The following is a 115,343-nucleotide window of genomic DNA, read 5'->3' on the forward strand; positions in this document are numbered from 1 at the left end:
AATGCACTTCATGATGTTCCTTTTGGTGGTGGAAAAGGCGGTCTTGTGGTCAATCCTAGAACGCTATCCGAAAAAGAACTTCATTTGATTTGTCAGAAATATGTTCGTTACTTTGCCGACAGTCTAGGTCCAGATAAAGATATCCCTGCACCAGATGTGGGTTCAGGCGAACGTGAGATGGACTGGATGATGGCCGAATATAAAAGTATACGACCTGGTACACCATATCGTGGTAGTTTTACCGGAAAAAGTGTCGTCAACGGTGGTTCTTTAGGAAGACGGGAAGCAACCGGGAAAGGTGTCTATTTTACCTTTCGTTATCTGTTTCACGATTTTCTTCAGAATCAAAAAAGCTTCCTTATTAAGTCTGATAATACCTTCGCTCAAACGGTAACGGAATTTGAAAATAAGTCGATGAACCTTGCTGTTCAGGGCTTTGGAAATGTGGGTTCAGTTGCGGCTTTAGAAGCGTATCAATGTTCTTATCTTCAGAATAAAGTTGTCGCAGTTAGTGACCGAAATGTTACTTTATTTAACAAGGAAGGTTTAAATATTCCAGCCCTCGTTACATTCACAAAAGGAAACAAGGGTGATCTTCCTGTATCAGACGAGGAGTTGACGATTGCTGGAGTAAAGGCAGAGATACTAGACAGAGAAGCCATCCTTTACCTGGACGTGGACGGTCTTATCCTAGCTGCGTTAGAGGATCAAATTCGTACGGACAATATGGTACAAATTAAAGCACCGATCATTGTAGAGGGTGCGAATGCTCCTATTACAAGTGATGCAGACGACTATTTAAGTGCAAAAGGTGTCCTCATTATTCCGGACATCCTTGCAAATGCAGGTGGGGTAATCGTGTCCTACTTGGAATGGCTGCAAGGCCGCGAAACCCAATTTTATTCAGAGGAAGAAGTTTTTAGTCAGCTGTTTAAGAAAATGAAAGGAACATTGGATTCTATTTTACCGGCATTCTTCGGTGATTCCTTCACATTACGACAAAATTGTTATATTCAATCTGTGATGAGACTTTCAACTGTATTGTATCGTCAGGGAAAATTGTATTAATGATAGTTAAAGCGGAAGCCTGCTTGGCCTCCGCTTTTTAATGTGATTATGAAGTTTTTTCCGATGCTATCAGTTTTGCTATATGTCCTTCATCTGGCAACATACAGGTGGTGATTAGACACCAGTTCTCACCCATCTCAATCAAAAGGCCCCTGATCCGCCTCCGCCACCACCTGCTCCACCGCCACTGCTACTACTAGAACTGCTACCAGTTCCAATGGATTCATTCGCAGATTCAAATTGAGCCGAGGCGTTTGGTCCGACATATCCAAAAGAATACACGGAATACGGGTAAAATCCTCCACTTTCGTAGCGGTACGGTTTATTAAGAGCGTATATCAGATCATCATTCTGCTTCATCATCCCTTTGTCTCCCATACCAAGCCCGTAAATATAGGCACGCATCTGGTCATCTTCTGACCATTTTTTCCACTCATCAGCTGACAATGCCTTATAGCTTTCTTTAAACATCAACCACTCATGAAAAATCCTAAGTCCTTCTCTATTCTTTGGGCGATAGGCAATCAAGTAAATAATGATTCCACCAAACAAAATCAATGTTAAGACAAACCATGAAAATAACTCATACATTGGGAACAAAAATAGAAATGGAACTAGTACAATGCTTAATAGGCCTAAAAATAATTTAAATTTAGACTTATCCTCATAGAGACGGTGCTCCTTCACTTCATTACGGACAGCTTCTCCCCATTTCATTTGGAAACTTGAGTAATTTCCAGAGTTCTTTTTGTTTTTTGAGTAGCTCTGGAGGTCTGAAAAGTCAAACACACCATTCCGACCTATTTTTTCAAATAACCACTCCGTTAAAATCTTTTCATGTGGCAAAGCCGTTTCCTTATTCATGAGTTGAAATTTTTCATCAGAAACCTGTCTCACCATCTTCTTCCTCACCAAGTCCAATAGAGCTGCTGCCATTGATTGCCCCTGTGGTAGATAGTTATGATTTGTAAAGACTATGGTTGCCGGTAAGCTCATCACCTGTTTTGAAAGTGCACCCGGATGTGCCATCTCCCGTTTTACTGCTGCAAGTTTTGCTTTTCCTTCAAATCGATTTCGAACAATTACCACTAAAAAGAGTAAAGTAAAAATCGGAACTAACACAATTGCAACCTTTGAGAGAGTTTCTTTCATCTCAGCTCGTTCTTGTGCTTTTATCATCAGTTCATTTTTATCATTTAAAATTTCCTCTTTCATCGGCTTATCAGAAGTAACCTCATTCGCTGCTGAAAATAATTCAACATCATAGGCAACGCGAATATCCCCATTTGTTTCACTTGGAACCTCTCCAAAGTGGAACACGACCGAGCCATCAGATTGAACCGATTCTGTTTGAAATGCCTCATCATATCCAAAAGCAATTACATCGCCCGTTGATTGAGGTGGGTGAACGGTAATGACTAAATTCTCATAGGTTGATTCATTCCTGTTATCAAAAAACGGCCAATAAAATTGTGCTACATCCTGATAAATTTCTACCCCACTCATAATCGTGTAGGTGAGTGTGACAGTAATCGTCTCATCCTTCCCCTTACGATGAATTTTATAGAGGTCATCATCCTTTTCAACCCGCAACTCTTTCCCATTTTCAGATGCGGAAAAGTCCTTTATCGAACTTCCCTTTTTCGGAATAACGGTTCGGGTAATCCCATTAAATTTCCCATCAAATTCGTATGTATGGGCTTCGGTTACATGAACAGTTCCATCCTCTTGGAGGAATGCATCCATTTTCACATCATTAATCCAATAATCGACTGCAAACCCTTGAATCGGAAAAATAAATATAAATACGACTAAAAAAATGAGGCCACTAATCTTTGCTCTCATGTCCGTCCCTCCTTCATACTTACTTATACGAATAAACTCGCAAACAGGTTTCAAACTAACCAACATGGTATACTATTACAAAAAGGAGAAAATAAATGCCTGATATAAAAATTGTATTTCTTGATATAGATGGAACGATTTTACGCCCAGACGATACAATCGAACAATCAACAAAAAATGCAGTTGCGCAGCTTAAAAATAAAGGGATCGAGGTATTTCTTGCAACCGGCAGACCCCTTCATGAAATTACGGATATTGGTGATGAACTTTCTATTTCATCCTATATCGCCTACAACGGGGCGTTTGCCGTGCATAATGAGGAGACACTCTTTAACGAACCTCTTCCACCTAGCTTAGTTGACAACCTATTAAAAACATCAAAGGAAAATAACTTTGATATTGTCCTGTACTCTAAAAATAAAAATATTTTCACTAGCATGGAATCAGAGATTGTAAAAGAGTTCATCAGGACTTTCCATCTAAAAAAGAATGCATTGTATGATGACGTAGACAAAGAAGACATTTTGGGTTCAACCATTATCACCACCCAGGAACATGCAGAAGTGAAATTCAAACATATCCCTGAAATTCATCTTTCTTCTGTAAACGTGGAAGGTATGAAAAACTGCCGTGATGTGATTCGTGAGAAGGTCAACAAAGGGGTTGCGGTTAAAGCCGTATTGAATGCCCTCCAGCTTTCAACTGAACATGCAGCAGCATTTGGAGATGGCATGAATGATAAAGAAATGCTATCAGCAGTTGGTTCCGGATTTGCAATGGGGAACGCTAATCCTAATTTGTTTTCCTATGCAAAATATAAAACTACAGACGTTGAGAATTCCGGTGTATTCAACGGATTAAAATCGATAGGGTTAGTGGAATAAGTAAAAGAGCTTGCATTCAAGCTCTTTTTCATTTAGTAATCGTATGGGAAGCGATGATATCTCCATCATCAATCACATCAAAAATTTCAAAAAATCGATAAGTAGGCTTTTCACTTGTATATTTTTGTAACACTTCTTCTAATTTAGGAGAAATTACCTTATGGGCTGCCTCAGCATCTTGCTTCGTATCCCAATAATTTACTACTCTATATTCACCAGAGGAATCATCAAAAAAATAGACATTCCCTCTAAATCCCATTAAACTTCTACTTTCTTTATCCAATTCTTTTGTTAGCCTCTCTGCGATTAGTCTCTGTCCAGTTCCTAATGTATATTGAACCAACCTTGCATGAAACATCTGTAACCCTCCTATATTTTTATTCTATCTGGGCTTACATAGCAGAATATGTTAGATGGGTTAGATTTGTTCCAATCAAACTTTGCATGTGTTCGATATTCAATTCAAGCTTTCCTGGGGAACGGATTGGGACACATAGGCGGGTTGAGCGAGATGAAGAGGATTTCTTAAGATCTACCGACACGGTTTCCTCTTCATACCCTCGATGAAGAGGATTTCCAAGGTCTCACCGGTACGGTTTCCTCTTCATAGCCTAGCCGAAGATCATTTCTCAGGATCCAGGGACAAGTTCAATTGCCCCAGTAAAATATGGTGGGACGACGGACCTGGCCCTCTGACCCACTTATTCGTTATGTACCGCTACTTTATCCTTTGCATCTTCCGTTTGCCATCCTTTGCACACGTCTACCCATTCCTTTGCTTCCGCATACTGGAATAGCTCATTACATGTTAATTCAATTGCTGAGTTGATGCTGCCACATGCAGGAAACACGGTTGTAAAACGTTTCAAAGACTCATCTAGATACACGTCAAGATCGTTTGCAAGTCCAAACGGGCATACACCACCAATTACATGTCCAGTTTGCTCGACCACTTCGTCTGCAGACAACATTCTAGCCTTGAATCCAAAGGTATGACGGAATTTTTTATTATCAATCTTTGCATCACCCGCTGCGACGACTAAGATGGCTGTATCTCCCTCTCCGCGAAAAGATAAGGTTTTCGCAATCCTCTCAGGAGCAACACCGATTGTTTCAGCAGCCTGATCAACTGTTGCACTGACTGTTTCGAACTCCATAACATCCTTTTCACGGTTCCATTTTTTAAAATGCTCTTTTACACTCTCAAGTGACATTACGTTCATCCTTTCTTCGAAGTTTATTCATTCTATTAATTTAACACAAGATTTAAAAAAGTCATAAAAAAGTACTCATACCTTCACTTGTAAACAAGTCCGTACAAACTTTATTTTTATTTACAACTATTTGAAAATTAATACACTATTTACAAAACATTAACGTTGTTACATTAAATTATTAATAGGAGACTGATAATCTAATTATAGGTAATTGGTATTATTTCTCTATTCCTATTAAAATTAGCAACTAGAAAAATAATAGTATAGGAGATGGACTGTTAAATGGACATTGTGATTGGAGAAATTGCGAAAGAAAGTTTCATAGTGTCTCCTTCAACAAAATGTGAGGAAGTTTATACGATATTCGAAAAAGAGACTGCTATCGAGGGAATCGTCGTTTGCTCGGATCAAAAACCGGTAGGGCTGGTAATGAAAACTCACTTTTTTCAAAGGCTCTCCACCAAATATGGATTTGACCTCTTTATGAAACGAACGATTGATTTAGTCATGGATCAAGAAATTTTAATAGTGGATTATCATTTGTCTTTAACAGAAGTAAGTTCTCTGGCAATGAATCGAAAATTGGAGCATTTATATGATGTCGTCATTGTAACAAAGGAAGACGCCTTATTTGGAACCGTTAGTATTCGTGAACTCATTATGAAACTTGCGGAAATTCAGATTAGAAATGCACGTTACTCTAACCCATTAACCGGATTACCCGGTAACAATGTGATCAAAGAAACATTAAAAGAGGTCCTAACCTATAAAAGATTTAGTGTGTTATATATCGATATTGATTCCTTTAAAGCCTTCAACGATACATACGGATTTTCAAAGGGTGACGAATTAATCAAAGAAACAGCAATGATTCTTACCGATGCTGTCATGACCACTGAAAATGAGCCCTCCTTTATTGGACATATTGGTGGAGACGATTTTATTGCAACTATACCACATCATCACTATCAGTCCATTTGTGAAAGCATTATTGATCAGTTTACTGACTCATTAAAGATTTTCTATACACAAGAGGATCTTATAAAAGGATATGTATCTGGTGTAAGTAGGCAAGGTGTCTTCGAAAAATTACCATTGGCAAGTATCTCAATTGCAGTCATTCAAAACAGCAAACGGCCCATTACATCCCTCGAACAATTAAGCTTAGAATCAGCAAAAGTAAAAAGCTACTGCAAAACAACAAAAAATAGCATCTATCTTACCTTAGACGATTATGAAGAACAAACAAAAGAGAAGACTCTTTTCTAAACAAGGGGTCTTCTCTTATAGTGTTAGCGCTAATTGATGATGCTTACTTACTTTAGGCATGCTTCCTTGTTGCAGTTCTGGCATTGGTCTGCCAAGTGCGTACCCCTGTCCAAAATGGACGCCCAGATTTTGCAAAAATTCAAGTTCATCATCCGTTTCAATGCCTTCGGCGATCAATTTTGTTCCTACCTGCAATGCATATTTTACCAATAACCTTACTAAGTGCTGGTTTTCTCGGTGACAGTGAATATTTCGTATAAGTGACTTATCAAGCTTAATAAATTCAGGCTTAAGGTATACAAGGGTCTGTAAGCTGTTATATCCAGTCCCCGCATCATCAACCGCGATTCGAAAGCCTTGCTGTCGATAATGCTCAATCAATTCTTTAAATTGATGATAATTTTTGACCGATTGTTTTTCTGTTAACTCAAGTACAATTTGATTTGGGGAAAGGTTATGCTTTTCAAGCAATTCCATCGTGATTCCACTCCGCCAACATGGGTCTGCCAATACCTGTGTTTGGATATTAAGAAACACAAGTGGATTCCTACACTCATTTTGTTTTTTTATCTGTTCAGCAAATCGTTCAATTGAAAGATTGCGTAAGAACTGTTCTACCATAACCACATAAGAGCTTTCCCCTACATAGTCATAAAAGGTTTCAGTTGTTGGAAAATGTACGGTACTTTCAGGTCTGTTCAATACTTCAAAGCCTTCAGTAGAGCCTTCCTTAAGTGAGAGGATAGGTTGAAACATGGTTGTTACTTTTGACTTATGCATGAGAACCTTAAGTTCTTCTTCCCGTTTGTATTCTTGGTATAATGTGGCCCTTTTGTTTTTTAAAAAAGCAAGAAAGTGTATAAAGTTGCGTAAATGATTTGTCTCCATGGGCTCCTACCTTTGTACATAATTAACAATGATGTCTATTTATTATTATAAAGTCTTCACTTTCATTGGAACGATAAGATTATGTAAAGTTTTCGTAAAGAAAAAAGGGCTTGGAATTCCAAGCCCTCAATTTTAATATTCCGTTGTAATAATCGGTGTTCCAATTGTCACATCGATTTCTTCATTCTCTATGTCTGCTCTAAGACCAACCTGCAGGTTAATTTTTTCTTGTTTCGCCGTCATTAACTCCGATTTAAAAACTTTCGAATAGGCTGTTACAGAAACAAAAGCATCTTCCTGAAGCTGTTCTACCACTTTTGCCTGTGCATCTTCAACGATTTTTTCCGCAACCAAGCTTAATTTGTTTTTAGAAGACATTACACCTGATATGGAATAAAAAGTTTTTCTGTCCTCGAAGGTTTCGCTAACCCAGTTTATTTGCTCTGGAGTGAGCTTCTTACCATTCGCTTCATTGGTAACCGCAATCTCGTATTTTCCGCCTGATTTATACCCTTTTAGCTTAATCGACTCAATAATTCCGTGTTCATTTTCTTTTTTCCCCTGCCATACATAATGACTATTGTCTTCTTTAAGAACATTTTTCCAGCTATATGAATCATGACTATTCATGAATTGGTCAATTTGATGTTGCATATCCTTTAGATCATTTGCTTGTCCGATCTTGCCACGTGATAATGCCATCCATGATGAAATTTCAACGTTATTTTTGTCCGCGAGTTCTTTTATATCTCCAAGATCATTTCCTTGAGTAGCTTCATTATTTGGAAAAAAAACAGCTAGTATTCCAAACGATAGGATTATTGCAATTGTCATCTTCATCCGTCTCTCACCTCTTTAAGAAGGATAGCCAAGGTTTTTCATATCTATACCTCAAAACTATCATTCTTGTAAAATACGGATGACCCCCCTCATTTATTTCTTATTTGTTTTCTTTACTAGCCCGTTTCCAATTAAATAAAACGATAGAACCGTGATGGAAATTAAGAAAATAGCACTGAATGGAATGATTTTCACACCCCACATGTCTTTTAGAATCGTCGAGAGTACCAAAGGCCAGGAATCCGAAGTGTTTACGGCATAAATCGCACCTGATGCATCATTTTCGAATGCCACACTAATAAAGATCCCAACAATCCCAAGCTGGGCAATTAGAAATAAGGTTCGTCCTAACTCATTTGCAATAAGTGTTATGAGTTGCGGTTTCATATTTGGATATAAATAACGTCTCGATAAACGAAACGGAGAACCTCCCGTAACAATGCCCGCTTCATAATAGGGCTTAGCGGCAATATCACTCACATATTTGAAAATGACATCTCCTACTCTACCAACCTCTATTAAAGCCAAAACAAGGATAAACCAAAACGGTCGGTTCGGTGAGTATAAAAAGAAGGGGATCCCTACAATCATGACAAGCAAAAAAATAGAGGGAATATATGAAAATAGCTGATGCCAAATCTGCAATACCCCTTTTAGAAGCCGTGAATAAAAGGCCCCCATCCCCAAAAAAGCCCCAAGCAACATCCGGATGATCACTACGCTAAAGATAATAAGAAGTGTTTCTCTGGTCCCTATGACCAGTCTACTTAATAAATCAACACCTTTTCGGTCACTTCCTAACAGGAATTCCTCCGATGGTGAAAACGGTGGTGTTACCATCGTTCCATCTTCATATTTTAGGTATAGATGCTCCGTTAAATCTTCATCAACAAACGGAAGATAAGGACCAAAAATGGCGGTTAGTATGATAAGACTTAAAATTAATGTTCCAATTGTAAGTGATGGATTCTTCATGCTTCTTTTCCTTTCGGCGATACCAAATGACTTAGCCATAGAAATAACAGATTCGAAAGCAGGATGATAATGGTAAATACGAACACAAATCCCACTGCACTATTGGTATTCATATGAAAACTGGTTCCTTCAACAAACCTTCTTGGAGCCGCGATTGCTTTGTAAAAATAAAAGGCAGCTCCACGATAGTTCGTAAGGAATTCCACTATAAATAAATTGGATAAGACGTATAAAGTCATCGTATTGCTATTTACGTTGATTTTCTGTAAAGCGTTTTTTAACATATGTAACGTAATCGTTTTAAAGCGAGAAATCCCTTTTGATTTTGCCGTTCTAATGTGATCCTTTGTTTCCTCCTCAACAAGGCTCGTGTATGTAATATTGGCGATTAGAAATAACGGATACATAGCCAAAAACAAAATACACACAATGACGTTTTCAAGCTTTTCATGTCCATATAAATCAATATGTGGGAAAAGCCCAATTTCATATAAGAACATGAGTAAGAGCTGGAGTCCTATCATAAAAAAGAGATCTGGAATAGATAACATAAACCATGTCATGCCACTCCCCACGCCAGTCTTTTTATTCTTTAGTAAATAATCAATAACCCCTTTTATGATTCCTAAAAAGAAACCGATGAAAATAGCTGGTATGATAAGCAAAAGACTTCTTCCTGAGGTTGTTAACACATGGGACTCAACTGAATCCCCATCAGAATAAAAACCTAAACCATGATTTTCTTGTAGAAATGTAAAAAACTCTTTTATATTGCCAACATGTTGCGCCACACTATAGTCATATACAATTTTTTGTATATCTCCATATTTACTAGTTTCATATATGACATCACGCGGAATAAAGATAATCAACAACAGAAGAATTGTTGAGATAAACCACAATGCCAGTTGCTTCCAAACCACTTTTAAAAATGAAGTTTTCATTAGCTTCTCGTTCCTTTTACAAAAATTAGAAATATATATAAAGTCTACTAAATTACGAATAGTATAACAACTATATCGAAATAACTTTTTCACTAATTTGATTTTGTTTGCTTTTTTCTGTACATTCTATAGAGGATACCAAGGAGGTGTAATCAATGAAGTCAATTTCTGTTTCGTTTCATAAGGAAGATGCAGTTGAAGCAATGAAAGTCGATATTCTTGAAGAAGAAGATTTTAATCGAGTAACAGAAGGTGGCACACGACACCTATTTGAGCTAGATACGAATATTGGTTTTTTCGTCTTTTTCGATGGTGAAGATGCCGATGGAAATATCCATTACCTTGCCCTTCAATATGAAGAAGAAAGTGAAGACCCATCCTACTGTTTCGAATTTGAGCTTAAGGATTTCTATGAATTTATGGCATTGTATCTCAATGACCTTGAGTTCTCAGATGAAGAATCAGAGGACGAAGAGCAAGAATATGGACCTATCCATCACCTTGCCCACCTGCTTTACCATATCGTGGAAGACGCAAAACGAGCGTAGGAACATGAAGGACCACAACATTGTGGTCTCAGACTGTTGACAAACGCTCGCATACTTCGTTGCTTGCCTCTCTCGTCCGCTCATGAAGGCAACTTCTATTCGCGTCTTCGATCGGCTGCACGCCTTGTCTGACAAGCGTTTTCAAGACAGTCTGGGGGAGTAATTTATTACTAGATATCCTGTAATAAATCGTGTAGACAAAGTCAGCAATGACTTTGTCTACACTCTGGGACCACAACAATGTGGTCTTTTTCCTTTTCAAAAAGGCTTATTTATGAAAAAATAGAGATAGAATTTAATGTCAATTCAGGGCGGGTGATGGCTTGTTTCTCAATTTCTTTTTCACCATTGTTTACATACTAGGGGTATATTACTTAATTCAGTATAGAATGAGTATCAAAAAGGCTGTCGATCTTTCAAAAGAAGCTCTTTTTCCAAAAACAGAAGAGGAATTTCGCGGAATCTTTATTCCTACTGAGTATAGGGAAATGGAACCACTTTCTAAATCAACTAGATCTTATAAATTTGTTAAATGGGGAACCGTTGTTGCAATCGTGGTCCTTTTAGGATTACTAATTGTCATCCTGACAACTGACTTTTTAGGGTCCTCCTTCTTCTCGATGGCCTATCTCTTTTTTGTCATCATCAGTGCTATTCGCCACCGCGGGAATCTCTTTATATTACCAAAGGGCATTATCCTACAGGGACGATATTTTACTTATAGCCGAGTCAAGGAATATGAGGTTGAACGAATTGTGCGTTGGCATGATTTGTACGGCATGAATGACCGAATGAATTTTGGCTACAAGCTAGCGATTAAGGTAAAAGGATTTTTTCCATTGGTCAATTTCGTTGTTGTTGAAAAAGAAGAGCATCTTGAACAAATCATTCATTTGCTGGAAACGGGCGGTGTCCAAGGGAAAAGAATTGCGGAACCCTCACAACATACTACTCCAAACATAACAACTAAACCCTAACTCACCAGGCTTTTCACCTGGTGTTTTTTTATTTCCACATTTGTACCCTATTAATCTAGGAATTTTGTCCAAACACTACGTACATATGTGCATAGAGTAATGGAAAAGACTACCACAAAATGGAAGGAGTCGATAGTTTTGCCTACTGCTATGCACTTAAACTTACGTGTAGACCCCACACAATATATTCCACAAATCCGAAATGTGCCTGACTATGATTATATTCATGTAGTTAGACAGCCAAAATATATGGTTGATATGTCCCTCTTAAATGATAAGGTTTACTATTTAAATGAAATTGAATCACCTAAGAAATTTGTAAAAAAACAAAAGATAAAGCTTATTCACGCACATCACGGGCAACTAGGAATTCTTGTACTTCCCTTTAAAGAAAAAACAGGTTTACCCATGGTCACAAGTATTCGAGGGCGTGATGGAACCTTGGCAGACCAACATTTTACCTATTTAGACCATATGAAACTGCTTTTTAAACAAACGGAAATGTTATTCCCTGTATGCCAATTTTTAGCCGAGAGAATGATTGAATGGGGATGCCCCGAAGAAAAGATCAGAGTGCTATATGGGGGTGTGGATCTTAACCAATTTCATTTTCGGTCACCTGAAATCACCGGCACACAAAATATACTGTCGATTGGAAGATTAGTAGAAAAAAAGGGGCATCATGTTTTGCTCCAGGCCTTTGCTAAAATCCGTAAATCATTCCCAAAAGCAACCCTAACACTTATCGGTCGTGGACCGTTGGAAGATGACCTCAAACGTTTAGCATCCCAATTAAATTTAAGTGATTCCTTTCGGTTGCTACAACATCTACCAAAAGCACAAGTACATGAACACATGAAGAATGCAGACATCTTTTGCGCGGCAAGTCTAACCGCTGCTAACGGCGACGTTGAAGGAATTCCTAATACGGTAAAAGAAGCAATGGCAACAGGGACACCCGTTATCTCAACGACTCATGCTGGCATTCCAGAACTAGTGACACATAATGTAGATGGTTTCTTAGTACCAGAAAACGATGTCGATGAACTTGCACTTGCACTAGAACACATGTTAACTAACCAATCATTATGGCTACCCTTCGCAACTGCAGCACGACAAAAGGTAGAGCAAAACTTCGAACTAACTGCCCAACTTAAACAACAAGCCCGCTTCTATGATGAACTGTTAGGAGGATCACAATGAATGACTTTACTTCAATAACTGTAACAAAATCCGAGAAGTCGCTAGAAATTCACAATCCTACCTCATACCCTCTCATTGGAAAGGGTGCTCAAGGAGCTGTCTTTAAGCTCTCCAAGAATACATGTGTAAAAATTTTTGTAGATCCTGATAAAGCAAAAATGGAACAAGAGGCTTTTAGAACCGCCAAAAAGAACTCCTTCATGCCAAAGGTCTATGAAACAGGAGAAAATTATGTGGTGATGGAATACTTGAATGGCCCTTGCTTAAAAGACTATCTTCTTGGAAGTATGTTCATGCCCGAAGAGATCACAAAGAAACTATTACAGATGCTAGAAGGGTTTAAAGAATCAAAATTTACGATGATAGACGCCCCACTTCGTCATATTTTCGTCGTAAACAATGAATTGAAGGTAATCGACCACGTGAATGCTTTTAAACGAGATCATCTAGTGCCGATTAAATTGATTCGAGATTTAAAATACCTCCTCTTGAAGGATTCCTTTCTCATGCAAGTCCAAAAGTTAGCACCCGACACTTATAAAGAGTGGGACAGCTATTTAAATGAAAAAATAAACTTTAAGAAAATGCTCATACAACCCGATCGTGGTGATGGTGTGAAGGTTGATAGCTCTTTCTCACAGCGATTGATTGGAAAAGGGCATCAGGGTGCTGTATATCGATTATCAGATGACCTTTGTGTCAAGGTTTATGGAAAAATCAATCATGCTCAACAAGAACAAGATGTTTTATTGTCTTGCCAGCATTTGTCTTTCATCCCAAAAGTACATGAAGCAGAGAAGAATTATGTGGTGATGGAATATCTATCTGGACCAGACCTAAATACGTATCTAAAAAAACAAACCAGGCTTCCAGAAGAGGTTACGAGAAACCTATTAGATATCCTCACACAACAGAAAAGGGAAGGCTTCAAGAAAATTGATGCACCATTGCGACATATTATTATTACAAAGAATGGCTTTAAAATGGTCGATCATGTGTATTCATTTACGCACGACCAAAATCGTCCACTTGAGTTATTTCAAGATTTACATGAAAGAGGATTTCTTGAGGCGTTTTTAGAGCAGATGAAGAGGCTGGATTCAAAAACATATCACGAATGGACCAAAACCCCCATTCCTTTAACAAAGGAAGGTTAGAGAATTATGAGCATTTTAGTAACTGGAGCTGCAGGCTTTATTGGCTATCATTTATCAACACGTCTACTCGAAAAGGGATATCATGTCATCGGTGTTGACAATCTCAACAACTACTATGATGTTCGCTTAAAAAAGGACCGCCTCCTTCAGCTTAGGCAACATAATAATTTCATATTCTATCAACTGGATTTGGCTGACTCTGGGAAGCTACACGAGCTATTTATAAGAGAGAAAATCAATATAGTGATTAACCTTGCAGCCCAGGCTGGCGTTCGTTACAGTCTAAATCATCCGCAAGTATATGTCCATTCAAATCTAGTAGGCTTTCTCAATATTTTAGAAGCCTGTCGCCATCATCCTGTTGATCACCTTCTGTTTGCTTCCTCAAGCTCGGTATACGGAGCAAACGCGAGCATTCCGTTTTCAACAAGAGACTCTGTTGATCATCCGGTTAGCTTATATGCTGCAACGAAAAAATCAAATGAGCTCATGGCCCATTCCTATAGCCACCTTTTTAATATACCGATTACCGGGCTCCGTTTTTTTACTGTATATGGACCGTGGGGACGCCCAGATATGGCCTATTATTTGTTTACACAAGATATTTTAGAAGGCAGACCTATCAAAGTCTTTAATAATGGTGACATGCGCAGGGATTTTACGTATATAGATGATATTGTGGATGGGATTATTGGTTTACTAGACCACCCACCATCTAAAAACTCTGGCTGGGACCCATTGGATCCAGATCCTAGCTCAAGCAATGCCCCCTATAAAATTTATAATATCGGCAATAACAGTCCTGTAAGCCTAATTAATTTCATTAGGACCTTGGAAAATGCAATTGGAAAGCAAGCTAACATCCAGTTGTATCCGATGCAGCGTGGAGATGTCAAAGAAACATACGCTGATATTACTGATTTGCATGAAGCGATTGGATTTCAACCAAAGGTTTCAATCGAAGAAGGACTTACTATGTTTGTGAACTGGTTTAAAGAATATTATCGGTGGACATAGGTTAGTATTTTACGACCCGCCTCCTGTTGGGAGGCGGGTGTTTTCGTGAGGTCACTCTTGTGTGGGACATGCTTTTGCTTTTTTCCATCGAGCTTGTACCGCAAAGTCTTACTTGCAGGACATGCTTGCGCGTTTTTCCATCGAGCTTGTCCCTCAAAATCTTTCTTGCGGGACATGCTTACGCGTTCTCCCCCTCAAGCTTGTACCGCAAAACCCTTCTTGCGGGACATGCTTTTGCGTTTTCCCTTCAAGCTTGTACCGCAAAACCACTCTTGCGGGACATGCTTCGCGTTTTTCCCCTCCAGCTTGTACCGCAAAATCACTCTTGCGGGACATGCTTACGCGTTTTTCCCCTCTAGCTTGTCCGCAAAACCACGAAATGACTATTTCAGGCTTGTTTAAAAAAACTCTTAACAAAATATACGAATAAATGTTCTTATTTTTGTTGATGACAGAATATATGTTCGTATATAATATAAAAAAGGAGATGATTACATGCGCGGGATTTTACATCGTGCCCTACTTCAACACACACCTATCGAAATCATCTATATGTCTCAAAATGGCATTCTTACACAGCGGAACATTCAGGTTTTAGAAATCCAGGATACCACAATTAAAGCTTTTTGCTTGCTTCGTAATAAAAAAAGAACCTTTAAAATAGATAGCATTTTATCAGCAGCCGTACCGAGGAACAAAGGAGTTGTGAAATTTGCAAATTAGAACACTACAAATGAGAATGGAACATACTGAACAAGAAATATATGAACAAGTCGTAAAATATATGAGGAAACACCACAAAGCTCCGACGATGCGTGAGCTTTCAAGACTTTGTATATCTGTAAGCTCAACAAGCACAATCAAAGCATATCTTGATCGTCTCAAGGAAAAAGGGATGCTACATTATGAACCGAAAACACCACGTTCCATCACCTTACTAAAAGAACTACCCCAGGCAAAATAGGGTAGTTCTTTCTCTAACATATTCTAAAGTTTTTCATCTACATCTGAAGTATCGACATCATCGCCAAACCAGTCAACAAGCTTTGCTTTAGCCCTTGCTTTGACATCTTCATCAATATGCATGGCTACTTGGAAAAGCGCAACACCTAAAGCCCCAAGATCATCTGTAAAACCAATACCTACAGCGAGATCTGGAATGAGGTCAACCGGCAAAATAAAATAGCCCAACGCAGCAAGTATCGTCACTCTTGCTTTTGCAGGTAGATTAGGCTTTTGTAGCACATAGTAAAGCAAAAGCGCCGTATATACCACAGAATGACCTGCTCTTAGAGCGAATTTTTTAAGTTTTTCCCAAAACTTTTCATCCGAATAATGCTTTTCCATTTCGTCCATGTGAATCCCCCATTTTATTGTTCTGCATCTTTTACTACTATTGTACTACATAGGCGAACAAATGAATCATTAGACAATCATGAAATTTCACTTTCCTTAGGATATGTTGCGATTCCATTTTTACACGTGAAAATCAATCAAATACGCTTTGGCGTATTTGCGCAGATTTTATTGCCACAGGATGTGGCGTTCGTAGTCCTTGATCTTATGCTCGAATAGATTCCTTTGAAAATCTGTGGCATCCGCCGGAGGCTTTAAGTTAATTTAGCAGAAGTAGCTGACTTCTGCTGAATTAACTTAAAAGCTATTTTCAAGCTCATCCACTAATGAACCAACATAGGCTACAGCCTTTTTAATTGGCTCTGGTGTTGACATGTCTACTCCTGCAAGTTTCATTAACTGTAGTGGTTTTAGTGTTCCACCCGCTTTTAATGCAGATAGCCAACGATCTACTGCAGGCTGACCTTCCTCTTGAATCATTTGAGAAGCTGCTGTTGAAGCGGTTAGCCCAGCGGAATACGTATACGGATATAAGCCCATGTAATAATGTGGCTGACGCATCCATGTTAGTGCAGCTAGATCATCCATTTCGACTTCTTCTCCCCAGAATGCGGAAAGTAACTCTGTTTTTTGTTCACAGAGAATGTTGGCCGTAATAGGGGTACCATTATGTGCTAACTCATATATACGTCGCTGTAGTTCACCCTCAAGAATATGTGTCACAAAATTGTGGTAGTAGGTGCCTAACGATTGTAAAATCACCCAGCGTTTCATGCGATCATCATTTGACTGAGACAGTATATGTCTACTTAACAACATCTCATTCATTGTCGATGGCGCCTCGATAAAATATCGAGAAGGTCGTGTGTTTGAAATTCGTTGATTGCGCCCCGCTAATACAAAGTGCCCAGCATGTCCCAGTTCATGAGCAAGGGTAAATGTATTACGCATTGAATTATTCCATGTCATTAAAATGTACGGATGGGCGCCATACGGGCTTGAGCAAAACGCACCAGATCGCTTTCCAACGTTATCAGCTAGGTCAACCCAACGGTTATGAATTCCTTCCTCCATAATTTCAATATATTCCGGTCCCATCACCTGTAAGGCATCAAGAACTAGCTTTGAAGCCTCTTCATACGTAACCTCAGGGTCGAAATCTGGATCAAGCGGTGCCTTTAAATCACTATAGTACATTTTCTCGAGCCCTAATACGCGTTGCTTTAATTTTGCAAGGCGACGCATATGCGGTGCTAATTCAGTTTGAATTGTCTTCAGCTGATTATTGTACATCTCCTTTGTAACCTGTTGTTCGTCGAGTAGCATCTCTGTTACAGACTCAAACCCGCGTAAACGAGCTTCAATCACCTGCTTCTTCACCTCTGTAGCATATGTAGCCGCATAAGTGTTTTTATATTTATCCAACGTTTCTGCAAAAGCCGTGGATGCCTTACGACGCAATTCCGTATTCGCTGAGTCCTCATATTTTGGGAATGAATTAAAGGTGAGTGGATGTTCGACCCCATCATCCGTCGTAAAGGGCAAGAACTTCATATCTGACGTTTTACTTCTTTGATAAACCATATATGGAGAATCCATGACCTCACCAAAAGCAGCTAATACTTCCTCAGCATCTGGTGATAGAGTATGTTCCTTTGCTTCAAGTATATCTGCTAACGTTTTCTGGAATTCCTCCAACCCTTTTTCTTCTTTCATGTATGTACGAATCGTTTCTGCGTCTAGTACAAGCAATTCTGATTTTATAAATGAAAGACTAGCTCTCACGTTTGAAAGTAACGATGCAGCTCTGGCCGCGTTTGCCTGATACACGGAGTTTGTTCCATCAACGGACATATGGAGATCTGCATAGCTCACCACCCGCATCACTCTTTCTTGCAAGGCATCCATTGCTACTAAACAGTCGAACAAGTTTTTTGCTGTTTCGCCAACACGTCCCCTGTATTGTGTGACGGTTTGGATGTCCAATTGGACTGACGCAAGTTCCTTCTCCCATGCTTCGTCTGTTTTAAATAAATCTTCTAGGTTCCACGTTTGTTCGACAGGCACCTCTGATCGTAATAATGCCATTTTTAAATTCCCCCTTTTGATAAATGTTTCGTCAATCGAAATAAACTCTATTTCTATTATAAAATAAACAAACAAAGATTGACATTGAAATTCCCAATTTTCTTACAAAACCATAAAAAAGAAGATCAAGAATATCTCGATCTTCTTACATCCTTATAACAACCCTACCATTTTTAATCCGTGTAAAATTCCGTCTTCTTCAACAGACTTCGTTACATATTTGGCAACTTCCTTCACTTCGTCAACTCCATTGCCCATAGCTACACTATTGTGAATCGTGGTGAGCATCTCCAGATCATTTAATCCGTCACCAAACGCATATACTCGTTCTTCAGGAATTCCTAATTTCTCAACAAGCTTTTCAATTCCCTTGGCTTTTGACCCACCACTTGGGAGGACGTCAACAGAAACCGGGTGCCAGCGCACAAAGTCAAAGTCCTTGAACCCTTCTTCGTACTGCCCTTCTTCTCCTTCTTGGACAAAGAGCAGCGATTGGAACAATTTACGTCCTTCATAATACTTTGGATCATATGTAGGAAAGCTTTTAATTTTTAACGTTGCAATGCTCTCCGTAATAAATTCATGTTCCGGAACATTTGCTTTCATGTCCTCGTGATCCATATAGACAATAGGATGATTATTGGCAAGTGCTGTTTCTGTTAGCTGTAAAAGAGCTTTTTCGTTCAATGGATTTGTGAAGATTTCTTCTCCGTTTAACACAACGTATTGACCATTGTAGCTAACATACGTCCCAATTCCTAACTCCTCACGCAGGTCTTCGAACATAAATGGAGCGCGACCTGTAGCAATGGCTACTTCATGTCCAAGTTCCTTTAGTTTAAAAATGGCTTCCTTTGTTGAGGCTGGTAGCTGTTTTTTATGATTCAAGAGAGTTCCATCTATGTCAAAAAAAATAAGACTTCGTTCTTTCACTTCAAATTCCTACTTTCTGTTTTACTTTTGTCTGTATTCACATATAACACATACGATACAATATTTTCATGCTTTAAACAAATGAAACACCCTCTGTATTTGCAAATAGAAAACATGCAAAAAGTACTACTCCCACGCATAAATTAGTACTACTGTTTTTATTTCACATCAAGGAGAGCGCAAATGAGAAAAACATGGTTGTTAGGGTTTGGCTTCTTTAGCATTAGTCTTGGGTGGTCTTTATATAATGGATTTGTTCCTTTTTTTCTGGATAATTTTATTACGAGTACGGCTTTAATTGGGTTTCTAATGACCATCGATAATTATATCGCTCTCTTTTTACAGCCATATATTGGTCAACTAAGTGACCGAACTCGGACACGTTTTGGGCGCAGGATGCCTTATTTACTTATTGGAGTTCCACTAGCTGCCCTTTTCTATACACTGATTCCCCTTCACACAGGCTTAGTTTCCTTACTCATTTTCATGCTATGCATGAACTTGTCAATGGCGGTGTTCCGTTCCCCGACAATTGCATTAATGCCCGATATCACTCCTGAACATAATCGAACAAATGCGAATGGAATCATCAATTTTATGGGTGGCTGTGGGGCAATTTTGGCGTTTAGTATCGGATCGTATTTATTTAGTGTTGATGAGACCCTTCCTTTTATCGCCGTTTCCATCATCTTTTTAATCACTTTATGGATCGTGTTTAAACATATCAAAGAGCACCGTGATTCCCTTTCTTATACAGAAACAACTGTCCCGAAAGTTAATTACAAGGAAGAATTGAACTCTTCTACTCTTTATCTATTAGCCGCGATCTTTTTTTGGTTTATTGCGATCCAGGGAATGGAGGCTTTATTTACCTTATATGGAGTGAACGAATTAGGCCTCTCCAAAAGTGCCTCAGCGTTTTCGTTAACATTTTTTTCTTTAAGCTTTGTCATTTCCGCGATTCCCAGCGGTCTACTGGGTGCGAAAATTGGTAAGAAAAACGTGATTGTAATGGGAGTTATCGGATTAATTGTTGCATTTTTGCTGTTGAATTGGGTAGTATCGGTGTTTTATTTAAGAGCAATTTTATTTTTAGGAGGCATCTTTTGGGCTTTTGTTAATATTAACGCATACCCTTTTATTGTTTCTACTGGAAGTGAAAAAAGCTTTGGAACGAGAACGGGGCTGTATTATTTGGTTTCCTCACTGGCAGCCATTACATCCCCACCGGCTCTAGGTTATTTAATTGACCTGTTTGGGTTTAGTGTGTTGTTTTTAGCTGCAGCTGGTAGCCTAATGGTTGCATTGTTTTTTATTAGCAGAGTGAAAGAGCATGAAAATCATGTTCTTAACTCTTAGTGCATTAGCGACATGAATGGGCGTGTAAACTGGAAACAGTTTTACAACGCCTTTTTTACTATTTCATTGTTTTTACCATAGACTATTACAAGGATTTCTGTTACCATTATCAAATGGTTACCCTCGATAACTATTTTTCAAAAAGGAGTGAACTCCCATCGAGACATTTCAATTATTCTTCCAACAACTAACGCAATTGTACCGTCCTTTTGAAAGTCAGCTGAATGTTGAGCTTAGTAAACATCAGCTTTATCGGGCGCAATGGTCCATTCTTTACTATATTGTAAATTTTGGTTCTCCCACACTAGTGGAAATTTCTAATTATCTTGGCGTTGAAAAGCCAACGGTTACAAGAACCATTAATCGGTTAGAAGAACTTGGTTATGTGGAGCACATTCCCGGGAAAGACAAGCGAGAAAAGAGAATGCAGCTTACCGTTCTAGGTAAAAAAGTTTATCAAGATGTCCGGAAAACGGTTGATGAATTTGAAAAAGAAATAATAAAGGGTGTTTCTGAGAAGGAACTACTTGAAGCTGTACATGTTATGAAGGCAATTCGCAACAATCTCATAAAGTAAGGGGAGTTACAACTTGGATAATCAAAAACTGTGGACGAAGGATTTTATTATCGTTTCCTCCATCAATTTTTTCTTAACATTTATTTTTTACTTATTAGTTGTCATCATTGCGGTGTATGCAGTCGATGAATATGGTGCTTCTACGAGTCAGGCGGGACTAGTCACCGGAATCTTTATCGTCGGAACGCTAATCGGCCGCCTATTTATCGGACGATATATCGATCTGATTGGTCGAAAAAAGACATTATTTATTGGTTTAGTTTTATTTATCATCACGACCTTCTTATACTTCGTTCATGCCGGAATCACTTTTCTTCTTATCAATCGCTTCATTCATGGAATTACACTCGGTATCGCCAGCACAGCAACAGGTACAATCGTTGCACAGATTATTCCACCTAAACGAAGAGGTGAAGGAATTGGTTACTTCAGTATGAGTGCAACATTAGCAACAGCAATCGGCCCATTTATTGGTTTGGTTATGACTCAGCATACGAGTTACCCGGTTATCTTCGGATTATGTCTTGCAATCGGCGTCATAGGGCTACTCACTTCTTTCATTTTGTATGTACCACCAATCGAACACCAAACAAATCAAAATCAAGAGCAAAAAGGCTTCCGGGTTGCTAATTACGTGGAACCGAAGGCACTCCCAATTGCATTTGTTACATTTGCGATTTCTATTTGTTATGCAAGTGTTTTGTCGTTTATCAACTTTTATGCGATAGAAATTGATTTAGTAACCGCGGCAAGCTTTTTCTTCCTTGTCTATTCAATTGCGATTCTCATTTCACGTCCTTTTACTGGACGCTTAATGGATATAAAAGGAGCAAACTATGTCATGTATCCGGCCTTTATTATCCTTGCAATCGGAATGTTTCTTTTAAGTATCGCTCATAATAGCGTCACACTTCTTATATCTGGTGCGCTTATTGGGCTTGGATTTGGGAATATGCAATCGTGCACTCAGGCTGTCGCGATCAAGTTAACTCCCGCCCATCGCATGGGACTTGCAACTTCGACTTTCTACATCTTTTTAGATGCAGGTCTTGGTTTTGGTCCTTATCTATTAGGCTTTCTCGTTCCGTTAACCGGCTACAGCAAGCTTTATTCCATTCTAAGCATTGTTGCTTTGATGAGTATAGTCCTTTATTTTTTCATGCATGGAAAGAAAGAGACTTCCAGTCGAAAAAATCCAACAACTTCTATGTCCATGTAAAAAGAAGCGATGCCCCGCGGATTTGATGGGCATCGCTTTACTTAGTTTTTGATTCCGTCCATGACAAAACGGACAAGGTTTTCTGTTTCTTGTTCGATATCCAACGTGTCTTGAGAGGGTGAAAGAACAAAATTCGTAACGAGAAATCCACCAAATGTCGTCATTACTATTTTTAAAAGGGCATCTGTAGGAAGGTCCATTATTTCACCACGACTTTTGAAAAGTTCGATTGCATGTGCAGCACGTTTCATAACATTAGCAGAAAAATACGGAAGGAATTCCTTCCTCAACTCTTCACTGTATAATAATTCCTTGACGATAATTCGAAAGTTTTCTTGATTTTCACTGATGAATTCCATCCTGTTTTTGATGATCCTTCTTAAAAAATCTTCAAAATGGGCAGTATCCTCAGTTAGTACCTCTTTAAAAACTTTTTCAGCCATTCCCGGTAAAGCTTCTTTTAAAAAGGGAATGATCACCGAAAGCAATAAATTATCCTTCGTACCATAATGACGGAAAATAGTTCCTTCAGCTACCCCTGCCGCTTTTGCAATTTCGCTTGTAGATGTATTTGCATATCCTTTGTCAGCAAACATTTTAATGGCTGTTTCGGCGATTTTTTGTTGTTTTTCAGTTGGTTTCTTGGATAACTTTGTTTGTTCAATTATGGCATCTAAAAGATTTTCTTTAGACAAATTCCTTTCACTTCCTTCGTTACAATGCGCGGTATTTTTTCAACGCAAATACATTTAATATAATAAAAACAGTTGCGAATATGACTAATGCCAAAAGGTCCAGACTGACATCGGCGAATCCTAAGCCTTGATACATGACTCCCTTTAATGCATCTGCTGCATAATAAATGGGCATGACTTTTGCAATGGCCTGAAGCCAATCTGCCATTCCCTCAAGAGGGAAAATACCAGAGAAGAATATTTGTGGGATAATGACAATCGGTATAAATTGAATCATTTGAAATTCAGAGGCAGCAAATGCCGATAATAAAATGCCTAACGATAAAGCCACTAAAGCAAGCAATAAATTAATAAGGATAACATTCCAGATTGAGCCTACCAGTACAACATCTAACACATGAATGGTAAAGAACACAACAATCACGGTTTGAATGATAGCAAATATTCCAAATCCAACTAAATAGGCGGTCACAATCTCTCCCCTTCGGATAGGTGTCGCCATCAATCTCTCTAGGGTTCCCGATGTTCTCTCCTTTAACAATCCAATGCCTGAAATGAGAAATACAAAGAAGAAGACAAAATAGCCAATCAAGATTGGACTAAGCACATCAAAAAATAACGTATCACTATTTCCGTACACATAGTTTATCTCTAAATCGACTTTTGGTAAGTTCTCAATAGCAGGTATCTGTTTTGCCAATTTTTCCTGAGCTTGTGCGGCAAATACTTGATTTACTTTCATTTGCAAGGCTTTTGCGGACGTCGGGTCACTGTTTGTTACTGTTAGAATGACCTGGTTGTCTTCCATTGCAAGTAACCCATCAAGCTTGTAATCGAGTATGGTTTGTTTAGGATTACTAGATTGGTTGAATTCCTCAATTTGAATATCTACCTCTTTTAAAGCTGTGACTACTTTTTCATCAACATCTACAACACCTAAAGTAGGTTCTACCGAATCACCATTAAACATAACGTACATAAGGGATAAGACTAAAAGCGGCGCAACAAATAACAGTGCTAAAGTCCGCTTATCACGAAGAAGCTGCTGAAAGATTCTTTTTATGAGGGCGATGGTTCTCATTGTCTCCCCCTCCCCGCCTGTAAAAATACCTCATCAAAATTACTTGCCTGATATGTTTCTTTCAATTCTGTCGGCGTACCCCTCGTTAAAATTCGACCATCACGGACCATCGCAATATAATCACATCGTTCTGCTTCTTCCATGACATGAGTCGTAACGATGATTGTTTTGCCTTCCTCCTTTTTTAAGCGGAATAGTTCATTCCAAATCGTAAGCCTTAGCTCTGGGTCAATTCCGACAGTTGGTTCATCTAAAATGAGTACTTTCGGGTTTTGTATTAAGGCGATGGCTAGTGATAACCTGCGTTTCATCCCACCGGAATAGGCTGATACTTTTTTATTTAGGTCCTCCGTTAGATTAACGAGTTTTGCTGTATACGCAATTCGTTCTTTTGTTTCGAGTCGATTTAATTTATAAAGTGAAGCAAAAAATGCGAGATTTTCCCTCCCCGTTAGCTCTGTATATAGTGCATCGGATTGAGCCATATAGCCAATATCCTGGAGCAACTCTAAATTTGGCATTTTCTTTCCTAACACTTGAATGAATCCATCGTTAGGCGAATCCATCCCAACAATCATTTTCACCAATGTCGTTTTACCCGCTCCGGAAGGGCCAATAAATCCATAGATCGTTCCTTCCTCGATGGTAAGATCGATTTCGTTTAACACAACTTTTTTACCAAAGCTTTTACTAACCTTTTCAATTTCCACCGTATTGGTCATTAAACTACCTCCCTTTTACCTTCATCCCCCACTAGGGAACTTTTGCACAACAAAAAAGTGAGTGATTACTCACATTATCTCCCTGGATTTTATGTAAGTCAATAGAAAAGTGAGTATTCACTCACAAAATATTTTTACAAGTAGGATATACGAACAAGCACTTTGTTCTTCACATTCATACGATGCATTGAAGGAGGTGACAACTATGGACTTGCTACAATTTTTAAATGAAAATTTTTATATGTTGGTTCCTGTGTTATGGGTCATTGGATTTTTCTTAAAACAAACGCCTACTATTCCAAATTGGGCGATCACTTGGATCTTATTAGGCGTTTCATTAGTGGGAGGTGCCTTCTTCTTTGGATTTACTGCAGAAGCTGTCTTCAATGGAATAATTGTAGCTGGGGTTGCTGTATTTGGGCATCAACTGGTGAAACAAACCGCAGAAGCACTGGAAGGGAAAAAGTAACAACATTTCATGCATTTATTCCATTTATGAACGAAAGAATATCCTCTCATTGTAGTAAATATAAATCGCCTCAAACAAATAACGCTTGGTTTTCCAAGCGTTTTCTCATGAAGGAATCAGGCCGTACACCTATATACTCTAAAGTTTAATTTATCCTTGTATTTACTTACAATTTGTTGATGCTGCTCAAGTATTTCATGATGCTTTTCATGTATTTGATTTGAAAGCATAAAATCATTTGCATACATAACGTCCTGCGGTACAAAATGATGCTTGTATTTTTCAATTTTCACATGGCGAAAGCCTGATTTCCGAAAATGTTGACGCCATTCTGTCTCTGTTAATAAATCGGAGACACCATAGAAATCACAGATAAACTGTTTTTCTTTTTTTGTAAAAGGAAGTGGTTCAGCTGTCATTTCAATCGCTAATAGAACACCGTTTGGCTTTAGTACCCTTTTATACTCTGAAAGGCTTTCAAGTATATTTGTAAATGCTGTTACTGACTCCGAGAGAATAAAATCAAACGTCTCATTTTTAAAAGGCAAATTTTCAGTCTGCCCTTTAACGACATTAATTGGTAAGTTCAAGGAGCGAAATCTTTGTGTCGCCTTTTCCACCATCATTTTATTGTTATCCAAGGCTGTTACATGACACTTATATTGCCTAAAGATGTATGCTGCTGTTTGACCGGTCCCGCAGCCGACATCAAGGATTGCTGATTTTCGATTCACTTTTTCCCTTGCTAATAGCTGTTCGGTAAGCTGTAAGCCTCCAGGGTGAGCTCCCCCCACTCCATATGTGGCTAAACTATCGAGATATGTGTAGTTCATCTATATTCACCTATTCTTTATTTTTTCAAAAACATGGATAGTAAGGGACTCACCTGACCATATATCTTTTTCATATGTCCCGCTGTAGTAGAGATCTTACTAAAATCAAGCTTTCCATCGGATGTTTGAAAATGGGACATTAGACTAGAAATATTTGATGGCTGCGAATTAGTGAATGGTCTTCGTGGTCTACCTATATTGTTTGGCCTGAAAGGAACAGGGCGTCTTGGTCTTCCATACACCATTTTTTCATCTCCCTACTTTCTATTACATTTATATGGAATTCTTAATCGATACGTTTATCATTGAAGGACAATCCTGTCTTATTATGAACGGGAAGTGCCCTCCAACGAATGTTCAGTTGCTTTTGGCTAGTTATTCATCTTATTAACCTACAACCAGAACGCCCCAACTAGGGCAATACCTGCGATCGCTCCGATAGCAAGACCAGCTGCGAAGCCACCCCATCCCCAGCCATAATAGCCGTAGCCATAGCCACCAAAATTTCTTCGTGGACCAAGTGGGCGGAGATATACCCGGTCACCAGTTACACGATGGATAATTCCACGATGGACCCTTCCATCACGCATTCTTATTTCAACAGCCCTTCCTTTGTATCTATGACACATAGAATGATAATATCCGACAGACACCAAACTTCACCCCCAAACCTGTTAGATAGTTATCATCTTATGTGAGATTTTAAGTTTCGCAGAGGTCAGGTGTCCTAAGACAAGCGCGGAAATTTGTAAAACGGTGAAGGACGTTATTTACTATTTTGGGGTATGGGTTTTAGTCGTACAGGTATATTTTGCATATTTTAAGAATACTAACATAAATAATTGTATTTTTTACAAGGAGGGGTAACAGTGCAGATTAGAAGAGCAACATACGACGAAACACAAAGAATACTCAATCATTCTTTGGAGGTATTAAAAGAGGCTACGATGGGCCATGTCAAACAAAGGCGAAGAAAAGCATTAGAATTAATTACACCATTTCTATCCAATGGTGGATATTACTTGATTTGTCTTGAAAATAATAGAGTTCTAGGCTGGATTGGAGTCGGTAGTTCCGTTGATGTTAATACGGATGAAATGGTTGGAATCATACCTGAAATATACGTCCTGCCCAAGTATCGGAATAAAGGAATAGCTAAAGCACTTTGTAATGAAGCGTTTAACTACTTAAAGAGTGAAGGATTGAATAAGGTTCAACTAAATGTATTTTCAGGAAACTACGCGAAAGGGATATATGAAGATCTTGGTTTTAAAGAAGTTTCTACAGTCATGGAACGAAAAATTTAAGAGCCCTTTGTTCTTCAAATCCAAAAGAAAGCGTAAATCCTCAGCTCGGATTTACGCTTTCTTTTGTTCAATCTTGTCTATTGATTTCGGTACCAGACAAACCAACCTTTATCTTTGCTTTTTGATACAAAGATTTGACCATCTGATGCAACGTCACTTTTTCCTTCCCATCTAGGAAAATGTAAGGTCACTAACCATGACTTATCCGCAATTTCTTGTCCACAATACTTGGAGGACATTTGATATTCCTTTGCTACCTTTTCATCTAATGGCTGTGCTGTAACGACTTCCCAGTCAGCATAATGATTTAAGTAATCACCATCTCCAAACGTACGAGGGATAATGGTTTCTAATGCCTTTAAGAGCTCATCTTTATAAATCATCGTGGTATTTTCTAACTGGCTCACATTGGGACATTCCACATTCGATGCGGCACCGACAGGGTATGGGAAAAAGATGACAAGAGTAAGCAGGGATATTACTATTTTTTTCATATTATTCACCTCAGGTAGTAATATCCCAGTATTTTACATAAATTATACGTACAGATCATGATATTTTTTCATTAGATCTGCCAAATCCACTACTAATAGATTTTTACTTTGCTCAATTTTCACAAGTTCTATGTAGCGCTTTACTTGAATTATGGCTTCTTCGGCACTACCTTTTTGATTTAGTAGGATATAAGACCTTGCCAAAGCTTCATACCCATACCCAATATAAAATGGGGCTAACTCCGCAATTTTACTAATTTCAACACAACGTTCGGCATAGTAGAGGGCCTGTTCTCCGTTTGCAGCTACTCCATAAACCCGCGAAAGCTGCCAATATCCTATCGATAGATTTTGTTCGGTATGATCTTGTACCTGTGTCCAGTGCCAAAACGATGCATGACATAGGTGAATCATTTCTTCTGTTTCGTATTCGGTACGATTAGGTTTTTCAAGTAAGTCCCACACTTTGTTGAAGCATTCTGTTGCTAACTGCTTATGAGTTAAATTACTCATTACATTCTCCTCTATTTCCTTATTTCGCTTCATTCTCGGCTTCCCACTTTGCTACTTCTTCTCTAACGCGTGGTGCCACTTCTTTTCCTAATAGTTCGATGGAGCGCATCACATCTTCATGTGGCATTGTTCCAACAGGGCAATGTAGCATAAAGCGAGTAACCCCAACATTTTTACGCAAGTGGATAATTTTATTGGCAACATACTCAGGGTCACCTACATATAACGCACCCTCAAAACTTCGGGCAAACTCAAAGCTTTCACGTGTATATGGTCCCCAACCACGCTCTTGACCTAATTTACTCATCGCTTGTGCGGTTGATGGGAAGAATTTTTCTGCTGCTTCTTCCATCGTTTCTCCAACAAACCCATGAGAATGTGAGGCAACGGCTAATTTTGAAAAGTCATGACCCGCATGAGCGATGGCTCTCTTATATAATTCAACAAGTGGTGCAAATTGAACCGGCCTACCACCAATGATTGCTAACACTAGTGGCAACCCTAATAATCCTGCACGAACGACTGACTCCTGGTTTCCACCACTTCCAATCCAGATTGGTAACGGATCTTGAACTGGACGTGGGTAGATTCCACGGTTATTGATGGATGGGCGATGTTTCCCTTGCCAGGTTACTTTCTCTGACTTTTGAATCTGTAACAATAGATCTAATTTTTCTTCAAAAAGCTCATCATAATCCTTTAAGTCATACCCAAATAGTGGGAAGGATTCGATGAAGGATCCTCTTCCTGCCATGATTTCAGCCCGGCCATTTGAAATGGCATCAAGTGTTGAGAAATCCTGGAACACGCGAACCGGATCGGCAGAGGAAAGTACAGTAACTGCACTTGTTAAACGAATTTTCTTCGTTTGTGACGCAGCCGCTGCAAGCACCATGGCTGGAGCTGAAGCCGCGTAATCCTCCCGATGATGTTCACCCACTCCGAATATATCCAAACCTACTTGGTCAGCTAGCACAATTTCCTCTACAACTTCACGAATTCTTTGTGCATGACTGATGACCTCACCAGTTTGCGGATCCGGTGTTGTCTCAACAAAAGTACTAATTCCTATTTCCAATGTCTGTACCCCCTATTTTATGTATTTCTTACTTGTAACTGTATATTACCTACCATCATTATTTAATAATGTTGTTTTCGATGCAAATTTTAGGATTATTCGAATGAGATTCTTAACGACTGTAATTATGCTATCAGGCTTAATAATCAGGACTGTTCGGGTGAGAAACGCTCCAAAAAAGTTAATGGAACGAATGGCATTGTTACAAGGTCTAATAAGTAGATAGTTGTTTAGTTCCGGACTAGCAATAATGTCTAAACAGATAAATTCATAGTAATATAAACCTAATGAAGGGGGGAAGCCTGTCCACATGTCTATTTTTAAATCATTTTATCAGAGTTCAAATTCAAGTAAATATTCCTTTGAAGCCCTCATCAATAAGGAGCAGGAAAAACTTTATAAAGTTGCCTACTCATATGTTAAAAATGAGCAGGACGCATTAGACATTGTACAAGATGCAATCATAAAGGGCTTCAAATCCTTTGATAGATTGAAAGAGATTGAATACTTTTCTACATGGATTACTCGGATTTTAATAAATACTGCGATAGATCATATCAGAAAATCTAAAAAGGTTATTACCCTCGAAACTGACTTGTTCGACTCCGGGTTTAACGAAGAAAATAATTCAATTATTACAATGGATATCGAACTCATTTTTGAAAAGCTAAGGCCACAGCAAAAAACATTAATTCTTCTACGGTTTTATTATGGATATTCTATTAACGAAATCTCTGAAATTCTTGGTAAACCCGAAGGTACAATTAAATCTCAATTACATCGGACACTTCAATTTATTAAAGAAAAACTTGAAAATGGAGGAGATTCCTATGGAAAAGCTTCATCGAGATATTAAAAGCATGGTAGATCATGTTTCCGTACCTACTGAAAAGCTTAATGAAACTGTCCAAACTGCTCTATTGTCTGGAAAAAAGAAGCGTAAACTCCATATATTCCAGAGGCCTAATCTGATGGCTAGTGTTGCTTCCCTATTTATTTTAGCAATTGGAGGCATATTGTTTTCTTCCTTTTATCTCGGTCCTTCGGAAAAAGAAGTCCACTTTAGTGGTAATGAAGGTATCTCTTATACTGAGAGTATTTTTTATCATGTTAGTGATGCCGGGCTTAAAAGAATGGCAATGGAAGGAATGACAAAGAACCTTGCGCTAGAGTCGGAGGATCAAGGACTAAAAGTAATTCTTGAGGAAGGGTATCTTGACAGCCAGCGAATGGCCATTTCTTATCGTTTAGATCGAACTGGTTCAATGGAAGTTATTGAAGAAACTTCCATTTCTTTAGACCTCTATGTTAATGGAAAAAGCATGGGAAACCATGGTTTTAATGGAATGAAAACAAACCAATTAGTTGAAACAGGTGATGTTTTTCAATTTGAAACTTCGGAAGAATTCCCAGAACATCCTGAGATAGAAATTCGTATAAAATCAATAAATAATATAGAAGGAGATTGGTCTTTTACCTTTGATATTGAAAAGAAAGAAGAATTTATTAAAAAATCTTCACTAGCATCAAAAGAAGATCATAAAGGAAATTATTTTTCAGTAGGTCAAGCTAGGCTTACTCCTTCTATATTAGTATTAAACACGGGAACAAAGCTTAAATTAGAAAAGAAATACTCAGATTTAAGTCACTATGAAATTTCAATTACTGCACTTGGAGCAGACGGAACAGTGTATCTAGACCATTATAGTCGGAGGGGGGGAAACGATTCATATGATTTAAAAGCTCCTGAACTAATGATAAATGAAAAGGTTGAGATTCCAAGAAAAAGCAACTCTTATCTATATAAATTAGTTCCTTACATTGCAACTTATAATGGAGAAAAAGTAGGTGACAACGGATATATTTGGAATGAGATTTCCGCCCCATATAATCAAGGTGTAATTTTAGAAACTGATTCTAAGATTAAAGTGTTTGAGATTAAGGAGGAGCCTAATGAGACTATCGTTTATTATGAAATGGACACCTTATTACCAATTTTCCCTATTATTATTGATCGCAATAACAATTTAGAATATCAAGCAATTTCTTATAAACAAAAAGATAGTCTTCTTGAAGTAACATATCCAAAAGTAAAGGATCCGGCTTCCTCTCAGTTTTTAATGTATGACGCTAGTTACGAAGTATTCTCAGATTTAGAAGTTGAAATAGACTTAAAATAATATCAATTAAGGCTAGCCTAGACACTGGTTGGCCTTTATTTGATTAATAATGTACATATATGTTAGTCATAAAATAATAAAATAGAATTTTATGGAACAATTGTAAAACTTTTTACTATTTTTAACGTATAATATATATAATAGCTTCAAGTTACCAAACTCAAATAGGAGTGACGATAAATGCAATTAGTTCCTGAAAAACTGCGCGAACCACTCTCACATTTTAAATTCAGCATATTTGAAACAGAATCTCTCAGCACATTTTTCTCAACCTTCAAGCTCAAAAGCTATTTCTTGCTTCTACTCTCACCTATTGGATTAGGAGCATCTGCCTATCTTGCTCAAATGTCGTTTGGAGTTAAATCACTCGGCACTTCTTTCGGGTTGCTTTTATTAAGTCTATTAGTCTTATTACCTTGGACACTAGTACCCATCACTTTTCTGTTTACAACCTTCCATTCAAAAACATGGCAACGCATACTATCGTGGTCATATGTTGGTCTACTTATCGTTTCTTATATTTATTGGTTAGTTTTCTTTTGAATTAAGGAATTGAAAAATTAACGGGGTCATTACTCCCCGTCCATTAAATAAAGGCCAGTCCAAATCAGGCTGGTCCTAAAAATTGCAAAACATTAAAATTTATGGGTATAGAAAACTAAATTGTGATAACTCAGTAGTGCGTAACTATGAATAAATAGTATAAATTCTTAGGTGCGTTGGGTTTTACTTACTATGAAATCCTCTTTCTCTAAATCCAAAACTCGATTCAGTCTTCATAAGCCCAATGAAGGATTCTTTCTCTATATACCCAACTCGATTTGGTTTTCATAACCCCAATGAAAACCACCTTCTCTAAATCCCAAACCCGATTGGGTCTTCATAAACTCGATGAAGACCTCTTTTTCAAACCTCCGTAGCATTTTGGTCTTCAGAACACTAATGAAAACCTTATTCTTAAATCCTTAAAACATTTTGATACTTATGATGAAAATCTTTTCCTCAAACTCCAAAGGAACTTATAAGCTATGTACCCTGCCCCTATTGCACCCAAATCTTCCTAATTTCATGCGCAGCAAGCTTAGGCTGTCTGTCCCTAGTGAAGAGGCCTTTGCGGTTGAGGATAACGCGTTTTGGATTTTGACTGGTTTTGAAGTCCGATAATACCCAAATATGTGCTCCAATTGTATATGGTTTGGATTCAATGATTTTATATTGTCTTGTTATCATTTCTGCTTGGTATTCTTCAGAGAACAGTTCCGGGGGATCCATATGCATTCCTGCTATTGCATCTGCACCAAATTCCGTAACCATTACGGGTTTTCCAAATAACTCATAGCAACGATCCAGTTTTTCACTTAATAGATCACACGCCTCATCTAAAAGTCCAGGTTGTGTATACCATCCGTAATAGCGGTTGAGACAAACAAAATCATAGTGCTTAAGCGCAACATCCTCTTCGACATCTAAGCAGTTTACAATTGTAATCGGACGGCTGTCATCCAACTCCTTAGCATGGTTGTATAATGATTTATAAAAGTCATCAGCGGAAGGAACAAATGTATTTCCTTCATTCGCAAGGCTCCACGCAATAATACTGGGATGATTTTTATCACGATTAATCATTTCGGTGATTACTCGTTTTGCTTTTGATTCGATTTCAGGATTATAATGACTTTCCACAAAACCTACAAATGGTGTTTCACCAATTACAAGGATCCCATTTTCATCGCAATAGTTTAGAAACTCGTCACTATATGGATAGTGCGAGGTACGAATGGAGTTCCCTCCTAGCCAATTTAAGAGATTCATATCTTTTACGATGACCGCTGGGTGCATTCCTTTTCCTAAAACAGCAAAATCCTCATGTAGCCCAACCCCGCGCATAAAAATAGGCTCCCCATTTAATAAAAGTTGATTACCCTTTATCACGATCGTACGTATTCCTACCTTGAGAATATATCGGTCAATCTCATCGTCTTCTTCTGTTAAAGAGATTTGCATTTGATACAAATGAGGATTTTCCATAGACCAAAGTTTGGCGTCTTTAATGGTAATCTTCCCTGCAATTGTTTCGTCATCATACATATATAAATTTTGTTCCACCTCCTCAAACTTCACCGTCACCTTACCTGCAAAAGGCTGATTAAGCTTTATTGAAAAATTAATCTCCCCATCTGTTCCACCCACGGTGTTCGTACGAACCGAAACATCCTGAATGAATGTTTCTGAAACGATGACTAAACTTACAGGCCGATTGATGCCTCCATAAGGAAAGAAATCATAATAATTTCTAGGAAACTGTCCCTTATGTCCGTTCTTTTGAATAATTTGCTCGTTCTCGACCTCACCAGCAGGTAAACTATCAGGTCTAATCCTTACGTCCACAGAAATCGTAACCATATTCTTTCCATTCCAATCGATATGGTCTGTGACATCAAAGCTAAAAGGAAGGTGTCCCCCCTCATGTTCACCCATTAGCACTCCATTAAACCAAACTCGAGAAAAATAGTTTGCCGCACCCACTCGTAGGAAGATTCGATTTTCTTTATAAATCTTCGGAATGAACATTTCCTTCTCATACCATCCCGTTTCAAAGAAACGAGTTAAATCCTGGTGCTGTTCGTTCCAACTTGCTGGTACGGCAATGTCGTATTCAGCCGGAATTGCTTGATGCCATCCCTTCGTTTCCCCATCATTCGTCTTGTCCATTGCAAATTTCCAAAACCCATCAAGTGAAATCTCACTACGGTATTGATTTGTTTGTGGATATAACATTTTTTCGTCCTCCTTGAATTTCTAGCCCATCAAACATCCCTGTAAAAGAAAGTAACTGACGCGCAGATTACCGTGTCAGTTACAATTTCATTCTATAAAAATACTCTTATTTATTGTTTTCAATAATTTTATTCGCTTCTTCTACCATCCATTTTTTCGCATCGTCAACTGAAATACCATCAAGCATGAATTTAGTAAATCCAGCTTCTAACACGTCCTTCTTAAGCTCATTTCCGTAAGATATAGCGATGTCTGAATCATAAGCGCCTTTAACCTCTTCACTAAATAACGTGTTGTTTAAGGAGTCTAGATCATAGTAATCTTCTTGACCAGCTACAAGATCTTTAATTGTTTGTTCACCATCAGCTTCATTCCATGATGATAAACCTCTGATTTGAGAGCCTTCAGCTGTTAGGTATCGTAAGAACTTATATGATGCTTCCTTGTTCTTAGAATTCTTTGCAATTGCTGAAAATTCACCTGCAATATTTGTAGAGCCAAGTGGTGAATTTTCACTCATTCTTGGAACTGGAGCAAATGCAGTTTTAAATTCATGTGGATATTTCTCAACGTTTCCAACATCAGCAACCGTCCAGCTTGCAGTCATAAGCATACTTGCTTCTTCATTAAAGAATTCTGTACGGTAATTTAGTTCAGCACCGATTACATCTGAGAATGACTTAACAGCACCCGCTTCTTCTAAATCTCGACGTAATTGGAACCAATAGTCAAATGACTTATCATCAAAAATCGGTGTTGCTTCATCAATCATATATGGATGAGATTTTTCTGAAAACAGCATTGGGTTCGCATATTCACCCCAAGTGTGGAAGTATGCACCATATGTCTTATCCTTGCCTTCACCTTTTGCTAGCTTAATAGCGTATTCTTTGAAATCATCCCAAGTCCATCCAAAATCAGGAACAGGCAGTCCAGCTGCATCTAAATGATCTTTGTTAAGTAATACATACCAATAGTTTGTTAAATGTGGTAATGAATATACTTTTCCATCATATGAAGCTGAAATCTTATAATCTTCCTTAATTTTAATCCCATCTTTTTCAAAATACTCATCAAGTGGCTCGAACATACCGTTTGCAGCTCTTAGGACTGCTTGGTCGACGTTCGGAATGGAAACAACGTCCACTTGCTCACCGGCAGACATTAATACGTCCATTCGCATCATATTATCAACAGCACTACCACCAGGAATTAACACTTCCGATTTAACTTTGATATTTGGGTTATCTTTTTCAAAGTTTGCAATGATTTGTTCAATTTTGGATTGATCAGAATCCCAGTTGAAGTACTTGATTTCAACAACCTCATCTTCCTTAGCATCTGATTCACTGTCTTTAGAACTTGAACCATTTGAGCTTTCTTCAGAACCAGAACATGCAGATAATACGAGAATTAATGCTAACATTGTAAAAAACAATAAGCGAAAACGTTTTTTCATAGTAATGTAACCCCTTTCATTTTAAGTGTTCTAATTTCTCTTTCACAGACCAATAGTACCCGTTTTACTTTCAAAACGATGTGTACAATTTTTTTATAATTGTGTATTTTTTTTACTCATTTTATAGGATGCAACTCCTAAATAAATAGGAGTTGTTACCCTTTAACCCCACCTAACGAAATTCCAGCTATAACATGTCTTTGTAATATAACGAATACGATTAGTAGTGGCAGAATTGCTGAAACTGCCGCCATCATCATTACGGCATAATTTTCACTATACTCTGTTCGGAAATATTGCATCCCCAATGTGATTGGATATAATTTCTCATTATATAAGAAAATTAGTGGGTTTTGGTAGTCATTCCATACCCAAATAAATTTGATTATACCAACGGTAGCTAATATTGGACGACATAATGGAAGGATAACCTGCCAATAGATTCGGAAATAGCCCGCTCCGTCAATTTTTGCAGCCTCGATATATTCATCACTAATCCCCATCATATATTGACGCATGAGGAAGGTAAAATAGATTGAAAACATTCCCATTAAAATGATGCCTTCGTGCGTATTAAATAAGCCAAACCATTTGATCATAATATAGCGTGGTACTAATGTTGCCTGCTCAGGGATCATTAAAAATGAAATAAGTAAACCAAATAGTATGGATCGACCAGGAAACTTTAGCTTTGAAAACGAATATGCGGCCATCGAAGATACAATAAGTGTAACTAAAGTAGTGATGGATGCTATTTTAATAGAGTTGAAATAAAACAATCCAAAAGGAACATCACTCATCCATACCGCTTTAAAGTTTTCAATAAAATTCCATCTTGTTGGAATCCATTCAATTGGGAACACCATGACATCGCTTTCAAATTTTGCGGAGGTTGAAAGCATCCAGATAAGTGGAACTAAGAATATTATGGATAGTACCCCTAAAATCAGTGTAACAACTACACCGGAGGGATTTTTTTTCATTGACTCCTTCAACTTGTACATAAAAATCTACCTCCTTCAGTCTGCCTTTCGATTTTGGATTTTCCACATCACGATTGTTAATACTGCGACGATTACAAATAAAACCCATGAGATTGCGGATGCATAGCCCATTCTGAAGTTTTGGAAACCTTCTTCGTAAATATAATAAACGAGTACATTTGATGAATGGTTTGGTCCACCCTGAGTTAAAAAGGCAATTAAATCAAACACTTTAAAGGATGAAATCATTAATGTAATCGCTAAGAAAAACGTAGTTGGACTCAACAATGGTACCGTAATTCGAATAAATTTTTGAAAGAAATTCGCTCCATCTATTTCCGCTGCTTCATAGACGTCTTCACTGATTGTACTTAATCCAGAGATATAAATAATGACAATATATCCTACTGTATGCCAAATTCCAATAATGATAATTGCTGCCATAACACTATCTGTACTTCCTAACCATTTCGGAGGATCCGTAATTCCTATATTCAGTAGAAATTGGTTAATTGGTCCTAATGACGGATGGAATAATGCTGCCCAGATCGCTGCTACCGCTACTTGAGTTGAGATATAAGGAATAAAGAATGCTACTTTAAAGAAATCCTTCGCATACACCTTCGAATGAATCACAACTGCTAAAATCAACGCCAAAACCATTCCAACTGGAACAGTAAACAAGGTATATAAGAGGTTATTCTTTAAAGCTAGATGAAAACTTTCATCACTCATTAACTTCTTAAAGTTCTCCAAACCAACAAAATTAATTGCTTCAATTCCACCGATAAAGTTCCACTCTGTAAATGCTAAAAACAAGGTGAAAAACAAAGGAAATACTCCCATTAAACAAATTCCTAAAAACTCTGGTAGAACAAAAAGGAGTCCGGCAAGACTTTCTTTTCGCTTTTCATTCCAAAATACTTTTTTGGGAGGAGCTAAACTTGTAACTTTTGTTTCTTTATAATTGACTAGCACTTTTGTTTGCCTCCTTCACTACTTATTTCATTTTTCAAAATCATTATAGGGCTTTTTTAAATCGTTTCGTGCTGAGGATTTTTACTTGTTTTTTCAATGAAGGTAAAAATTTTACACAAATCAGTTCAAAATTTTCTATAATTTATGAAAACAGATGACTATAATAGGATTATAGAAAATCGTAACAGGGGGGGTTAGAACGATGTGTACAGCCATGATCATTGATGATGATGTCCCAATGCTTAAATATCTTGAAACTATTTTAAACTGGGAAGAACTTGGTATCGAGATTGTAGCTTCTACTTTCTCAAGTTTGAAAGCGTTATCACTTTTTGAAGAACTGCAACCGGATTTAGTTATTACTGATATTGGTCTTCCCCAAATTGATGGACTTGAATTAGCAGTTCGTTTTAAAGAGAAAAATCCAGATATACGAGTTATCCTTTTAACCTGCCATGAGGACTTTTATTATGCGAAAAAAGCCATCCAAATCAATGTTGATGACTACCTAATAAAAGATGAACTAACGAAAGAACAGCTAGAGGAAAGTGTTCTTAAGTCTCTGGAAATTTTAAAAGAATCGAATGAATTTCAGGAGGCACTTTACTATCAGGATACAATTGAACACAATAAGGAACTTCTAAAGAAATCCTTTTTAAAAAAACTTGCGGATTCGGAACTGGACGAAAATATTCTTTCTTTTAGTCGAAGCTTAGGCATAAATTGGAGACATCATGATTTCATCGTTTGTCGATTGGTAATTGATTATACTTCATGTAAAAATGAGGTGTTGCTTGCAAATCTATCTTTTCTTCAGAATCAACTGCTTTCTATTATGGAAAGAGCAACGCAAGACAAGGAAGAATATACAATCCTACAAGATGAAAACGAAAATATCTTTCTCATCTATAATTTCAAAAACCGACTTACCCATAATAGTTACAAGGATTTTCAGTGCTTACTACTTGCCATTCATAATGAAGTGAAACAACACTTAAGTCTGAATGTCCAATTCTTCTATGACCGGATATGCAAAGTTAAGGAATTAGGAAGCAGCGTCAACAAGTTGTATTATCGTAAACCAATCTCTTTCTATGAAAAAATCACACATGTTTACATTGAGGTTCCCTCAAAAGGGATTTCCTATAATTTACCGAAGGAGACCTTGCTTGTCCCATTTGCAAAAGATTTAATGAATGCTGTTCAGTACGGAAATATTGAGGATGTAAGTAAAGCAATACAATATCTTGAAAAGATCTCACAGACTCTGATTCTTGATCCCGTTAAATTAAAAAGGAAATGTATCAGCATTGTAAACCTTGTATGCAAAAATGATCGTGCTTTTGAGCAATTTGAAGTATATGTAGAAAATGCTATGACTTTGAAACAAATGCTCCATATCCTTCAATTGAAAATTCAGAACTACATGGAGTCACTACAAAAATCAAGATTTAAGCAAAATCAAGGCAACCCTAAATTGAAAGAAATTGACCAATATATTATTGAAAATCTTTCGGAGAATATCACATCCGTGATAATGGCTAATCATCTTCACTTGAACCCTAGCTATTTTTCTCGCTATTTCAAACAGCTAACTGGGGAAAATTTCACGGATTATGTCCATCGGTTTAAAATGAGGATTGCGACTTCAATGCTTACGGAGCGATTTGAAACGATTGAATTTATCACATACAGCCTTGGCTATTCAGACCGTACTTATTTTTCAAAGATTTTTAAAAAATATACAGGTATGAGTCCTGGCGAATATAAAAGAACACAAAAACAGCCCCTACACCTTGGGAATGTGTAGGGTGAAAGTCATACCTTTATCATGATTACGGGTTGCATCTAAAAATGCAGCCTGTCCATATGTGAGTTTTAGACGTTGGGCTATATTCACAAGCCCAACGCTTTCAGAGGAAGAGACCTCGTCACTTCGCATTTCAAGTAAAGCCTTAACCTTGCCATACTCTTCCTCTGTCATCCCTTTTCCATTATCAGAAATCGTGATTTGAATTTTGTCTTCTGTTTTAAATGCATGGATATCGATCACAGAACCTGGTTCCCGATCGATAAATCCATGGATAATACTATTTTCGACAAGTGGTTGAATGAGTAAACGCGGAACCGTAAATGTCTCTAACCCTTCTTCAATATTCACTCTTGCTTCAATATCCGTTCCATTCCTCATATTCATAATCTCGAGATAATCATGAATCAATTGAAACTCCTTCAATAATGAATTCGGAACATTAACCCTCATATATGACCGCAATAAGCTTATAAGAGAATCCATTTTTTTCGCATGAAATTCATCGCCACCTAATGCAAGATTTACTTTGATAGAGTTCAATGTGTTCATCAGAAAGTGGGGCCGTATTTGAGCAAATAATGTTTGCAGTTCAATGATCCTTTTCTCCTCTTGCTCTTGTTCAATTTTTTGAATTAAATCTTTAATTTGATCGAGCATATCATTGAATGCATTTCCAATAATTGAAATTTCATCTTTACCTTTTACACGGAAACGAACCGAATGGTCCCCTTTCACAAATCGATTTACAATTTTTTCGAATGATTTTAACGGCTTGATTAATTGTTTTGACATAAAGATAGATAGGAAGAAAAAGCCTAAAATCAAGATGATCATTAAAACAAAGAATAAGAAAAAGACGTTCGTAATTGTACCTGTAATTTCCTTTTGAGAAATCTCAGACACGAGGGTCCAATTAGCACGACTAATTGTTTTTGACGTTCTAACGATATTCTCTTCAATAAAAGAGTCCATCTGATTTGATGCAATAACCTCATTATTCGGACTCAGAAGGGTTATTTTCCCCATTTCAATACTGTTAAACACACTTGAAAAATATGTGTTCGGAATGCGAATAATCAAAGTGCCAATATACTCATTTGTTCGTTTTTCCCTTAAGACTCTACCGAAAAAATAATCGTTTGCGTCCTGTTCCCTATTATAAATCGTTCCTAGAGACTGAATGGTTCTCGTATTAAATAAATCTACTCTGTTACGTAGAATCTCCCATTCATGTTGAATTTTATCCTGCTTGCCATATTCAGATCCGTTGATGATAAAGTTAATCGGATTCACAAAGAAAATTTTAGACTGAGTTCCAATCATTTTCGATTCTAAAAGGCTAAGAAAATCACTTATTTCCTCGATGTTCTGGTGGATATCAAATGTATCAATTTCCTTAACTTCCTTTAGTTTATTCACTCTTTCCTGCATACTCGTATCATTTGCTATTAATACAGTAGAAAACGTAATATCATCGATCGTTTTTGTCAGATCACTTGAAATGATATTGACTAACTGTTGGTTTGATAAGGTAATACTCTCTGTAACCTCTTGTTTTATGATGAAATAAGAAATAACTGAAATTAAGAAAATCGGAAGAATGACAAGGAAAATGAGTGAGAGTTGAATTCTCTGGTAAAATGACAATCCATATTTCCATTTCATCGCCATTAGCTCCTTGCTTGTAGAGAATAGCTAAGGCAAGCTGATGGCTTGCCTTATGGTGTAAATATATTTATATTATACTGAAAGTTGACCAGAATTGTCGTTATATTCTTGATTGTTTTTATTTTGTTTAAGTTCAATTTTCTTAAATACGATAAAGGAAATGGCCATTAATAAATAGCCTGGTACACTAACTCCAAAGAAAAGTGCTAGAACCGGAAAAAATTGATAGACTACGAAAAACACAACCAAAACAAAAAGCATTAATGCTGCAAAATGAGGGAATGAGAGCCCTATGATTAGTGCATTTTTATAATAATGTCCAAAATTTACTTTAAAGTGGACAAAAACTGGAAAAATAAAAGCCACAACCACTCCCAAGATTAATAGGATACTATAGAAAAATACTTGTAAAACTTGAGACAGTTGCTCTGGTAGAATTTGCAAGCCTTGATAATAGAGAAATAGGACAAACCCCGCCACTACGAGAACATATCCCAGTAAACTTGCTTTCATAAAATTTTTCTTGTATGTTTCCCAGAACAGTTTAAAAACTTCACAATCATCATCCCCCATCACCCATTTTCTTGTGATTGTAAACAATGAAACTGTTGCAGGCATAATGCCAAGGACAATTCCACCAAGTAATGTGAAGACAATCCATAATAGATTGATATAGGCAAGACGCATGATCCATTCACTCATTCTATAAAACCCACCCATTAACCCTTTTGGTTCCACTACTATCAGCCCCTTTCGCACGCTTTTTCTATTATTATAGGCGCTTACATCAAATCTCCCTATGCCGTATTTTTACTATAGAAGTAAAAATAGTACACAAAAAAAGAGCACCCGCTGGTACTCATATAGATTATGAAGAGTCTTAAAAAATGTATTTATTGTAGCCATTAAGTTTTGAGATGGCTTCAATGAAATAGTAATCACCATAGATAAGTGATGCATTTACAAAGTTACCCTTTGGGCGATGACCTGTGCCCTCAATGAGCACTGCCTGGTGTTCTGGCTGATCCCATGTTGAATAATGTTTTGAAAGAGATTTCACTATTTTTCTGGCTGCATTTAGGTAAATGCGCTTTTCATTCTGTGGTACTTGATTTGCAAGCTCAATTAAACCTGAAGCGGTGATCGCTGCTGCAGAGCTATCTCTTGGTTCCGTTTCAATCGAACTAGCACGATGATCCCAATATGGAACAAAGTCTTCCGGAAGTGAAGCCAAAAATTGGTGCGCTATTTTCTTTGAAGCCATCAAGTATTTTTCATCGCCTGTAAACCGATACATATTCGCATACCCATATATAGCCCAAGCGTTCCCCCGGCTCCAGGATGAATCAGGTGAAAAGCCTTGGCCACCTAATGCCTCAATAAACTCACCTGTTTCAGGATCGAATGAAAGAATATGACATGTAGAGCCATCCTCACGTACACCATATTTCAGAAACGTATCTGCATGAAGGATCGCAATTTGCTTGTAGCGTGGGTCACCTGTGACGCGGCTCGCCCAGAACAGTAAGGAAAGATTCATTAAGCAATCGACAATGACCCAGCCTGCTGCTCGATCCCATGATTTTATAAATCTTCCAATTGGATTAAAACGCCCGGCTAAAAAATTCGCTGCTTCGATTCCAATACGTTTACTGTCTTCATTACCTGTAATTTCATAATGGTAGACAGCCGTTAACAGAAATTGAAAACCCACATCGTGATCAAATTGCTCTTGATACTCTCTAAAATAAGAGGCAATCTTTTTATTTGCCGATAAGGCTGTCTTTTTATATTCTTCTTTACCTGTTTGGTCATAAAGGTTCCATAAAATGCCCGGCCAAAAACCCGATGTCCACCAGCTTGGTTTTGTATCATCGTAAACTCCATCTTTGCTGGCTGTATGTGGAAGTCCATCTTTGACTTTCTTTAAGGTTTCGCTTATCTTTTTTTCAATTAAATCCATTGTTGTTAATGTCATTTGTTTCGTCATTGTACTCCCCTCCAAAACATTGTCAAGGTTCATCTATTTTTACTCCATCTATCATACGCTCTTTTATGGCAAGTAGGTTTGGAGGATTCCTACTTGTTTGTGTAGAATTTTTACTTAAAAAAGGGGACGAGGAAATTGTTCTCTCGGCCCCTTGTATCATTTTTTGCAGTCTTTATTTTGGAGTGTCCAGTTCTCCTCCACCGACTGGTGTTTCTTTTATATTTTCAATTGCCTTTGAGCTTAATCGGTCATGAAGCTGTTGATGGTATAGACTTCGTGGTTTAACATGTCTTCCTTCTGCTTCCCAATATCCATCTTCTCTTAGATTATCCGGCGTTGTTTTAAAATCACCTTCTTCCCTTTTACCAATTAGCCCAATTGCATAGTTTTGAGCTGTTGGTGGCTGCTGCACCGCTAAATTACCTGTATGGTTCCAAAAAACAAAATTCGCTCCTGCCCAGCCATGCCCTGTTCCGTAATAGGCTCTGTCCATTGCATTTGCATTGCCCGTTACATTATCAAATAATCCACCTGTTGCCCAGCGTTGGTGCGGCTCACTGCGTGCATATGTTTTTTCGGAAACACTATCTAAAATGACATTCGGTCCCGACATCTGTCTGTCAAAAATAAACGCATGTCTTGCTTTTTCTGAGTATACACGCTGTGTTAACGAAAGCTGACCGACATAGTTAAATGGATATCTTCTTGAACCTGTAATAAGACTCACCATTTCCAGTGAGTTGGAGTCCTGTACAGTGATCCATTTCGTATGTCTTCCAAGGTTAACTAAATACTTTGATAAATATAACCCAGTCACATTTCTCATCCAGGCATTTTTTGTATATTCAAAGGTTAGGAATGTTTCTGCTTTTTCTTCGTCTGCATAATATTCCTCATCATTATGGATTGCTGTAACAGTTGAATCAAACTCTATTTCTACTCGAATATTTTCAACCCCGATGTTTGCTAATCGACCGGAATCATCATATTTATAGATTTCTGCTCCTCCATATTTACGCTCGATTGCATTTGGAACTGGAGCATCAATCGTGATGATGTTTCCTTTTACTTCTGTAATCACGCGGTCAAAATCCAATGTAAATGGCTCCCATTGCACTGTTCCATCACGTTCAGGAATTTGGTCCATATCGATATCGTGAATCCAGCTACTATTACCAAATCTTCGAATGATAATTTTATCGCCAACCTTATAGCCTGAATGATCATCTACATGGAAAGAACGGCTACCAACTGGTACATATAGATCAACAATATTTTGCTTTGTCTCGGTTTGGATCTGAGGAGCGGCCTCCTTGTCTCCAACCTCAACGATATTGCGTTTCGTTTTTCCAGTAGCAAAGAGAATCGTACCATCCTCTCCATCTCCCTCTCCACGCAGCACAACACCACTATCTTGAATTTTTAAAGTTCCTCCGATTTCAAAGGTTCCTTTTTTCAAGAGTACAGCACCACGGAACCCATTTTTTTGTATAGGTAATTGGGAAACAAGATCAATCGCCTTTTGGATACGTTCTGTATCATCTCCGTCAGCGGGATCCACTACTACCCTTGCCTGAACATCAGGGATCTGAACGCCACCACCCATATAACCGCTGTTTGAAAAGTCCATAATTTGATTTCCACGAATATCAGTTGTGTAAATTAGCTTTCCTTCTTCATTTAGAAACGCCATCTTTGACTGGTTTTCTGTTAACTTCTCTAAATTAATTACATGGAAATATAAAGTATCGTAAACAGGCTCAATATTTTTTGTATCGAATCTGAGTTGTACCTCATACTTTCCTTCTTTTAAAGCTTTAGGGATCAGAATTTTATATTCTTCTCCTTTAGTGATCTGCTTTTGAACATTCTGATGGAGCTTTCCTTCCGGATCAAAAACCTTCATACTTACCTTACCATCAAGATGGGGGCTAAGTTGGACCTGAGGGAAGTCATCTTCCGGTGAGATAATTGCAGGCACACCTATCTTTTGTTGAATCTTTTCATGAAGTAGAGTGGTATCAACTACCCTTGCCTCAGGATCATCTACCACTACGAATATATTTGTACTCTGTGTGATTGACTCAACGGTTGCTTCACCAGTAAGTACAGTTACTCCTCCACTAATTGCAGTAATCGTACCATCTGCTGCTACTTGCGCAATTTCTGGTCGGCTACTTGTGAAAATAATTTGCGCGTCCTCAGGTAACAGCCCTCCATCATACATGATGCCGTATAAAGAAACCTGCTTGGTGTCTCCCGTTTGCATAATCAAATCCGAGTTTACTTCATATTTAGCCGTTGTTTCATCATTCAAATAAACACTCTTTAGCGGATTTTGTGCAGGTGGAACAGGTGCTTCATCTGTATTGAAGAGTTTAAGGTCATAAATAAGTGGTACACTAGCTTTTTTAGCGTGTACATTCACCTTCAAATAACGAGCCTTAACCCTATCAAATATAGCACTTTCTTCCTTGTTAACAACTAGTTTATTTTGATAGATGGAAGTCCAGGTCTTATTGTCATCGGAGTACAGCAATTCATATCGGTCAACTGCATCAAGGTTAAAGGTTTGAATTGTCTTGTTAAAGCTTAGTTTTTTTCCAAGATCAATCACTAACCAATGTTGACCATCATCGTTATAATCTCCGCTTAATGCTCTCCAAGCTGTTGATGGGTCTCCATCCACTGCATTTGAAGGATATGTACCACAACTACCACAATGAGAGCTTGCCGTTGCCGTTTTCTTGTAAGCTAGGTCTAAGTTGCTATCAATTGGATTTTCTTCTTCCACCTGTTTCTGATCGTAGATTTCAATTTCTCCTAAGATAAATTCTCTAGGTTTTGAACCATCGATATTGAAATTGATTTTTACTCTGCTTGCTAGAACAGATTCAAATATAACAGACTCTTCGGATGATAGATTTTCAGATTTTCTTGCAATCTCAATGTATGAATCCGATTCCCCTTGATACGAAATTTCGTAGGATTGAATGTAAGGAATATTTAAATTCTTTAAGACTACTTCGTTGATTTCAGTCAAATCCCCTAAATTAATTTCAATCCAGACATTATGATCTGCTACATCGCCTGATAAAGGTGTCCATATCGTACCACTGTTTCCATCAACTGCTTGTTCAGCTGGACCAGCTGGATTACAGTTTTTACAATCTGAGCTCTTCGTTACCTTTTTCCCTAACGCTAAATTAACAGGATTTTCTTCTGCTGATGTTGTCGTTCCCATTACCGGAATAAATAAAGACTGAATTAAGCAGAAAACCAATAGTAATGAAAAACTTCGCTTCAACCTTTGAATTCTCACGAAAACCTTCCCTCCAATACTCATCTCATTTTTTATTGCAACAATCCTCGGACTTCTCACCCCCCCAATTTAAAGCGCTTACATTTTGAGAGTTCATTGAAATCTATTTGTTAATTATAAAAGTATCTATAGTTTTTGTTATGGAATATTTTGTGTTAATTGTGTACTATACTTACCATCCCACCCACTCACTCTCGAAAAAAGAGGTTGAAGATTTCTTCAACCTCTTTTAGACTTAATTTTTAACCCTTCTTTTGAATGAATTTCATTTAGGATTTTAATAGAGATTCGTATTGGAGCTTGTATGCTCCTGGTCCATCTAAGCCTTTGTTATCTGTAATGACATCTGAAGCATCTTCTAACGCTAAATCCTTTAAAGAATCAAAAGATCCGCTTCACCACCACCAACGAGTGCCCCGTTAATATCTAAATCACGATTTACACCTGGCCGCACATCAATTGTGGCATTTTCCTCATACATATGCTTCTCGTCACCCTTAAAATATACACGTTCAATTCCACTTACTTCCTCTGCTGAAAAGCCTCCACCTACTGGGAGAAAGGTGTCCATTAATAGGGTTGTTGAAAATACAAATGCCATCCTTCTCTAATAACGCTTCACGTACCATACCTCCTCTACATGGATAAAAGATCTTCTATTTTAGAGTTTTAAAAAAATTTTATCATTTTCAAACCCTTAATATTATCGCTCTATTCTTATAAAATGTTGTTCTATTTTGGTTTTAAAAAGTATCATCATCCGAATCTTTCATTATCCAGAAACTAGAAGGCAAGTAGTAAAGCATTATCTCACAAAAAAAATAGTGTCTACCCCATCGGGTAAACACTATTTTTAAATTTTATAATTTTACAGTCCATCCGAATACGTCTTCTTCTGTACCATTTTGAATGCTGGTAATGGTGTCATATAATTTTTTCGATAACGCACCTGTTTCTCCGTTGTTAATGATCAGCTTTTCATTATTATAGAAAAGTTCTCCAACCGGTGAAATAACAGCAGCTGTTCCCGTTCCAAAGACTTCCTCAAGAATACCTTCATTATAGGCTTCTTGGATTTCATGAATCGAAATTCTTCTTTCTGTTACAGGGATGTTCCAGTATTTTAAGAGTTCAATAATAGACTTACGAGTGATTCCATCAAGAATACTACCGTTTAATGCAGGCGTAATCACTTCTCCATTAATCTTAAAGAAGATATTCATGCTACCTACTTCTTCAATATATTGTCTCTCTCTACCGTCAAGCCATAATACTTGGGAATATCCATTTTCACCTGCAATTTCTGATGCTAGTAAACTTGCAGCATAGTTACCAGCTGTTTTTGCATCACCTGTACCGCCTGCTACGGCACGAACAAATTTATTCTCTACTGCAATTTTTACAGGATTGATACCTTCTTTATAATAAGAGCCTACTGGGGATAAGATAATCATTAATTTATAGTTTTTAGCCGGATCGACGCCAAGATGTGCTTCCGTAGCAATCATAAATGGACGGATATATAAGGAAGTGCCAGGAAGATTTGGAACCCAAGCTCTATCGATTTCAATTAGCTTCTTCAATGCATGAAGGGCAAATTCTTCGTCAAACTGCGGCATAACTAAGCGCTGGTTTGACTTATTGAATCTCTTCATGTTTTGATCCGGTCTGAATAATAAAATTTCCTCGTCCTCTGTACGATAGGCTTTTAATCCTTCAAATACGGATTGACCATAATGGAAAACGGTCGCTGCAGGATCTAATGGAATGGATTGATAAGGGACAATACGAGCATCGTGCCATCCTCTTCCTTCTGTGTAATCCCACATAAACATATGGTCCGTGAAGCTTGTTCCAAACACCAATTGGTCAAATGGAGGAATCTCTTTCTTCTGAGTTGTAAGGGTGATGTCAAGTTTAAAATCTGTCGTCATGTTAATCCCAGCTTTCGTTTAATATAAATCTTTAAAAATAATTATTTAATCGAAATCTTATATTATTCTGATAATAATATCAACTATTTTATCACAATCTTATGTAAAATGGACTATGCAACTTATACAATATTTTAAATTCTTTCAAAGAACTTTTTGGAAACAGCAAATTGGCGACCGTTAAAACGGACGCCTTTCGTTATTTTTATTTAACTGCATAATACGCTTTTACCATTTCTCCCATTACCCAATTTGTTCGTGCACCCGATTCACCTGTGCTTGGGCAAACTCCACTTTTACCTGTCAATTCAGCTACAATGGTTTCCACAAGTGGTTGATGAACATGCTGAGGGCGATCAAAACTCCACTCTTCTGTTCCGTTCAGGGTTGTTAATACGATTGGCTCATTACCGAAAGTAGAGAATGTAATCTTTCCTTTGCTACCGACGATTTCATTGAGATCCTCATCTTGAAATGCGGTAAAACACCAATTGCCAACACCATGGATCCCTGATTCAAATAAGTAGGTACCTGTTACAATATCTTCCGCTTTGTAACGACCGCCATGATTTGAGGCAAAGCCGTGTACTTCCTTAATTGGTCCAAGCAGGAAATCTAAAATATCTAGGGTATGGCTTGCTAAATCAAAGAATAATCCCCCACCTGACATTTCAGGTTGTACTCGCCATGGCAGAGCATTTGGATCTTCGGTTGCTTTCCGGTATTGTGTCGTTGATACAAATCGTACTTCCCCTACTGCCCCATTTTCCAGCAACTCTTTTATTTTCAAAAATCTTTGTTGCGCTCTACGATAGTAGGCGACATATAATGGAACATTTGCCTCTTTACAGGCTTCAATCATTTCTACACATTCCTCATAATTTCGTGCCATTGGCTTTTCAACATAAACGGGCTTGCCAGCCTTTGCAGCCTTCAGTGTATATTCTTTATGAGAGCCCGGCGGTGTTGCGATATAAATAGCATCCACCTCTGGGTCTTGAATAAGCTCATCCGCATTGTCATACCATTTCGGTACATGATGTCTCTCAGCATAATCCTTCGCTAATTCGCCTGTTCTTCGCATCACCGCAACCAACTCAGAATTCGCGACTTTCTGAAATGCCGGACCACTCTTTACTTCTGTCACGTTCCCACAACCAATAATACCCCAATGAACCTTTTTATAAGCCATAACCGAAACTCCCCTATCAAAAAACGTTATATAAAAAGTATACCTCAAATAGTCCAACTAGCACAAAAGGCCATTCAACAAAAAAATTTGCTGAATGACCTGAACTTTCCTTACTTAACGTTAAAACGCTGAGTGATTTCTGATAGAGATTTTGACAGATTATGTAGTCTTTTTCCTACCCCGTTTGTATTTTCCATTTGTTGAATTTGACTTTCACTAAAGGCTAACATTTCTTCAGCGCTCGCTAATGTCTCTTGTGAAACAGATGAGAATTGCGTAACAGATTGCTGTAGTTCTGGTACAATGCTCTCGAGCCCAGTCAATTCTTCCTGCATAACTTCAATGTTTCCACTGACCTCATAAATCCCTTGCATTAACTCATTAATAGAGATTTTTGAGTCATTTGCCAATTGGAGGTTGGAATTAATTTGGACCAGCATTTGGTCAAATTCCTTTGAAGCGAGTAATGTAATAGACTCCATTTTTGTGATGGCGTTTGTAATTTCATCAGTTGCTTTCGTTGATTGCTCAGCAAGCTTTTGAACTTCTTGGGCTACGACAGCAAATCCTTTTCCGGCTTCACCCGCACGTGCTGCTTCAATGGTTGCATTTAAAGCTAACAGTTTTGTTTGTTTCGCGATTTCCGTTACCAACTCCACAAGCGAGGTAATCTCGAGTGAATATTCCTTCACTTCTCTAATTGTTTTTGTGAGACGATTGAAATCACTTTCAAATGATTGAATGGTTGTAATCAACTGTCCCATATTTTGTTCACCACGGCCTGCTGAGAAATTCATATTCTTTGAGCTATCGATGACAGTTTCCATGTTTTTCATAATATCTACTATCCGATTTGACATCGTCTTAAATCCTAATGCACTCTCCTCTGAACTGCTTGCTGTTTGCTCTGCACCTTGTCTTACTGTATCAATCGCCAAGATTAATTGATGACTTGATTCAAGTGCATCTCTAGATGAAACATTTAATTCATCGCCTGTTGTTTCTAATTCTTTAGTTGATGTCTTCAATTCATTTAACATACTTCTCATTTGATCAATCATTGCATTATAGCTCTTATGCAATGAAGTAATTTCCGGAATCGTTGTACGTATATCAACTGAATGCTTAAGATTTCCTTCCCTTACTTCTTTCATTGTATTACGTAATGCACCTAATGGTTTTACAATTGTTCGAACTAATAGGATAATCACGACCGTCATCACAATGATACTAACAGCCATCACAAGCAAGGTAAAATACGCCATTTGGTCGATTGGACCTGTATAGGATTTCGTTGGGATAAGGATTCCATAAACTCCGTCTATCTCTTTAATCATATGAAACGAAATTGTGTAATCCTCACCATTAATCCTCTCATGAATGACACCATTTTTGCGATTAACTAGTTCTTTGATTGTTTTTTCTGAAATAGTTGGTATTGCATCTTTACTCACCATGAAAGGGACTACTTCTGATTTTCGAATATAGAAAAACTCTGCCTGTATCCCATCTGATTCAAGCTTCTTCTGCTGTACTCGAACATTCCCATTTATCTGCTGCATAAAATAATCGTAATCGTCTTTACCGACATAAACAAACTTTAACCCTTCTGCAATATAGCCCATTAACTCTGCTTCACGTACTAATCGATTTTCAATTGTTTCAATTGTCATATCTTTTGCCTTTATGTAAGAGACTGTTCCTACTGTCACAACAGATATCACGAGTAAAGAAACAAACAGGATAAATAATCGGGCACTCAAATTCACTCTTTGTAAAAATCCCTGTAAGAACCCTTTTCTGCCATTATTCTCTTTATCTAGCATTTTCGCTTTACGCAACTTTTTACCCAACTATAGAACCCCCAAACTCCATGTCTTTTTACCTATATAGTAAAAATTATAAACAAGCATTGTAAATTCCCTGTAAAGATTATGTAAAGGGATTATGTATCAGCCTAATTTTCCTTATTTCCACGACCTTTCTTAGTTCACCTTTATCTGAATTATTTGATATTATTATTTTATAATTAAGGAGGGGAACTATAATGGTTTTGGATTTGGTGAATGTGACACTTCGACGTGACAATATGCATATTCTACAAAATATTACTTGGCAAATTGATCAAGGCGAGCATTGGGTACTTTACGGTTTGAATGGTTCTGGAAAAACAGCGTTATTGGATTTAATCAACGCCTATAATTTCCCTACAAGTGGCAACGCTACCGTTCTTGGGTTTACATTCGGAAAGATGTATCTTGGTGAGGAACTTCGTAAGAATATTGGCTTTGTTTCCTCCTCTTTACAGCAAAAATTCTACCCGACTGATAACGCGTTCGAGGTTGTCTTAAGTGGAGCCTTCGCATCCATCGGCTTGTATGAAACTCCTACAGACGAAATGCGGGAAAGAGCAATTGAACTACTTGAGGAGCTTGGGTGTATTGGGTATGCTAATCGGGAATATGCAACTCTATCACAGGGTGAAAAACAACGAGTATTGATTGCGCGCGCATTAATGGCAGATCCGTCGATTCTCATTTTGGACGAACCTACAAATGGGTTGGATTTTATCGCAAGAGAACAATTATTAGATTCTATTGAAAGACTCGCCACTAAAGATGATTCGCCAACCATTATTTATGTTACCCATCATGTGGAAGAAATTCTTCCCGTGTTTAATAAAACATTGCTTCTAAAAAATGGCGAAGTATTTGCTTCTGGACAAACGAAACAAATCATTTCAAGTGAAATTCTTTCAAACTTCTTTAATCTTCCGGTTCATGTTCATTGGGAAAATGACCGTCCTTATTTAGTAAAAAACAAATAAAAGACAGCCAGCCCATGATCGTAAATGGGCTGGCGATCATCCTATTCTTCTGCAATTAACCTTAAATCTTCTGATAGTGGGGAAAACCTTGCATTGAAGAATCGTAGTGTAGGAGGCTCATAATCCATTCGTAACCCACTAATCTGATTTCTCTTTTCATAGAGGGCCATTACCGAATCAGCTACGACATCCATGTGATTATTCGTATATACCCTTCTAGGGATGGTTAATCGAACGAGCTCTAGCTTTGGTTTGTTATGTTCGCCAGTTTCCTTGTTTCTCCCCGCAGAGACAATTCCTCTTTCCATTGCCCTAACACCTGAATCTAAATACAACGCTGCTGCCAATGCTTGAGCAGGAAACTCCTCCTGGTTTAAATGGGATAAAAATTGTCTTGCATCCAAATAGACCGCATGACCCCCAATCGGCTGAACAACTGGAATTCCTGCCTCAATCAACTGCTGTCCAAGATAACGAACCTGCTGAATACGGTGATGGATATAATGATCATCAATTGATTCATAGATTCCTTGTGCCATTGCTTCCATATCACGGCCAGCCATTCCTCCATAGGATGGCATCCCTTCATATACAACCACCAATTCACGTGATCTTGCGTAAAGCTCCTCGTCATTCATCGCGAGGAATCCTCCGATATTAACCAAACAATCTTTTTTCCCGCTCATTGTACATCCATCTGAATAGGAAAGCATCTCTTTTAAAATATCCTTAATCCGATATTTTTCATAACCCCCTTCTCGTTCCTTGATAAAATAAGCATTCTCTACACAGCGTGTGGCATCGAACATTACGTCAATTCCATGACTTTTACATAGGTTATAGACCTCTCTCATGTTTTTCATACTGACTGGCTGTCCTCCTGCCATATTTACGGTTACAGCCACACAAACATACGGGATACGCTCTGCCCCAACCTCCTGAATAAGAGCCTGTAATTTAGATAAATCAATGTTCCCTTTAAACGGATGCTCAATCGTTGAATCATGTGCTTCTTCAATAATGATATCAACAAATCTCGCTCCATTTAGCTCCTGATGGGCACGAGTTGTTGTAAAATACATATTCCCAGGAACCACATCACCCGGCTTTATTTTTAATTGGGATAAAATGTTTTCCGCTCCCCGTCCTTGGTGTGTTGGCAAAACATACTTATACCCATAAATCTCTCTTACTGCCTGTTCCAGCCTTTTCCAGCTTTTACTTCCCGCATAAGCTTCATCCCCAACCATTAAGGAACCCCATTGACGGTCACTCATTGCACTCGTCCCACTATCTGTTAGGAGATCAATATAGACATCTTGCGAATCAATCAAAAAAGTATTGTAGCCAGCTCCCTCCAATGCTTCTTTTCTTTCCTCATACGGTAGCATTGCTAATGGTTCCACTGCCTTAATTTTATATGGCTCTGCCGTTCTTCTTATCATTCGAACCCCTCCGTTTATTTAGAAAATTCAATCTACCTATAATGTAAAATATCTTCGGCTTCCTTCTCAAGAATCTCCGGTGCACGATAGACGCTTTAAATCATTGAAAAAACGCCTTCCTGTTGCATTGGAAAGGCGTCTTTAAACTATTATTGAAATATGGTTTCAAAACTATCTGTTTCATTTTGCAATATTCATTTCAAACAAATGTTTGTTTGGCAGTCTAAGCCAATAGCAGCAAGCACTTGAAAATTCAATCAAACGCTTGTTTAAATGGAATTCACCCATCTAAATTTTAGCTGTTATATATCGAAAAATGACATTTTTACTATTCTACTCTATTTTTTCTCGAGTGCTAGCTTGCGGATAACTGATTCATGCTGTGGATATTCATTGAGTAGTTCCTCTTGTGTAAACAATTCGAAGTCCACGAATTCAAATCCAGGTGAAACCATACAGCCTACAAGTGAGAAAGTATTTTCTTCTTTAACGGAAGAGCCGAATATCGAATTTTTAGGCACATGTACCTGTGGAACCTCTCCTTTGTCAAGATTAAGCCCAAGCTGCATTTCTTTGTATTCTCCTGATTCGTCAATGATATGGACGGTTAATGAGCTACCACCATGGTAATACCAGAGCTCGTCTGATTTTAATCGATGTAAATGGGATATATCCTCAGATCTTAGCAGAAAATATATACTCGTATACAATTTTCTTTGGTTATCTTGCTCCGTATCGATCATCACATCTGAAGCAAAAGTCTGCTTATAAAACCCGCCCTCTGGATGTGCCTCAAGTCCGAGATGTGATATATAAAACTGTGCATCTTTTTCGTTCATTACAAGAACTCCCCTCAAATTTAAAATCTAGTATTAGTATATCCTAAAAGCAAAAATAAGGAGTAGCCCTAAAGGCTACTCCTTTACCAACTACACCTCAACCTCTGTCCCTACTCCATTCTTTATCGCTTTTTCGTAGACTGCGGCTGCTACTGCTAAATCAAAATATGCTGTCCCGACTGATTTAAAAAATGTAATCTCCTCATCCTTGTCCCGACCACCTTTTTTCCCAGCCACAAGCTCACTCAATTCTCCATGCAGTTCATCAAAACTCCACACTCCTTTATTTACTGGAATGATGAAGTCGCCAGCTTCGTCTTTTACCCCTTCTATCGTATCGGCTACGATCTTTGAGCACTTCAGAATCGTTTCTTCATCAACCTCTTGCATATGCGGAAGATAAGAGCCAACTCCATTAATATGTGTTCCAAGTTGTAAAGCTTGCCCTGAGAAAACAGGTGCCGCAGAGCGTGTTGCACAAATGACAATATCTGCTTTAGCAACAGCTTCGTCGGGACCATCTATGATTGTAATTGAACCAGAATATCTTGGGCTCAATTCTGGGATTCTTTTTTCAAAAGCGATAGCCTTCTCCCTCGTACGGTTAAAAAGCATAATTTCCTTGATTTCACGGACTTCTAAAACTGCTTGTAGCTGTTCCTCGGCCATAGCCCCTGTTCCAATCACTACAACAGAGGTCGCATCTTTTTTGGCTAAATGCTTTGTTGCAATCCCACTGACTGCACCAGTCCGCAATCGCGTGAGATAAGAAGCATTTAAGCAAGCAAGGTGCTCCCCATTGTCAGTGTCACTTAATAAAATGACACCTTGTGTAGTGTTTCTACCCAGGGATGGATTATGTGGAAAAATGGCTACGACTTTAACCGCAGATTTTCCAACCGGTGCCATAGAGCTTGGCATATATAAAGCAGATGCCTCCTTCTCGGGAAAATTAATGACTGTTCGATGAGGATTTACTACTTTTCCTTCTTCATAGTATGTAAGTGCCTCCTCTAAATCCCGAATGGCATCAGACATCGAATATAGTGATCGAATTTGAGACTCTGATAATATAAGCATGGTATCCCCTTCTTTCTTTTCCTCATCATAGCATTCATTGGAAAAAGGAACCGCAACCTGCGATTCCCTTAAAAAGCTAGGCTGTCTCCTCGCTATCCAAGTCTTCATTTTTACGATCACGTACGGTCGCAACAGCAATGAGGGATATCGCAGCAGTTAAGATAATGTATAATGCAACAGGCACATAGGAGTCATTGAATGCTGCAAGTAATGCCGTTGCAACTAGTGGAGCTGTTCCTCCTGCGACTGCTGCCCCTATTTGGTACCCCAAGGTAATTCCAGTGTAGCGGACATTTGATTTGAAAATCTCCGAAAACATCGTTCCAAGTACAGCGGTAATTGGAGCCCAAATGATCCCAAGTCCTAAAATCGTTGCAACCACTAATAAGGCCACTGATTCTTGATGGAGCAGCCAAAAATAAGGAAATGCATACAACATCATTAAAATGGTTCCACCGACATAAAGCTTTTTACGTCCCACTTTATCGGATAAATTCCCCATGATTGGAATTAGAATGGTTGTTACAATCGTTGCAATCGTAACAGCATTTAATGTGGCTGTACGTGAGAAGCCGAGCTGTGTTGTTGCATATGATACGATAAATGTACCAAAAATATAGAATGGAGCCGTTTCAACAACCTTTCCTCCTATTGCAATTAAAACCTCTTTCCAATGTGTGCGCATCGTTTCAAAAAACGGAATCTTAGCCACCTCACCCTTCTCTTGTACCTTTTTGAAAGAAGGTGTTTCCTCAATTCCTTTACGAATCCATAATCCAAATATGACAAGTAATGCACTTAGGATGAATGGAACACGCCAGCCCCATGACATAAAAGCTGCATCTGGCAATAAAGTCATTAAAGACAAAGCCAAAGTTCCGAGCAATAATCCAATTGTGACACCCATTTGTGGTACACTTCCGAATAATCCACGTTTTTCCTTTGGTGCATATTCAACTGCCAGTAAAAGCGCACCTCCCCACTCACCGCCTAGGCCAATTCCTTGAATAAGGCGCAGTACAATGAGTAAAATCGGTGCAATAACCCCAATTTGCTCATATGTAGGAAGGAATCCCATAAGAACTGTCGCCCCACCCATAAGTGAAAGTGTTAAGACTAGGGTTTTCTTTCTTCCGATTTTATCGCCAATATGGCTAAAAATAACTCCACCAAGCGGTCGGATGAAAAACGACAGTGCGAACGAAGCATAAGCCAACATAAGTCCTACAGTTGGATCGTCGCTATGGAAAAAGGCTGTATTAAAAACAAGCGCGGCAACAGTCCCATACAAAAAGTAATCAAACCACTCAATCGAACTACCTACAAGGCTTGCAATGAGAACTTTCTTTTCTACCTTTGTTTGCATGGCTTTTCCCCCTTTATAAAAATATGAATAATCCAGTAATTGAACATATTCTCCAAAGAGGACAACTATTCAATTTTTACAAATATTAGGAGTTAAGTACTACTCCGAGCTTTTTCAGATAAAGTAAATACATACAAAATACAGGAATGCAAAAACTACGTAGGAAAGTAGATGAAAGGAGAAATGGATATGGGACGTGGAAAAAGCTTTAACCATAAAGAAAAAGGCCATCCTGGCAACTTTCCTAAGAACAGCATAAGTGAAGAAAAAGATCATAGTCGACAATTTGAACAAATGGAAGGCATCGTCTCTCATGAAGCTTTTAAAAACCGAGTAAAAGAGGACGAAATGCCTTAAGTAAACAGAAAAGGATCAAAACAAAAAGTCTTGATCCTTTTTCATTTTATCCTAAAACATTCACTATTCGTTCGATTGCCCAATCTAGCTCTTCTTTTGTTACAATTAATGGTGGAGCAAATCGGATGACCGTATCATGCGTTTCTTTACAGAGCAAGCCCTCTTGCTTTAATGCCTCACAATATGGACGAGCCGCTTCTGTTAGTTCAACACCGATAAATAAACCGCGACCGCGGACCTCTCTAATCTTTGGATTTTTTATCTCTTTTAATTGATTTAGAAAATAGTCGCCAAGTTCTAATGAACGTTGAGCTAAATTTTCCTCTACTAATACATTCATTGAGGCAATGGATACGGCACAAGCCATTGGATTTCCACCGAATGTAGATCCATGTGACCCCGGATTAAACACTCCTAACACATCCTTGTTTGCTACTACACAGGATATCGGGAACACACCACCACCTAACGCTTTTCCTAATATATACATATCAGGTTCTACCCCATCCCATTCACAGGCAAACATTTTACCGGAACGGCAAAGTCCAGCTTGAATTTCATCTGCAATAAATAGAACCTGATTTTGTTTACATTCTTCATAAGCTTCCTTGAGGAAACCTTCTGGTGGAATAATAATTCCAGCCTCTCCTTGAATCGGTTCAATTAGAAACGCTGCTGTATGTTCAGTGATTGCATTCTTGAGTGCCTCAATGTCACCATAAGGAACAAGTTTAATTCCCGGTAGCATCGGACCAAAGCCACGCTTATACTCTTCCTCTGATGATAAGGATACCGCCGTCATGGTACGACCATGAAAGTTTCCAATACAAGCTATAATTTCAGCTTGATTTTCTTGGACTCCTTTTACATCATATGCCCATCTGCGAGCTGCCTTAATAGCTGTTTCAACAGCTTCTGCCCCCGTATTCATTGGAAGCGCCATTTCTTTATTGGTTATTTTACAAATTAATTCATACCACGGACCGAGCTGGTCATTATGAAATGCACGGGATGTTAATGTTACGCGGTCTGCTTGATCCTTTAAGGCTTGAATAATTTTAGAATGGCAATGTCCCTGGTTAACGGCTGAATAGGCACTTAACATATCCATGTATTTGTTGCCTTCAGGATCCTCCACCCATACACCCTCTGCTTTTGAAATAACAATTGGTAGTGGGTGATAGTTGTTTGCTCCAAATTTTTCTGTTTGTTCAATGATGGCTTTTGAATTCACTTTCCTTTGAGTCATCTATTTATCCTCCATTTTTCATTAGTCCATAAGAATTGCTTCCTGCCTCTTATCTTATGCAAGAACCATGCCAAACTTTTGACGAGCCTGCCATTTCGGACTTAAAACTGCTTGTTGCTGAGGTTTCGCATGACCAAAAACAGTTTCTGACTAGTTAAAGAATCTATGATATTTTCATTTAGAACATACTAAAAGCAAAATTTATTTGCGTTAGCCTCATTTTCATGCAAAAGGTCTTTTCTTTTCCATATAACAACGCAAAAATTATATGCGCTTTCATTTATTTCTCTTATAATAAAGAAAAGGTGGCGATAACATGAAACAGGTTGAGCTATTAAAAAGAAAGGCGACTGAACAGTTAGTTAATGAAGTTGATGTTGGCATCCATGTTGTAGACCTAGAAGGAACAACCATAATCTACAATCAGAAAATGGCGCAAATTGAAGAAATGAACCAACATGATGTTTTGAATAAGAAACTTGTTGATGTATTTTCGTTTGATAAAAACGAAGACAGCACATTGCTCCAAGTCCTTAAGAATGGTGAACCGATAAAAAACGCAAAACAGACGTATTATAATAATCGCGGTCAGGAAATTACCACTATTAACAACACCATCCCGATTATGGATGGCCGAAAGCAAATGGGAGCGATGGAAATCGCTCGTGATGTGACAAAACTAGAGAAACTCCTTCGTGAAAATATGAATCGAAGAAGTGATACACATTATACATTTGATAGCATCATAGGAAGCAGTGCTGCTATTTCAGAGGTCATTGAGGCTAGCAAGCGAGCAACTCGGACAAACTCTTCTGTTCTCATCATTGGAGATACTGGAACTGGAAAAGAGCTTTTTGCCCAAAGTATTCACAATGGAAGCAATAGATCTTCTGCTCCCTTTATCTCTCAAAATTGTGCTGCATTACCAGACAGTTTAATCGAAGGCATCCTTTTTGGTACAAAAAAAGGAGCATTCACTGGTGCAATTGATCGCCCCGGCTTATTTGAGCAAGCCAATGGTGGTACTTTGCTTTTAGATGAGATCAACTCATTGAATCCAGCGTTACAAGCAAAGCTTTTGCGTGTCATCCAAGAGAAAACGGTCCGACGAGTTGGTGATACGAAAGATAAAAAGGTGGACATACGAATCCTTGCAACGATGAACGAGGACCCTATTGATGCCATCTCAAAAGGACGACTTCGCAAAGACTTATATTACAGGCTAAGTGTTGTAACCCTTTTTATCCCGCCACTACGAAATCGGAAGGAAGACGTTCGTGAGCTTGCGTACACCTTCATGGAAAAATATAATCATCTATTTGGATTGAATGTAACAAAGATTGAGGAACGCGTATTACAGGTTTTTATGCAATACGACTGGCCGGGAAATGTTCGGGAACTAGAGCATATTATTGAGGGAGCATTGAACGTTATTACCTATGAGGATGCCATTTCCTATAATCATCTCCCTCTCCACTTTCGAAAAAAGACACATTCCAAACCGGAACTGGCAACAACGGCGAACCCAAAACTTACAGAAAAAACAGACATTCAACGGCTAGACGAATACATGGAAGGTATCGAAACCCTATACTTAAAACAAGTCCTACAGCAATGTAACAATAACATCACAAAAACGGCAGAAGCACTCGGAATGAGCCGCCAAAACCTCCAATACCGCCTAAAAAAATTCGGGATTCAGAGGGACGGTTCTCCTAGTCCCATGTAGCTGATTTTCTACAAACAACTTCATATTCCCGCATCTATATACAATTATTGCTCGGGAAATGGGTAGAAAATGGTCGAAATGAACGAATGATTGGTTAATTTTAAGGTACTATGGTAGAGGTTAAACTTTGAATAATATTAATGAGATAGTGGGTGCTTTTTATGAAAGATTATGTATGGTATGCAAGCTATGGCTCAAATATAAATAAGGACCGATTTCTTTGTTATATCAAGGGGGGGCGACCTAAGGGTTCTAATGAAACGGAGGTTGGTTGTAAGGACCCTACTTCTCCAATCGATGAAGGTATGTTTACCATTCCTTACCCCTTGTATTTTGCAAAGGAAGCTGGGAGATGGGACTCAAAGGGTGTTGCTTTTATAGACGGAACCCCAAACGATGAAGCTGTAACCTATAGTAAAAAGTATTTGATCACGTCGGAACAGTTTCTCGATGTTCTACAACAAGAGAACAGTGGGCTTGAGTTTGATATGGATTTACAGAAGGTGAAGAAATCCGGGTCTTTGGTTTTCCGCAAAAAGGCTTGGTATGGAAGAATCCTATATCTCGGTGATGACGGTGGCTATCCAATTTTCACGTTTACTGCCCCTTGGGATGCAGATGAAGTCACATTTAATAAACCTTCTATCGAATATTTGGAGACCATTATTACAGGTCTAAAAGAGTACAAATCAAACGAGGAAATTATACGTTATCTTGAGCAAAAACCGGGAATTAGGGGAAATTATACAACTGAAGAACTTACAAGATTATTTTAGGAAAAGGATGCTAATAGGCATCCTTTTTGGCGTTTTTGGTCAATCAAATAAAGAGTACCCATTTTTCATGGATACTCTTGTTACTTATTTTAAAGATTTTTCAATTGCTTGTTCGAAGATGGAAATAATGTCCTCGTAATGCTCAATGCCAACAGAGATTCGCACAAGTTCATTTGTAATCCCCAATGCTTCCTGTGCTTTTTGCGGTAATGCACGGTGCGATGTTTTAAGCGGATGTGATACAGTCGTCTCTATCCCAGCTAGAGTTGGAACAATTTTCACCCAACCGATGGATCTGAAAAACTGGCTTACATCAACAGTTTTCGCAAGCTCTATGGATACCATTGCTCCAAAGCCTGTAGCATCTTCCTCAAATGGATAATACACACGCGCAATATTCGGATTGTTACGTAAGGCATCCGCAAGCTTACGAGCATTTGAAGATTGTACTTGCATGCGAATTGCTAATGTTTTTAAGCCACGAGTCGTTAACCACGCTTCAAATGGGCTCACATTTGCGCCTAGATTCGTAACTTTCGCACGTGCTTTTTCTACCAAATCTTCTCTTCCTACAACCACTCCAGCTGTTATATCACTGTGACCCCCAATATATTTGGTCGCGCTATGTACGACAAGCTCAACTCCAACCTCATATGGGTTGCAATGGAATGGTGTAGCGAATGTATTGTCTACCACTGTAATTAAATGGTTGCGTTTTGCAAGTTCCACAACTGCTGGTAGGTTTTCCACGCGTAAAAGTGGATTTGTGATCGATTCAGTGTAAAGCATTTTAGTATTAGGCTGAATTGCTTTTTCGATTTGGTCAAGGTCTCCAAAAGAAACAAAGGTTGTTTCAACACCAAACTGTTTTAGCTCTTCGTGTAGAAGGTGAAAACTTCCACCATACACATCGTCTGCTGCAACAATATGGTCTCCACTCTTCACAACTGAAAGGATGCCCGCTAAAATGGCAGATAATCCTGAAGATGTGGCGATACCAGCTGGTGCACCTTCCACGGCTGCTACCATTTGGCCAAGCTCATCCGGATTTGGGTTTCCAGTACGGGAATATAAATAATTTCCTTCACCTTGAAAATACCCCTCTAATTCCTCGAGATTATCAAAGGTAAAAGCGGATGTTTGATAAATGGGCGTAACCTTACTGCGAATTGGTAGATTCCCTTTTTTTACACTATGTATTAATTTAGTCTCAAATCGTTTTGCCAACATTTCCACCCTCTTTTTGTCTATATTGCTATTATTCTGAACCTTAATTTTAGAGATGTCAATTAATATCTCGTTGCTCGAAAGAGTTTTATCCTCAAAAAAAGAAGCCACACCGGCAGCTTCTCTTAACTATTCTTATATATTGATTGGTCTGTAAAATTAGTATAAACCAGATAGATTAAAATACAAATTGCTGTTGTAATAAATCCCCAGCCCAGAGTGATTTGATCGATTACGAGGTAATTATTACATAATTGATTATTTATATTGATATATAATATACCCATACCTAAATACTTTACGGTAAAAAAGATAAACACAATGTTTTTGGCACGATCAGTAAGCTTCTTCCAGCTATCACGTAACGGTACACCCGCTAAGAGAGATAAACTTAAAAATTTCCACACTTCCATGCTTGTAAAGTTTAATGTCTCATCCATCGTTTTGGGTATTGTCCAATACACCATGATTACAATGAATAACAGAATTCCCGGTACTCCATCTTGATTCCATTTTTCAAAAAAACGCGGGAATTTTTCTTGAACTAGTTTCCCCATAAAAAATCCAGCAATGACGATGGATGGCATCTGCATATGCATATGGATAATCATGATGGACTCCAAGAGATTAGCAACCGGGGGAAGAGCTAATACGATTAATAGTCCTAGTCCGATCAAAAATTGTTTCATAGCTTATTCCCCCTTTTCAGTTTCTAGGATGCTAATGACTTTGGCAGCCGCTTCATCGATTTCTCGATAATTCATGACATCAATCAATGAACCATTTCCGTCAACTAAATAAAAGGCTGAGTTATGTGCAAAGTTTCCTCTTCCATCTGGAATGACAATGACACCAAATTCATCAAGAAGGGTTTGTAATTCAGTTTCGTCTGAAATCCTTGCCATTCTCCATGTTTCTCCGTCTGATCCAAAATAGGTTCGATATTTACTCAAGGTTGCCGGATCATCTCTAGTTGGATCAAAGCTTATGCTTAAAAACACGATCTCTTTTCCAAGGTATTCTTGCGGGATTTGCTCATAAACTTGTGCCATATTCAATTCCAATTGTGGACAAACCGTTGTACAGGATGTATATAAAAATGTGATAAAGACAATTTTATCTTGAAACTCAGAAATAGGATATGTTCGTCCCTCGCTATCTTCAAATGTTACATCTGGGAATGTGGGTTTTTCCTCTATTAACTGATTAACTCTTGCTGTTTCTGCAGTAAATGCCTGAAATCCATCTGTTCCAGTATAGAATAATACACATCCAAATAATAATATGAAAATACAAGCAAATGTCTTCCGATTTTTTTTGATCACGAAGATCACATCCTATTTCTATTTTTCCTTTAATTATAGAAAGAGATAGCCGTTGTTTTCGCTATCTCTTTCTATTTTGGCGTTACCTCAGGTTTACCAAGTCTTAAATGGTGGTGATCCTGGAGGTGCATTTACAATCATATCGGTAAGTGGTAATACATATGCCATTGCGATGACGAGAATCATTAGCACTACCCATAATCCCCAACGTTCTGTCCAAACTGGAGTTTTTGAAGCATTTTCTTCTACTTCAGCGATTGGGAATTCTGTTACACCTTTTGGTGCAAAGAACATCATGTTAAATGCTGCATATACCTGGATGATTACTGCGACTAATAATAATGTTGCTCCGATACCTACAACCATCATAAATGGTTCCCAGCCTGCAGCTTGCGCACTACCAAAGTAGTCTGAGAAAGATGTTCTACGTGGTGAACCGAGTAATCCAACTGTATGCATTGAGCCTGACATTAAAACCATACCAATTGTCCAAATGATGGTTTGAACAACACCTAATTTATTCATTCCTTTTGTCATTACACGACCTGAAATATGTGGGATTAACCAGTAACTAATTCCAAAGAAAGTCATTACGACAGACATACCCAGTGTTAAGTGGAAGTGCCCTACTACCCACATTGTGTTGTGAACGACTTGGTCAAGTTGGTTTGTACTTTGAACAATACCACCTGCTCCTGCTGGGATAAAGGCAGCCATTGCGATAAATGGTGCTAGGAAACGAACATCTCCCCATGGTAGCTTTTTAAACCAACCGAGTGCTCCTTTTCCGCCTTTTGCTCTTCCGGTACGTTCAAATACCGCAAACATTGCCCATGCTGTCATTAATGATGGGAAACCAATTGCTAAACTCATAAATACGTGAAGGAATTTAACTGCTGGTAGAATTCCTGGGTCAATGATTTGGTGGTGGAATCCACCGGTAATGTTCATGATAACTAATGCGATAACAACTACACGAGTGAGTGTGTCACTCCAACGTTTTCCGCCAATAATTTTCGGTACGATTACATACCATGCTGATACTGCTGTTAAATACCAGATGTTAACTGCTGTGTGTCCGAAAGCCCAGAATAATGTCCGAGATACCATTACGTTAATTGTGTCTACCCATCCAAGTGACCAAGGTAGAATCAAGAATAATACTTCAACTGCGACAAATGCTGTTGCGCCGACTAATAGAATGAATACACCTGTTGCAAAGAAAGAAAGGATTGGTAAATGTTGACCTTTATGATTCTTTCTCCAGTTTGCTACTTGCATAAATGCTCCAGCTGCTAAGATCCAAATACCAACTACCACTAATGCTAACCCGATATAGAATACAGGGTGTGCAGCCATTGGTGGATAGAATGTGTACATAACAGACGCTTCATTCATTAAGACTGGTATAACTACTAGTACGATACCAAAGATCTTTGTCCAGAAACCAACCCATGCCATTTTTCTCACTTTAGGTAGTAATCCACCTAACTCATGTGATAGACCAGCGTAGAAGTAACCGATTGTAAAGAATGCAGACATTACCACTACTAATAATAACCCGTGTGCTGTTAGTACTTGATAATAGTTTAGCCAGCTTGGCAATTCTAGAAGACCTGCACGGTTTAAACCTTGTACTAATCCTAAAAGTCCACCTAATAATAATGCGATAAATGCTACTGATAAATAGGATTTTGAGATTTTTGCGTCCTGTGGATTTACACCTAAAACCTTGTTTGCCTTTTCTTTAAAGGTCAAATCTGAGTTATTTAATATAGTTGCCAATGGTCTCCCCTCCTTTATTTCACTGTAATTGTAGTAGCCATTAATTGGTGACCTGCACCACAATACTCGTTACATAGAACTAAATACTCACCAGGTTCATCAAACGTTTGCGTGATTTTCTGAATTTGTCCTGGCATTACCATTGCATTTAAGTTTGTACCTGCGACTTCGAATCCGTGTACAACATCTTTAGATGTCATCGTAAAGTGAACCTTTGAACCTGCTGGTACTTCAATGTTTCCTGGATTAAATGCGAATACTTCTAATGTCATCACTACTTCATATTCGTTTTCACCAATTTGATATACACCTGGTTTATCAAATGGTGCTGTTTCGTCAACTTTCTGAGGATCGATTGTTTCCATATGACTTGGCGGTCCCATTTCTAATGCAAAGGTTTGGTAGCCAGTGATAAGCATGAATGCCATGATCATACCGAAACTGATTGTAAGCCATATTTTTTCATCAAGATGCATTTTCATTTTTACCCCTCCTAAAATCTAGACATGAATAGGCCGAATAGTACTATATACGTAAAAAGAATGACTGCTCCAACAACACTGACTGAAATCCAAGTTCCTACTAAACGACCATGGTATCCCCCGTCTGCCTTTTTGTTTTGGTTAACTTTTGAAGCTCCCATCCAACTCAACCTCCTTATGTTCTTCTTACTTACATCATAATTAGGAACCATTCTCAATGTTGTGAACTGAATCACACATAAAGTGTATTTTTTGATACACCCATTATAAAAAGGACCAGAAAATTGGCTTTTTCCCGTCCTTTAAAACCCTCTACAAAAGCACCAAAACGGCTCCATCATTGGATTTTAGGTACTTTTTCTATTGTTTATCTTTCGTTCAAAGTCAAAAATGACAAATTGGTGAACATACAGATTTTTACATAAAAAAAGACAGCTTCCATTCAATAGAAGCTGCCTATCCTAGTTGATAAACCATAAATCTCTCATATGTGTTTTTTTCAAATAACTCTGGAATGATAATCTCTTTCTTTAGCTGAAATGGAGTATTATTCTCTAAAAAATAGGTGTAATCTGTAGATCCATAATAAAGAATAACCTCCATTTCACGCGGATTCTTCTCATAGGAACGAAGAATATTTGCAATCGTATGCTTAAAAACCTGAATGGAAAATGGATTAAAAAAGTAAAAACGATTATCCAGTGGATGGATTTCATAATCCTGTGCGGCACAATGGTGAATTTCAATTTCCTCTTTGCGGATACCTGGTCTTTTTGCATAACGATCTCGATTTTGAACTGCCTCTTGGTATAAGCTTTTGTCAATCTCAACTCCAACAACTGTTGCCGCAAAAAGATGATGAATATAAAAAAGGAGCCGTCCCTTTCCGCAACCAAAATCAACTACCCGATCCGTTTCTTTTAATTGATAGTGCTCAAACAAAGCAGCCAGCCCTTCATACGGTGTAGGCTCATAGCGATAATAATGCACAGATGTACTAAATCCCTTTTGTCCTCCACTTGTTTTCACATGTAAAAGTGCATCGAAATACTTATCTTCCATGGGTAGTCTCCTTACAATGATGTTCGCTAATTAAAATTGATATCCACTTATGGCATATGTTAGCTTTTCAGGATTCCGAACTGAAAAGATTTGTGTAATTTGATTATTTTCTATTTCAAAGCATACCACATTTTCTGGTTTGTGGTTTCTATTGATCAGTATGCCCGTCTGACCATTAACGTTGACTAATTTAATCTCCAATTGAGCATCCTGCCCAAATTTTCGAATGAGCCCTAAAATAAAGTGAGCGACTCGTTCTTTCGTTTTGATAGGTACTACCGCAGCCTTGACCTTACCTCCGCCATCTGAATAGATGACGGTGTCATTTGCGAGCATGTTAAGCAAGTCCTCCATATTTCCTGTTGTAGCAGCGAATAGAAAAGATTGAACCAATTGCTGCAATTTCTCCTGATTCACATGTAAATTGTTTACCTCATCCTTATAATCTAGTTTTTTCTTTGCCCTGCTTATGATTTTTCTACAGTTCGCTACCTCTTTTTCAATAATAGAAGCAATATCATCATATTCATATCCAAATGCCTCTCTCAAAACAAATACCGCTCGTTCAACCGGGCTGAGTTGTTCCATTAAAGATAGAAGCGCGTATGAAAGATTGTCTTGCAATAAAACTGCATGCATCGGATCCACATCATGGATGATAAGTGGTTCAGGAAGCCACGGTCCTATATATACCTCTCTTCGCTTTCGGGCTGATTTCAAATAATCAATGGATCGATTGGTCACCATTTTACAAAGATAGGCTTTTGTATTTTCGATTTTGTAATGATCAGACCTCTCAAAGTCTAGCAAAACATCGTGGATAATATCCTCAGACTCTGTTATCGTGCCTGTCATTCGGTAGGCAATCGAAAACAAGAGAGGCTTATGTTCCTGATAAAACTGTTCATCCAACATTTGAGCAAACCACCTTTTATCGTGTGTTTTCAAGGATTAATTGAGCAGCCTTCCTAGCACTTTGAAACGAAGCATCAACAAGCATTCCATCTCCTACCCAGTCTCCCGCAATATAAAACCCAGGTATCTGTTTAACTTTTGGCGACGGTCTTTTGCTTTGATTAGCTAAAACTAAACCATTTGAAACGGTCATTCTAGGAAGATACCGTTTATAGACAACATACTCTTTCCAGCCCGGCTGGATTTTTTCCACAAAATCCTCCAGTTCTCTTTCTGAATTCTCATTAGCGTTTGTATATTTTATAACATGAACAACATGGTAGTCTCGTTCACTTAATTTCGCTATTCTGGAATGATTTGAAAAATAAAACGGGTCCTCTAAGCTCAAAACAAAGTCCATTTGGGGGTTAGGCAATCTTGATAAAACAAGGTCTAAACAGGCTACATATACTGGATGGTATTCTTTTATTATTTCTGGAGTGCTTTCATGTTCTGAAAACATTTTAGCTGTTTCATGAGGACTTGAAGTTGATAGTACATGGTGGGCAGTAATCGTTTCGTCGTTTGTATGCACGGTGAATTGTGGAAAAGAGCCATTCACCTTTTTAACTTGTTTGCTCGTTTGAAAACGGACTCCTACCTGGGTTGCCATTTTTTCCAAAGCATTTATCATACTTTGCCAACCGTAATGTAGGTAAATCGCGTTTCCCAATTGGAGCTGTTTTAAGGCTGCACCCGCACTTATAAGTTCTGGGTCATTCGAATACGTCGACAAACGGGATAGCATTAAAATGAGTTGCCTGACCACTTCATTCTTCATGTTATGCTGCAACCACTGGTGTAATGGTATGTTTACAATTTTATTAGTATCTATTTTCTTATATTTAATGAAAAAAGAAAACAGCTCTTTCTTAGCTTTCCAATTTAATAATGGGCTTGTTAAGAGGCTAATAGCTGTGGCTGGAAGTTCAAAAATTTCATCTTTATGAAGGATCTTTCCTTTCGTTGGAACGATGCCTCCATCTATTTCAATGCCTAGTTCATTTAGGACTTCTATTGATTTCCCTTTCGAATACAACGCATGTGGACCAAGGTTTATATATGAATCCAGTTTATTCGTTGTTCGCCCTCTCCCACCAAGTGTTTTTGATTTTTCTAAGACTAGCACAGACTTTCCAGCCCGCGCCAAGTAGATGGAAGCAGTCAGCCCTGCAATCCCACCACCAATAATGACACAATCCCATGTTTTTTCTTCAATTTGCATAATATCCACTCCCACTGTTCGATTTATAATCATGACGATTAGTCGTCAGGTTTTGTGACATCAGAATTTAATTTTCGAGTGTTTTGGTTTTTGGGATGGGATGGACTTTTCTGGTGATTATTCGCTTGGTTAGTTTTAGGTACCAGGAGAATCTACGGTCAATTGGAGGTTGGTGGTACTCTAGACCGCTTGGAGGTTTGTGTTTTCCTTTTATTAGTAGGTTGGGGATAATCTGGGACACTTTGAGGGTTCACTCTTTCCTCTTATTAGGAGATTGATAGCACTCTAGGGCACTTTGAGAGTTCTCGATTTCCTTCAATTAGGAGGTTCGCAGCACTCTGGAACAGCTTGAGGGTTCATTCTTCCTTATATTAGAAGGTCAAGGTGCTCTACACCGATTTCTACTGTAGCATCACTTTCGACTCTCAACGGCTGTTTTGAAAACGAAAAACCCCGCCACATCATTAATGCAGCGAGGTTCAATGAATTCACCCAAAATACTTTGGCAATGTAACAATCACCATTAATAGGAAGATAATAAAAATATAGTTCACGGAATAAAGGAAATTCCAGCGAGCCCATTTTATATCGTCTTTAACTGAAAAACCTTTAATACTCAAGATGATCCAACCGATATTAAGCAATGTCGCAAGGATGACAAAAACCTTTCCAAGTTCGCCTAAAAAGAATGGAAGTGGAAACAGACAGATAACCCAGAAAAGAAAATGTCTCTTCGTTACCTCGAAACCACGAACGACTGGGAGCATCGCAACGTTCGCAGCCTTATATTCATCATACTTTCTTATCGCAATTGCATACGTATGCGGCATTTGAAACACAAATAAGATCAAAAAGAGCACAATTGGGACAGTATGATCAATCGGTGCAACAGCAGCCCATCCCATTAATGGAGAAACGGCGCCTGATACACTCCCAATCACAGTATTTATCGTAAATCTGCGCTTGGACCACATTGTGTACAATACGACATACGTGAACCAGCCCACAAACGTAAAAAAGAAGGCTTCATAGGTGGTGAAAAATAGTGAAACGAATCCTAATACTGTACAAATAATGCCTAAAGACAATACAAACTTCATTGAAAAATGGCCTGTTACAGTTGGTCGTTTTTTCGTCCTGTCCATGACTGTGTCGATGTCAACATCATACCAATTGTTTATGATTAGAGCTCCCGCCATAACAAGTGTACTTCCAACCATTGTATATAGAAACAATCCTAAATTTTCCTGAAATGATGCACCCGAAAAATAAATCGCTAACCAAAATCCTGAAAACACAGGTAGAACATTCGCCAGTAAAACTCCTGCCTTAAAAAGAGATTTAAGATCAGCTATAAGGGATGTTTTTTGTAACTGTACTTCTGTTTTCATTAGATATCCTCTTTCCTGCCTTCTATTACTACAAATATACTATACCATTTTTATCGCCCTTAGGATAAGAAAACCATCTTTTACCTGCGTCTATAGTGAAAATGGCCTGAAAAGGGATTTTTCACCGCAACAGATAAAGGTGTTGTATCCGCGATTACAGCTGCTGGTAGTTAATGACGCATCATTCTGGTTATTTAAAGAATATTTCGGTCTAAGCATTAAAGATACTTTTAAAACATAGGTCTACTATTGTTCACAACCTCCATTGTAGGTTTCTGTGTTGTCTAGATCCTTGATATATTTATGTAAAGACGTCAAACCCTAACAAAATTATTAGGGTTTTGTATTTATTTACCAGCATCATTTTTATAGATAAAATGAAACCTTCCTCCTTTTTCATCGTATATAAGGTAGAAAACTGAGGAAGGTGAATTACAAGAGAATTTCATGATATTAGGTTATAATAGTAAAAATATAAATACTAACTTATGGAGGTACACATTTATATGAAAAAGGTTTTAGCAGCTATGGTAGCACTTACTCTGATTCTATCGCCACTTGGAAACTTTGTCTTCCAAGACCAAACAACAACTGTTGAGGCAAAAGGCTATAAGTCAGGTAAAAGAGGTTTTAATAATAATATTGGAAACACAAACAAATCCAACTTCCAACAGCAACAAAAGAAAAAGGCAGATAATAATGTTACAAACAAGTCTACTACTACAAATCCTAAAGGTGGATTCATGTCTGGTGGATTAATGAAAGGCCTTATGCTTGGTGGACTTGCAGGGTTCCTATTTGGTGGTCTTCTAGGTGGAATGGGAATACTTGGCTCATTTTTAGGATTAATGATTAACGTAATAGCGATTTATGTACTAATCGTTATCATTCGAAAAATCTTCGTGATGATCAGAGATCGTAAGAAAAATGAGGCAGACCCATGGAGACGTTAATTCTTTCCGAACAAGAAATTATTAATGCGATTTGTGTTTATATAGGCTTGAAAAAGCAAGTAAAACCAGAAGAAGTCGAAGTAGAGCTTATGTATGATGATGACTACGGGTTCTCCGCTGAAGCATATGTCAACGACCGTAAACAGGTCCTCATTATGGCAAACCTAATCGAAGCGATTCGTTTATGGCTTGGAGAATTTATGAATCGAGACCCATATGCAGGAATTAAGCTTGTATTAGACGATGAAGAAGGCATCATTGCCCATATTAACTAAGAAATGCGCTAATCGTGTCCGCCTGTCGGTGACAAGCACAAGACGAGCGCTGACAGAATGTGCTTTATGCCTTCCTCCAGAGCGTTGGCTTGTGACCTTGAACATGTTGGACAAGAATACTGTAAAAAGCTCATCCAAATGGATGAGCTTTTTTAATTCGCCAAAACTATGCGATTCTTTCCACTTTCTTTTGCAGCGTACAGTGCTTGATCTGCCGCTTTTTTCAACGCATCAACAGTCGTTCCGTTATACGGATAGACACCGACGCCAGTACTAATTGAAACGGTGATTTTTTCATCATCAACGATAAGTGGGTGTTCCGTGTAGTACTCTTTTAACTTAAAGTAAATATCCTTCACACCCAAATCGATGTGGGTTTTAATGAGTATCATGAACTCATCCCCCGCATATCGATAGCCTTCCATGTTATCATCGCAAAGCGTTTTTATGCCGTCTGCAAGGATCTTTAAATATAAATCACCAGCATCATGGCCGAAGCGGTCATTTACTTTCTTTAAATCATCAGAGTCGATCATCATAACTGTAATTTCGCCATCATCATTTCGAATTAATTGTGCTAAATCCTCATGGAAAGCACGATGGTTTTTTAATCCAGTTAATTCGTCTGTACGGGACATTGTATAAATTTTTCCATATAATCGAGCAGTTTCAATCGAGTTGATAACCTGTGCACCGATCATTTGCAAAAGATCCTCGTGCTCCTTCCGATAGGCGAAATCCCTATAGCTTTGCGCCGAAATGACACCTTTTACTTGATCATCCATCACAACTGGTACGAAAAGACAAGATCTTGTGTCTTGCTCCCCTTCCCCCATTTTCGTATCATACTCAATGTTTTGATTTCGATGTTTGAGGTGAACGATTTCTCGTGTTTTAATAACCTTTGATGTGTAATTTTCACCAAACTCTACGGTGCTAGGTGGAGCAGGCTCACCATTATCCATAATAAAAATCATTTGAATATGCGCATCACCTGGATTATGCAAGGCAATGTAAAACGAATCCGTTGGCATAACACGTGAAACCATCTCATAGGATTTCTGAAGAAGAACGCTTTCATTTAGGGTTTTGCTGCAAATTTGGGCAAATTCATGAAGGATACGGTAATGCTTGTTCATCCAATGCATATTTTCCATTTGTTCGTTCATTTGTTGGAGTTGGGTTAAAAGGGTGTTAGTAATCTCTTGTTCTTCTTGTTCCTGACCAATTTCGTCAAAAAAGCTACGAGTCTCGTCAGAAATCAGATTCTTTTCGGAACCAACCTTGTCGATTAATTCGCTTAGTTTTCTTAGTACGTTCAGATTCTGGATGGTTTTCTTCATGCATAATCACTTCCAAAATTTTTTAAAGGATGTTCAAAAGATCGGTTAAAAATGTCACATCGAGTGAGGAACTTCAACTAAATGCCAACATCCTGTGGAAGCATGCTGACTTGTTTCTGGAGTTCCTCACGTATACTACATACGCTGGTAAAGCTTCACCGTCTTAAAATGTCGTCACATAGGAAGAGGCAATTTTGTAGACGCGCGGTCCTTTTCCCGTCTTTTTGAACATGCTAATTTATCCAAAAATCTAGTAAAATAGTAGCAACAACTTACTTAATGGTATAAAAAAAAAGACTAATCACATACCGATTAATCTTCGCTCTTACGATACGAGTTTTACTCGGCAACTGGCTGGCATGTCCAACTGGACTTAGCCCCTATAGTTTTGCGTCTTCATCTTTCAATGAATTTGCCTTTCCTTTATACAATTATCTTTAAAGAAAGATTATTTTAAATTGTACTATAATTATATTTCTATTTTCACATTTGGTCAATGGAATTGACATCACCTTTTTCTAAAAATGTTAATTTATTCCTACGACTAATTTACTAGTTGCTTTTTTCGGTCAATATACTATCTTGTAATTTATACTTTTACACCTTGACTTTATGAATGTTATTGAATTTTTTGCCGATTCGTGTATAATTATGCCGGATTACACAAAAACTATCATTTTATTTTATATAGAAAGAAGGGGGTTGCTATGAACAGTATACCTATTATCCAGTTTAAAAATGTGACGAAACAATATGACAATGACCCACCTGTCCTTAACAATGTCAGCTTTGAAATTGAAAGAGGAAAGTTTTATACCCTTCTTGGTCCATCTGGATGTGGAAAAACAACGATATTGCGTTTGATTGCAGGATTTATCGAACCCTCAGATGGAGAGGTTTATTTTAATGGTAAAAAAGTAAACACCACACCTGCCAATAAGCGTCAGGTTAATACAGTGTTTCAGGATTACGCGTTATTTCCACATCTTAATGTATATGAGAATGTTGCCTTTGGCTTACGAATAAAAAAAATGAAGCAATCGGAAATCGATAAAAAAGTGAAAGAAGCCCTAAGCTTCGTTAACCTTACTGGCTATGAAAATCGTGAAATTAGAGAAATGTCTGGTGGTCAAAGACAACGTGTGGCAATTGCTCGAGCAATCGTGAATGAGCCAGAGATTATTTTATTGGATGAGCCATTATCAGCACTCGATTTAAAGCTTCGTACGGAAATGCAATATGAGCTTCGTGACCTTCAAAAGCGCCTTGGTATTACCTTTATCTTTGTCACACATGACCAAGAGGAAGCACTTGCTATGTCTGATGAGATTTTTGTATTGAATAAAGGAAACATACAACAAAGTGGCACCCCTATCGATATATATGACGAACCAATCAATCGCTTTGTCGCTGATTTTATCGGAGAATCGAATATCGTAAAAGGAAAAATGCATCGTGACTTTTTAGTTGAATTTGTTGGAAAGACATTTGACTGTGTTGACCAAGGTTTTTCAGACAATGAGCCCGTTGAAATTGTTATCCGCCCTGAAGATTTAGAAATTACCTCTGTTGAAAAAGGAAAACTTCAGGTTGTTGTAGATTCTCAGCTTTTTAGAGGGGTTCACTATGAAATTTGCGGCTTTGACCAAGATGGAAATGAATGGTTGGTACACTCTACAAAGAAAGCTAAGGTTGGCGATGAAATCGGACTTTATTTTGATCCTGAGGCAATTCATGTCATGAGGATTGGTGAAACAGAGGAAGAATATGATCGTCGCTTAGATGCATATGTGGACGGGGAAAGCCATGGAAAATAAGCTTACTCGCAATTTATATTTTATCCCTTATGCACTATGGATTCTTGTATTTGTTATTGCACCAATTACGCTTGTACTCTATTATTCATTTTTTGATATAGAAGGAAATCTATCTTTAGTAAATTATAAAACGTTTTTCACACCCATTTATCTAAAAATGACACTTAGCTCATTTTGGTATGCCTTTTTAATTACAGCTGTCTCATTATTGGTCGCATACCCAACAGCCTATTTAATCACAAGAACGAAGCATAAACACCTTTGGTTGCTACTCATCATTGCTCCATCGTGGATCAATCTTCTATTAAAAGCATATGCTTTTATTGGAATTTTTGGAGCCTACGGAACTGCCAATGCCATTCTTGAAGTGTTAGGTATCGGCTCTAGGCAGTTATTATTTACTGATTTCAGCTTTGTGTTTGTATCTGTTTATATTTTTATTCCATTTATGATTTTACCCATCTTTAACTCATTAAATGAGTTAAATCCAAGTCTATTGGATGCTGCTAGAGACCTTGGGGCTTCTAAATGGACAACGTTTCGTCGTGTCATTTTTCCACTAACGATTCAAGGAGTAAAATCAGGCTGCCAGGTTGTATTCATTCCTGCCCTATCATTATTCATGCTTACACGATTAATCGCAGGAAACAAAGTAATTACACTTGGTACTGCTATTGAACAACAGTTTCTTGTCACACAGGATTGGGGCATGGGTTCGACCATCGCTGTCTTCCTCATTATTTTCATGGTATTAATTATGGTGGCGACTGGAAACCGCAAGAAACGAGGTGCTAAAAATGAGAGATAAACTGACCATTTCTTCAAAAGTATATCTATTTATTATTTTCTTCATTTTATATGCACCGATTTTTTATTTAGTCTATTACTCCTTCAATAGTGGTGGCACGATGAACAATTTCGAGGATTTTACCTTGGATTGGTATAAGGAGCTATTTGGAGATACACGATTACTCATCATTGTGTTAAATACATTTGTAATAGCCTTACTTTCAGCCCTCTTCTCAACGATTATCGGGGTGTTTGGGGCAATTGGGATTCACTCTGTGAGAAAAAGACAAGCTCAAAATACGTTATTATCTTTAAATAACGTTTTAATTGTAAGTCCAGACGTTATCATTGGTGCGTCATTCCTGATTTTATTAACAATGGCTGGAATTAAATTAGGCTTTTATTCTGTGTTACTTTCACATATTGCCTTCAGTATTCCAATTGTCGTTTTAATGGTCTTGCCAAAATTAAAGGAAATGAGCCCAAGTTTGATCGACGCAGCAAAGGACCTTGGGGCGAGCCAGTGGCAGGTCCTAACAAAGGTTATTATCCCTTATATCACACCAGGGATTTTCGCTGGATTTTTCATGGCACTAACCTACTCCTTTGATGATTTCGCCGTTACCTTTTTCGTGACAGGAAATGGTTTCTCAACGCTTTCCGTTGAAATCTACTCCCTTGCACGACGCGGAATCTCATTGAATATTAATGCATTGTCAACTCTATTATTTATCTTTACAATGCTGCTTGCTGTCGGCTATTACTTTATTGCACAACGTGGGAATACACGTGGATTGGGGGTTCGAAAATGACGAAACTCATCCGAGCTTTCTTAGCAATCGTGCTTGTCTCAGCTGGTCTACTTTATCTGATCCACTATTTAAATTCGTCTCAAGGTCTCGCAGGTGGGAACACATTGACGATTTATAACTGGGGAGACTATATCGACGAAGAATTAATTGACCGCTTCGAAGAGGAAACTGGAATCAAGGTCATTTACGAAACCTTCGACTCCAATGAAGCGATGATGACAAAAATCGAACAGGGTGGGACAACGTACGATATCGCCGTTCCATCTGAATATATGATTGATAAAATGCGCCAAGAGGACTTGCTCATCCCTCTTGACCATTCAAAGCTTCCAAATTTAAAAAACATTGATGAGCGTTTCTTGGATCTTCCTTTTGATCCAGGCAATAAATACTCTGTTCCGTATTTCTGGGGAACTGTTGGAATCGTGTTTAATCCAACAATGCTGGACGGAAAAGAATTTACAAGCTGGAATGACCTCTGGGATCCTTCCTTAAAGAATGAAATTATCTTGGTCGACGGGGCACGTGAAATCATGGGAATGGGGCTTAACTCCCTCGGTTATTCACTAAATGATAAGAATCTTGATCACTTAACTGAAGCAAAAGAAAAACTCATCACACTTACACCTAATGTAAAAGCCATCGTTGGTGATGAAGGAAAAGTCCTCATCCAAAATGAAGAAGCGGCAATTGGGATTGTATGGTCTGGTGATGCTGCTGATATTATGTGGGAAAATGAAGATATCGACTATGTGGTGCCAAGTGAAGGCTCTAACCTATGGTTTGATAATATGGTGATTCCAAAGACCGCGAAAAATATTGAGGGTGCCCACCAATTTATTAATTTCATGTTGGATGCGGAAGTTGCAGCGCAAAACACAGAATATGTGAGCTACTCCACTCCAAACAAAGAGGCACTTCAGTATATGCCTGAAGATATGGTGACTGATGAGCGATTCTACCCATCTCCTGAGCTCACGGAGAGGCTCGAGGTTTATGAAAACCTAGGGAAAAAGAATCTTTCCATCTATAACCAGCTTTTCTTAGAATTCAAAATGGCGCAGAACTAAATAAGATTGTATAGTATTATGTTAAAATAGGATCCTAATGCTTGATATTCGTTTACGACGCACTAGCCTAAAATTGACAGGTAAAAAAAGCCTGCACCATCTTCGGTGTAGGCTTTTTTTCATCAACTTATTCTTATTATAGGGTTAATTAATTTTAACCTGAGCACCTCTTGTAACAGTGTTACTGATTGTACATGCTCTTTCTGCAGATACAATAATTTTACGTTTATATTCATCTGATAACTGGTCGGGAAGTGTAATCGACACATTAAACTTTTCAAAGCGAGAAGGACTGTTTGCTGCTTTAATGCCTGTTACTTCTACGGAGAACTCACCGTCGTTAACCTCCACGCCGTCCCTCTCAAACATTCTTTGAATCACGATTGTCAAACACATTCCTATCGATGCTTCTAGTAACTCCTTTGGGTTTAATCCATTCGAATTTGGGGTAAAGCTACCCTCTACCTGAAGTCCTTCCTCATTGTAGATCCCAAAACTGCCATTTTCTTTTTTAATAAAAGCCATATCATTTTCCTCCAATCATAAAATTCTAACGCTATCAGTCTAGTTATGTTATCTACTCATACAAATGACAAGCAACATAATGGTTTGGAGCCATCTCTCTTTTTTGAGGGATTTCTGCTCTACAAATATCTTTTGCAAACGGACACCGAGTATGGAACATACAACCGGTTGGAGGGTTTAAAGGTGAAGGGATTTCCCCCTTCAATACAATTCTTTCCCTTTTTCGTGCTCGATGCTTACCTGGTACTGCAGAAAATAACGCCTGTGTATAAGGATGAAGTGGAGATTCAAATAAACTTTCTGTCGGAGCTTCCTCCACAATTTTACCTAAATACATAACACCGATTCGATCAGAAATATGACGAACTACACTAATATCATGGGTAATGAAAAGGTATGAAAGTTGAAATTCATCCTGTAGTTGTTGTAAAAGATTAATTACCTGTGATTGTATGGAAACATCTAATGCGGATACAGGCTCATCACAAATGATTATTTCCGGATTTGATATTAAAGCCCGAGCCAATCCAAGTCGCTGACGTTGCCCCCCTGAAAACTCATGTGGAAAGCGGTAATAGTGTTCAGCCTGCATTCCTACTTTGTCTAAAATTTCAAATACCCGTTCGCGTCGTTCATTTTGATTTGCCAATAATGAATGGATCGCCAAAGGTTCCTCCAAAGTATCACCAACGCGTATGCGAGGATTCAGTGAAGAAAACGGATCCTGGAAAACCATTTGAAGCTCTTTACGCACGGGGCGAAGTTCTTTCTTAGATAAATCAAATATATTTTTATTTTTGTAGAAGACCTTTCCCTCAGTTGGCTTTATTAAATTCATTGCCGTTCTACCTGTTGTGCTCTTTCCACTTCCTGATTCTCCAACTAACCCGTATGTCTCTCCTTTAAAAACTTTAAACGACACATCGTTTACTGCTTTAACCTGACCTTTAATTCCACCCAAACGTCCAAGTGGCCCGGTTACAGGAAAGTACTTTTTAATACCTTGAACATCTAAAATTGGCTCATTTCCACTAGTAGATTGAAGAGTCATATTATCCCTCCTCATGTTGGGCAATTTTCTCAAAATGCCAGCACCTTACTTTTTTATCGCCTTCATATATTCTTAATTCCGGAGCACTTTCTCTACAAAGTTCATCTGCAAATGGACAACGATCAGCAAAACGACATCCTTTAGGAATATTATCTAATGAAGGTACAGTCCCCTCAATTACATGAAGTTTTTGCGAACGATCCCCTTCTAATTGAGGAATAGATTTCATTAACCCTTGTGTATATGGATGAAGCGGTTTTGAGAAAAGGCTATCTACATCCGTTTCCTCTACAACCTGACCAAGATACATTACCATTACACGGGTACATATTTCAGAGACAACCCCTAAATCATGCGTAATAAAGATAACACCCATTCCAAGTTTCTCGTTTAACTCCAAGATTAAATCCAAAATTTGAGATTGAATAGTAACATCCAAGGCAGTCGTCGGTTCATCTGCAATTAACAATTTAGGATGACAAGATAAAGCCATAGCAATCATTACACGTTGCTGCATACCACCTGAAAGCTGGTGTGGGTACTCATTCACTCGCTTTTCAGGTGCTGGTATTCCTGTGAGTCTTAACATTTCAATTGCCTTTTCAGTCGCCACTTTTTTCGTCACCTTCTGGTGCAACATAATTGATTCTGAAATTTGATTACCAATTGTATATACGGGGTTTAATGAACTAAGTGGATCTTGAAAAATCATGGAGATATCATTTCCGCGAATTTTTTGCATCTGTGAGATTGGCAGGTCTAGCAAATTCTGCCCACTAAGTTCGATTTCACCTTCATATTCTGCAGTATACTTTTCATCAAATAATCTCATGATTGACTGGGACATGACACTTTTTCCGCATCCAGATTCCCCAACGACACCAAGAATCTCACCTTTATCCACTTGAAAACTGATTCCATCAACAGCAGTTACACGCCCCCGCTCTGTATGAAAATGAGTTCTTAGGTTTTTCACGTTTAATAAAGGCTGCTTCTCCATGAATATACCTTCCTTTTTATAATCTATGTTCATTCAAATAGATTTCTATTTTTTCCTTGATGAATGTGGGTCTAATAAATCTCTTAAACCATCACCTAGAAGATTTAAACCTAATACAGATAAAATAATCGCAATACCCGGGAACACAACCATCCACCAAGCCTTAAAAATGACTAGTTTACCTGCCTGTAAAATATTTCCCCAACTTGGGTCGGGTACCGGTACCCCTGCCCCTAGAAAACTAAGTGCAGCTTCGGAGATAATGGTTTCCGCAAAAACAAATGTTGCTTGTACAACAAGAGGTGATATGGTGTTTGGAGCAATATGTCTCCATATAATACGGAATGTACTTGCACCTTGCGCGTTCATCGCTTCGATATACGTTTGTTCACGCACAACTAAAGCTGAAGAACGAACAATCCGAGCAATGTTTGGAGTAAATACGATACTTAAAGCAATGATGACATTCATGGCTGATGGTCCTAATGCTGCCATTAAAGCAATCGCCAAAAGAATCCCTGGAATAGCCATTAACCCATCACAAATGCGCATTAAAATATGATCTAACACTCGATAATAACTTGCATATAGTCCAATAATCATACCTAAAATTGATGAGATAACCGTTACCGCCAAACCTACTCCAATTGACACTCTAGCACCATAGACAATCCGGGTTAGAAGGTCACGGCCATACTCATCAGTCCCTAGTAAATGCTCCGCACCAGGTGCTTGTAGTCTTTGTGCTACTTTCATCTCATATGGATCAAAGGACATAAGGGAAGGACCTATTAGCGAAACCAGAATTAGGACAACAAATATGGCACTTCCAATGACCATTAGTTTATTCGAGAAAAACCTTTTTACCATTAATTGGCGCTGTTGCTTTTTTAAGTTTACTTTCATCTCATGGAATTTGTTTTCTCTATCTATTACCACCCGGTCAAACCTCCCCTCTATTTTTTATCGAGCCTAACCCTTGGGTCAATGACACCATATAGTAAATCAACGATAAGGTTAATAAATACATATATTAACGTAACGAATAATACGACGCCTTGTATAACAGCAAAATCTCTTCTTTCAATTGAGTTAATAATAAGCTGACCTAAGCCCGGTAAGTTAAAAATCGTTTCTACAACTACTGCACCTGTCACTAATGTACCAAAGGATTGGCCGATTACAGTAAGAATAGGCAGGAATGCATTTCGTAGTGCATGTTTAAATATTACTTTCCTTTCTTTTACACCTTTAGCACGAGCAGTTTTTATGAAGTTCTTATTTAATACCTCAAGCATCGATGAACGGGTCATGCGAGCAACAAGTGCTGCTTGTATCGTTCCTAAAGCAATTGCTGGAAGAATCAAATATCTAATATGATTCCACAGACCTTCACTTAAGGGGTCATAACCAGCTACTGGAAGCCATTGTAAATACACACCGAACGTTAACATGAGTAACAATCCAAGTAAAAAGCTTGGAACCGCCATTCCTAATAAGGAAATAATCATTAGTGATTGATCGGTAACAGAACCCCTACGATACGCTGCAATAATTCCAATTGGAATGGCAAGAAGTAAGGAAACAATCTCAGCTAAAATCGCTAGTGATACAGTGGGACCAAGATGATTCAGAATCGATTCTGTCACTGGCTCATTCATAAAATAGGAATCACCAAAATCCCCCTGAAGAACTCCAGTAACCCAGTTCACATACTGTTGATAGATTGGTAGGTTTAGTCCCATTTCCTCATTCAATTTTTGAATTTGTTCTTCGGATGCTTCGATTCCTAGGATTGCAGCAGCCGGATCACCAGGAGTGAGATGGACAATTAAAAAAATGGCTACTGACACAACAAATAAAACTGGAATGAGTGATAATATTCTTTTAATAATATAACTAATCAAAGGAGATTCCCCCTTTTAGAATTTGAAAAATATAATAGAACACATAATCCTCCAATGCAATGGTGCATTGGAGGACCTGTACTCTTTTAAAATCAATGTTTATTCAATTACTTTTGTATTCCATATGATTGGAGCTTCAAAGACTTCGAAACCTTCAAGTTTATCAGTTGTTGCAAGAATACTTTTATACTGTCCAATTGCAGTTGAAGATAGGGTCTCGTAAAGATACCCTTGTAATTCTTCCCATTTTGCTGATGATTCTTCTTGTGTTGGGGCTTGTCTAATCGCTTTAATTAATTCTGTTACCTTCGGATCATTTAGCCCTGCCCACTCAGGATTAACAGCTAACAATTGTGGAGGAGTTAACTGATAACCATTACTTGTAATAAAGATATCCCATTTTGTGAAATCATTTTTAGTTTCTAAGAAAGTTGGGAAATCGAAGCTATCGATTTTCACATTCATACCTAGTTGTCTTAACTGCTCTTGAACAACAGTTGTTGCAGTACTCATTTCAGCATAGTCACCTGTTGTTAATAAAGTAATTTCTTCACCGTTATAACCAGCTTCTTTTAATAAAGATTTTGCTTTCTCAAGGTCTGCTTGGTTATATACATCCTTACCAGCATCCGTATTCCATTGAACCGCATTAGGATTCATGTATCCTGGTTCTAATGTATAAAGATCTTCATTTACGAAGCTTGCCATCATAATTTCATCCATATTTAATGCAGTATTTACTGCTTGTCTCATTTTAACGTCAGCTAAAGCGCCATTGTTCGTATTAAAAAATAGTGTAAGTGTCCCACCAACAAAAGTGTGAACTTCCACGTTATCTAAACTGTTAAGCTGTTCATAGCTTTCTGTTGGTATACTGTCAGCGATGTCGTACTCACCTGTTTGAATACCAGCAATACGTGTTGAATGATCTGTTACAAAATGATAAAAAACATCATTTACAAATGCTTCTTTTTTACCAGCAAATCCGCTTGGCTCTTCATCAACAGATTGGTAATCTTCATATTTGACCAAATGGATGTACTGGTCTTGTTTCCACTCCTCAAATTTGAACGGACCTGTTCCGATATATTCAGTTATCCCTTCAGCAGGAGCCGACTCAATTATTTCTTTTGGCATAATTGCAGGGAAATTCGATTGTGATGACATCACAATTAATACGTCAGATGTCGCATTTTCTAAACTTAATTTAACTGTGTATGGTCCCTCTGCTGCAAAGTTTGCGTTAGTCAAAAGGGATTTCGCACGAGAAGATTTTTCCAACCAGCGATTCATTGAAGCGACAACATCTTCTGAAGTCATTTCTTTACCGTTATGAAATTTAATACCTTCTCTTAGTGTAAAAGTGTATGTTTTACCATCTTCACTTACATCAACAGATTTTGCTAACATTGGTGTTGGCTCATAATCCTTATTTAATGTATAAAGTGTTTCAAATACATTGCCAGCTATATCTAAAGCAACTTGTGATACAGTCATGGCAGAATCTAATGTTGGAGGCTGTGCTGTTACTGCAATATTTATTTCATCTTTATAGGTTTTCTTATCTTCAGAAGCCCCTTTTTTACCTTCGGACCCTCCATTGCTGCATCCTATCAATGCTAAAGCTAATACAAAAAGCAGAAATATAATTCCAACTTTTTTATTTATCATTTTTTTGTTACCCCCACTACAGTTTTTTTATTTAAATTAAGAAATACCGAGTAAACACCTAGGTTTTTCTGAAATTATATTAGACTATTAATTTATATATGTCAATCTATTAAATTAGTAAAGCATTTAATAGGGATGGAATGCAAAAGAAGGCCTTTATCACAATTGATAAAGGCCTTCTTTTAGTATCATTCCTTACTTACAGCTTTTTCTTTTTCCAATAAAACAATTAAACCTGGTAATAGCACTCCACGAATTAAGAAGGTATCTAACAGAATCCCCACAGCAACAATAAAGCCGAACACAAATAGTAATTGAACGGGCTGTGTCATTAGAACAGCAAATGTTGCGGCTAAGATGATACCCGCGGAAGAGATAACTCCTCCTGTTTTAGATACAGCGATTTGTACGGCTTCTTTAACAGAATGGTTTCTTCGCTCCTCCTGGAATCTTGAAATAAGCATGATGTTATAGTCAATGCCAAGTGCAACGAGAAATACGAACGAATACAATGGTACCCTGTTACTGATCGTTTCGATATCAAAGAATAGATTTGTTAAGAACATCCCTAATCCTAACGCTGCTAAAAATGACACTAAGATTGTTCCCATCATATAGATTGGCATTTTAAAGGACTTCGTTAACACAATCAACATCCCAAAAATCAAGATTGTCTCTAGCAACACTATTAAAATGACATCTCTGTTGTTCACATTTCGGTCATCCACTTTTGTTGCCGTTTCGCCTGCAAAATAAAGTTCTCCGGCTATATTTGCATTTGCTAGAATTGTGTCAGAGTTATTAATCATCTGTTCCATCGCATCAATTGTTTTGACGTCATATGGTCCTTCTTCAAACGTTAAGCTGAAGTTTATGACTTTATTGTCTTCAGCAATTCCGTTGATCCTGACATCACTTACAAGTTCTTGTTCTAGCAACTCATTTTGTAATGCATCTTGTTCTTCCTTCGTTAACGCTTCTTTTCCTTCATACAAGACTGTTGACGGTGCGAGATCACCCTTCGCGAATTTCTCCTCAATTAACTCATAGCCTTGTCGTGATGGCATATCCTCTGGAAAAGACTTCATCGTATCAAACTCATAGGTGAGGTTAAACATATTGGCTGCTGAAATTAGAAGGAAAATGCTAATAATCGCAACCGATAGCCCTGGCTTTTTAACAACCATCCGACCAATTTTACTCCAGATGGAATTGTCTTTCACTTTTTCATCTCCAACCTTTGGAACCTTTGGCCAGAAAGATTTTCGGCCGAAAAGTGTAAAAAGAGCTGGTACTAACGTGATCGAAGCGAGCATAATGATCACCATCGTTGTCGCAAAGGTCGGTGCAAAATTTCGATAGTCTCCGAATTCAGCGAAGAATAGAACAAGCATTGCTGCTAAAACCGTTCCTCCAGAGAAAAAGACCGGCATCCCTGTTTCCTTCATTGCAGCACGCATTGCATCGTATTTATTTTCATGCCCCTTCAATTCTTCACGGAATCGAGAAAAAATAAAGAGCGAATAATCAATTACTGCCGCAAACAATAAAATGGACATGATTGAAATCGTTTGATTACTTAATAGTAGACCAGCCTTCCCTAAAATACCAAGCGTTTGCATTACGACTTCATATACAAAAACTGCAGCTAATAACGGTATTAACGCAAGAAGGGGTGAACGATAAATGACAATTAATAAAATTAAAATTAAGCCAACTGTTGAAAGAATTAAAACTAGGTCTGCCCTTGAAAATAAATCAAGTGAGTCTGTTGCAATTCCCGCAGGACCTGTCACATACAAAGTTAAATCCGTATTTCCCTCTACAACTTCGATGATTTGATCCTTTGAATCTCGAACTTCCTTTGTTTCGAGTGAAGGATCAAAGATGATTGGAAGTAGTGCCGTTGTTTGATCTTCTGAGAAAAATCCAGTAGCTGCTTGTGGCGGTAAAGAAGCCAACGGAACTACCTGCTCAACTCCTTGAATGTTTGCTTCCTCGATATGATTGAATACATTGACAAGGTCTGCAAATTCCAATTGACCATCCTTCGCTTGAAAAACTAATATTCCCGGCGTTCCATCGCTATCCTTGAAATACTCATCCACCTTATTTTTGGCAAGAACGGATTTTGCATCTTCAGTCAAAGAATCAATCCTCGTAACCTCATAATCCTTTGCATTTGGTGCAAAAACAGCCAATGCCATCGTAATAATTAACCAGCTGGCTAATGTAATCCACATTCCTTTTTTGGTGGAGACTTTATCTGTAATAGCTTGTAACATCTGTTTCAGAACGATTCAACTCCTTAGTTTGTATTTTTAAGGTGACACTCGCGTCACTTTAAGCAAAAAAAATGACACTGTTGTCACCATTATTATCTTTTATAAGTGACATCTGTGTCAATTAAAAATCTTTGTAAATTCCATGACAAATCATTTGCTTAATCGATTCAACCCACACCTCATGTGGAATGCCAAAATGATTCGGTATGGCGACTGATTGAAAAATGTATCCTAATATCAAAGGTTCCGGTATCTTTGTGTTGAGTAAGTTTTCGTACTTCCCCGCCTCAATGAAGCCCTGAACATATTGGTACATCTGAAGATGGTAACCCTCGAGTCTCAGTATATTTTCTTTCACTTTTGCGTTTGTATGGACCGGAACACGTTTACCAATTTCTATTATTTGATGAAGCTCCGGATTTTTAAACATGAGATTCAGAAGAAAATTAAATTGAGCATTGAACCCTTCGATTGTATTGATTTCTTTTAGCTCATGAAGAAATTGCTCCATTTTAAAAAGCATATATTCCGTGATTAATTCTTCCTTGTTCTCAAAATATTTATAGATGGCTCCACGAGAAACCTGTAATTGATCCGCCACCAAACTAAACTGGAACCCTTCATAATGATGTGCCAGAAGCAATTCCTCGGTTATCTGAAATAATTCCTCTGTTGTAAATTTACGCTCACGAGCCATACCTTTCACCCCACCTCATTATAGAACAAGTTTTTCAAAAAGAGAATGAGTTGGCTTGGAATTGACAATTTATCGTCACTTTATGACTAGTACAGCACGAATTCCATCCTACTTGGTACTACTCATTTTATTTAAACAAGCGCTTGATTGATTTTCTAAACCGTTGAAAAACTTAAGAAAACCCATTAAACAAACGATTGTTTGAAAATGGGTTTTCCCGAAAATGACGGATTAGTACAGATTGTTTTTAGCTTAGCTCGTAAAATCCACAAACAACATGTCCCACTGCTTTTGCTGCAACAAGGAGTGCATCTTCATCAATATCAAACTTAGGATGATGATTGAAGTATGGATCCTTTTCACCCTTTGGTGTACATGCAATGTAGAAGAAACATGAAGGGAATTTTTTTGCATAATAAGCAAAATCTTCAGATGGTGCCATCGGCGGGAATTCTTTCACTTCTTTAATATCTTTGTCATTTGCATTTTTTAGATACTCTGCGACTTTTTCAGATATTTCAGGATCATTGTATAGAGGCGGGTAATCATTTTCATAGGTAAGCTCACATGTTACCCCAAATTCTTCCTCTAGCCCCTTTGCAAGACGTTTAATTTCATGTTCAATTTTTTCCTTTGTTTCATCTGTCATATAACGAATGTCGCCTTCCAGCTCTACGCTGTCCTTAATGACATTAAAGGTTCCTTTTCCATCAAATGAGCCGATCGTAATAACACCATTTTCAAATGGACTTAAACGACGACTAATAATCGTTTGAGCCGCTGTTACAAAATGGGCACCTGCCACAATTGCATCATTCGCTAGATGTGGTGATGAACCATGTCCACCTCTACCTTGAACTTTTAATTTCATATAAGCCCTACCATTGAAAGAAAATCCTGCGTGATACCCAACCAACCCTGCAGGACCTAGTGGAAGCAAATGAATTCCGAATACATGATCCAGATCATCCAGTATGCCAGATTCTACAATACTTTTTGCCCCACCTGGTGGAACTTCTTCCGCGTGTTGGTGAATAATTTTGATGGTGCCTGGTATTTCATCCTTTAATTGAATTAAGCAATCCGCTAGTACTAATAAGTATGCTGTATGACCATCATGACCACATGCATGCATGACACCTTCATTTTTTGATTTAAAAGGTACATCCGCTTCCTCAACAATAGGAAGTGCATCAAAATCTGCACGTAGACCAATGTTTTTCCCTGACTTTCCACCTTTTATTGTTACAACAATTCCATAGCCATTTCCAACATTGGACTGAATTTCTACGTCCTTCCCTTTATAAAAGTCAAGGATATATTGGGCTGTTTTTTCTTCTTTGAAGGATAATTCAGGATTTTCATGAAGATGTCTGCGAATTTCAATCATTTCATCCTTACGTGACTCTAACATTTCCATTAATTGATCTTTCATTGTCCTATACTCCTTTTCACTACCTATTCTGGAACAGGCTCGTGAGTTGTTGTTTTTTTAGAAGTTAGATTTGGTTTTACCTCTTTGGCAGTTTTACCTGCATCTTTTGGAACCATAACCATTATCGAGATAATTGATAGGATACCAAAAATCACATTAACAATGATACCTACTGTAGCTGCCCATTCAAGGTTGCCTTTTGCTGCTATTGCCGCGTAAGCTGCTGTAGAAATTGCAACACCAAATGCACTACCTAGCGAACTTGCCATTTTATAAACACCAGCTGCTTCGCCAACTTTATCAGCCGGGGCATTTGATACCGATGTATCTGTTGATGGGGTTGCATAAATACCAAGTCCGAGTCCAAATAAAGCAAACCCAATAAAAACAGCAATTGTATAAGAAAAGCCAGGTAAAAATGTTAAGCCCATTAACCCTACACCAACCGTGGTAATGAGCGCACCCCAAATCATCGGCTTTTTTGCGCCTACTTTTTGTAATATTTTCTCACCGACACGAATCATGGCAAGCACAGTAACTAAATAGCCTAATGACAACATTCCGGATTGGAATGAACTGAAACCTCGTCCTACTTGTACATACGTGTTTGCCACGACTAAGGTACCCGCAATAGCATTTAGTAAAAAATTCGAGACTGTGGCACCCGTATACGGCGCATTTTTAAACACAGCAAAGTCAATAAGGACAATATCTTTGCTCTTTTCTACCTTAATGAAAACAAGCAGACCTATAATCGTTACAGCTACAAGAAGTAATGAAACCGGGCTTGCCCATCCTAAATCTGATCCATACGTAATAAATATATTCAAGGCAATCATCGTCACGATAAAAATAGCTAATCCCGTGTAATCAAATTTAAACTTACCTGAGGATGGTTGCTTACTTTCTGGTGTATCCTTTAGTAAAAACATCCCAACAACCGCAAAGATAATGGAGAAAACGAAAATCCATCTCCACCCTAGTGATGTGGCAATTGCACCACCGGCAAATGAAGCAACGCCCGAACCTCCCCAAGAACCGATTGACCAATAGCTTAATGCTCGTTGACGTTCTGCCCCCTCGAAATAAGCCTTCATTAATGCGATGGTGGATGGCATAATACATGCAGCTGATAGACCTATAATCACACGTCCAATAATGAGCAGTGCAGAACCTTGAGTTATCACTAGACAAAGTGAACCAATTATACTCAAAACAAACCCAATATTGGCGATCTTTTTACGGCCTACTTTGTCAGCAAGGCCACCGGCAGCAACGATAAACATGCCTGAGAATAAAGCCGACAAACTGATGGCAATATTCAACGTTCCTAGTGAAATCCCTAAATCTTTTTGTACAGCAGGGACTACATTCACCATTGCTTGGGCAAATAGCCAGAATGTAATAACACCAAACACAATTCCGATAATCATTTTATTTGTACCTTTATAAGCAGTTGATTCCATGTTATGTAACCTCCTTTTGATACTATAATTCCCGTACATAGGCGCTTAATTCTATGTAAAATGTGAAAATTATTAGGCATCAAAGTTGGCGTTAATAAGAGGGTATATCGAATAATAATCAGATAAGCTTGTCCATGGGTAGTTTTATATTGAAACGAAAAATAGCTTAGCCATCAACAGTAATAAATCTTCTTTATGTTTGTCACAGGCATATAAAAAAGGCCTGTATCCCTTACGATACAAGCCTTTTCTCTTCATATCTTCTTCCCTTAAACCTTATAAAGCAGACTAGTACAGCAAGCATTTGGGACTCCTCGTCACGACTATTTTAATTCAAACAAACGTTTGATTGAATTTGCAAGTCATTAATTTAACTGGAAAAAACCGTTAAACAAATGTTTGTTTGAAAATATGTTTTTGCAAAAAAGGCCGATTAGTACAGATTATTTTTAGAAATTTATCGGGTTGTATATGCTACGGAAGCATATTTAATTTATCGGAATAACGTTTTTCATTAAACGGAACTTGATTTTTTAGGATATCGTACATTTCTTCAACAAGTACCCTGCCTATCATTTCTTTAGATTCTATATCGGAGTAACCCATATCCATTAACCGTTCCATCGTTTCTTTTGTAATCTTTGGATCATTTATTTGGATTTGGTTATCTACAATTTCAAGGATTTTAGACTTTAATTTCAAATTGGCCAATTCTACCACTCCTCCAGTATTTCATCGTTACTCTTCTAGGACGAGACTTTCCCCACCCTACAATTTTGTTATTTTAAAACTAATTTGGCTACTGCTTCGCAGTGAACCGTGTGTGGGAACATATCCACTGGTTGTACTTCAGTCGTTTCATATCCACCGTCTTCTAGTATCCGTAGGTCCCTTGCAAGTGTTGCTGGGTTACAGGAAACATACACGACTTTCCGTGGTTTCATTTTTAAAATGGTTTGTAATAATGCAGCATCACAGCCCTTACGTGGGGGGTCAACGACGATCACATCCGCTTTAACCCCATCCTTATACCAGTTCGGGATGACAACCTCAGCTTCTCCAACTGCAAATTCTGCATTATGAATATTATTTAGTGCAGCGTTACGCTTCGCATCCTCAATCGCTTCTGGAACAATTTCGACACCGTATACCTTTTTGGCTTTTTGAGCTAGAAACAACGAGATTGTCCCTATCCCACAATAGGCATCAATAACAGTTTCTTTACCCGTTAACTCCGCATATTCCAATGCTTTATCATAAAGAACTTTTGTTTGCTCCGGATTAACTTGATAAAAAGACCGAGCAGAAATGGCAAATTTGATATCACCAATATTATCGTAAATATACTCTTCGCCCCAAAGGACATTTGTTTCATTACCAAATATCACATTCGTCTGTTTGGGGTTTATATTTTGCACGATTGATCTAACTCCAGGTAACTCAGTAGTAATATCCGAGATGATGTTATTTTTATGTGGGAGATCCTTCGTTCGCGTGATCAGAACGACCATTATTTCACCTGAGACAAGACCATAGCGTGCCATGATATGGCGAAGTGTACCCTTGTTGTTTTTTTCATCATAGGCTTGAATTCCATACTTCTCCAAGATTGTTTTTACGGTTTGCACAACTAAATCGTTCTTTTCTTGTTGGATAAGGCATGCTTCCATATCAATAATTTCATGGCTTCGCTGTTGGTAAAATCCTGCTACAAGTCCACCTTCTCTGTCTGCGACAGGAACCTGTGCCTTATTCCGATAACGCCAAGGATTTTCCATTCCAAGAACTGGATGAACGTTGATATTTTGGAGCTTTCCAATTCGAGTCAATACTTGCTGGACCTGTTTGTGTTTTGCCACCAACTGACCCTCATAGCTTAAATGCTGGAGTTGACAACCTCCGCATTCTTTATATATCGGACAAGGGGCATCGATTCGAAATTTGCTTTTCTCATAGAGCTCAATTAGCCGACCAAAGCCATAGTTTTTCTGCACCTTGATGACTTTGATTTTCGCTTTCTCGTCAGGAAGGCCATTTGGTACAAAAATCGGAAAACCCTCAATTTTCGCCACGCCCGCCCCATCATGAGTAAGATCCTCAAATGTGACATCATAATATGTATTTTTTTCAACTGGTGGTTTCAGTTTTGTCATTATGTATTCTTCCTTTGCGTTCAAAATGCTGAACTGATTGTAACATACTGGAGGGTAGTTGTGCCAACCGCTTCGTTATCTTCTAGCAGATACCCCATTTAAGTAATTTTCTTTCATTACAGGATACACTTTAGCCTTAATAAGTAAAACAAAGATAAGAAAAGGAACACAAATTATCAGCCCTATTAAAACAATTGGACCATAAATAAACGAACCAATTATTATCGCAATTGAATACTACAACCTATGTAAATATTATTATGGAAACCTCCTATACAGGCTACAAATTAATAAACTCTATTATAACCTTCTTTTTCCCTTATCAATATTGCTTGGTAAAAAGCAAAAAAACCTGACCTAAGGCCAGATTTTTCTCTACTTACTCTTTATCCATTTTCTCCGCTTTTTCCTTCGAAACCAACACATTAATATGCTGATACAAATTCACAAATTCGCCAGGCAGTAAGCCACCATATTCTCCATCAAGATTGATCTGCATTTTTTCTGTTGGGTTTACCTTAACGCGATTTGCTTTTGTGTAAATCACATGCGGGTCATTGATATGCTCTCCGCGTATCGCAAGCGTCGCCACCTTGATGAAATCCGCTAAGTTTGCCTTTTTTAAAATTAACAAATCAAACAATCCATCATTGAGCGATGAATCTGGTGCTAGCTTTTCAAAACCTCCAACAGAATTGGTTAAGGAAACGAGGAATAACATGATCTCGCCCTCATACAGCTTTCCATCATACTCAATGCTAACCTCGGTTGGACGTATAGACGGAAGCATCTCCATCCCTTTTAAATAATACGCAAGCTGTCCTAGCATCGTTTTCAGCTTACTTGGCACCTCATAGGTTAACTCGGTTAACCTTCCTCCGCCGGCAATATTGATAAAATATTTATCATTGATCCGACCTATATCAATCGGAACAGAGTTTCCTTCTATAATTACATCACAAGCACCCTCAATATTTCGAGGCACCCCAATTGCACGGGCAAAGTCGTTAGTTGTACCAACTGGAATAATCCCTAGAGTTGGACGGTATTCCTGTTCGGCCAGACCATTAACAACTTCATTGATCGTCCCATCTCCACCGGCAGCTATAACAAGGTCATACTTCCTTTCAACTGCGATTCGTGCAGCATTGGTTGCATCCCCGGCTCCAGTTGTCGCATGGCATGAGGTTTCAAATCCTGCTCTTTCTAATTTCTCTAATACCTCAGGCAAATGTCGTTTGAACAACTCTCTTCCTGAGGTTGGGTTATATATAATACGTGCCCTCTTCATTCTCATCATCCTAAATAAGATAGTCAATCATCTATGTTACATGATAGCCTATCCAATCGATTTAATCAATTTTGACACTAGCAAAAAAATCCATTTTTTCACAGTTATTTCTTATTCATCATATTCATAAATAGGTTGCCCAGCTTGCCCAATTTTTTTATTTAAGCTCGTTTCTAATAAATTGTTTTTAACTTAAGTTTATAGGTAAACAAGGGTGATTTCCGCTTCTGGCACTCGCTTTCCGCGGCGATCCGCAAGCCTCCTCAGGCCTACATGATGTAGGTCACGAAGCCGTTGCCACAGGACGTGGCGCTCTTAGGCTTCGAACATTAATGCCTCACTGTGGGGTCTCGCTTGGCTCGCTATTCCCGCAGGACATTGAATAGGCTTCCTTGAAACTACATCGCACGAAGAAAATGCGTGCATTTTCGAGGATCTCGTGCCATACGCTCCAATCATTAGAGGGGTCACTTTAGTGTCTAATAATACTTATTAATGGCTATATCAAAAACAACATAGTTTGCGAAAACAGCCTTATTTAAAAATGCGCTTGCCCAAAACCAAAACGCACACTTTCCTTCATTACTACATTTTTTCAACAAGGTTCACAGTTACCAGGTCACTATTAAAAATGGATAACTTATAGGTTCCTTCCCCAAGCTTTTTTGTGCCTCTGTACAATTTTTCTGTCGTGCTTTCCTCATAAACTTCGTCAATGTCGCCTCGTTCCGTTGTATCGATGTTATCCCATGCCATATTTCCGTTATCTAGCTCATTTTTAGAAATCGCAGATAAGAGAATGTTACTTTTTTCACTTACATGAACCGATACATTTGACACTCCATCTACAACCCAGTTATTTTCAAGTGAACCAGGATAGAGTGAAACATGGTTATGTTGTCCACGAACCTCTAGATGTATTGAACTAGGCACAATAATCGTTGGCTCCATTGTCGTGTATGTAGAAAATGGCCCTGCCTGGTCAGCTGGCTCCTTCAAGGTCACGTACATTGTGTCACCAACAGCTTTCGTAAATATATAATCACTTGTTTCCGAAATGATCGGATCAGCTTTTGGGTGAACCGTTGCCTGGTAAACTCCAAACACATGTAATTCATTTTTGGTGGAGCTTTCAATTTTACTAGTTACCCCATTCGTTTCAAGGACAACTCGTTTGATGTCACCTGATAACTTTTCCCCCACAACTGGCAAATCCATTGAACGGTGCTCTGCCCCAATCACACCTTCAACCTTATCAACCAAACCTACTGATGACAACAGAGTAAATCCGATCCCAATCGTTCCAATAATCCCTACGAACATAATACTTAAAAAATCATATTTTACAATTGGATTTTCCTGTTTTGACAAAAAGAGATATACGACAATCTCAATTCCTAAGACGATTAGTATGATTGGCCACCATATAAGCAGTGGCTCCATCATTGGCATTCCCTTTATTTGTGATACAAAAAGGAGAACACCTAGTAAAATCAAAGACAATCCCATTGACACAGAACCAACACGCCATTTTCTCATTACGCATTCTCCTTCCGTTTTTTACTGCCTACCATGAGCTTCAAGCCACCACCGATTAAGAGGATGCAGATGATTGTGCCCTGGAAGTATGTGTAGTAAAAGTATTGGATATCAAAATGAAATACTTTCGCAACCATGGGGCCAACCGTTGGTAATACTACATTAACAAGCAAATAGTAAAGTCCTAATGCTATAAGCCCAAATCCAACCCATTTTTGATGGTTTACAATGTAGGAGACCACGGGAACATCCTCAAGCTCCTCTTCACCATGCTTTGACACCTTCTGAAGGGCATCGAAGAAGCTATAAAACCAAATGATTGGGATTAAAAACAGGAATAAGGATAAGCGAAGTACATCTAAAATATAAATGGCGAATAAAAAGGCCGCCATCAGCTGTATTCCCCGTTTTTGTAAGCCCAGATACAAGTGCCCAGCCCCTGGGAATATTGCAAGAACCGTTGCAAGCGTTTTGCTTTTACGTCCTTGCTCCCGTCTTGTTTCTTCAAAATCCTCTAAAATTGTCTTATCGACCAATTCTTCTCCACGCTGTTTTTTACTCACAAGCTGAACTGCATCAAACATGTTATATACCCAAATAACTGGGAGAATACCAAGAAACACCATGAATGCCCCTTGATCCGTAAATACCGAAATAAATACAACCATCGTTCCTAACCCAAAAAAACCAATTAGAAAAGTTAAACCACGGTTAATCAAGCCTAGCTGAAAATGCCCCAATCCTGGGATAAATGAAAGGATAATCGTATAGAAACGATCTGAGTCATCAGTTCGAACTGAAACGACTTGCCCTTCTTCTGTTTGGATCACTTGCTGATGTTGATTATGCTTGTTATTTCGCAATAGGAAAATAATCATATCGAGCACATTGATTACTCCTACAAAAAATGCAAATATCAGTCCAACTAAAAATGGCTCCTCATACCCTACCATAAACGTTCCGAAGATTCCTATTAAAATTGAGCCAACCGTTCCTGCTCCATAGAGAAACCCTCTTACTTTTCGATTCACATATAAATGGCCAACACCTGGAATAAATGATAGAAAAAATGCCAGCACTGGATTATAACTCATTTTTCTCCCTCCTCATGATTCGTTTCGATTATGTCAAACAGCGATAATGCTTTTTCCATTAAATGATTTGAAACAGATTGTTTTTGCTCTGAAAAATTAGATGTTTCAACAATACCGATAATTCCTGCCATACTCTGGAATACCCCGGTGGACATCAAGGTTAAAGTAACAACTGCGGCAATTCCATAATGAAAAATCGGACTTCGTAAAAACGACTCTTTTTGTTTTCCTTTTCTTACCGGAAGCTTTGTGACCACCTCATCTGTAAAGCGATCATTTTCAAGATTAGGTATCTCCTCAGCTTGGTCTTCTATTAACTCCATATAGATTTCTAAACATTGGTCACAGGAAAATAGGTGATTTTCGAGTTCTTCCCGCTTTGGTTCTTCTAGTTGATCCTTTATATACAACAACCACTCTTCCTTGCTGAAATGCCTCATTTAAAAATCATCCTCCTTCCAATGTTTCTTCATCCAATTTCGGGCTCGATACAGCTTCATTTCAACTGTTTTCACCTCAAGCTGCTGTTCAATAGCGATTTGTTTATAGCTTTTTTCCGCTATGTAATAGGCTTCGATCACCTCGCGATAATTCGCAGGCATATCGTGTAACCGGTTTTTGACCAGTTCTCGTTGTTCTTTTCGTAAAAGTGGAATAACGACACTTTCCTCCGACGAAGAGAGTACTGGAAGATCATCTGGCTCTAAAATCAATTCATTTTGCCTCTGTTTCTTCCGTTTCACATCAATGGCATGGTTTACTGAAATACGGGTGATCCATGCTTTAAAGCCCTGTGCACTGTATTGGGGGAGTGCATAATAGATTTTAAGAAATACTTCCTGTGCCGCATCCTCTGCATCCTTTTCATGACGAAGAACCGGATAAATGGCCTTGAATACTAAATTCTTATATTTTTCAATGAGTAAGCGAAAGGCATGCTCATCGCCTGCTTTTGCCTTCTCAATCAAAACCTCATCTTGAATCGCACTCTCCCCCTTTCTCTTCTGTCTACCCATATAGACGAACTTACACCTACTATACCCTACAGTTTTTCGAAAAAATATTTAAAAAGTTTTTAAGCATAAAAAAGACCCTCTAGAAAGAAGGTCTGCAAAACAAATTATTTATTTCGATGAACGATTTTATAAATTAAGGCTGCGATCAAGGTTGATGGTAAATTTATAGGGCTTCCTTGAAGATTGAATTGTAATTGCTGTTCTTCAAAGGACATGTCTTCGTACGTTTCATTATGTGTTTTTTTCGTTTTCTTGAATTCTTCCTTCGTTGCAGCTATGTTTCGGTACTGAATCGGAATCATCACTAATACATAAAGAAGAAGAACGCCACCGATTACATAAAACAGATAACCATCTTCCATTATCATTTCCCCCTTGGTATAAAAATCATATACCTCATTTACGAATAGCACCCTTAGAAGGTTTCATATAATGTCATTTTGTTAATTTGTACACACATCTCCTCCATAACTGCCATATTCAAACAAAAAGTGACAAATTAATAAGGTAATAATAAGTTATTATGTTAAAATATGTATGAGCTGGAGATTTTCATCACAGGAGGAGAGCCATATAATGAATAATAATAGAAAAAACGTAATCACAATACTGACGGTAGTTTTTGTGATTTTTTTGGTGGCTTGTCAAGACTCATCTGAGAAATCAAGTACCGAGTTAGACAAACCATCTCAAGATAAGCAGACATCTCAAAACAAAAATGACAATACTTCTAATGCGGCTTCAACAGAAACTACCTCAAAGACTGACAACACCGAAAAAGACCCCATTGATACAAGCAAAAATGATGCAAACGAAAAAGGAGATACATCAATTATTGCACCCGAAAAAAAAGCAAAACCATCTTCAAGTGCGACTGCCAGCTTGAAGGATGAGTATCTCAAAAAATTAAATGATACTAAAAAAGAAACTGATGCAATGGAAGCAACAGATACTTCAACCTTCGCTTTAAAAAAAGTGGAAAACGATCGATGGGAAGCTTGGGATGAATTGTTGAATGAAGTTTATGGAATCCTAAAAGGGCAACTTTCAGCAGAAGAGATGGATCAATTGAGAAATGAGCAACGTGATTGGATAAAATATAGAGATGATAATGCATTACAAGCATCTCAAAAATACAAGGGCGGCACTCAGGAACATTTAGAATATGTAGCTGTACTAGCGGATCTTACAGAAGTAAGATGCTATGAATTAGTTGAGGATTATATGTAAGTGATGAAAGGCATTGCTAGTCAGCAATGCCTTTGTGCTACCGTATATATAAAGTTACTACACTATTTTTGCATAGATACATGTATTTCTTAGTTCATTTGTTTCAGGAGACACATCGTCATTTTTTAATATCGCTTCCAATGTAAAGCCTAACTTTTGCGGAATTGCTCTACTCTTCCTATTTGTTTCATCGCACCTTATTTCAACTCTTCTTGCATTCAACTCATTGAAAGCAAAATCAGCAATACCCTTAACCGCTTCTGTCATGTATCCATTTCCACTAAAACGACTATCAATCCAGTATCCAATTTCAAACTTAGGGACAGCCCAATCAATCCTATGTAATCCAGAAGATGCAATGAATTCCCCTGTTTCTTTTAAAAATACTAGTAATCTTAAATCCTCTCTTTTTAAAAAGGATATATGTGATTCTCTAATATTCGATTCAACATCCTGTTCCGAATGCTCTTTTTGAGCGAATGGCATCCACGGTTTAAGCTCATTTATTGAAGCCTTAATGGCATCATGTACAACTTTCCCGTCTCCTGGTTTCGGCATTCGAATAATTAGTCTTTCAGTGGTAAATTCTTCTGGAAACTCTATAAGCATTGGGTTCATTCTTTTCTCTCCCTTTCCAAAATTAACCTTTTTGATATCATAAGTTTTTTAACCATTAAAATCAATAATAAAAAGAGACCCACTCTTTTGTTAAGCCGTTCTCTTTTGGAGTACCCGCTGGGCAAATAGAACATATAAACTCACTATATAAAGCAATGCATTCAGTATACGAATTCGCATGCTTTTTTATTGTTATAATAAGGCTTCCATTGATTTAGGACAATAATTAACAGCGTAAATCGCAGCTAAAATAACAGAAGCATAATAAAAATTATGCTTCTGTTATTTACAGTGCGAATTTGTATGTTAATTCCATAACTAAAAAACGACAGAATAACTGTCGTTTCAAAATTCATATTCAACACAAGCACCCGTTTTTAAGATTTATTTACACAATATCAAATGACTGAATTGCGCTACTGTTTCAAAGTAATATTTAGACTCCCTTTTCATCTGCTCCTTGATTTCAGGAATACTGTGAGACCATCCGGCAGCCGCAAAATCTACATTACAACTTTTCGCCATCTCCAGCCCAGGTTTTAGGTCATCTAACATTAGTGCTTCACTTTCTTGAAGATTAAAACGCTTCAAAATTTCCTTTATTGGGTAAGAATGCGGTTTTCTCTGGTGTTCAGGAAGTTCCCAACCAAAGATTGCATCTGGCAAAAATCCACAATGGATAGAATAATCTCTTTCGATTCGACTTCTTTCAGAATGGGAAACAACCGTCACAATTCCGCCTTGTTTTTTAAATTCTTGAATTGTTTCTGTAAACATCTCATAAAAGTCTGGTACCGTTGATTCGGTATATTTTTTCCATACTTCTTGTTGATGTTGAAGTTCTTCATCAGTAAATTTAATGATGTCTTTACATAAAGAAGTAAAACCCGGATTGAAACAATATCCAACAAATTCTTTAAGGGTAATAGTCCTCTCATTCGGTCTTAGATTTTTAAGTGCTTCGATAAATGATGGGTAATGTATTTCTGGTGTACTTTTTACTGCGGTGTCGTCGTGGTCTAAGATTAAGCATTTATATTTTAAAGCCATCATATCCTCCTAATAACTGTATACCCTAATCATTAAAATATAATTTTATTCAGTATTTCTTTTATCCTTGTATTAAAGTGAAGGAGAGCCGTTCAAATAATAATCTTAACATAATCACCCTTTAAACGTGCTAAAAGCAGTGCGATTTCATTTGAGAAACACACTGCTATTATAGTTGTTTTTATATTCACTTTTTAGTATGCGGGTACCTCAAAAGAGAATGGCTTACTCTTTTGTAGGTCCCTTTTTTTCAATTACAGCTTATTCATTTCTTCAACAAGGATTTTGTTAACCAATTGTGGGTTAGCTTGTCCTTTTGTTTGTTTCATAACTTGACCGACTAGGAAGCCGATTGCTTTTCCTTTTCCGCTCTTATAATCATCAACAGATTGTGGGTTGTTTGCGATAACCTCAACGATGATCTTTGTTAGCGCACCTTCATCCGAAATCTGAACGAGTCCTTTTTCCTTCACGATCGCTTCGGCATCTCCGCCTTTTTCAATTAATTCTTTAAAGACCGTTTTCGCAATCTTAGAAGAAATCGTTCCGTTCTCGATTAGCTTGATCATGCCCGCAAGACTCGCTGGAGTTAAGGCAATTTCATGTAGTTCCTTTTGCTCTGCATTTAGGTAACCAGAAACCTCACCCATAATCCAATTGGATGCTTGCTTTGCATCTGCACCGTTCGCAACTGTTTCTTCAAAGAAATCTGAAGTTTCTTTCGTAACAGTAAGTACAGCTGCATCATATTCCGGCAGACCAAGTTCTTCGATATAACGTTTTTTACGAGCGTCTGGAAGCTCAGGAATTTCAGCACGAACTCTTTCCATCCATTCATCGTCAATATATAGTTCCACTAAGTCCGGTTCAGGGAAGTAACGGTAATCATCAGAGCCTTCCTTAACACGCATTAAAATAGTTGATTTTGACGATTCATCATATCGGCGTGTTTCCTGCTCAATCACGCCACCTGCAGATAATACTTCTGCTTGGCGAATTTCCTCATACTCAAGACCATTTTTAACAAATGCGAATGAGTTTAGGTTCTTTAACTCTGTCTTTGTTCCAAACTCTTTTTGACCGACAGGACGCAATGAGATGTTGGCATCACAACGGAGTGAGCCTTCCTCCATTTTACAGTCAGACACACCTGTATATTGGATGATCGATTTTAATTTTTCCAAATAAGCATATGCTTCTTCAGGCGTACGAATGTCTGGCTCTGATACGATTTCAATCAACGGTGTTCCTTGACGGTTCAAATCGACCAATGAATAGCCTCGACCTGAGTGAGTTAGTTTTCCGGCATCTTCTTCTAGGTGAAGACGAGTAATCCCTATCTTTTTCTTTTCACCATTCACTTCAATTTCAATCCAGCCATGCTCACCGATTGGCTTATCAAATTGAGAAATTTGGTAGGCCTTTGGATTATCCGGATAAAAATAGTTTTTACGGTCAAATTTTGTATCCTGATTAATCTCACAGTTTAAAGCCATGGCAGCCTTCATTGCCCACTCAACAGCTTTTTTATTAATGACTGGAAGAACACCTGGGTATCCTAATTCAACGACACTCGTTAATGTATTAGGAGCAGCCCCGAATTCGTTTGGCGCGCTTGAAAATATTTTTGATTCGGTTTTAAGTTCGACGTGAACCTCCAACCCGATAACTGTTTCAAACTTCATTTTTGTTTTCCCCCCTTACAGTTGTGGTTTTTGTTTATGATGATCGGTTGCTTTTTCGAATGCATCTGCAACTCGATAAATGGTGCTTTCATCAAAATGCTTTCCTATAATTTGGAGTCCTAGTGGTAATCCATTTGAAAAACCACATGGAACTGATATTCCTGGTACACCCGCTAGGTTCACCGGGATGGTGAGGATATCATTGGCATACATAGTAAGTGGGTCATCCATGTTTTCACCAATCTTAAATGCTGGTGTTGGTGTGGTAGGTCCAATGATCACATCGTATTTTTCAAATACATCTTCAAAGTCCTTCTTGATTAATGTCCGAACTTTCTGCGCTTTTTTATAGTAAGCATCATAATACCCTGAGCTGAGCGCAAACGTTCCAAGCATGATACGACGTTTTACCTCGTCCCCAAAGCCTTCGCTTCTTGTTTGCTTGTACATTTCAATCAGATTTTCGGCATTGTCTGTGCGGTATCCATAACGAACCCCGTCAAAACGCGCAAGGTTTGCAGATGCCTCTGATGATGATAGTAAGTAATAAGTAGCAAGTGCATATTTAGAATGCGGAAGGGAAACTTCTTCCCATGTCGCACCAAGTCCTTCAAGAACTTTTAAGGCATCCAGAACAGATTGACGAACTTCCTCAGTTACACCCTCACCAAGATATTCCTTTGGCACTGCGATTTTTAGGCCCTTTACATCACCAGTGAGTGCAGCTACATAGTTTGGCACGTCCACATTAGCAGAAGTCGAATCCATCGGATCCACTCCAGAAATCGCCTGTAAAAGATATGCATTGTCCTCAACTGTGCGAGTAAGCGGACCAATTTGGTCTAATGACGACGCAAACGCGATTAAGCCAAAACGTGATACTCTTCCGTATGTAGGTTTTAAACCAACCACACCACAGAATGCTGCAGGTTGACGAATGGAACCACCTGTATCGGAACCAAGTGAGAATAAGACTTCTCCTGCTGCAACAGCTGCTGCCGAACCACCACTAGAACCACCTGGAACACGTTCGAGATCCCATGGGTTTTTTGTTGCCTTGAAGCTAGAGTTTTCATTTGATGAACCCATTGCAAATTCGTCCATGTTCAGCTTACCAACCGTAACCGTTTGAGCCTTCTGAAGCTTTTGTACAGCTGTTGCATCATAAATAGGATCAAAGTTTTCGAGAATTTTACTTGCTGCCGTGGTACGAAGGCCTTTTGTGACGATATTGTCTTTTACACCGATTGGCATACCAAATAATAGCCCCAACTCGTCGCTGTTTCCAACTGCTTCATCTAATTGCTTTGCATATCCTCTTGCATTTTCTTCATTTAATGTTAAAAAAGCTTGTACCTTATCATCAACCGTATTGATTCGCTTAAATGATTCGTCTACAAGGTCCGATACTGAAATTTCTTTTTTATGTAAAAGTGAATGTAATTCTGAGACTTTATGATCAAAAAGTGACAACCTTTCTCCCCCCTTTATTCAATGATCGCAGGTACGCGGAATTGTCCGTCCTTTGCATCTGGTGCATTTTTTAATACTTCTTCAACTGGTAATCCTTCTTTTGCGACATCTTCACGCATCACATTTTTCACAGACAGAACATGTGAAGTTGGCTCCACATGTTCTGTATCTAATTCATTTAATTGCTCAGCAAACGAAATAATCCCATCCAGCTGCTGTTGGAACATCTTTGCTTCATCTTCCGTTACAGCTAAACGTGCTAAGTTTGCAACATGTTTTACTTCTTCAATCGAAATCCTCGACATTTCCCTTCACCTCCACCGTCCATACAATATACTGATAATATCAAAAATTACTGGCGTTCGGCAACATTTCCTCCCTCATTCTTCCCGAATTCGAAAAGAACCAACGCGAAAAATTGGGTCGGGCAAATTATTTTTCTTTTCGATCTGGAATTTGTTATAGTAAGATTGCAATTATTGGATGTGGAGGGATAGAAATGGAAAGAATTACTTCTGTCGAACAGTTTAATGAGATTATTCAATCTGAAGGGGCCATTATAAAATTCGATACAACTTGGTGTCCGGATTGCCGACGCCTAGAAGCGTTCATTGGTGAGATTCTTGAAACGCACAACAGTGTTCCTTGGTACAGCATGGACAAGGACGAGTTCCCTGAAATCGCTGAAAAATATAATGTCATGGGAATCCCAAGTCTCCTTTATTATAAAGGTGGAGAAAAGCTTGGCCACTTACATAGTGCAAATGCGAAAACTCCTGAGCAAGTAAATGAATACCTTGAAGGATTAGGGATCTAATATCGTTATAGAAATGCCGTTACTTGTTTGTAGATAATGAGTAACGGCATTAATTTATGTGGGTTACATTTCTAATAACGTCTTTTCTCTCTTGCATTTGAGCTCTCGTGTAGGTTTTCGAACTAAGGGTGTCCGAATTATCCTCGTATTTGGACTCATGTCAGGGATTTCTCGCTCGTCGTTTCAAAATCAATTTCGATATTGGACTCATAACCTTGATTTTTTCGCCAGACTGTCCAAATCAGACTCACATTTTGACTCGCTACCTCACTTTTCTCGTGGTACTATCCAATTTAACCCCACATTTTGACTCACGACCTTAATTTCCTCGCCAGACTGTCTTATACATCAGTCCTCGTTCATCTTTCAACCATAACTCAAAAATCCCTCATAATACTATGAGGGATTTTCAACTTAGTCTATGCGTTTTTCAGTTTTTCTTTTACCTCGTCAAATTCATCTTGGATTTCTTGGGACGGTGCTTTTGTAACTAAGCTGACGACGATAATCGAAACTAGGGCAAGTAGGAAACCTGGAACGATTTCATACAAGCTAAATTGAATGACGGCTTCTTTTATAACCTCTCCAGCCTCATTCAATTTAGGTGTAGAAAGAATACTCCAGACAACGACTGTAACTGCTCCTACGATCATTCCGGCTAACGCTCCCCAACGATTCATCCGTTTCCAGAATAGGGAGAGAATGATAACAGGACCAAATGCAGCTCCAAATCCTGCCCATGCATAACCCACCAAATCTAATATCTTACTATCACGATCATAACCTAGGAAAATAGCAACTACGGCAATCACAAGAACAGCAATTCTACCTACCCACATTTCTTCTTTTGGACCCGCATTCTTTTTAAAGATCGCTTTATAGAAGTCCTGTGTCAGGGCACTTGAAGAAACAAGCAATTGAGAATCAACTGTACTCATGATCGCTGCAAGAATCGCAGCTAATAAGAATCCAGCCACCCATGGGTTAAATAATACTTGCGAAAATACGATGAATACCGTCTCTGCATTATCTAGTGGGGTATCAGCAAAGTACGCAATACCTGTAAAACCAATAAAGATTGCACCAAATAATGATAAGACCATCCATGTCATCCCGATAAAACGAGCTTTCGGAATTTCTTTTGTGGACTTAATCCCCATAAATCGAACAATAATATGTGGCTGCCCAAAATAACCTAGGCCCCATGCTAACAGTGAAATAATCCCTAATGTCGTCGCTCCAGACATGACATCTAAATAACCTGGATCAATGGCCCCAATCTTATTTACTGTCTCTCCCCATCCACCTAATTCAAAGATAGTGACAATCGGAATGATGATTAATGCTAAGAACATCAAGATCCCTTGAACAAAATCGGTCCAGCTTGCAGCTAAGAAACCACCAAAGAATGTATAGGAAAGGATAACACCGGCTCCAACCCATAAGGCGAGTTCATAGTCCATCTTAAATGAGCTTTCTAAAAGAATGGCTCCACCGACAAGACTTGCAGAAGTATAGAAGGTAAAAAACACTAAGATAACAACCGCGGAAATAACACGTAGAAGCTTTGAATTGTCACGGAATCGGTTCTCAAAATAATCGGGTACCGTAATCGAGTCCTTTGATACCTCTGTATACACTCGGAATGGCTTCGCAATAAATTGCCAGTTCAAGTAAGCACCTATCGACAAACCAACGGCAAGCCAAATTTCACCCATTCCACTAGCATACAATGCACCAGGCAAACCAAGCATGAGCCAACTACTCATATCAGACGATCCAGCACTTAATGCAGCAACTCCAGCACCTAGTCGTCTTCCTCCTAGTACATAGTCTGTTAGATTTTTTGTCATTCTTGCGGCCAGAATACCAATGACTAACATCCCTACAAGATAAATAATAATGGCTGTTAACGTTTGTGGATTAATATCCATGTTTAGACATCCTCTCCTTTGTCAGTAAATAATGTGATTGCTGATAATACGATTAACGAAAGCATTGGCACGAACAACCAAAACCAGGTGGCACCTGTTAAACCATATTCCACACTTTCACCCCTCTTCTTTGTTTTTTTCTATCCTTATGCAGCTATATACAATTTCATGATAATTCCTATTTTTCGATAATAACTGCACATCACAAAAAACACTAATTAATCGTAACATAATATCTTTTACTGAACAGATTGAATTTTCAAAATCCAAATTAACAATGTATAATTATTCATATTTTTAGATTAAATTTGCAATATGAATCTAATAATCTAATATCTATTCATGAAAACTAATAAAATTAAATTGAACTTTTTTCTAAAAAAAGCTATATATTTGTTATTTTTCAGAAATACTGAGAAAATAAGTAGTATAAAATTTTTTAATTGGAAATGGGAGAATCAGGATGAACGTAAAAATTAATCGTAATGCGGCAAAAGTAATGCAGAAAATGCTCGAAAGTGAAGAATCTAAAGGAAAAATGCTTCGTGTTATCATCACAGAACATCATGGTAACCACGCCCATTATGCCCTTCAATTTGATAACCCAACAGAGCACGACGAAATTGTTAAAACCGATAAAGGTGTCGAGGTCCTTCTTGATACGAGGGATGCAGAATTTTTAGATGGCATTTGGATCCAATTTTTCTACGTTCCTGAAGAACAATTTGTGATCACAAATCCTAAAAAAGGGCATCATCACCATTAAAAGCAGCTAGAACCGGCGCGGCAATTCTCCGCGCCTTTTTGTTTGCTCTCATTCAGTCAAGAGACATTTCTACCAATTTCAATGACGTTTTCATTATCTTTTTCTATAAAATGTAAATAGTTTGTATTGTTACTGTAAAACAAGTCTTTTACTGGATTGTCTGTTGTATATTGTATCTAGATTGGCAGCTTGGTCAGCCAATCAAAAATATGAATATTATCTGGAGGTAGAGTAACCAATGAAAAAAAACCTAATGTTTAAAATTGGAGCATCCCTACTAGCAATTTTCTTAATGACAGCATGTAACAGTGAAGACACTGATACTGATCAAGAGCAGCCAGATACAGAACAAACCGATCAAACAGAAACAGAAGATGGAGCAGAAGAGGATACAGAATAAGCAAGTAAGTCCTATTTAAATAACTCCCACTCTACAACAAGAGTGGGAGTTTTATTTTTACAGCATTTCTGAAGTTGTTTTTGCTTGCATATGAAGGATAAGGTAGTCTGGGCCACCTGCTTTTGAGTCTGTTCCAGACATATTGAACCCACCGAATGGTTGATAGCCTACAATGGCACCCGTACATCCACGATTGAAGTAAAGATTACCCACGTGGAAATCTTCCTTTGCTTTTTCGATATTAGCTCGGTTGTTTGAGATTACTGCACCTGTTAATCCATACTCTGTGTTATTTGCAATATCAATGGCATGGTCGAAGTCCCGTGCTTTACAAAATGCCACAACAGGTCCAAAGATTTCCTCTTTCATGATGCGCGCATCCTCTGCTACATCAGCGAAGATTGTTGGTTGGATGAACCAGCCTTTAGAGTCATCCCCTTCTCCGCCATGAAGAAGCTTCCCTTCGTTCTTTCCAATTTCGACATAGCCCATAATCTTGTCATATGCACCTTGGTCATTAACAGGTCCCATATATGTTGCCTTTTGTGCTGGGTCACCTACTGTTAACTCTTTTGTTAACTCAACTGCACGGTTTAGCACCTCATCATATACATCTTCTACTACAACTGCTCGTGAACATGCTGAACATTTTTGTCCAGAGAATCCAAATGCAGATGCAACAATTGATTTAGCCGCAAGTTCTAAATCTGCTTCTTTATCAACAACAATTGTATCTTTACCGCCCATCTCTGCAATGACGCGTTTTAGCCAGATTTGCCCTTCATTCAATTTGGAGGCACGTTCGTAGATTCGCAGACCAACATCACGTGAACCTGTAAAACTAATAAAACGAGTTTTCGCGTGATCCACTAGGTAGTCGCCAACTTCAGAACCACTCCCAGGGATATAGTTAACAACCCCTGCAGGTAGTCCTGCTTCTTCAAGAACCTCCATGAATTTCGCAGCAATAACTGGAGTTGTACTAGCTGGTTTTAGTAATACCGTGTTACCTGAAACTAAGGCAGCCGTTGTCATGCCTGCCATAATCGCAAATGCGAAGTTCCAAGGCGATATGACAACCCCAACACCTAATGGGATGTAAGTAAAACGATTATGTTCAATTGGACGGCTTTCTACTGGAATGCCATCCTTTAATTTCAACATTTGACGTCCATAGTACTCCATGAAGTCAATTGCTTCTGCAGTATCTGCGTCCGCTTCATTCCATGGTTTACCCGCTTCTTTTACAAGAATTGCAGAAAACTCATGTTTGCGACGCCGTACAATCGCTGCAGCTTTAAAAAGAATATTAGCACGCATTTCTGGGCTTGATTTTCTCCATGTTTGGAAAGTTTCATACGCAACCTGCATGGCATTTTCAGCCAACTCACGATTAGCTTTTGAAACACGACCAACAACTTCTTCCTTGTTAGCAGGATTAACAGAGACGATTTTATCTTCGGTTGAAATGCGTTCACCACCAATGATTAAATCATAATCATTGCCTAAATATGCTTCAACAGTTTTAAGGCCGGCCTCAAACGCTTTCTTATTTTCTTCAATTGAAAAATCCGTAAATGGTTCATGTTTATATGGTACTACCATTCTACTCCGCCTCCCTTATAGTCTTAAAATGTAACAATATCATTCTACTAAAATAAAGCGCTTTCTTCAAATGATATTCTGCCCTTATGGTAATTCGATAATTTTCGAGTAGTTCCAATTAATGACGACAACAAAACGAAAAAACAAGACCTACCGCAAATGGGTAGATCTTGTTTCATACGTTTAATTATAAACATGGACAATCGGTTCACTTTCACCTGCATCCCGAACGATGACACTTTCTGAACCACTTTCAGATTCGATATAAACCTGAAGTGATATATAGTTATCAAAGTGCTCCATAATTAGGCCTGTTACATATTGTGTAAATCCTATTACCTCGGCTTTTCCATAGAATTGCATTGGAATGGTTAACGTTAGCTCCTTTAATTCTTCATCCTTGTAAAAGCCTTTTCCGACAACTGCTGTGAAATTCGGGAAAAAGTCTGCAATTGCATCTGAAAAATTTTGGACCATTAAGGCATCGTCGGGATAATTGCTTTTTGCATCGTTTGATGGGAAGAAGTAATACTTTTCATTAATCGTTTCCCATTTCCCAATTTTGGAGGAATTCGCGTCTACTTTTGCCTTCATAATAAAATTACCCGGAGCAACGGAACTAGCCGCCTCCTGTTTAAATAATGCAACCACGATAGGAATATCGCGAATACCTTCATATTCTTTCTGGGTTCGAATTCGGTTAATAATTTCCTCAGCTGCTTTTTTACCTTCTCTTTCAATATCAGCATCTGAAATTTTTATATCTCTCGGATAGCCACCCATCGCGGCTGGAAGATTATAATAGTGATGAGAGTTCATCCCTATCCCAATCATAATCCCGCCAACCTCTAATTTATCCTCGTTATTTTTAATTAAATAATTCTGCTCCGTAATTGCCCCAATATAAATCGGGCTCTTCTGCATCGCCGCTTCATATCCAGGATCCTCATTTGATGTATCAAAAATCGGGTTTAGCCCTTCGTTTGGTAATGCTTTTGGGTTTTTCGGGTTTTTTGCCGCTTCATACGCTTTTTGCTGAGCATCGGATCGTTTTCTTTTTAACCAATCTTGTACCGTATTTTTTTCTAAATACTGACCTTCCTGAAAAAAGTATTTATCCGATGGGAATGAATCCTGAGCGATTCGCATCAATCCCGTCTCAAATTCATCAATATCCAAACGATTGTTAATATATGCTGAGACAATCCCTCGTGCTTTGCCTGTTTTATAAGGGATGACCGCCTTATAGTAGGAATCTGAAATATTATATCTAGGTATAATCGCCTTTTCCGCTTTTTTATCTGAATTCTGAACGACCTCTGTCTCTTGTCCAAATTTCGGTGCACATCCAGATAAGAGAAGCAGCATCGCCAAACCTAGAATGTATAGGTTTCTCACGTTCGAACACCTCTTACTTCCTTAGTTCTTGTACCAGTCTGTCCTCGTCCCAAATCTCAATTTGCAATTCTTGCGCTTTTGTAAGTTTTGATCCTGCTGCTTCACCCGCAACTAAAAGATCTGTGCTTTTACTTACGCTACCTGTCACTTTTCCTCCAAGGGCCTCAATTTCTGCCTTTGCTTCATTTCTAGTTAATTGCTCAAGCTTACCTGTGAGGACGATGGTCTTTCCAGCAAAGTAGGAATCACTATCCTCCACTGATACAAGCTTAGGGCCTTTATACTCCATATTTATTCCATATTCACGCAGTTCATTTAAAAGTTCATGAACCTCTGGTTGCTCGAAATAGGTGACAACTGCATCTGCCATTTTTTCACCAATTTCATTAATGGATGTCAGTTCTTCCCGAGTTGAAACCTGTAGCTTCTCCATTGTTTCAAAATGCTGCGCCAAGGTCTTTGCAGCCTTTGCCCCGACATGGCGAATTCCTAAGCCAAATAAAAGCTTTTCTAAAGAATTCGATTTCGATACCTCAATAGCCGTTAGCAAGTTATCAGCTGATTTTTCACCCATTCTCTCAAGATTGATTAACTGTTCCTTTGTCAGTGTGTAGATATCAGCTACATCGGTGATTAATTTCTCATCAAACAATTGTGAAATAACCTTTTCTCCGAGACCGTCAATATTCATCGCATTACGAGATACGAAATGAATCAAGCCTTCCCTAATTTGGGCAGGGCATTTTGGGTTAATACAGCGTAAAGCGACCTCTCCGTCTAAGCGAACTAACTCACTATCACAGTCAGGACAATGTGTCGGCATGAAGAATTCTAGCTCTTCACCACTCCGTTTTTCAACAAGAACATTCACAACCTCCGGAATGATGTCTCCCGCTTTTTTCACAACAACATAGTCCCCGATTCGGATATCCTTTTCCCGGATTAAATCCTCGTTATGAAGGGATGCCCGCTGAACTGTTGTACCCGCAACACGAACAGGCTCTAAGATTGCTGTTGGAGTAATGACTCCCGTTCTCCCCACACTTAATTCGATATCAATTAATTTTGTAACAACCTCTTCTGCCGGAAACTTATAGGCGATCGCCCAACGTGGACTTTTTGCTGTAAAACCGAGCTCATCCTGTTGGTCGAATGAATCAACCTTTATTACAATTCCATCAATATCATACGCAAGGGATGGACGCTTTTCTGTCCATTCTGAGATGTATTCAAGAACTTCCTCGATAGTCGTACATTTTCTGCGTTCTGGATTTGTTTTAAAGCCTACTTCATCAAGCATATCAAGCCCTTCACTATGTGAATCAACGCCTAAATTCGTAGTGTCCGCAATAGCATATAAAAAGATATCGAGATTCCGACTTGCGGCAATTTTCGGGTCAAGCTGCCTTAATGAACCTGCTGCTGCATTCCGTGGATTAGCAAATGGTTCTTCCTCGTTTTCAAGTTTTGCAGCATTTAGCTTTTCAAATGACTTTCTAGGCATGAACGCCTCCCCGCGCACCTCAATATCAAGTGGCTTCTTTAAACGAAGAGGAATAGAACGAATGGTCTTTAAATTAACGGTAATGTCTTCTCCGATTGTTCCATCACCACGTGTTGACCCTTGGACAAAGCGCCCTTGTTCATAGCGAAGTGACACTGCAAGACCATCAATCTTTAGCTCACACACATAGGAAATTGAATCACCAACTGCCTGTCTGGCACGGCGGTCAAAATCACGTAAATCCTGCTCATTGAAGGCATTTCCTAGACTTAGCATCGGAATTTGATGCTCTACTTTTTGAAAGGATTCAAGAACTTGTCCACCGACGCGGACTGTAGGAGAATCCCCCGTCTTCAATTCTGGGAAATCCTCCTCAAGCTGAATCAATTCCCGCATTAACCGATCATATTCCGCATCCGGTACAGAAGGCTTATCCAACACGTGGTATTCATAATTGTACTGATTTAAAAGCTCATGTAGTTCATGAACTCTTGTTTGTACTGTTGTTTTGTCCATTCACCCTATCCTCTCTTTCCTAATGTGACTTTGTAATTGGAGCAAATTTTGCAAGTAATCGTTTGATTCCTGTTGGACTAGGGAATGCAATGTCCAATTCTTTTGATTCCCCTTCTCCTTTTACACTAACAACCGTACCAATTCCCCATTTTTTATGCTCAGCCTTGTCGCCAACCTTCCAGCCAATTTCATCTCCACCAGTTGACTGTGCAATTGGTTTTGAGAAAACTCTTCGTTCAGGCTGTCTAGCAGGTGAAGATGAGGAGGAAAACGGAGTACGCATTTGCTGTTTGCGTTGTGCACCCAAATCTTCAAGAAGATCTTCCGGAATTTCCGCAATAAATCGTGATACTGGATTCATTGAAGTCCTACCATAAAGAGTTCTCATTTGAGCATTCGATATATAAAGCTCTTCCTCTGCCCTTGTGATCCCTACATAAGCAAGTCGGCGCTCTTCCTCCATTTCAGCCTCTTCCATTAGGGAACGACTATGTGGAAAGACTCCCTCTTCCATTCCCATTAAAAAGACAACTGGGAACTCAAGTCCTTTTGCTGAGTGCAAGGTCATGAGGACAACTGCATTATTTTTATCATTTTCATCTTCTTCAAGCTTATCAATGTCTGCTACCAATGCTAAATCGGTTAAGAACGCCACGAGACTCTTATCATCGTTTGCCTTCTCAAAATTTTGGGTAACAGATAAAAATTCTTCGATGTTTTCGATTCGACTTTGAGATTCAAGTGTTTTTTCTGTCTTTAATGCTTCTAAGTAACCGGTTTTCTCTAACACACTTTCAACCAATTCAGTCACTGATAAATAATCCTGCATTTGGTCCCAATTATTAATTAAATCGCGAAACTCACGTAACGAATTGGTTATTTTCGCGCTTAAACCAATTTGCTCAACCTCTTGCAATGCTTGGAAAATAGAAAGGTCCTGGGCAATCGCATAGTTTGCAATTTTATCAATAGAGGTCGCACCAATTCCACGCTTCGGCACATTAATAATTCTCGTTAAACTAATATCATCATCTGGATTTGCAATCACGCGTAAGTACGCCAAAATATCCTTGATTTCTTTGCGGTCATAGAACTTAATACCACCGACGATTTGGTAGTTGATATTAGATTTGAGTAAAACTTCCTCCATTACACGGGATTGTGCATTGGTTCGATATAAAATCGCGATATCTTTATAGGAACGTTTTCCGCCATCTACAAGCTCACGTATTTTTCCTGCCACAAATTGTGCTTCTCCTGACTCGCTGTCCGCACGGTAATAAAAAATCTTATTCCCTTCATCATTTTCAGTCCAAAGATTTTTTGCTTTACGATTCATATTATTTTGAATGACTTTGTTTGCGGCCTTTAGGATTCGTTGAGTTGAACGGTAATTTTGTTCGAGTAGAATTACTTTTGCATTTTTGTAGTCTTTTTCAAATGAAAGGATATTGGCAATATCCGCGCCACGCCAACGATAGATTGACTGATCAGAATCACCTACTACACATAAGTTCTTAAAACGAGATGCAAGGAGCTTAACAAGGATATACTGTGCTCGGTTTGTATCCTGATACTCATCCACATGAATATATTGAAACTTACGTTGATAGAATTCGAGCACTTCTGGAACGCGCTTGAAAAGCTGAATCGTCGTCATAATGAGATCATCAAAATCGAGTGCCTGGTTTTTACGAAGTCTTTTTTGATACAACTTATAGACATCACTTACGATTTGCTCGTACATCCCACCCGCTGTTTTCTCATAGTCCTCAGGTGTTTGCAATTCATTTTTGGCACTGCTAATTGTACCCAGAATCGAACGTGGATCAAATTTCTTCGGATCAATATTTTTCTCTTTTAAAATATTTTTGATAACCGAAAGCTGGTCGGTTGTGTCCAAAATTGAAAAATTACGATTGAACCCCAAACGGTCGATATCTCTTCGTAAAATTCGAACGCACATAGAGTGGAACGTTGATATCCAAATGTCCTCAGCTGCACCGCCTAAGATCCCTTGAACACGCTCCTTCATTTCTCTTGCTGCCTTGTTTGTGAAGGTAATCGCTAAAATATTCCAAGGCGCTACTTGCTTTTCCACCATTAAATATGCAATACGGTGTGTCAGAACTCGTGTCTTTCCACTTCCCGCACCCGCCATTATTAGGAGCGGACCATCTGTTGCTTTAACCGCTTCTTGCTGTTGTTCGTTTAATCCTGCTAATAATTTATTGCTAATAAATTGCAATTTCTTCACCGTCCTATAATCAAATACGCCTTGGCGTATTTGCGCCCAGATTTTTTTGAGCTCGCTCAAAAAACTTCCACTAAAAAATCTGAGGCATCCGCCGGAGGCTATAACTTTATTTAGAGGGAGATAACTCCATCTGAATAAAGTTATATCGTACATACGTTCTATTTTAGCCGATTTATAACTAAATTTCCACGTTTATCCCTTAACAGCATGTACTGTTTTTAAGGCTTTATTTATATCTTCATAAATAATATTTCCAACGACAATGGTGTCTGCCCGCTCGGCCATTTCTTTTGCTTGTTCAGGTGTCTTGATTCCACCGCCATAAAACAGTTTTGTTGTTTGTAAGTTATGTTTTACGGATTCGACGATATCCTTATCGCCATAGGTCCCGCTATATTCTAAGTAAAAAATAGGGAGCGAAAACATTTTTTCCGCCATTGTCGCATAGGCTACAATATCATTCTTACTTAAGGAGGCATTGGCACCGGTTTGCATAGCAGCCTTGCAGTCTTCGTTGAGGATGCAATATCCCTGCATAATCATTTCATCCCAGTTCATAACATCTCCATATTCCTTAACTGCCTCATGGTGCAGGCCCATCATCCATCTTGTGTCACTGCTATTTAAAACAGTTGGAATAAAATATAAATCAAAGCCAGGTGTGACTGACTCTATGTTCGAAATTTCTAAAACCACTGGGACAGTATAGCGTCGGATTCGAGACATTAGTTGAAGGACATTGTCTAATGTCACTCCGTCAGTTCCGCCCACGATAATCGCATCTGTACCCGATTCACAAATTGCATCTAAATGTTCCTCGCTGATTTCCTTATTCGGATCCAGCTTAAAAACATGTCTCCATTCTCTAAAATCGTACATGAAGATCCTCCATTCATCATTCCATTCCTCCATTATAACAAAACTACACG

The 115,343-nt window shown here is 38.3% G+C and carries 110 protein-coding genes and 1 riboswitch (1 of these 111 cut by a window edge); of the genes, 34 read left to right on the forward strand and 76 right to left on the reverse strand.

The window, feature by feature from the left end; genetic code table 11:
* Window positions 1-1,068: the 3' portion of a Glu/Leu/Phe/Val family dehydrogenase gene (locus RGU12_RS10960; RefSeq protein WP_309536121.1), read on the forward strand. The gene continues 315 nt to the left of window position 1, outside the view; only the last 1,068 of its 1,383 coding nucleotides appear in the window; its start codon lies beyond the left edge, outside the window; the stop codon is at window positions 1,066-1,068.
* Between the two features lie 141 nt (window positions 1,069-1,209).
* On the opposite strand, the gene RGU12_RS10965 is transcribed toward RGU12_RS10960, so the two are convergent.
* Window positions 1,210-2,913: a DUF2207 domain-containing protein gene (locus RGU12_RS10965; RefSeq protein WP_309536122.1), complete on the reverse strand. Its 1,704-nt coding sequence runs from the start codon at window positions 2,911-2,913 to the stop codon at window positions 1,210-1,212.
* A gap of 95 nt (window positions 2,914-3,008) precedes the next feature.
* On the opposite strand from RGU12_RS10965, the gene RGU12_RS10970 reads away from it, so the two are divergent.
* Entirely contained in the window at window positions 3,009-3,797 is a 789-nt protein-coding gene (locus tag RGU12_RS10970; protein ID WP_309536123.1) for an HAD family hydrolase, read from the forward strand.
* A 28-nt stretch (window positions 3,798-3,825) separates the two neighbouring features.
* On the opposite strand, the gene RGU12_RS10975 is transcribed toward RGU12_RS10970, so the two are convergent.
* Both RGU12_RS10975 and RGU12_RS10980 read right to left on the reverse strand, forming a co-directional pair.
* Entirely contained in the window at window positions 3,826-4,155 is a 330-nt protein-coding gene (locus RGU12_RS10975) for a hypothetical protein (protein WP_309536124.1), read from the reverse strand.
* 343 nt (window positions 4,156-4,498) lie between these two features.
* On the reverse strand, window positions 4,499-5,011 hold the full coding sequence (locus RGU12_RS10980; RefSeq protein ID WP_309536125.1) for a YbaK/EbsC family protein: 513 nt from the start codon (window positions 5,009-5,011) through the stop codon (window positions 4,499-4,501).
* Between the two features lie 285 nt (window positions 5,012-5,296).
* On the opposite strand from RGU12_RS10980, the gene RGU12_RS10985 reads away from it, so the two are divergent.
* Window positions 5,297-6,283, forward strand: coding sequence for a GGDEF domain-containing protein (locus RGU12_RS10985; RefSeq protein ID WP_309536126.1), 987 nt, complete (start codon window positions 5,297-5,299; stop codon window positions 6,281-6,283).
* Between the two features lie 15 nt (window positions 6,284-6,298).
* Here RGU12_RS10985 and RGU12_RS10990 read toward each other — a convergent pair whose 3' ends face one another.
* From RGU12_RS10990 to RGU12_RS11005, 4 genes are all read right to left on the reverse strand, one after another.
* Window positions 6,299-7,171, reverse strand: coding sequence for an EAL domain-containing protein (locus RGU12_RS10990; protein ID WP_309536127.1), 873 nt, complete (start codon window positions 7,169-7,171; stop codon window positions 6,299-6,301).
* Between the two features lie 132 nt (window positions 7,172-7,303).
* The gene (locus tag RGU12_RS10995; protein WP_309536128.1) at window positions 7,304-8,011 is read right to left on the reverse strand and encodes a YwmB family TATA-box binding protein; all 708 of its coding nucleotides are present in this window, start codon (window positions 8,009-8,011) and stop codon (window positions 7,304-7,306) included.
* 93 nt (window positions 8,012-8,104) lie between these two features.
* Window positions 8,105-8,986, reverse strand: a complete 882-nt coding sequence (locus RGU12_RS11000) for an ABC transporter permease (RefSeq protein ID WP_309536129.1) — start codon at window positions 8,984-8,986, stop codon at window positions 8,105-8,107.
* Window positions 8,983-9,930 (reverse strand): ABC transporter permease subunit, encoded by a 948-nt coding sequence (locus RGU12_RS11005; protein ID WP_309536130.1) that lies wholly within the window; start codon window positions 9,928-9,930, stop codon window positions 8,983-8,985. Before RGU12_RS11005 ends, RGU12_RS11000 begins: the two co-directional genes overlap by 4 nt.
* Before the next feature lie 155 nt (window positions 9,931-10,085).
* Between RGU12_RS11005 and RGU12_RS11010 the strand changes: the two genes are divergently transcribed.
* The 7 genes from RGU12_RS11010 (at window position 10,086) to RGU12_RS11040 (ending at window position 15,796) form a co-directional block, all read left to right on the forward strand.
* Window positions 10,086-10,478 (forward strand): cytosolic protein, encoded by a 393-nt coding sequence (locus RGU12_RS11010; RefSeq protein WP_309536131.1) that lies wholly within the window; start codon window positions 10,086-10,088, stop codon window positions 10,476-10,478.
* Between the two features lie 323 nt (window positions 10,479-10,801).
* The gene (locus RGU12_RS11015; protein WP_309536132.1) at window positions 10,802-11,455 is read left to right on the forward strand and encodes a hypothetical protein; all 654 of its coding nucleotides are present in this window, start codon (window positions 10,802-10,804) and stop codon (window positions 11,453-11,455) included.
* A 138-nt stretch (window positions 11,456-11,593) separates the two neighbouring features.
* A complete protein-coding gene (locus tag RGU12_RS11020; RefSeq protein WP_309536133.1) occupies window positions 11,594-12,658 on the forward strand; it encodes a glycosyltransferase in 1,065 nt (354 codons plus the stop codon).
* Complete coding sequence (locus tag RGU12_RS11025; RefSeq protein ID WP_309536134.1) at window positions 12,655-13,815, forward strand: hypothetical protein; 1,161 nt, start codon at window positions 12,655-12,657, stop codon at window positions 13,813-13,815. Before RGU12_RS11020 ends, RGU12_RS11025 begins: the two co-directional genes overlap by 4 nt.
* Before the next feature lie 6 nt (window positions 13,816-13,821).
* The gene (locus RGU12_RS11030) at window positions 13,822-14,832 is read left to right on the forward strand and encodes an NAD-dependent epimerase (RefSeq protein WP_309536135.1); all 1,011 of its coding nucleotides are present in this window, start codon (window positions 13,822-13,824) and stop codon (window positions 14,830-14,832) included.
* 495 nt (window positions 14,833-15,327) lie between these two features.
* The gene (locus RGU12_RS11035) at window positions 15,328-15,555 is read left to right on the forward strand and encodes a hypothetical protein (RefSeq protein ID WP_116354648.1); all 228 of its coding nucleotides are present in this window, start codon (window positions 15,328-15,330) and stop codon (window positions 15,553-15,555) included.
* Window positions 15,545-15,796, forward strand: coding sequence for a LexA family protein (locus tag RGU12_RS11040; protein WP_309536136.1), 252 nt, complete (start codon window positions 15,545-15,547; stop codon window positions 15,794-15,796). The genes RGU12_RS11035 and RGU12_RS11040 overlap by 11 nt, the downstream gene beginning before the upstream one ends.
* A gap of 23 nt (window positions 15,797-15,819) precedes the next feature.
* Here the strand turns inward: RGU12_RS11040 and RGU12_RS11045 are convergent, their stop codons facing one another.
* From RGU12_RS11045 to RGU12_RS11055, 3 genes are all read right to left on the reverse strand, one after another.
* Window positions 15,820-16,179, reverse strand: coding sequence for a YkvA family protein (locus RGU12_RS11045; protein ID WP_309536305.1), 360 nt, complete (start codon window positions 16,177-16,179; stop codon window positions 15,820-15,822).
* A 306-nt stretch (window positions 16,180-16,485) separates the two neighbouring features.
* Complete coding sequence (gene pepF, locus RGU12_RS11050; RefSeq protein ID WP_309536137.1) at window positions 16,486-18,276, reverse strand: oligoendopeptidase F; 1,791 nt, start codon at window positions 18,274-18,276, stop codon at window positions 16,486-16,488.
* A gap of 153 nt (window positions 18,277-18,429) precedes the next feature.
* Window positions 18,430-19,209: a Cof-type HAD-IIB family hydrolase gene (locus tag RGU12_RS11055; RefSeq protein WP_309536138.1), complete on the reverse strand. Its 780-nt coding sequence runs from the start codon at window positions 19,207-19,209 to the stop codon at window positions 18,430-18,432.
* A gap of 183 nt (window positions 19,210-19,392) precedes the next feature.
* Here RGU12_RS11055 and RGU12_RS11060 point away from each other — a divergent pair, with 183 nt between their 5' ends.
* The 3 genes from RGU12_RS11060 to RGU12_RS11070 all read left to right on the forward strand — a co-directional run bounded on the left by RGU12_RS11060 (window position 19,393) and on the right by RGU12_RS11070 (window position 22,364).
* Window positions 19,393-20,568, forward strand: a complete 1,176-nt coding sequence (locus tag RGU12_RS11060; protein WP_309536139.1) for an SLC45 family MFS transporter — start codon at window positions 19,393-19,395, stop codon at window positions 20,566-20,568.
* A gap of 196 nt (window positions 20,569-20,764) precedes the next feature.
* Entirely contained in the window at window positions 20,765-21,145 is a 381-nt protein-coding gene (locus RGU12_RS11065) for a MarR family winged helix-turn-helix transcriptional regulator (protein ID WP_309536140.1), read from the forward strand.
* 13 nt (window positions 21,146-21,158) lie between these two features.
* A complete protein-coding gene (locus RGU12_RS11070) occupies window positions 21,159-22,364 on the forward strand; it encodes an MFS transporter (RefSeq protein WP_309536141.1) in 1,206 nt (401 codons plus the stop codon).
* Between the two features lie 41 nt (window positions 22,365-22,405).
* Here the strand turns inward: RGU12_RS11070 and RGU12_RS11075 are convergent, their stop codons facing one another.
* From RGU12_RS11075 to RGU12_RS11085, 3 genes are read right to left on the reverse strand one after another with little or no spacing between them, the layout of a single operon-like run.
* Entirely contained in the window at window positions 22,406-23,059 is a 654-nt protein-coding gene (locus tag RGU12_RS11075) for a TetR/AcrR family transcriptional regulator (protein WP_309536142.1), read from the reverse strand.
* Between the two features lie 19 nt (window positions 23,060-23,078).
* Window positions 23,079-24,140, reverse strand: coding sequence for an ABC transporter permease (locus tag RGU12_RS11080; protein WP_309536143.1), 1,062 nt, complete (start codon window positions 24,138-24,140; stop codon window positions 23,079-23,081).
* Window positions 24,137-24,862: an ABC transporter ATP-binding protein gene (locus RGU12_RS11085; protein WP_309536144.1), complete on the reverse strand. Its 726-nt coding sequence runs from the start codon at window positions 24,860-24,862 to the stop codon at window positions 24,137-24,139. Before RGU12_RS11085 ends, RGU12_RS11080 begins: the two co-directional genes overlap by 4 nt.
* Window positions 24,863-25,067: 205 nt before the next feature.
* Here RGU12_RS11085 and RGU12_RS11090 point away from each other — a divergent pair, with 205 nt between their 5' ends.
* Complete coding sequence (locus RGU12_RS11090; RefSeq protein ID WP_309536145.1) at window positions 25,068-25,331, forward strand: phage holin family protein; 264 nt, start codon at window positions 25,068-25,070, stop codon at window positions 25,329-25,331.
* Between the two features lie 116 nt (window positions 25,332-25,447).
* Here the strand turns inward: RGU12_RS11090 and RGU12_RS11095 are convergent, their stop codons facing one another.
* The 3 genes from RGU12_RS11095 to RGU12_RS11100 form a co-directional block, all read right to left on the reverse strand.
* The gene (locus RGU12_RS11095) at window positions 25,448-26,164 is read right to left on the reverse strand and encodes a class I SAM-dependent methyltransferase (protein ID WP_309536146.1); all 717 of its coding nucleotides are present in this window, start codon (window positions 26,162-26,164) and stop codon (window positions 25,448-25,450) included.
* A 17-nt stretch (window positions 26,165-26,181) separates the two neighbouring features.
* Window positions 26,182-26,409 carry a YppG family protein gene (locus tag RGU12_RS23765; protein WP_396232328.1) on the reverse strand — a complete coding sequence of 76 codons (228 nt, stop codon included), beginning with the start codon at window positions 26,407-26,409 and terminating at the stop codon, window positions 26,182-26,184.
* 147 nt (window positions 26,410-26,556) lie between these two features.
* Window positions 26,557-26,817, reverse strand: coding sequence for a hypothetical protein (locus RGU12_RS11100; RefSeq protein ID WP_309536147.1), 261 nt, complete (start codon window positions 26,815-26,817; stop codon window positions 26,557-26,559).
* A 216-nt stretch (window positions 26,818-27,033) separates the two neighbouring features.
* Between RGU12_RS11100 and RGU12_RS11105 the strand changes: the two genes are divergently transcribed.
* On the forward strand, window positions 27,034-27,471 hold the full coding sequence (locus RGU12_RS11105) for a GNAT family N-acetyltransferase (protein WP_309536148.1): 438 nt from the start codon (window positions 27,034-27,036) through the stop codon (window positions 27,469-27,471).
* Window positions 27,472-27,548: 77 nt separating this feature from the next.
* On the opposite strand, the gene RGU12_RS11110 is transcribed toward RGU12_RS11105, so the two are convergent.
* Genes RGU12_RS11110 through RGU12_RS11120 form a run of 3 tightly spaced genes read right to left on the reverse strand, consistent with a single transcriptional unit; the run spans window position 27,549 to window position 29,556 of the window.
* Window positions 27,549-27,965 carry a hypothetical protein gene (locus RGU12_RS11110; RefSeq protein ID WP_309536149.1) on the reverse strand — a complete coding sequence of 139 codons (417 nt, stop codon included), beginning with the start codon at window positions 27,963-27,965 and terminating at the stop codon, window positions 27,549-27,551.
* A 42-nt stretch (window positions 27,966-28,007) separates the two neighbouring features.
* Window positions 28,008-28,511, reverse strand: coding sequence for a hypothetical protein (locus RGU12_RS11115; protein ID WP_309536150.1), 504 nt, complete (start codon window positions 28,509-28,511; stop codon window positions 28,008-28,010).
* Window positions 28,498-29,556, reverse strand: coding sequence for an LLM class flavin-dependent oxidoreductase (locus tag RGU12_RS11120; RefSeq protein WP_309536151.1), 1,059 nt, complete (start codon window positions 29,554-29,556; stop codon window positions 28,498-28,500). Before RGU12_RS11120 ends, RGU12_RS11115 begins: the two co-directional genes overlap by 14 nt.
* 310 nt (window positions 29,557-29,866) lie before the next feature.
* Between RGU12_RS11120 and RGU12_RS11125 the strand changes: the two genes are divergently transcribed.
* From RGU12_RS11125 to RGU12_RS11135, 3 genes are all read left to right on the forward strand, one after another.
* A complete protein-coding gene (locus RGU12_RS11125) occupies window positions 29,867-30,412 on the forward strand; it encodes a sigma-70 family RNA polymerase sigma factor (RefSeq protein WP_309536152.1) in 546 nt (181 codons plus the stop codon).
* Window positions 30,387-31,736, forward strand: a complete 1,350-nt coding sequence (locus tag RGU12_RS11130) for a DUF4179 domain-containing protein (RefSeq protein ID WP_309536153.1) — start codon at window positions 30,387-30,389, stop codon at window positions 31,734-31,736. Before RGU12_RS11125 ends, RGU12_RS11130 begins: the two co-directional genes overlap by 26 nt.
* Window positions 31,737-31,916: 180 nt before the next feature.
* Entirely contained in the window at window positions 31,917-32,279 is a 363-nt protein-coding gene (locus RGU12_RS11135) for a hypothetical protein (protein WP_309536154.1), read from the forward strand.
* Window positions 32,280-32,777: 498 nt separating this feature from the next.
* On the opposite strand, the gene uidA is transcribed toward RGU12_RS11135, so the two are convergent.
* The 4 genes from uidA to RGU12_RS11155 form a co-directional block, all read right to left on the reverse strand.
* Window positions 32,778-34,514, reverse strand: coding sequence for a beta-glucuronidase (gene uidA / locus RGU12_RS11140; protein ID WP_309536155.1), 1,737 nt, complete (start codon window positions 34,512-34,514; stop codon window positions 32,778-32,780).
* Window positions 34,515-34,620: 106 nt separating this feature from the next.
* Entirely contained in the window at window positions 34,621-35,973 is a 1,353-nt protein-coding gene (locus RGU12_RS11145) for an ABC transporter substrate-binding protein (protein ID WP_309536156.1), read from the reverse strand.
* A 155-nt stretch (window positions 35,974-36,128) separates the two neighbouring features.
* Complete coding sequence (locus RGU12_RS11150) at window positions 36,129-36,977, reverse strand: carbohydrate ABC transporter permease (RefSeq protein ID WP_309536157.1); 849 nt, start codon at window positions 36,975-36,977, stop codon at window positions 36,129-36,131.
* A 15-nt stretch (window positions 36,978-36,992) separates the two neighbouring features.
* Window positions 36,993-37,934 carry a carbohydrate ABC transporter permease gene (locus RGU12_RS11155; protein WP_309536158.1) on the reverse strand — a complete coding sequence of 314 codons (942 nt, stop codon included), beginning with the start codon at window positions 37,932-37,934 and terminating at the stop codon, window positions 36,993-36,995.
* Window positions 37,935-38,136: 202 nt separating this feature from the next.
* On the opposite strand from RGU12_RS11155, the gene RGU12_RS11160 reads away from it, so the two are divergent.
* A complete protein-coding gene (locus RGU12_RS11160) occupies window positions 38,137-39,744 on the forward strand; it encodes a response regulator (RefSeq protein WP_309536159.1) in 1,608 nt (535 codons plus the stop codon).
* On the opposite strand, the gene RGU12_RS11165 is transcribed toward RGU12_RS11160, so the two are convergent.
* The 8 genes from RGU12_RS11165 to RGU12_RS11200 form a co-directional block, all read right to left on the reverse strand.
* Entirely contained in the window at window positions 39,724-41,412 is a 1,689-nt protein-coding gene (locus RGU12_RS11165) for a sensor histidine kinase (protein WP_309536160.1), read from the reverse strand. The two genes, RGU12_RS11160 and RGU12_RS11165, sit on opposite strands and share 21 nt — an antisense overlap.
* Before the next feature lie 75 nt (window positions 41,413-41,487).
* Complete coding sequence (locus RGU12_RS11170) at window positions 41,488-42,117, reverse strand: YesL family protein (protein ID WP_309536161.1); 630 nt, start codon at window positions 42,115-42,117, stop codon at window positions 41,488-41,490.
* 178 nt (window positions 42,118-42,295) lie between these two features.
* Window positions 42,296-43,405, reverse strand: coding sequence for a glycoside hydrolase family 88 protein (locus tag RGU12_RS11175; protein WP_309536162.1), 1,110 nt, complete (start codon window positions 43,403-43,405; stop codon window positions 42,296-42,298).
* 172 nt (window positions 43,406-43,577) lie between these two features.
* Window positions 43,578-46,727, reverse strand: a complete 3,150-nt coding sequence (locus RGU12_RS11180) for a discoidin domain-containing protein (protein WP_309536163.1) — start codon at window positions 46,725-46,727, stop codon at window positions 43,578-43,580.
* A 373-nt stretch (window positions 46,728-47,100) separates the two neighbouring features.
* A complete protein-coding gene (locus RGU12_RS11185) occupies window positions 47,101-47,328 on the reverse strand; it encodes a hypothetical protein (RefSeq protein ID WP_309536164.1) in 228 nt (75 codons plus the stop codon).
* A 259-nt stretch (window positions 47,329-47,587) separates the two neighbouring features.
* Window positions 47,588-48,661 carry a branched-chain amino acid aminotransferase gene (locus RGU12_RS11190; protein WP_309536165.1) on the reverse strand — a complete coding sequence of 358 codons (1,074 nt, stop codon included), beginning with the start codon at window positions 48,659-48,661 and terminating at the stop codon, window positions 47,588-47,590.
* A 205-nt stretch (window positions 48,662-48,866) separates the two neighbouring features.
* Window positions 48,867-49,853 (reverse strand): Gfo/Idh/MocA family protein, encoded by a 987-nt coding sequence (locus tag RGU12_RS11195; protein ID WP_309536166.1) that lies wholly within the window; start codon window positions 49,851-49,853, stop codon window positions 48,867-48,869.
* Window positions 49,854-49,963: 110 nt separating this feature from the next.
* Window positions 49,964-51,706, reverse strand: coding sequence for a methyl-accepting chemotaxis protein (locus RGU12_RS11200; protein WP_309536167.1), 1,743 nt, complete (start codon window positions 51,704-51,706; stop codon window positions 49,964-49,966).
* A gap of 194 nt (window positions 51,707-51,900) precedes the next feature.
* Between RGU12_RS11200 and RGU12_RS11205 the strand changes: the two genes are divergently transcribed.
* Window positions 51,901-52,680: an ABC transporter ATP-binding protein gene (locus RGU12_RS11205; RefSeq protein ID WP_309536168.1), complete on the forward strand. Its 780-nt coding sequence runs from the start codon at window positions 51,901-51,903 to the stop codon at window positions 52,678-52,680.
* 41 nt (window positions 52,681-52,721) lie between these two features.
* On the opposite strand, the gene RGU12_RS11210 is transcribed toward RGU12_RS11205, so the two are convergent.
* The 4 genes from RGU12_RS11210 to RGU12_RS11225 form a co-directional block, all read right to left on the reverse strand.
* Window positions 52,722-54,125 (reverse strand): tyrosine phenol-lyase, encoded by a 1,404-nt coding sequence (locus RGU12_RS11210; RefSeq protein WP_309536169.1) that lies wholly within the window; start codon window positions 54,123-54,125, stop codon window positions 52,722-52,724.
* A gap of 338 nt (window positions 54,126-54,463) precedes the next feature.
* Complete coding sequence (locus tag RGU12_RS11215) at window positions 54,464-54,964, reverse strand: cupin domain-containing protein (protein WP_309536170.1); 501 nt, start codon at window positions 54,962-54,964, stop codon at window positions 54,464-54,466.
* A gap of 90 nt (window positions 54,965-55,054) precedes the next feature.
* Window positions 55,055-56,044, reverse strand: coding sequence for an ornithine cyclodeaminase family protein (locus RGU12_RS11220; RefSeq protein ID WP_309536306.1), 990 nt, complete (start codon window positions 56,042-56,044; stop codon window positions 55,055-55,057).
* Between the two features lie 76 nt (window positions 56,045-56,120).
* Entirely contained in the window at window positions 56,121-57,410 is a 1,290-nt protein-coding gene (locus tag RGU12_RS11225; RefSeq protein WP_309536171.1) for an MFS transporter, read from the reverse strand.
* 189 nt (window positions 57,411-57,599) lie between these two features.
* On the opposite strand from RGU12_RS11225, the gene RGU12_RS11230 reads away from it, so the two are divergent.
* Window positions 57,600-57,767, forward strand: coding sequence for a hypothetical protein (locus tag RGU12_RS11230; RefSeq protein ID WP_165439160.1), 168 nt, complete (start codon window positions 57,600-57,602; stop codon window positions 57,765-57,767).
* Window positions 57,768-57,813: 46 nt separating this feature from the next.
* Here RGU12_RS11230 and RGU12_RS11235 read toward each other — a convergent pair whose 3' ends face one another.
* Window positions 57,814-59,016, reverse strand: a complete 1,203-nt coding sequence (locus RGU12_RS11235; RefSeq protein ID WP_309536172.1) for an ornithine--oxo-acid transaminase — start codon at window positions 59,014-59,016, stop codon at window positions 57,814-57,816.
* A 316-nt stretch (window positions 59,017-59,332) separates the two neighbouring features.
* On the opposite strand from RGU12_RS11235, the gene RGU12_RS11240 reads away from it, so the two are divergent.
* Complete coding sequence (locus tag RGU12_RS11240) at window positions 59,333-60,745, forward strand: sigma-54 interaction domain-containing protein (RefSeq protein ID WP_309536173.1); 1,413 nt, start codon at window positions 59,333-59,335, stop codon at window positions 60,743-60,745.
* Window positions 60,746-60,906: 161 nt separating this feature from the next.
* Entirely contained in the window at window positions 60,907-61,521 is a 615-nt protein-coding gene (locus RGU12_RS11245; protein WP_309536174.1) for a hypothetical protein, read from the forward strand.
* Window positions 61,522-61,605: 84 nt separating this feature from the next.
* Here RGU12_RS11245 and RGU12_RS11250 read toward each other — a convergent pair whose 3' ends face one another.
* The 10 genes from RGU12_RS11250 to cyoE form a co-directional block, all read right to left on the reverse strand.
* The gene (locus RGU12_RS11250) at window positions 61,606-62,751 is read right to left on the reverse strand and encodes a trans-sulfuration enzyme family protein (protein ID WP_309536175.1); all 1,146 of its coding nucleotides are present in this window, start codon (window positions 62,749-62,751) and stop codon (window positions 61,606-61,608) included.
* A 122-nt stretch (window positions 62,752-62,873) separates the two neighbouring features.
* Window positions 62,874-63,437, reverse strand: coding sequence for a hypothetical protein (locus RGU12_RS11255; RefSeq protein WP_309536176.1), 564 nt, complete (start codon window positions 63,435-63,437; stop codon window positions 62,874-62,876).
* Window positions 63,438-63,440: 3 nt separating this feature from the next.
* On the reverse strand, window positions 63,441-64,073 hold the full coding sequence (locus tag RGU12_RS11260) for an SCO family protein (protein ID WP_309536177.1): 633 nt from the start codon (window positions 64,071-64,073) through the stop codon (window positions 63,441-63,443).
* A gap of 93 nt (window positions 64,074-64,166) precedes the next feature.
* Window positions 64,167-65,858 carry a cbb3-type cytochrome c oxidase subunit I gene (locus RGU12_RS11265; protein ID WP_309536178.1) on the reverse strand — a complete coding sequence of 564 codons (1,692 nt, stop codon included), beginning with the start codon at window positions 65,856-65,858 and terminating at the stop codon, window positions 64,167-64,169.
* Between the two features lie 14 nt (window positions 65,859-65,872).
* Window positions 65,873-66,340, reverse strand: coding sequence for a cytochrome c oxidase subunit II (locus tag RGU12_RS11270; RefSeq protein WP_116354698.1), 468 nt, complete (start codon window positions 66,338-66,340; stop codon window positions 65,873-65,875).
* An 11-nt stretch (window positions 66,341-66,351) separates the two neighbouring features.
* Window positions 66,352-66,501, reverse strand: a complete 150-nt coding sequence (locus RGU12_RS11275; protein WP_309536179.1) for a cytochrome c oxidase subunit 2A — start codon at window positions 66,499-66,501, stop codon at window positions 66,352-66,354.
* 295 nt (window positions 66,502-66,796) lie between these two features.
* A complete protein-coding gene (locus tag RGU12_RS11280) occupies window positions 66,797-67,402 on the reverse strand; it encodes an SAM-dependent methyltransferase (protein WP_309536180.1) in 606 nt (201 codons plus the stop codon).
* Between the two features lie 30 nt (window positions 67,403-67,432).
* Window positions 67,433-68,317, reverse strand: coding sequence for an RNA polymerase sigma-70 factor (locus RGU12_RS11285; RefSeq protein ID WP_309536181.1), 885 nt, complete (start codon window positions 68,315-68,317; stop codon window positions 67,433-67,435).
* A 16-nt stretch (window positions 68,318-68,333) separates the two neighbouring features.
* Window positions 68,334-69,581 carry a phytoene desaturase family protein gene (locus RGU12_RS11290; protein WP_309536182.1) on the reverse strand — a complete coding sequence of 416 codons (1,248 nt, stop codon included), beginning with the start codon at window positions 69,579-69,581 and terminating at the stop codon, window positions 68,334-68,336.
* A 488-nt stretch (window positions 69,582-70,069) separates the two neighbouring features.
* Window positions 70,070-70,972: a heme o synthase gene (gene cyoE / locus RGU12_RS11295; protein WP_309536183.1), complete on the reverse strand. Its 903-nt coding sequence runs from the start codon at window positions 70,970-70,972 to the stop codon at window positions 70,070-70,072.
* Between the two features lie 139 nt (window positions 70,973-71,111).
* Here cyoE and RGU12_RS11300 point away from each other — a divergent pair, with 139 nt between their 5' ends.
* From RGU12_RS11300 to RGU12_RS11310, 3 genes are all read left to right on the forward strand, one after another.
* Complete coding sequence (locus RGU12_RS11300; RefSeq protein ID WP_309536184.1) at window positions 71,112-71,213, forward strand: GntT/GntP/DsdX family permease; 102 nt, start codon at window positions 71,112-71,114, stop codon at window positions 71,211-71,213.
* Window positions 71,214-71,478: 265 nt separating this feature from the next.
* A complete protein-coding gene (locus RGU12_RS11305) occupies window positions 71,479-71,925 on the forward strand; it encodes a hypothetical protein (RefSeq protein ID WP_309536185.1) in 447 nt (148 codons plus the stop codon).
* Window positions 71,913-72,200 carry a YxcD family protein gene (locus RGU12_RS11310; RefSeq protein WP_309536186.1) on the forward strand — a complete coding sequence of 96 codons (288 nt, stop codon included), beginning with the start codon at window positions 71,913-71,915 and terminating at the stop codon, window positions 72,198-72,200. The genes RGU12_RS11305 and RGU12_RS11310 overlap by 13 nt, the downstream gene beginning before the upstream one ends.
* Window positions 72,201-72,352: 152 nt before the next feature.
* Here RGU12_RS11310 and RGU12_RS11315 read toward each other — a convergent pair whose 3' ends face one another.
* Entirely contained in the window at window positions 72,353-73,543 is a 1,191-nt protein-coding gene (locus tag RGU12_RS11315) for a sensor domain-containing diguanylate cyclase (RefSeq protein ID WP_309536187.1), read from the reverse strand.
* 342 nt (window positions 73,544-73,885) lie between these two features.
* Window positions 73,886-73,970, reverse strand: a riboswitch (cyclic di-GMP riboswitch).
* A gap of 280 nt (window positions 73,971-74,250) precedes the next feature.
* Between RGU12_RS11315 and RGU12_RS11320 the strand changes: the two genes are divergently transcribed.
* The 4 genes from RGU12_RS11320 to RGU12_RS11335 are packed head-to-tail and all read left to right on the forward strand — an operon-like array spanning window position 74,251 to window position 78,031.
* Window positions 74,251-75,360 carry an ABC transporter ATP-binding protein gene (locus tag RGU12_RS11320; RefSeq protein ID WP_309536188.1) on the forward strand — a complete coding sequence of 370 codons (1,110 nt, stop codon included), beginning with the start codon at window positions 74,251-74,253 and terminating at the stop codon, window positions 75,358-75,360.
* Window positions 75,350-76,168, forward strand: coding sequence for an ABC transporter permease (locus RGU12_RS11325; RefSeq protein ID WP_309536189.1), 819 nt, complete (start codon window positions 75,350-75,352; stop codon window positions 76,166-76,168). Before RGU12_RS11320 ends, RGU12_RS11325 begins: the two co-directional genes overlap by 11 nt.
* The gene (locus tag RGU12_RS11330) at window positions 76,158-76,961 is read left to right on the forward strand and encodes an ABC transporter permease (protein WP_309536190.1); all 804 of its coding nucleotides are present in this window, start codon (window positions 76,158-76,160) and stop codon (window positions 76,959-76,961) included. Before RGU12_RS11325 ends, RGU12_RS11330 begins: the two co-directional genes overlap by 11 nt.
* Window positions 76,958-78,031 carry an ABC transporter substrate-binding protein gene (locus RGU12_RS11335; protein WP_309536191.1) on the forward strand — a complete coding sequence of 358 codons (1,074 nt, stop codon included), beginning with the start codon at window positions 76,958-76,960 and terminating at the stop codon, window positions 78,029-78,031. The genes RGU12_RS11330 and RGU12_RS11335 overlap by 4 nt, the downstream gene beginning before the upstream one ends.
* Before the next feature lie 144 nt (window positions 78,032-78,175).
* Here RGU12_RS11335 and RGU12_RS11340 read toward each other — a convergent pair whose 3' ends face one another.
* The 18 genes from RGU12_RS11340 to RGU12_RS11425 all read right to left on the reverse strand — a co-directional run bounded on the left by RGU12_RS11340 (window position 78,176) and on the right by RGU12_RS11425 (window position 97,523).
* Window positions 78,176-78,556, reverse strand: a complete 381-nt coding sequence (locus RGU12_RS11340; protein WP_309536192.1) for an OsmC family protein — start codon at window positions 78,554-78,556, stop codon at window positions 78,176-78,178.
* A gap of 52 nt (window positions 78,557-78,608) precedes the next feature.
* Entirely contained in the window at window positions 78,609-79,607 is a 999-nt protein-coding gene (locus RGU12_RS11345; protein ID WP_309536193.1) for an ABC transporter ATP-binding protein, read from the reverse strand.
* Window position 79,608: 1 nt separating this feature from the next.
* On the reverse strand, window positions 79,609-80,607 hold the full coding sequence (locus RGU12_RS11350) for an ABC transporter ATP-binding protein (protein WP_309536194.1): 999 nt from the start codon (window positions 80,605-80,607) through the stop codon (window positions 79,609-79,611).
* Between the two features lie 45 nt (window positions 80,608-80,652).
* Complete coding sequence (locus tag RGU12_RS11355; RefSeq protein WP_309536307.1) at window positions 80,653-81,513, reverse strand: ABC transporter permease; 861 nt, start codon at window positions 81,511-81,513, stop codon at window positions 80,653-80,655.
* Window positions 81,514-81,563: 50 nt separating this feature from the next.
* Window positions 81,564-82,514: a nickel ABC transporter permease gene (gene nikB, locus RGU12_RS11360; RefSeq protein ID WP_309536195.1), complete on the reverse strand. Its 951-nt coding sequence runs from the start codon at window positions 82,512-82,514 to the stop codon at window positions 81,564-81,566.
* Between the two features lie 99 nt (window positions 82,515-82,613).
* Window positions 82,614-84,185 carry an ABC transporter substrate-binding protein gene (locus tag RGU12_RS11365; RefSeq protein ID WP_309536196.1) on the reverse strand — a complete coding sequence of 524 codons (1,572 nt, stop codon included), beginning with the start codon at window positions 84,183-84,185 and terminating at the stop codon, window positions 82,614-82,616.
* Window positions 84,186-84,373: 188 nt separating this feature from the next.
* On the reverse strand, window positions 84,374-86,479 hold the full coding sequence (locus tag RGU12_RS11370; RefSeq protein WP_309536308.1) for an MMPL family transporter: 2,106 nt from the start codon (window positions 86,477-86,479) through the stop codon (window positions 84,374-84,376).
* 112 nt (window positions 86,480-86,591) lie between these two features.
* Window positions 86,592-87,167 (reverse strand): TetR/AcrR family transcriptional regulator, encoded by a 576-nt coding sequence (locus RGU12_RS11375; RefSeq protein ID WP_309536197.1) that lies wholly within the window; start codon window positions 87,165-87,167, stop codon window positions 86,592-86,594.
* Window positions 87,168-87,414: 247 nt separating this feature from the next.
* Complete coding sequence (locus tag RGU12_RS11380) at window positions 87,415-88,602, reverse strand: amidohydrolase (protein WP_309536198.1); 1,188 nt, start codon at window positions 88,600-88,602, stop codon at window positions 87,415-87,417.
* 23 nt (window positions 88,603-88,625) lie between these two features.
* On the reverse strand, window positions 88,626-90,068 hold the full coding sequence (locus RGU12_RS11385) for an MFS transporter (RefSeq protein WP_309536199.1): 1,443 nt from the start codon (window positions 90,066-90,068) through the stop codon (window positions 88,626-88,628).
* A 474-nt stretch (window positions 90,069-90,542) separates the two neighbouring features.
* The gene (locus RGU12_RS11390) at window positions 90,543-90,779 is read right to left on the reverse strand and encodes a hypothetical protein (RefSeq protein WP_116354641.1); all 237 of its coding nucleotides are present in this window, start codon (window positions 90,777-90,779) and stop codon (window positions 90,543-90,545) included.
* Between the two features lie 68 nt (window positions 90,780-90,847).
* Window positions 90,848-92,221: a 23S rRNA (uracil(1939)-C(5))-methyltransferase RlmD gene (gene rlmD, locus RGU12_RS11395; RefSeq protein ID WP_309536200.1), complete on the reverse strand. Its 1,374-nt coding sequence runs from the start codon at window positions 92,219-92,221 to the stop codon at window positions 90,848-90,850.
* Window positions 92,222-92,600: 379 nt separating this feature from the next.
* Window positions 92,601-93,512, reverse strand: a complete 912-nt coding sequence (locus tag RGU12_RS11400; RefSeq protein WP_309536201.1) for a diacylglycerol kinase — start codon at window positions 93,510-93,512, stop codon at window positions 92,601-92,603.
* 585 nt (window positions 93,513-94,097) lie between these two features.
* Window positions 94,098-95,051: a hypothetical protein gene (locus RGU12_RS11405; RefSeq protein ID WP_309536202.1), complete on the reverse strand. Its 954-nt coding sequence runs from the start codon at window positions 95,049-95,051 to the stop codon at window positions 94,098-94,100.
* Window positions 95,051-96,145, reverse strand: a complete 1,095-nt coding sequence (locus tag RGU12_RS11410; protein ID WP_309536203.1) for a hypothetical protein — start codon at window positions 96,143-96,145, stop codon at window positions 95,051-95,053. Before RGU12_RS11410 ends, RGU12_RS11405 begins: the two co-directional genes overlap by 1 nt.
* Window positions 96,142-96,585 (reverse strand): anti-sigma factor family protein, encoded by a 444-nt coding sequence (locus RGU12_RS11415; protein WP_309536204.1) that lies wholly within the window; start codon window positions 96,583-96,585, stop codon window positions 96,142-96,144. The genes RGU12_RS11410 and RGU12_RS11415 overlap by 4 nt, the downstream gene beginning before the upstream one ends.
* Window positions 96,586-97,161 carry a sigma-70 family RNA polymerase sigma factor gene (locus RGU12_RS11420; RefSeq protein ID WP_309536205.1) on the reverse strand — a complete coding sequence of 192 codons (576 nt, stop codon included), beginning with the start codon at window positions 97,159-97,161 and terminating at the stop codon, window positions 96,586-96,588.
* 104 nt (window positions 97,162-97,265) lie between these two features.
* Window positions 97,266-97,523: a DUF3949 domain-containing protein gene (locus tag RGU12_RS11425; RefSeq protein ID WP_309536206.1), complete on the reverse strand. Its 258-nt coding sequence runs from the start codon at window positions 97,521-97,523 to the stop codon at window positions 97,266-97,268.
* A gap of 214 nt (window positions 97,524-97,737) precedes the next feature.
* Here RGU12_RS11425 and RGU12_RS11430 point away from each other — a divergent pair, with 214 nt between their 5' ends.
* Complete coding sequence (locus tag RGU12_RS11430; RefSeq protein ID WP_309536207.1) at window positions 97,738-98,391, forward strand: lysozyme inhibitor LprI family protein; 654 nt, start codon at window positions 97,738-97,740, stop codon at window positions 98,389-98,391.
* A 57-nt stretch (window positions 98,392-98,448) separates the two neighbouring features.
* Here RGU12_RS11430 and RGU12_RS11435 read toward each other — a convergent pair whose 3' ends face one another.
* From RGU12_RS11435 to gatC, 5 genes are all read right to left on the reverse strand, one after another.
* The gene (locus RGU12_RS11435; RefSeq protein ID WP_309536208.1) at window positions 98,449-99,009 is read right to left on the reverse strand and encodes a GNAT family N-acetyltransferase; all 561 of its coding nucleotides are present in this window, start codon (window positions 99,007-99,009) and stop codon (window positions 98,449-98,451) included.
* 384 nt (window positions 99,010-99,393) lie between these two features.
* Window positions 99,394-100,059 carry an HAD family hydrolase gene (locus RGU12_RS11440; RefSeq protein ID WP_309536209.1) on the reverse strand — a complete coding sequence of 222 codons (666 nt, stop codon included), beginning with the start codon at window positions 100,057-100,059 and terminating at the stop codon, window positions 99,394-99,396.
* Window positions 100,060-100,313: 254 nt separating this feature from the next.
* A complete protein-coding gene (gene gatB / locus RGU12_RS11445) occupies window positions 100,314-101,744 on the reverse strand; it encodes an Asp-tRNA(Asn)/Glu-tRNA(Gln) amidotransferase subunit GatB (protein WP_309536210.1) in 1,431 nt (476 codons plus the stop codon).
* Window positions 101,745-101,759: 15 nt separating this feature from the next.
* Window positions 101,760-103,217, reverse strand: a complete 1,458-nt coding sequence (gene gatA, locus RGU12_RS11450) for an Asp-tRNA(Asn)/Glu-tRNA(Gln) amidotransferase subunit GatA (protein ID WP_309536211.1) — start codon at window positions 103,215-103,217, stop codon at window positions 101,760-101,762.
* Window positions 103,218-103,231: 14 nt separating this feature from the next.
* Window positions 103,232-103,522: an Asp-tRNA(Asn)/Glu-tRNA(Gln) amidotransferase subunit GatC gene (gene gatC / locus RGU12_RS11455; RefSeq protein ID WP_309536212.1), complete on the reverse strand. Its 291-nt coding sequence runs from the start codon at window positions 103,520-103,522 to the stop codon at window positions 103,232-103,234.
* A 194-nt stretch (window positions 103,523-103,716) separates the two neighbouring features.
* On the opposite strand from gatC, the gene RGU12_RS11460 reads away from it, so the two are divergent.
* Entirely contained in the window at window positions 103,717-104,034 is a 318-nt protein-coding gene (locus tag RGU12_RS11460) for a thioredoxin family protein (RefSeq protein WP_116354628.1), read from the forward strand.
* A 419-nt stretch (window positions 104,035-104,453) separates the two neighbouring features.
* Here the strand turns inward: RGU12_RS11460 and putP are convergent, their stop codons facing one another.
* Window positions 104,454-105,968 carry a sodium/proline symporter PutP gene (gene putP / locus RGU12_RS11465; protein ID WP_309536213.1) on the reverse strand — a complete coding sequence of 505 codons (1,515 nt, stop codon included), beginning with the start codon at window positions 105,966-105,968 and terminating at the stop codon, window positions 104,454-104,456.
* A gap of 463 nt (window positions 105,969-106,431) precedes the next feature.
* Between putP and RGU12_RS11470 the strand changes: the two genes are divergently transcribed.
* Complete coding sequence (locus tag RGU12_RS11470) at window positions 106,432-106,734, forward strand: iron-sulfur cluster assembly accessory protein (RefSeq protein WP_309536214.1); 303 nt, start codon at window positions 106,432-106,434, stop codon at window positions 106,732-106,734.
* Window positions 106,735-106,972: 238 nt separating this feature from the next.
* Window positions 106,973-107,134 (forward strand): hypothetical protein, encoded by a 162-nt coding sequence (locus RGU12_RS11475; protein WP_309536215.1) that lies wholly within the window; start codon window positions 106,973-106,975, stop codon window positions 107,132-107,134.
* Between the two features lie 57 nt (window positions 107,135-107,191).
* Here RGU12_RS11475 and pruA read toward each other — a convergent pair whose 3' ends face one another.
* From pruA to pcrB, 5 genes are all read right to left on the reverse strand, one after another.
* Entirely contained in the window at window positions 107,192-108,739 is a 1,548-nt protein-coding gene (gene pruA / locus RGU12_RS11480; RefSeq protein ID WP_309536216.1) for an L-glutamate gamma-semialdehyde dehydrogenase, read from the reverse strand.
* Between the two features lie 183 nt (window positions 108,740-108,922).
* Entirely contained in the window at window positions 108,923-110,137 is a 1,215-nt protein-coding gene (locus RGU12_RS11485) for a CamS family sex pheromone protein (RefSeq protein ID WP_309536217.1), read from the reverse strand.
* Window positions 110,138-110,150: 13 nt separating this feature from the next.
* Complete coding sequence (ligA, locus tag RGU12_RS11490) at window positions 110,151-112,157, reverse strand: NAD-dependent DNA ligase LigA (RefSeq protein WP_309536218.1); 2,007 nt, start codon at window positions 112,155-112,157, stop codon at window positions 110,151-110,153.
* A gap of 19 nt (window positions 112,158-112,176) precedes the next feature.
* Window positions 112,177-114,405: a DNA helicase PcrA gene (gene pcrA, locus RGU12_RS11495; RefSeq protein ID WP_309536219.1), complete on the reverse strand. Its 2,229-nt coding sequence runs from the start codon at window positions 114,403-114,405 to the stop codon at window positions 112,177-112,179.
* Window positions 114,406-114,606: 201 nt separating this feature from the next.
* Window positions 114,607-115,293: a heptaprenylglyceryl phosphate synthase gene (gene pcrB / locus RGU12_RS11500; protein ID WP_309536220.1), complete on the reverse strand. Its 687-nt coding sequence runs from the start codon at window positions 115,291-115,293 to the stop codon at window positions 114,607-114,609.
* Window positions 115,294-115,343 lie beyond the last annotated feature (50 nt).

Origin of the sequence: Ferdinandcohnia sp. QZ13, assembly GCF_031324165.1 — a bacterium.
In the GTDB taxonomy this organism is placed as follows: Bacteria; Bacillota; Bacilli; order Bacillales; family Bacillaceae_L; genus Ferdinandcohnia.

What these genes read in the sequence shown, in the direction of transcription:
- RGU12_RS11225 (WP_309536171.1), bottom strand. Translation starts at nt 57,410, where the DNA reads ATGCAAACAAAGGTAGAAAAGAAAGTTCTCATTGCAAGCCTTGTAGGT.
- RGU12_RS11440 (WP_309536209.1), bottom strand. Translation starts at nt 100,059, where the DNA reads ATGGCTTTAAAATATAAATGCTTAATCTTAGACCACGACGACACCGCA.
- RGU12_RS11175 (WP_309536162.1), bottom strand. Translation starts at nt 43,405, where the DNA reads ATGACGAAACAAATGACATTAACAACAATGGATTTAATTGAAAAAAAG.
- RGU12_RS11240 (WP_309536173.1), top strand. Translation starts at nt 59,333, where the DNA reads ATGAAACAGGTTGAGCTATTAAAAAGAAAGGCGACTGAACAGTTAGTT.
- RGU12_RS11165 (WP_309536160.1), bottom strand. Translation starts at nt 41,412, where the DNA reads ATGAAATGGAAATATGGATTGTCATTTTACCAGAGAATTCAACTCTCA.
- rlmD (WP_309536200.1), bottom strand. Translation starts at nt 92,221, where the DNA reads ATGACAAAACTGAAACCACCAGTTGAAAAAAATACATATTATGATGTC.
- pruA (WP_309536216.1), bottom strand. Translation starts at nt 108,739, where the DNA reads ATGGTAGTACCATATAAACATGAACCATTTACGGATTTTTCAATTGAA.
- RGU12_RS11045 (WP_309536305.1), bottom strand. Translation starts at nt 16,179, where the DNA reads ATGGAAAAGCATTATTCGGATGAAAAGTTTTGGGAAAAACTTAAAAAA.
- RGU12_RS11025 (WP_309536134.1), top strand. Translation starts at nt 12,655, where the DNA reads ATGAATGACTTTACTTCAATAACTGTAACAAAATCCGAGAAGTCGCTA.
- RGU12_RS11355 (WP_309536307.1), bottom strand. Translation starts at nt 81,513, where the DNA reads ATGAAAGTAAACTTAAAAAAGCAACAGCGCCAATTAATGGTAAAAAGG.
- pepF (WP_309536137.1), bottom strand. Translation starts at nt 18,276, where the DNA reads ATGGCATTATTACGATCAGAGGTGCCTGTCGAACAAACGTGGAACCTA.
- cyoE (WP_309536183.1), bottom strand. Translation starts at nt 70,972, where the DNA reads ATGAAAACAGAAGTACAGTTACAAAAAACATCCCTTATAGCTGATCTT.
- RGU12_RS11150 (WP_309536157.1), bottom strand. Translation starts at nt 36,977, where the DNA reads ATGTACAAGTTGAAGGAGTCAATGAAAAAAAATCCCTCCGGTGTAGTT.
- RGU12_RS11250 (WP_309536175.1), bottom strand. Translation starts at nt 62,751, where the DNA reads ATGTTGGCAAAACGATTTGAGACTAAATTAATACATAGTGTAAAAAAA.
- RGU12_RS11430 (WP_309536207.1), top strand. Translation starts at nt 97,738, where the DNA reads ATGAATAATAATAGAAAAAACGTAATCACAATACTGACGGTAGTTTTT.
- RGU12_RS11035 (WP_116354648.1), top strand. Translation starts at nt 15,328, where the DNA reads ATGCGCGGGATTTTACATCGTGCCCTACTTCAACACACACCTATCGAA.
- RGU12_RS11365 (WP_309536196.1), bottom strand. Translation starts at nt 84,185, where the DNA reads ATGATAAATAAAAAAGTTGGAATTATATTTCTGCTTTTTGTATTAGCT.
- RGU12_RS11350 (WP_309536194.1), bottom strand. Translation starts at nt 80,607, where the DNA reads ATGGAGAAGCAGCCTTTATTAAACGTGAAAAACCTAAGAACTCATTTT.
- RGU12_RS10970 (WP_309536123.1), top strand. Translation starts at nt 3,009, where the DNA reads ATGCCTGATATAAAAATTGTATTTCTTGATATAGATGGAACGATTTTA.
- RGU12_RS11060 (WP_309536139.1), top strand. Translation starts at nt 19,393, where the DNA reads ATGAGAAAAACATGGTTGTTAGGGTTTGGCTTCTTTAGCATTAGTCTT.
- RGU12_RS11305 (WP_309536185.1), top strand. Translation starts at nt 71,479, where the DNA reads ATGAAAAAGGTTTTAGCAGCTATGGTAGCACTTACTCTGATTCTATCG.
- RGU12_RS11330 (WP_309536190.1), top strand. Translation starts at nt 76,158, where the DNA reads ATGAGAGATAAACTGACCATTTCTTCAAAAGTATATCTATTTATTATT.
- RGU12_RS11085 (WP_309536144.1), bottom strand. Translation starts at nt 24,862, where the DNA reads ATGACCAATACGGTGGAAATTGAAAAGGTTAGTAAAAGCTTTGGTAAA.
- RGU12_RS11420 (WP_309536205.1), bottom strand. Translation starts at nt 97,161, where the DNA reads ATGGGTAGACAGAAGAGAAAGGGGGAGAGTGCGATTCAAGATGAGGTT.
- RGU12_RS11380 (WP_309536198.1), bottom strand. Translation starts at nt 88,602, where the DNA reads ATGAAAGATCAATTAATGGAAATGTTAGAGTCACGTAAGGATGAAATG.
- RGU12_RS11185 (WP_309536164.1), bottom strand. Translation starts at nt 47,328, where the DNA reads ATGGCATTTGTATTTTCAACAACCCTATTAATGGACACCTTTCTCCCA.
- RGU12_RS11255 (WP_309536176.1), bottom strand. Translation starts at nt 63,437, where the DNA reads ATGAAACAATTTTTGATCGGACTAGGACTATTAATCGTATTAGCTCTT.
- RGU12_RS11310 (WP_309536186.1), top strand. Translation starts at nt 71,913, where the DNA reads ATGGAGACGTTAATTCTTTCCGAACAAGAAATTATTAATGCGATTTGT.
- RGU12_RS11010 (WP_309536131.1), top strand. Translation starts at nt 10,086, where the DNA reads ATGAAGTCAATTTCTGTTTCGTTTCATAAGGAAGATGCAGTTGAAGCA.
- RGU12_RS11195 (WP_309536166.1), bottom strand. Translation starts at nt 49,853, where the DNA reads ATGGCTTATAAAAAGGTTCATTGGGGTATTATTGGTTGTGGGAACGTG.
- RGU12_RS11110 (WP_309536149.1), bottom strand. Translation starts at nt 27,965, where the DNA reads ATGAAAAAAATAGTAATATCCCTGCTTACTCTTGTCATCTTTTTCCCA.
- RGU12_RS11470 (WP_309536214.1), top strand. Translation starts at nt 106,432, where the DNA reads ATGAACGTAAAAATTAATCGTAATGCGGCAAAAGTAATGCAGAAAATG.
- RGU12_RS11215 (WP_309536170.1), bottom strand. Translation starts at nt 54,964, where the DNA reads ATGAACGAAAAAGATGCACAGTTTTATATATCACATCTCGGACTTGAG.
- RGU12_RS11415 (WP_309536204.1), bottom strand. Translation starts at nt 96,585, where the DNA reads ATGAGGCATTTCAGCAAGGAAGAGTGGTTGTTGTATATAAAGGATCAA.
- RGU12_RS10980 (WP_309536125.1), bottom strand. Translation starts at nt 5,011, where the DNA reads ATGTCACTTGAGAGTGTAAAAGAGCATTTTAAAAAATGGAACCGTGAA.
- RGU12_RS10995 (WP_309536128.1), bottom strand. Translation starts at nt 8,011, where the DNA reads ATGAAGATGACAATTGCAATAATCCTATCGTTTGGAATACTAGCTGTT.
- RGU12_RS10990 (WP_309536127.1), bottom strand. Translation starts at nt 7,171, where the DNA reads ATGGAGACAAATCATTTACGCAACTTTATACACTTTCTTGCTTTTTTA.
- RGU12_RS11315 (WP_309536187.1), bottom strand. Translation starts at nt 73,543, where the DNA reads ATGAAGAAAACCATCCAGAATCTGAACGTACTAAGAAAACTAAGCGAA.
- RGU12_RS11405 (WP_309536202.1), bottom strand. Translation starts at nt 95,051, where the DNA reads ATGAGAAAATGGCGTGTTGGTTCTGTGTCAATGGGATTGTCTTTGATT.
- RGU12_RS11080 (WP_309536143.1), bottom strand. Translation starts at nt 24,140, where the DNA reads ATGAGAACCATCGCCCTCATAAAAAGAATCTTTCAGCAGCTTCTTCGT.
- RGU12_RS11285 (WP_309536181.1), bottom strand. Translation starts at nt 68,317, where the DNA reads ATGTTGGATGAACAGTTTTATCAGGAACATAAGCCTCTCTTGTTTTCG.
- gatB (WP_309536210.1), bottom strand. Translation starts at nt 101,744, where the DNA reads ATGAAGTTTGAAACAGTTATCGGGTTGGAGGTTCACGTCGAACTTAAA.
- RGU12_RS11220 (WP_309536306.1), bottom strand. Translation starts at nt 56,044, where the DNA reads ATGCTTATATTATCAGAGTCTCAAATTCGATCACTATATTCGATGTCT.
- RGU12_RS11160 (WP_309536159.1), top strand. Translation starts at nt 38,137, where the DNA reads ATGTGTACAGCCATGATCATTGATGATGATGTCCCAATGCTTAAATAT.
- RGU12_RS11275 (WP_309536179.1), bottom strand. Translation starts at nt 66,501, where the DNA reads ATGGGAGCTTCAAAAGTTAACCAAAACAAAAAGGCAGACGGGGGATAC.
- RGU12_RS11115 (WP_309536150.1), bottom strand. Translation starts at nt 28,511, where the DNA reads ATGAAGCGAAATAAGGAAATAGAGGAGAATGTAATGAGTAATTTAACT.
- RGU12_RS11475 (WP_309536215.1), top strand. Translation starts at nt 106,973, where the DNA reads ATGAAAAAAAACCTAATGTTTAAAATTGGAGCATCCCTACTAGCAATT.
- RGU12_RS11190 (WP_309536165.1), bottom strand. Translation starts at nt 48,661, where the DNA reads ATGACGACAGATTTTAAACTTGACATCACCCTTACAACTCAGAAGAAA.
- putP (WP_309536213.1), bottom strand. Translation starts at nt 105,968, where the DNA reads ATGGATATTAATCCACAAACGTTAACAGCCATTATTATTTATCTTGTA.
- RGU12_RS11130 (WP_309536153.1), top strand. Translation starts at nt 30,387, where the DNA reads ATGGAAAAGCTTCATCGAGATATTAAAAGCATGGTAGATCATGTTTCC.
- RGU12_RS11375 (WP_309536197.1), bottom strand. Translation starts at nt 87,167, where the DNA reads ATGGCTCGTGAGCGTAAATTTACAACAGAGGAATTATTTCAGATAACC.
- RGU12_RS11320 (WP_309536188.1), top strand. Translation starts at nt 74,251, where the DNA reads ATGAACAGTATACCTATTATCCAGTTTAAAAATGTGACGAAACAATAT.
- RGU12_RS11340 (WP_309536192.1), bottom strand. Translation starts at nt 78,556, where the DNA reads ATGGCTTTTATTAAAAAAGAAAATGGCAGTTTTGGGATCTACAATGAG.
- RGU12_RS11325 (WP_309536189.1), top strand. Translation starts at nt 75,350, where the DNA reads ATGGAAAATAAGCTTACTCGCAATTTATATTTTATCCCTTATGCACTA.
- ligA (WP_309536218.1), bottom strand. Translation starts at nt 112,157, where the DNA reads ATGGACAAAACAACAGTACAAACAAGAGTTCATGAACTACATGAGCTT.
- RGU12_RS11210 (WP_309536169.1), bottom strand. Translation starts at nt 54,125, where the DNA reads ATGATAAGAAGAACGGCAGAGCCATATAAAATTAAGGCAGTGGAACCA.
- RGU12_RS11205 (WP_309536168.1), top strand. Translation starts at nt 51,901, where the DNA reads ATGGTTTTGGATTTGGTGAATGTGACACTTCGACGTGACAATATGCAT.
- RGU12_RS11170 (WP_309536161.1), bottom strand. Translation starts at nt 42,117, where the DNA reads ATGAGTGAATGGATCATGCGTCTTGCCTATATCAATCTATTATGGATT.
- RGU12_RS11000 (WP_309536129.1), bottom strand. Translation starts at nt 8,986, where the DNA reads ATGAAGAATCCATCACTTACAATTGGAACATTAATTTTAAGTCTTATC.
- RGU12_RS11290 (WP_309536182.1), bottom strand. Translation starts at nt 69,581, where the DNA reads ATGCAAATTGAAGAAAAAACATGGGATTGTGTCATTATTGGTGGTGGG.
- RGU12_RS11095 (WP_309536146.1), bottom strand. Translation starts at nt 26,164, where the DNA reads ATGAACTACACATATCTCGATAGTTTAGCCACATATGGAGTGGGGGGA.
- RGU12_RS11385 (WP_309536199.1), bottom strand. Translation starts at nt 90,068, where the DNA reads ATGGAATCAACTGCTTATAAAGGTACAAATAAAATGATTATCGGAATT.
- RGU12_RS10965 (WP_309536122.1), bottom strand. Translation starts at nt 2,913, where the DNA reads ATGAGAGCAAAGATTAGTGGCCTCATTTTTTTAGTCGTATTTATATTT.
- RGU12_RS11335 (WP_309536191.1), top strand. Translation starts at nt 76,958, where the DNA reads ATGACGAAACTCATCCGAGCTTTCTTAGCAATCGTGCTTGTCTCAGCT.
- gatC (WP_309536212.1), bottom strand. Translation starts at nt 103,522, where the DNA reads ATGTCGAGGATTTCGATTGAAGAAGTAAAACATGTTGCAAACTTAGCA.
- RGU12_RS11005 (WP_309536130.1), bottom strand. Translation starts at nt 9,930, where the DNA reads ATGAAAACTTCATTTTTAAAAGTGGTTTGGAAGCAACTGGCATTGTGG.
- RGU12_RS11145 (WP_309536156.1), bottom strand. Translation starts at nt 35,973, where the DNA reads ATGAAAAAACGTTTTCGCTTATTGTTTTTTACAATGTTAGCATTAATT.
- RGU12_RS11030 (WP_309536135.1), top strand. Translation starts at nt 13,822, where the DNA reads ATGAGCATTTTAGTAACTGGAGCTGCAGGCTTTATTGGCTATCATTTA.
- RGU12_RS23765 (WP_396232328.1), bottom strand. Translation starts at nt 26,409, where the DNA reads ATGGTGTATGGAAGACCAAGACGCCCTGTTCCTTTCAGGCCAAACAAT.
- RGU12_RS10985 (WP_309536126.1), top strand. Translation starts at nt 5,297, where the DNA reads ATGGACATTGTGATTGGAGAAATTGCGAAAGAAAGTTTCATAGTGTCT.
- pcrB (WP_309536220.1), bottom strand. Translation starts at nt 115,293, where the DNA reads ATGTACGATTTTAGAGAATGGAGACATGTTTTTAAGCTGGATCCGAAT.
- RGU12_RS11125 (WP_309536152.1), top strand. Translation starts at nt 29,867, where the DNA reads ATGTCTATTTTTAAATCATTTTATCAGAGTTCAAATTCAAGTAAATAT.
- RGU12_RS11460 (WP_116354628.1), top strand. Translation starts at nt 103,717, where the DNA reads ATGGAAAGAATTACTTCTGTCGAACAGTTTAATGAGATTATTCAATCT.
- RGU12_RS11270 (WP_116354698.1), bottom strand. Translation starts at nt 66,340, where the DNA reads ATGAAAATGCATCTTGATGAAAAAATATGGCTTACAATCAGTTTCGGT.
- RGU12_RS11400 (WP_309536201.1), bottom strand. Translation starts at nt 93,512, where the DNA reads ATGAAGAGGGCACGTATTATATATAACCCAACCTCAGGAAGAGAGTTG.
- uidA (WP_309536155.1), bottom strand. Translation starts at nt 34,514, where the DNA reads ATGTTATATCCACAAACAAATCAATACCGTAGTGAGATTTCACTTGAT.
- RGU12_RS11280 (WP_309536180.1), bottom strand. Translation starts at nt 67,402, where the DNA reads ATGGAAGATAAGTATTTCGATGCACTTTTACATGTGAAAACAAGTGGA.
- RGU12_RS11230 (WP_165439160.1), top strand. Translation starts at nt 57,600, where the DNA reads ATGGGACGTGGAAAAAGCTTTAACCATAAAGAAAAAGGCCATCCTGGC.
- RGU12_RS11435 (WP_309536208.1), bottom strand. Translation starts at nt 99,009, where the DNA reads ATGAACCCAATGCTTATAGAGTTTCCAGAAGAATTTACCACTGAAAGA.
- RGU12_RS11410 (WP_309536203.1), bottom strand. Translation starts at nt 96,145, where the DNA reads ATGAGTTATAATCCAGTGCTGGCATTTTTTCTATCATTTATTCCAGGT.
- RGU12_RS11345 (WP_309536193.1), bottom strand. Translation starts at nt 79,607, where the DNA reads ATGACTCTTCAATCTACTAGTGGAAATGAGCCAATTTTAGATGTTCAA.
- RGU12_RS11235 (WP_309536172.1), bottom strand. Translation starts at nt 59,016, where the DNA reads ATGACTCAAAGGAAAGTGAATTCAAAAGCCATCATTGAACAAACAGAA.
- RGU12_RS11090 (WP_309536145.1), top strand. Translation starts at nt 25,068, where the DNA reads ATGGACTTGCTACAATTTTTAAATGAAAATTTTTATATGTTGGTTCCT.
- RGU12_RS10975 (WP_309536124.1), bottom strand. Translation starts at nt 4,155, where the DNA reads ATGTTTCATGCAAGGTTGGTTCAATATACATTAGGAACTGGACAGAGA.
- RGU12_RS11135 (WP_309536154.1), top strand. Translation starts at nt 31,917, where the DNA reads ATGCAATTAGTTCCTGAAAAACTGCGCGAACCACTCTCACATTTTAAA.
- RGU12_RS11245 (WP_309536174.1), top strand. Translation starts at nt 60,907, where the DNA reads ATGAAAGATTATGTATGGTATGCAAGCTATGGCTCAAATATAAATAAG.
- RGU12_RS11425 (WP_309536206.1), bottom strand. Translation starts at nt 97,523, where the DNA reads ATGGAAGATGGTTATCTGTTTTATGTAATCGGTGGCGTTCTTCTTCTT.